The sequence below is a fragment of the Paenibacillus sp. FSL R5-0701 genome (assembly GCF_037973995.1).
In the GTDB taxonomy this organism is placed as follows: domain Bacteria; phylum Bacillota; class Bacilli; order Paenibacillales; family Paenibacillaceae; genus Paenibacillus.
Window position 1 is genome coordinate 4,034,780 of sequence record NZ_CP150230.1, and the last position, 115,343, is coordinate 4,150,122.

A 115,343-nucleotide genomic window follows, 5' to 3' on the forward strand; every position below is an offset into this window, starting at 1 on the left:
TCCTGTTGGGCCAACAACAGTAGGTGTAGATATATTCACTTCTGGAGGCGGACATTTTACTTGAACGAACTTTTTAACCACTTTTAATCGGCGTTCTTTTCTTTTAATTTTACACGGGTGTAATGTTGCCTTTTTTCTCCTCATACGTTTCTTCACTTCTGAATAACTCACCGTGTGGACACCTCCCTAAAGACATAGTTTAACGTACGTATGTAGATGAAAAGGTGCGTGGACGAACAACCATTTTAGTGAAAAACTCAGCTTATTCCCAGGAAAAACAATAAAATTGAATCACACCGTCCCTACGGTTGATCTAAATCGGTCATAACCATTAATTGAGTCGAGCTGGTTTACGTAACGGTATTTGTTCACAAAAAAACTCATGCCATTTGGGCATGAGTTGCTTGGTTTAATCACGCAGACGTTCCGAATAAAGCAGATTAGTTCGTTTAAAGCTAATATATCATACCCCTTGAAAGAGAGTCGTCTTACATCTGCATCGGGTGTACAACGATATAGGAGTTTTGAGAAAAAGGTAACCAGGACCTCCATAACATGTTGAGTTCACTTATACTGATTTTTCGATTGTAATATTCTTCATCACAATTAATCTTGTGGTCTAACGATTCTGCCAAGTAAAAATGTGTTTCATCATAACCAACGACGGGAACAAAATGCAAATAACGTTGCTTGGGATGTACTCTAATAAATAAAATAACAGGCACACCCTGGCTGATCTGTTTTTTCAACGTATTCGCATTTCCTCGTAAGTACATTGCCTGATATCCTAGCTTCCTGAAAAAAACAACGACCGCTTTGGGATATACCGTCCCATCCAGTAATTTGCGAGGATAGGTTTCATATAACTTTGTTCCGTTGGACTCCAAACCGAAATGTCTCAAGACAAACGCACTTGAAAATGCAGCGCATTCGTAGTTTTTCTGAATATCCAACCGATTTGAAGATTGAATGTAATATGTGCTTGGCACATTGACTGTGTACATGCGATCTTTCTTAGGGAAACTGAAATAAAGGGAGATCACCCAGAGAATAATCAACCAAAGTAATACATTGAGAAACAAAACGTGACCTCCTTCGTCTCATCAAGATGTCTTTTAGATGTTCATTCCTCGCACCAGTTCTTTAAAACCCAATCTTTAATTTGTTCAGCTACTCCCACTGCTGTAAGTTCTGTCGTATCAATTGTTTGCATTGGCGGGTCAAACGCAGTTTCCGAATTATGGAGTAACCAGTTGGCAAAGTTTTTATGATCTTCAATCAAGTTCACGTCCCACCCACGGGCTCTTAAACGCGTCTCGCGAGTAACATCGTCACAATGCAAGTTCATATATAGAATTCGATCAAATCGATCTATGTAATCGGACGATGCAATGTTTTCCGGAACCATCGTTCCACATAAAACAGTCCCTCGCCCACTTAGCGATATGTTATACGCAATCCTCAACCAATTCTCTTTGGCAATCTGCCAATCCACATTATCGATGATATCCATATCAAAAACGTCAAATTCGGGTAGCTGCTTCCGAACATGCGAAGAGATCGTTGTTTTTCCTGTTCCACTTGCGCCTGTCACTACAAAAAGGGGTAATCTTCTCATAACTCGCTCCTTTAGTTAAAATAAAATTTGATTTATTACGTTCTCCATTGATCTGCTTTCAAGCCATAAATAATAGCGATATATAGGTAGCAGTATCCATTTGATATTTAAACATAGCCCACTCTCCGATTCATTTCATTTAATCACCGTTTTCTTGCTTTAATCACAAAAGATACAGGTAACATCTTTGCTCTTTTAAGGAGACTATCGCTATTATTATGTAATTGCATGATGTCCTCATCGGATTCTTCTATCATTTGTTCAATGACAAATCCCGCTTTCGCTAACGCATTGACATAGGTTGATAGTTGACGATCAGCCAAGGTTAATTCACCCTGACAAAAATCAGGAGATATCGCATACCACGATTCATCAGAATATGGCTTATTGAAGACAAATCTATCATTTTCTTCAACGACACATCTATGAATTGGATGAGACCAACTGAAAATAAAAATACCATCTTTCTTTAAATAAGAAGCGATTCGGCTGAAAGTACCTTCAAGATCGGTTGTCCAACCTATGGCATAAATCGAATACACAGCGTCAAAATAATTAGTAGGAATACCGCATTCCTCTTCCATGGGTGAACATATCAATGTTGCAGGAATTCCGTATGTCCTCAAGTGTTGTTGTGTCTTTTCTATCTGTTTCTGGGATATATCCATACCCCACAGTTCACCTGCTTTGCGGTCTCCATGATACTGCAAGGATTGACCATTTCCACAGCCCACCTCTAACATCTTTAATCCTGAGACATCACCAAAAAGTTGGTGTTTTTCTTCTGAGATAAATGCTCCATAATGTGGAAGCACGATTGCACTCAAAAAGTCATTCCCTTTTGTATCCCAATAAAAGCTGTTTGTTTCATAAACACTGTACTTGTTCATCTGATAGCCTCCTTTATACACTACATTCAGAACATTACTTGTTACCTTCGTTGAAATATGTAATCTCATTGCCATTAAGTAAGCTTTTAAAGCCGTTCTTGTAATAAGGCATAAGCTCATCTGCCTGTGTTATATCCAACCATGCAATCTCAGAGATTTCGTCTGGTCTTGATATCTCTTCTCTCCCTCCGACGATTTACATCGGTTCATTGATTGAACTTCCTTTCTGGAAAATTTTAAATATTATTCTTATCACTGAACTCAATGCAAAAAGGTTGCATCTCAGGTTTTAAGCAATACTCTATTCTTTCTCTGAAGTTTTTCCATTCGACTTTTAAAATGGCTTCTTCGATCGGAAAGAAACCAGACTCTAAGCTCTCCGATGATGTGATTAATTCTCCTCCTATTGGTTTGGCTAGGAATAATGTGTTACATATTGAATTTTCAATATTTTGAAATATTCCACAGAATCTGATGATTTCAATGTCGATTCCGGACTCCTCTTTCGTTTCTCTGACCGCAGCTTGACTTAGGGATTCTCCTTCTTCTACTTGACCACCTGGCATTTCCCATCCTCTTCGTGGTCCTCTAATAAGTAATAATTCATTCTTGTCGTTTATCACGATAGCAGCGGCAGATAAGATATGTTTTGGAGGGCTCATTTATTCGACTCCTTCTAGAGAGATTGGATATGAATTGAAGTTCTTTATTCTAATACGGAGTCATTAATCCTTCTTTGACAAAGCGAGCGTATAGTTCTTGCCATCATAGTTATTCACATTTTCAATGTGTCCTTGTAAATGCCTATAATAACGTTCAGAATTTTCATTATTCCAATTCCAGAAATGCGCGCCATTACATATAATCAGTCTTTCAAACCATCTCTCAAAATTCATATTTACCTTAATTGCGCTATCAACGAACAACATTTCAGTCCAATACAAATAGCTAGAAAATCTATCAATGCATTCATTCGTATTTATAAAAAGCATATCTCCATTATCCGAACCTATTGGAATCCAACCCTGCGGTATCATGCTAACATAATCATAATCTATGTATACCTGTCGAATCATGTTTAAGCTATACAATTGGATCCCCCCTCCATAAAAGGGATGCACGAATATATCTGCTCCATTATGATTTAGTAAAAAAGCTTTATAGTCCCAAGGAATAACTAAATTTAACTCTTCAAATAAAGAATCGATCTCCTGATTTGATGAACCCGGATAAAACGTAAATCTTGCAGGCTCACTATAACCAGTTGAACCTTGTATTAATAATGAATTATTACTATCTAATCTTTTCTTCAAACCCTCTAGAGTTAACTCAACTATATTGAAGATTTCCGAAGATTCCATAAGATTTCATCCCTTTGCTTAAAGTTATCGTATGCCGGTCTTGAGTTCACGACTTCCTCCGAATTAAGCCCAATCGCTAGTTGCGATGCGGATAGTCCGTTCGGTTGTGTTCGTGTGAACTTACTTCTCTAATGCATTCAACAGATCAAGAGCCAAATGACTGAAACGGAACATTTTTAAATCTGAAAGAATATGATTTATAGCCAGACTAAAAGAAGTTATATATCCCGTCTTCAAAATAATTGTATTCTTCATCCGTTATTCTTAAATTTCCATACCCGTTATAAAATATTTCTCTATCTCTTTCATTATCAAACGCATTATGTTTCGGTCTAATGGCTAATGCTACATCATATCTTGGATCGCCATAAGCTGCTCCTGCCCAGTCAATAACTCCAACAATATTGCAATCATTAACTAGCACATTATCTATAGTAAAATCTCCATGAATGAAAGTGTTCTCTATTGGTTTTGGTTTTACTTCTTTTAACTGTTGAAGTAGTTCTTCTGATCCGTCTACAGCAAAGTGAGTTAGATTATATTCTGCTTTATTAAGCATTGTATCTAACCAAGGAATGTCATTGTTCAATAATTCAACAGGACAAGAGCATTCATGTATTTTCTTTAAACAAAGCCCAAAGTTAAAAATCGCTTTTTCTTTACTTTGGAGGTCAGGCATCTTAAAGAGAAATTCTCTTAAACTTATTCCATCAATATAATCCATCAGTAGCCATCTCGATGTGTCCTCAGTATGAAATGAATATACCTTTGGAACAGGGAGTCCGGTATGGTAAAGGTATTGAAGCACCTTATATTCATCGGATAACCATTCATTATAAAGATCGTTTTCTGTCTTCTTGATGATGTACTTTTGGTCGAACGTATCCAGAATAGCTACAGTAGAAGTATGACCTTGCTTAGGAAAAGTGATTTTCTGGATTTCCCCTATATGTTCTTTTATTTCAATTGGGAGATCTTGAATTTTCATGGTTTTATCCTTTCTACTATCTCATGCTCTTTCTGATCATGTTCTCGTCGATAATTAAGCTCTAAAAGTACAAATCCCATCCCATAATAAAAGCAGCAAATAGGAAAGCCGACATGCCAGAAATGATGTATACCGCCTTTTGCTTTTTACTATAGCTTCTTTTCAGCACTTTGTAGAACAACAAGACAAGATACACCACAGCTAGAATCACATAAACCAGGTTCAAGATGAGATGTATGCGCAATGAAGAATAGGGGGAGAAGCCTAAGGCGCGCATGAACAATAGGATCGTATTCAAAATTAATGCCAGACTGGCGATATTAATGACAATATGATATTTATCAAATCCTGTACCGGGTCTTTCCCAGTTTTTTAATTTGTATCTGGATAACCGAATAAAATAGCCAATTATCGCTCTCAAACTGAGCAGGATCGCTATTGCAAGAGCAATAAAAGATGCTTTGATCAAGTTTATCGTTAAGTTGGATACGGGCAAAAAGTCATTATAAGACATAGAGACCATCTCAACAGTGCCATGACGCTCAACAACATTTGCAAAGTTACTAAGGTCAAATGTTGTATAGTTCTGCAGACTTAACATCGAATATGCCTTCGTAAAACCGGAAACGACCCGTCGCGCAGGCTGATAATATCCTCCACTTTCAGATGTAACTGAATTCGTGCTGAAACTACTTCCAAACACCTTCTGGACAAGACCAACGTTATAAGCCATTTCATTTGACTGGTTTGTCATGACTACTAACCCAAAATTAGACTCCGGATCAAAAACAAATCTACTTGAAAATCCCGCCGTACTTCCAGCGTGTTCCAGTGCAGGCACCCAGTATTCCACTTCAAAGAAGCCATGTGCAATTCGTGGAGTTGAAGTCCCATCGTAATATAGACTTGTTGACAGCATCTCGTCTAAGGTGTCATTGTTCGCAAATAATAAATTACTACGATCCACCGGCATTAAGGCTGCAAGAAATCTAGCTGCATCCTCTGCTGTGCCAATGGCCCCCGCCGCAGGGTACAAGCTTATGTATGCTCTGTTCTTAGGAATTAGTTTCAGATTCGTAGTGTAACCCTGAATCTCATTTCTTCGTTTCAAGACGTTTAGATTATCATACTGTGACGGGTGAATCGAAGTGTCTTTCATATTCAGCGGTTTAAATATATGTTCGTTGACATATTTGTAAAAGGTTTGTCCGCTTTGTAATTCAACGATGTAAGCAGCCATAGCCGTACCATAGTTTGAATAAGCAACGACACTCCCAGGTTTATCGATCTGCCTCGGTTCAAATTTTTGTAAAGCTTCACCTAATTCCACAATATCACTCTCGGATGAATACCATAAGTCTATCAATCTATCTTCCCATCCTGCGTTATGATGCATAAGGTTCATTAGGGTAATGGGAGCATCGTATTCAAGATTCTTTAGAAATCCTTCCGGCAAATAGTCCTGAATATCGGTATCCAAATCAAGCTTTCCCTGTTCTACAAGCTGCATAACACTCGTCCAGACCAATAGTTTAGAAGTTGAACCCCATTCAAACACAGTAGAGGTGTCTGCTTTTCTCTGTTGCTCAAGATCTGCGTATCCATAGGCCTTATTCACAATAGTCTCACCGTTCTTGATAGCTACAACCGAAACGGCAGCGGTGTTCTTCTGATTAATAGCCACATATGAATCTATTGTTTCCTCTAGCGAAGACAACGCAATCCTGGAGGGTGTAGTATCCACATTCTCTACCTCAGCGTTTACAGGTACCGCACATGTCGTAATGATGAATGCAAGTATCAGAACACAAGCGATTACTTTATTAACATAGTAATATTTTCGATTAATCTTCATTAGCCACTCTCCTTATCGTTCTAATATAGTTTTCGTGCCTTTATCCACAAAGGTTACAGGGAGCATCTTTGCTTTATTAGCAAAATCATCATTTTACAGTTGCATCAATTATCAAAGTAACATTTTTTATAAACAAGTCTATCCTCTTCTGCAGCAACACATTTGTGGATGACAAAAGTTGTCCTTTGATATCCCAAAACAAGCCATTGGTTTAATGAATACTACGTTTATCCTTGTCACCTTCCTCCAAACTAAGAGTCAATAAACAATTCCACATTTTGAGTAATTTACCTTAATTATTTCTATAATAACCCATGCTGCAATATTTGCGAAGTGAATTTAAAAGCGCATACATTTCTCTCCAAATCAAAAAGAACCCTCCGGTAGGAGCGTTCTCTGTGAATGATTAGCCTAAGCGTACATCAAGTCCTTATACCCGCGAGTTACTTCCCCACCTTCGGCTGGTTCGGGCTGGTCTGCTTGTGCGTGTTCTGCCATGCAAGCCTTCACCGCTTCCTCTGTCGTACAACGATTCGCATCGTCACATGTGTAGCATAATTGAAGCATATATCTGGTTAATTCATCCGCCTGCGTGAATTGAGTTTGACCGTTGGTTCTCATCTTCATCACTCCTTCTCTTGTTGAGTTAAATATATCACCTTCTAGTGGATTTATTTGTGATTTATTTCACAAACTAAGAAAAAAAGAAAAGGAACCCTTCTGGCTCCTCTCCTTTCTCCTATCTATTCACATCGATAACATTCAACGTTTATAGTACTTTCCAATGTACACCGCCATCTACCGTTTGCAATAACAATGATCTTTTGGCATCTGTATTTTCAACCAATATCCAGCCAAGCTTGGGGGTAACCATCTGCATCTTCACAATCTCCGGATAGTCTTCGAGAATTTTCTCCAGTACACTGCTTGCAGGAAGAACGCTCCATGTTTTGCCCGCATCCTTGGTGTGGTAGGTTATGCCCTTTTGCATCGCCCAACCTTCCGATGCGTTCAGAAATACCGGTGAAAGGTTACGATTTGGACCCGTTTGTTTGTTTAAAGTGAAATTGGACAGCTTCCAGCTCTTTCCGCCATCGGTGGTAAAGAATCCATTGAATGTCGTGCTCTCCCCTTGAGAACAGGACATTGACATCCAGGCTGATTGCGCTTCACGTCCAAAAAATTGTGGTGAACTAACACTGAAATTACCACACCCGTTGAATTTGTTTCGATCAAAAAAGGATGGTCCAGTATTCCAGTTTTCTCCGCCGTCTGATGTTACATATAACTTCGGTGTGCCGAACTCCAGCGCTGTTAAGAAACCATGCTTTGGATCCGAGAAAGTCATCCCCATGGTGTATCCACGTTTGGAAATCTCTTCTGCTTCCTGTTTGCCCTCTTCATCACTGGAGGACATCCGATTCCAGGTAATTCCACCGTCCTCGGTGAAGTAAAGTTTCTTGTCCTGTTTACCAATAGCGGTATCGACCGTGGTGAGAATCCAGCCTTTCTCAGGAGATACAAATGAGATCGCAGTCACTTTATCCGTCTTGGACAGAGAAGACAGGCTCCAGGTTACGCCCCCATTGTTGGTGCGAAGCACCATGGTATCTGTTCCACCCATGCCTTCACGAACAATCCAACCATGTGCACGATCTACAAAATAAATGCTTTGTCCATATTTAGGGTTAGCCGGAAACTGTACATTTTCCGAAGGTGAAATATTGGTCCAGGTCTTTCCCTGATCCTGAGTGTAGTACAGGCGCAGCGCATTCCGCGTCACACCCCACGCCAATCCTCCGTTGTCATTGAGCAACTGAAAATCGGTCAAACGGGTCTGTATTTGGTACTTGGCCATATCTGCAGATTCTGTACTGTTCACAGGGGGAACGACAGTTAATGTCTGCCCTGTATTCCCGGCGTCCTCCTGCTGCTGCGGAGGTTCTGCTTCCGGAGGTTGATCTGAGTCGGTGCATGCAGCCAATACAGCTGCTATACCTATAGACAGCAATGCTGTCTGCGCAATTTTAATCCATTGCAAACGCAAGTGGGTTCCACCTCTCTCATCCAATATACAGGCGCGCATGCCTGTCCTATGGCGTTTTATTTACGATTCATCAGAATCCACTGCTCCTATTCTACCACAAACCTTATGTAAAAGGCTCATTGCCCACTCATGGTTGGCCCGCTCCCTTTTTCCAGCTCATACTCTTGGCTATAGGTCGCACATTTATTCCCATTAATTTCATCCTAAACTGTTTTTCGACGGAATAATTGGTAAAAAGACATGAAATGTGAACTATTTTATAGACAACACTCGCTTTATATTCTCTAATCCCTTAATATGGATGGGAGTATAACCCAAAAAGGAGATGATATGAACATGACAAATAGTGCAGCTCTGAAACCCAGTCGTGTCGTGATTGTAGGCATGGGTGCGGTGGGAACAACAACGGGATACACGCTAATGTTGAGACAGCGTTCGTCCGAGTTGGTATTTGTGGATGTGAATCATGATAAGGCAACCGGCGAAATGCTGGATATGAACCACGGTCTTCCATTTACGGGAGGCGTGAAAGTATGGGCTGGCGATTATTCCGACTGCAAAGATGCAGATATCATTATTATTACAGCCGGTGCTTCCCAGAAGCCGGGCGAAACCCGGATTGATCTGCTGAAGAAAAATGCAAGCATTTTCAAAGATATTATTGAGCGCATTACTGAAGTGAATTCTCATGGTATTTTACTGATTGCAACCAACCCTGTAGATATTTTGTCCTATACTTCATGGAAACAAAGCGGATGGCCTGCTTCCCGTGTCATCGGTTCAGGCACATTGCTCGATAGCGCACGTTTCCGTTACCTGATTGGTAAGAATAAAGGGATCGACCCGCGTAGTATTCACGCACACATTATTGGTGAGCATGGAGATTCCGAAGTACCGGTATGGAGCCTGGCTAACGTTGCAGGAACAGATCTGGAATTGGATGAAGAAACACAACAGGATATCTTCGACCGTACCAAAAATGCGGCGTATGAGATTATTAATGCCAAAGGAGCGACTTCCTATGCAATCGCCCTTGCTCTGGACCGCATTGTAGCTGCAATTCTCGGCAACGAAGGCTCCGTTCTGAACGTATCCACTTACCTTGAAGACTACAATGGTGTATCGGATGTTTATCTCGGAGTTCCATGTGTTGTCGATCGCAATGGTGTGCGCGAAATTCTGCCTCTTCCGCTGAATGAATCCGAGAAAGTGGCTTTCCAGGCTTCTGCTAACAAATTAAAAGAACAGATCGCTGGATTGGAATAATCTAGCCTCGCATTCATTCATATCGTGAACGATTTAGCATGTTAAACGTTGTGAATTAAGATATCTGTGCTGGCTAAAAGGACCATTTGTTTCTTCCAGAGAGAAGAAGCAAATGGTTTTTGTTTTGACTTCAATTTATATGACTATTTAGATATTATATATTAGTTTACATAATATTAATTATGTTTATTTATTCTTCATCCAAATCAATAACAAAAAAAGCCTGTCACTTGGACAGACTCCTTTTCGGAATAAATATCGGCTTTTTTCCTTCTAATATGACGGAAGTTTAACGTCCAGCAGAGCCATAGCCTCTTCTTTCTCCCTACTGGTGACGTGAGTGTACACCGTTGTTGTTTGAATCGAAGCGTGACCCAGTAGCTCCTGCACGGTACGCAGATCGGCTCCACGCCGTAACATCATGGTCGCGAAAGAGTGACGCAGCTTATGACTGGAGTAATTTTGACGTTGATTAGCTGGTGATTCCTGCTGGAAGCGTTCAAACGTTTCCGTAGATATGAGCTGGATGCTGCGAATCGACAGTCTTTTCCCTTTTTGCGAGACAAATAACGCTTCCTCTTTCGGTCGCCAAGGATCGAGACGCTCAGCCATCGCTTGAGATAATACTTTTGCCACAGTCTCCGGTACAGGGAGCGAGCGCCATTTACGACCTTTACCAAATACATCCAATGTACGCCGCTCCGCGTTATAGTCTTTGCAATCCAACGCATGCACTTCTCCAACCCGTAATCCCATATATCCCATTAGTAGAAAAACAGCCAGATTACGTGTGCGATACTTGCCTTCTACCGACTCCAAGAAACGTGTCAGCCCACTTTCATCAAGGAAAACGGGCGCACGGTTTTTCTCGGTTTTGGATTTTTTGATCCCAAACGCCGGATTATTGGTTAACAATTCGAGTTCAATGAGGGACTTGTAAAAACAGTTCACCGCGGCATGTTTGCGATTTCTCGTGGCATCACTAACCCCACGCTCCCGCGCACGGGACAGAAAAGACAACACATGCAGCTTTTTGACCTGCTCCAGTGACTTTCCTTGAATGGAGACCAGGAATTCCACTACGTCACCTGTGTATGATTTTACCGTATGGCCTGTATATCCGGCATCCTTCATCCATATGTGAAAAGCTTCTAGCTCGTCCGCATATTGCTCCTGAATCTCCTCGGTCATCATCTGTCTACGTCACCTCAATTCGGTTCTTTATAAATTGACTAAGATTATTTACACGGGCACTGCGATGACAGAACAACCTTCCAATCGCTGTTATCCCCAGATTTTTCTGATTCCCTTTTCTCAAGGGGAAAATCCGTGGATAAAGGCGAACGCTTCACTTTTTCAGGTTCTTTCTGTCCTCTCCGTTTTCGTGTAAATGATTAGTTCAATTTATATATTTATTATAAAGCAGTGCTCTACGCTTCATCCACAATGACAACGTCAATCAGCGGAATGATCGTTTCAGGTTTGCCTTGACTACGGGTAAGTACAAACGATGGCAATGGATTCTCGTGCAGACCATTCACGGATTCACAGATCTGAGTATACAAATTCATATGCAACGTCTCGCCTTCACCCGCCACATCAATGACAGGCCAATCGTTCTGAACGCAGGCAGGCCAGTAAGCCAGCTCATTCGCAGGTATGATACTTAATTGTTGAATGGACGGATCAATACGGTAGATCCCTTGCCGTTCAGGTTCATCACCCAGCTTGTCCACGGCAAGTATTCCAGCCGACTGCTCATCTGGTGCAGAATAGAGTGAATAACACCACGGAGTCACGCCCCAGGCAATCACCATCAGCCCCTCTTCCAGCAACGTATCTGACAGATTCCCTTCGGCAAATTGCTCGATCAGATTATGGTTACCTTGTCCTATCAGTTCCTCTACACGTTCAGCGAGTCGAGGCAGGTCAGCGAGAATGAACCCTCCTCTCCCGTAGGAGTCAAACACATGATGGTTTCTGCTCCACACAGCTTGAGTTGGTGAACTCAACGACGCTGCTTCTGCCGGGAAAAGCGATATATATACAGTGATAACTTGTGCATACTTAACCATTGCAAGCTGTTCAGGTTCAAGTGTACCTTCGGCAATACGAGGTGTTTTCATATGCAGGGAGATTCGCAGTTCGTATTCCCCCTCTGTAAATGCTGCCCAACCAAGATTAACAGACTGTTCAACGCCTTCAATAGATGTAATGGAGATTGAGCTATCCGGTTTCAGATTAACAGCATACTGCACGTATGCCAGCTCCTGACCATAGATGATATTGGCATCTTGACGATTGACGGGTGAATCCAACTGTTGTGCAATGACAGATACCTTACGTCCATCCTTCAGAAGACGCTGCGGATCAATATCCAACTGTAGGTCATCTGCACCTCCTGATTGTGAAACAACTAATTGTGCCTCTGCAAGTACGGATGAGTCAGCCAAGGCAAATCCAAAAGCTTCATTTTGATGATCTGAATTCGTATGTAATGGTGTGTTCATGATACATCCCCTCTCTTATGTCTGATGGCATGTCACATCCCCAAATATATTTCATATTTGGCTTAGCCGCAACCCCGCCCCCGTGATTAAGTTGGTTACTTCCCTAATTACTTACCCATATATGAAGAAAATTCCAACCTTCCCCTGCTGTTATCTTCCTTTAGCTTCTATATAAAAAAATCCAGGAAAAATGAATATGTGCTCGGTTAAAGATGTTTGCAACTAATCTAACACGTTATAGCGTTGCTTGGTTAAATTTATTTTTGGAGATCGCTTATTTTGTTGTTTTATCGCGAAAATGTTCATTATCTGTTGCACGTGGATGAATATGAAAATGGATTTAAAACAAAACTGCGTATAATTTATATTATGCGCAGTTTTTAAGAGCCTTATTTTTCGTGAAGAATACCTATAGACCCTTGTTATCTGAAGTTATAAGAATGAGAGCTCTTTTCGTCTTTTTCTGCTGTATCTTCCTCCCTTATCCTGTCTAATTCGACGATATGAAGACATGTAAAAGAGCCACATATCCATTATGCGGCCCTTTATTTCTTACTATAGATCGAGGTGTATATACAAATACGAACTGACTTCATTTCAGGTTTTTATGAAAAAGTAAATTATGAGAACGCAATTCTCTCTGCATCTGACATCCGGTATTGGGTTAACAAATACTCTTTGCTCTGCATCGCCGCATGACGAATCGCATCCAAATCAACATTCAACAGCTTACCCTCTCGCTTCACGAGTCTACCTGCCACAAAGACCGTATCCACATTGGATGGATTGGCAAATTGCACGACAGCGCCGATTGGATCATGGACGGGGAACATATTCAGATCGGTGGTACGAATCATGATCAGATCCGCTTCTTTTCCCGGGGTCAACGAGCCCACCTTCTGCTCCAATCCCAATGCTTGTGCACCAGCTGAAGTTGCAAATCTCAGCACTTGGCTGGACTGCAAGTTCAACTCACCAGGCATCTCACCCTGCTGCAAAAGTTGTTCATTGGCTCTGGATCGTTCAGCTTGAAGTGCAAACTTCATCTGCGAGAACATATCTCCGCCTGTCGACGTTACCACATCTACACCAAGTGTAGGGGTTCCCCCATGTTCAAGAAAATAGCCGGTGGCCGGATATCCATGACCCATCATCATTTCAACTTCAGGTGTGACCGACAAGGAAGCGCCGCTATCTGCCAGCATTTTGTATTCATCCATGCCCATAGTGTTACCATGAACGATATTCACCCGTGGACTTAACAGTCCCGCTTCGTACAAGTGACTAATCGAGCGATCCACAGATCCCCAACTGCCAAATCCGGCATGCATGGAACAGATCGCATCCAGTTCTTGTGCTAGTTCGATCTCTTTCACGGTTGTATCCCAATGACTGAACTCCGGACCACGAATGGCAAGCCCATAAGTAAGTAATTGATCCCGTGATGAAAAATAACGTTCTTTGACTCTTCTCACATCATTATTCGAATACGTAAGTCGACTATCCCGATTCCAGTAGTCCGTCTCACCAGGGACTCCGTGAGCAAATACCGCCCGAATGCCAGCATCCTGAAGTCCACGAATCAGTTCATCCGTGTGGTCAGGGGAATACGGCATGCTCCAATCCAACACCGTTGTCACTCCTGCATTAAGCGCTTCCAAGGAACCGAGCAAGTTGGCAATATAACTATCTTCTGGACGGAGCTTGCTTCCCATTGCACCATAATAGAGATTTTGCAAATAAACTGGTAACGACCAGTTGGTTCCCGCTGTTTTGACAAGTGATTCCCACATATGCCGATGCGTGTCCACCAGCCCAGGCATAATAATCATCGATGAAGCATCAATGATCTCCGCATCCGGAATATCCAGATCGGGTTGAACCGCCGTGATCAACGAATCTTGGATCAGAACGTCCGCCCTCTTATACTGTCCAACTCGAGCATCCATCGACAACACACAGCCATTTTTCAACAGATAACTTGTCCGCACAAGACACATCTCCCATCTGATTTGGTTTGAAAGACGATCATATCCTGCTTACGAATCCGTACTGCTTCTGACTATTTTTTCGCTAGTATATATACATTATATAGTTATTGTTAGTATTTATCAATTTTGGGATTTTCGTTTCGCCCGAAATCTTCTGACCTTCATCAGATTTCCACACATCTTATCATCACAGTACTTCTGTGTTCTGCTTCGGGTATCATCATAGAACATCCAGCGACAATCCGAATTATCACAGATCCGAATCCTATGCCCTTCTCCCTCCACCAAAGTCGTGGCAAAATCAGCAGCTACCTCAGCCATAACCTGATGCCAATGTGCTTCTACAGCTAACAGTTGGAGTTTCAGTTCCTGATCAATTGTAGTCAATGTTCTTCTCACATACCCTGCTTCCATAATGCCATTTAACCATTGTTTTTCTATATCCGTTAACGATGCTCCAGAAGACAAGCGGGCTCCAAGAGCCAACAATTCATTCCTGAAGTTTCTCATGGACAACTCATCTTCTAGAGATGCAGGGACAGAAGCGTTAAGTTGCCATCGAGCCAGAAAGTCTTGCTGCCAGCTCGCCTTCCCAAGCCTGTCCTCCGATCGATCTCCCCCACGCCAGTCGTGATAATCGCTGTTTACAAAATCGGTCCATAACCTGTCCATATATATACCTCCGTTTAGTGTAACCATCTAAGTCAATAAAGATGGTTATAATCCATCTTTGATGTGTTATATTAAGTGTAACCTCATTAATCAGTTTTAGCTAGTTACAACACATATCACAATTATACGCAAGGAGGAAAAGGTAATGACGAAAACAACAGCACTAGATGTGTTACGTATTCAGAAGGATGATACCTGGGATCAATGTAATTGGATTGTACCTTTGTCGAAATCCTTGGAGGGTCTTACAGCAGAACAAGCAGCCTGGATTCCACCCTCAGGGGGATTAAGCATCTGGCAGTTGGTTAACCATATGTATTATTACAACCATCGCTTATTATGTCGCATGCAAGGTAAGGAGCCTACCCTTCCTGCTGTAGACTCCAATGAATACACATTTGGGAATCCTGGAGATGCAACTGACACAGCCGGATGGAATACACTGCTACAGGGTACAACTCGATTAGCCCAACAGTTGCGAGATCAATTGGCTGCACTACAAGAGTCAGATCTTGAAGCCGCATATATGGACTCCGAAGAGAAATGGGCACACGAACTAGCTCGCTGGGTACTCCATGATGCGTATCACGCTGGTCAGATCGTACTCCTTCGCAGACAGCAAGGCAGCTGGAAAATCGTTTTCTAAAAAAAATGCTTGAACTGCTAGCGCTTACAGGAATAAGATGAACTTATTAATGTTACAGCTTGTTCAACACACTATATAATTGAATAGGATCTTCGGGGTAGGGTGCAATTCCCAACCGGCGGTGATGTTCTTCGGAACCAGCCCGCGACTCGCTATTTGTTCTTAACGAAGGACATTAGCGACTGACTTGGTGTGAATCCAAGGCCGACGGTACAGTCCGGATGAGAGAAGATCAACACATTGACATGCCGTTCACGGGAAGGCCTCTTTCCTGACGCATGTCCTTGGATGAGCCCCCGTTTATTTGGTATATACCAAAACGGGGGCTTTTGTCGATTTTGCCAACTGAAGATTCCGTGTTCTGACGAAGGAGTCCTGAATATGGAAAAGACATCAGCAGCATCACCTGTTTACCGCAAGGAACGAAGTAATACCGGATTCTGGCTTGTAGTTCTCGGCGCCGCCTTATGGGGTGTCGACCCACTCTTCCGCATTATTTTGCTAAACACGATGACATCCACGCAGATTGTACTGGTGGAACATATCATCGTCAGTCTTATTGCCATTCCCGTGCTGTGGAAATTCCGGTCTGACCTGAAAAACCTGCGTGCTCGCCACTGGATTGCCGTGATTTTTATCTCATGGGGAGGATCAGCACTCGCAACGGTATTGTTCACCATGGCACTAACACATAACGATCCAAATACGGTGCTTTTATTGCAAAAAATGCAACCACTCTTCGCTATCGTGCTGGCTAAACTGTTATTAAAAGAAACCTTGCCACGTCGCTTTGGTGGATTGTTCTTCATAGCATTAGCAGGAACGTACCTGCTTACATTTGGCTCCACATTGCCATTAGGTAACTGGGACAACTGGATTCATGCTGGAAGCTTGTTATCCCTTGGGGCTGCTGCCTTATGGGGAGGTTCAACCGTAATGGGCCGATTGATGCTGGGGCAGGCGCGTTATGAAACGGTCACCTCTCTTCGCTTTGTCGTTGCTCTCCCGCTCCTGATCTTTATGACGTGGAATGAAGGTGCGGCATGGACGTTTCCGTCCGGAACGGGTGAACAGACTGCTGTCATCCTCAACATTCTTGGTCAGGCATTGTTACCAGGTTTGCTCAGTCTTCTGTTGTATTACAAAGGTCTGTCGTCAACCAAAGCATCTGTTGCAACACTCGCAGAACTTAGCTTCCCGATGGCGGGTGTGTTGGTGAACTGGATTGCTTTCCGTACACTGATTACATGGGAGCAGCTGCTTGGTTTTATCCTGATCTGGGTGGCCCTCTTCGCCATTTCCAGACAGCAGGAAAGATCATCAACTGCGGCTGATGCTGCACCGAAGCTGCGTACAGAGTAAGTGGATATATCTGAGGTACACAGATAAACAAACAGTCAAATATAAAATAAAACCATTGCACATCAAATTAGATGAGCAGTGGTTTTTTTTATTGGTCATTACTCGATTATTACTCGATCATTTTCTCAATTAGCAATATGAGCTATTAACCCTGTGCTTTATTTCTATGTCGCAAATCCTCCCCTCTTCTCCCTCCAACCTCATAACGAATATGCATATCATCGCACTACGTCTCTTCTATGTTTTGTCTTTTGTCTAATCCGGTGGTACGATGACATATGGAATAAACAGATGAATTATATTCAGAGAGGAACGATCATTAATGTCTTCATTCTCATATACCTCCTACGACGCCGTAGGTTTGGCTGAACTGATCCGATCCCGGGAAGTATCCCCGGTTGAAATGCTGGAAGCGGCGTTTGCACGCCTTGAAGAAGTGAATCCGCAACTTAATGCGGTTATTCGTACATATGAATCTCGCGCACAAGAGGAAGCCGGTTTGGTTCGCCCTGGAGAACAACCTTTTGCCGGTGTGCCCCTGCTCCTGAAAGATATCTCGCAATCCTTGGAAGGTGAATTTCTGACTTCAGGCTCCCGTTTGTTCAGCGAGCATCGTGCATTACGCAATTCCAATTTTGTCACTCGACTCCGTGATGCAGGCTTTATCATTATAGGACATACCAATACACCTGAATTTGGTTTGAAAAATATTACCGAGCCCCGTCTTCATGGTCCAACTCGCAATCCATGGAATATTAATCACTCCCCAGGTGGTTCAAGTGGTGGTGCCGCTGCCGCTGTAGCTTCAGGTATTGTTCCTCTTGCCGGAGCCAGTGACGGAGGAGGTTCGATTCGTATCCCGGCTTCCTTTAGCGGATTGTTTGGATTAAAGCCAACCCGCGGGCGCACACCTGTAGGACCGGGAGTTGGTCGTCAATGGCAAGGCGCATCCATTGATTTTGCCCTCTCCCGCTCGGTACGGGACAGTGCTGCATTGCTTGATACGTTACAAGTTATTCAGCCCGAAGCTGCGTTCCATGCTCCACTCTTTCCAGGCAGTTACTTGGCAGATATGAGCTATCCACATCAACGCAAACTGAAAATTGCATACACAACGGATTCGCCCGTGGGAACACCTGTCAGCGCAGAAGCCAAAGAGTCTGTATACAAGCTCGTTCGCTGGTTGGAAGATCAAGGTCATCATGTTGAAGAAAAGCTGAGTCCAGTCAATGGAGTCAGGCTGATGGAGAACTATTACATGATGAACAGTGGTGAGATGGCCGCGATGATCTCTTCCATGGAACGATCCATGGGCCGGGCTCTGACCTCCGATGATATGGAGATTGAATCCTGGGTTCTGGCTGAAGCTGGCAAAAAGGTATCCGCTGCGGAATTTGTACATAGCTTAGCAGAATGGGATGTAGCTGCAGCTCAAATGTCTACCTTGTTTGAGCGTTATGACTTCTACGTCACACCTGTTAATGCTTTTCCTGCGCCTAAAATTGGGGAACTAACACCTCATGACGAACAGATTCGTAATCTGATGCGAATTAGTGAATTGGACAAGACCCAGCAGCAGCAACTCATCTATGAAATGTTTGAGCCAAGTCTTACGTATACTCCGTTCACCCAGCTTGCGAATTTAACAGGCCAGCCTGCGATAAGTGTGCCTTTGCATATGACACCAGAAGGTTTGCCAATGGGTGTTCAGGTGATGGCAACCAAGGGACGTGAAGATTGGTTATTACATCTGGCTGGACAGCTTGAAAAGTCAGAATTATGGATCGGGATGAATGGTAACCCACTTTTTCCAGTCTAAAAATACACGTTGCACTCCTACCAGCAGACCTGTTCTGCTGGTTTTTCCTTTTTGAATAACAAGATAAATTTGTTTAGATTCTCTTAGTTTACATAATAAATATGTTGTTAATTTAGATAACATCCTCGATTCCCCGTTCAGTGCATAATTTTATAGAATACAGGCGATCATAAGTTGGTGGTAAATTAACATACTGGAGGGAAATCAAATCATGGGTATTCTAAGTGGCAACCCCAAGAACGAGCCGATGCATTATGGTGAAATCTTTAGTGTATGGCAATGTTCCACAATAGCCAAAGGCGCTGTGTCTTGCTACCAAGCTTATATGAGTCATGCAGGAGATAAAGATTTGAAGAAAATCTTGGAAGACCTGCTGGACCAAGCCAAACTCGAAATTAAAGAATGTGATACACTATTGACTGAAAATGGTATTGCCCCTGCACCAACACTGCCGGAAAGACCACATGTTGAGTTTGAGGATATCCCGGCTGGCGCAAGATTCACAGATCCCGAGATTGCTGCAAAAGTAACAGCCGATACAGCCATGGGTCTGGTTGCTGCAAGCCAAACGATTGGGCAATCGATCAGAGAAGATATTGGCGCGTTATTTGCTAAATATCATGCAACCAAAACAGCTCTAGGCCTCCGAATTCTTCAAATGAACAAAGAAAAAGGCTGGCTCATCCCTCCACCGCTTCAAGTCAAAAGACCGGATTCAGAATAGAGTTTATTGGAAGACGTCTAACAAAATGTTGTAGTGAATTAAAAAGACAAAGCAGGAGAAGCCCCCATTCTCCTGCTTTGTCTTTTTTAATTTTACTGTTTAATTTCCAATAGACAGGTTAATAAAATTTTGAAATCATCAGAATTTTAAGACATCTTTATTGGAGGGATTCACATGTTTCGACATCAGAAAGAGTTGCAATTTGAAGTCAAAGTAGATCGTCCCGATCCCATGCTTGCACGTCAGGTTCAAGAAGTGTTGGGAGGGCAATTTGGTGAAATGACCGTCATGATGCAGTATCTTTTTCAGGGATTCAATTGTCGAGGTGAAGAGAAATATAAAGATATGCTAATGGATATTGGCACCGAAGAAATTGGACATGTCGAGATGCTCTGCTCATTGATCAGTCAGTTGCTGGATGGTGCTACTCCTGAGGAACAACAACAAGCCGCTAAGGATCCTGTGACAGCAGCAATTATGGGCGGTATCAACCCACAACATCTGCTCGTCAGCGGTCTTGGTGGTTTGCCAACCAACTCTAACGGTGTTCCGTGGAATGGTTCGTATATCGTGGCAAGCGGAAACTTGCTTGCAGACATGCGCTCCAATTTGCATGCCGAGAGTCAGGGTCGCCTTCAGGTGGCAAGACTGTACCATATGACAACTGATGAAGGTGTGCGGGCTACTTTCCGTAAAATGTTAGCACGTGATCGTTATCACCAGTATCAATGGATGGCCGCTATTCAGGAACTGGAAGAAAAGAATGGAGTCGTTGTTCCAGCCTCTTTCCCTCCTGAAGCCGAGCAAGAATCTCAGCCGCAGGCCTATGAATTCTGGAATCTCTCCGAGGGAACTGAATCCGCCGAAGGTTTATGGGCTACAGGAAGTGCACCTGATGGAACCGGAGACTATGTATATATCTCCAATCCTGTTCCAAAGGGACAGATACCTGAGCCCGTCATTCCTGCCACGGAACTTCACCATGACCTGGATATGAGATCAACAGATAAATAAAAAGTTAAATACTATTTTTCTCGAATTAATTATAATAAATCCTGTTTATATGCTTCGCAGCAGGTTATTAGCTATTATAAACAACTATTTTTTGGAGGTGCTTAATGATGGCAACTAAGGAACTTGCATTACATGAGAAACTCGAAGTACATGAACTGCTAACTCTCAAAACTTCGTGTGCCACCAAAGCCGTAACGATGCTGGAACTCGTAAAAGACGACACACTAAAATCCTTAATCGAAGATGATTTGGACAACTCTTCCAACGCTATTGAACAATTAAAATCTCTATTAAAATAAGGAGGGTTCTCTTATGACTACAACCAAAACGAAAGAAATGCTCGTTAAAGCCGTTGCTCCCATGGATGATATGGCCATTGCCACCGATATGCTTCTTTCTGCTAAGTCGGCGGTACGTACCTATGCGATAGCCCTTACCGAAACTGCAACCCCCCGAGTTCGGAAAGTCCTTAAAGCTCAATTGGATACGGCAATCGAAAGCCACCAAAAGATCGCAGACTATATGATCAAGAATGAGATGTATCATCCCTATAGTATAGAAGAGCAAGTTAAACACGATATGGAGAAATCAGACATGGCGTTGAAATTGTTGGATGACAATTAATGGTTAACGCCTAAAGCGACTCAGTTACGACTGGGTCGTTTTTTGATTCCAGAGTATATGAATTTCATATTTAAAGCTAGTTTTTTTCGCTTTTCTGCATCCCTTTCTTTCTCAGGAGAATGACGACCAATAGTAGTATGGGTAAAAAGATTTGAAATACAGGAGAACTATAATTCAAAGTGAATCCTCGCCCTATCTCAATATGTTCTGTGAATGTCGGTGATAAAAAAGACAACCCATATAGAACAAGCCCTACTGGAAACACCCATTTCCTATAGTTCGCTCCAGTTACTCTTTCGAGTCCAATTACGGCGCCATGGAAAAATGCAGCCATTTTAATACCCAATCCGAGGAAAAGGAGTAAAGTGAACAAGGCATCCATCCGTTCAAACACTTCAGTCAAATTGATTAATTGTACTGTCTCCAAAAGCGGGAGTGTACTATAGGCAGCAATCTGAGGACCCAAGACAAAAATGATAAGTTGATTGATAAATGTTAAAGCGAGAGCCGTTAGGATATAGGCGATGATCACCGCTCTGTTAAGATTCCTTCCTTTCCGAGCATAGGGATAAAAGACCAGGAATAAGACAACCTGCCCAAATGGAAAGGATACGATCTCCGGAAAAGCAGCTTGAAAAATCGGCTTCCACCCATTCTCCATAACAGGCAAGGCCAGATCCGAGTGAAAAAGACCTGTTGTTGGAATTAAGAAACTGATTAACGCATAGCCCAGCGCCATGAGCGGAAACAGAATCATACACATGAGAAACAGTACACGATATCCATATCGTACGGTGTTGGATACAACGATAATGATGATCATGCTGATGATCCACATCGACGTTCTGTTCAGTAAGGTCAATTCAGTGACTTCACTGATGTCACGTAAATTTCGTGAAGCCTCATAGGCGAAATAAGCTACAAATGAAAGGCTTACGATTGTCCCTAGTACTTTTCCCATATAACGGCGACACAGAAGAAACAAATCCAATTCAGGTTCCTGATGATGAATAGCCAGATGTAGGAGTAGTAACACCAAGCCACCAGCAGCCCCGGCGAGCATGGCTAACCATGCATCCTGTTTGGCATCTCCACCTATCAGAAACAAGGTTGTACTGCCAACTTCAAATAAGGAAAGACAAACAGCCAATTCGGATACGCGAAGCTCCCTAGACAATTTCATGATTGAACCTCTCCTTGGTGTTAGTCTTTCTGTTCGCCAAGCAACTTGCTGAAAGAATCTTGAAGCAAACCTACTCGTTCCAAAGTTACGTTTACGTTTATGTTAATATCCATCTGTGCCAATTCACTAGACCAGTTGTCTTTTAGAACTTTCCACTCTTTGGGATGTCTTTGATGTATTTTGTTCGCGATCCCCAACATATCGACATGAAGCCTCTGGTTCCCTCTCCATCCGTCCAATATCTGTGCTTGAATGACTTGTTCAGCCTGTCGCTGCAATTCATGAATAGTGTGTGTTCTAACTATATCCTCACCAGATGTGCTCTCATCCAGTTCAGCGTCGACCTTTGCATCTACCTGAACAGCATAATGAAGCCCCTTTTTCACAGGAACGACCTTAACTTTTGCTTTGCGCACAAGAAAAGAGTTCACCTCCCCCTTTGCACCTTTATAGGTCAAGTTGGTCCAGTTCACCCTGTCTGTTAGCCAGACGATACCCATACTTTCTTTTTGGTTCAGAACTCCGATCTTTTTGTCTTTGAGAAATACACTTAATCCTTGAATTCTTAAATTCCCGGGTATTGATGTTTCCTTAAAAATATCAATTGAACTCTGTTTGTTATCGCCCAGTGTATCTGTTGTAACACCAGGAATTCCGGCTGATCCACTGTCTGAAGTGATCTTCAGAGCAACCTCATGTATGTTCATCACGGGATAGTACGACCCTTTTTCATTATTCCGTTCCAAAATCTCGGATAAAGCACGGCCAGGCTGTTTCTCTGGAGGAATCAATTTTTCGAGATACTCCCTTGCTTGACCATCTGCAATAATAAGTTTGGCAGATTCCCGAGAACCAATATTTCGATAATAGTGATCCATGATCTCCGCAATCCCGTATCTTGCCGCTTCTTCACCAATCAGAACGACATTGGTATGTGCAAAATATAATCTTTTGGGATTCTCCACGCTGCTTTGGGCAACAGCTTCCCGAATCGTTTTGCCTTCTGATGAAAATGTGTTCACGGGGGCTTGAGATCCACCAGACGACGACCCAATTGAACTGCTCGCTGGTGGTACAATAATCTGATAGGTAATGATCCACTTTCCGTTTTTTCGATCAAATCCTGTTGCTGTTGCGATGCCCAGATCATTTAATTCTGTGCGATTTCCACAACCAGCAGTAATCAGTCCAACCATGAGTAAGATTAATATGGACTGCAAACGAATCATATAAATCGCTCCTTATTCGTTCTCAGCTTCATTAATACGGTCTATAATGTTATCCGATCCTGACGGGTATTGATGAGGGGCTTGTCTCGTCTTATTCGTATTGGACTTCTCATCAGGTCTAGTCTTCATAGCCCACCAGGGTACTCTCAACCACAGATCCTTCATATTTGACTTGAAAAACGGACTATACGGCATCAGATAGTCAACGCCAAATGACTTCAGAGATACCAGGTGTGCAAGTAATGGGATGGCTCCGGCCAATATGCCGTACAGCCCCAGCGTACCTGCCAGTACCATAAACGGAAAACGTAATAGCCTTACTGCTGTGGCCATACTGAAATAGGGTATAGCAAAATTCGCTATTGCTGTAAAAGAAACCACAATGACCATCGCGCCTGAGACCAATCCCGCCTCTACCGCAGCTTGTCCGATGACCAATGCACCAACAATGGAGATTGCAGGTCCAATGGCTCGCGGCATTCGCACTCCAGCTTCACGAATGACCTCGAACGTGATTTCCATAAGGAGAGCTTCAAGTAATGCCGGGAAAGGGACCCCTTCCCGTTGTGCAGCCAGGGTGACCAATAACGTTGTAGGTATCATCTCCTGCTGAAAGGTGGTTAGTGCGATGAAAGTCGAAGGCAGCAACAAAGATACGAGGAAACAGATTAACCGTATAATCCGCAGAAAGGTAGAGATATCATAACGCTGATAATAATCCTCGGGCGTTTGAAAAAAATTAAAAAAAGTCACAGGTGCAATCAAGGCAAATGGCGTACCATCTACCATAATGGCTACTTGACCATCCAATAGACTGCCGGCAACCGTATCTGGGCGCTCCGTATTGATCATGGTCGGAAAAGGAGTAAGCGGTGCATCCTCAATAAATTCTTCTATGTAACCACTCTCGAGTATACTATCTGTGTTGATGGCATTTAAACGCCTAGTAACCTCTTCAATGACTTGTGGCTTTGCAATACCCTGGATGTAAGCCAGTGCAACCACTGTCTGGGTGTACTTTCCAATGGTATGCATCTGGAATTTTAAATCAGGAGTTCGTATTTTTCGTCGAACAAGAGTAATGTTGGTCGTTAGTTCCTCTGTGAATCCTTCCTTTGGTCCTCTGACCACCGTTTGGGACGTGGGTTCCTCTACAGATCTTCTGGCTCCTCCGGCGATCGGCACTGCAAGAACATTCTTTACACCATCAATAAGAATAACGACGTGGCCTGTTAACAAAGTTTCATAGATAAGTTGCGGCGAATCAATATTTCGGATATTTCCGGCGGGTAAGATTTTTTTCACTAACACATCTTTAGGCTGATCTCCCGGTAGCGGATCTGTATTCATCCATTGAATGATATTGTCCATAAGTTCAACCAACAGCGTAGAATCTGTTAACCCTTCCATGTAACAAACAGCTAGAGCAGTACCCTCCTCCTCTAACATAGGGAACTCCCGAACTACAAAATCAGGACTATACTCAAATGCCTCGATAATACTGTTAAGTTTATCTTCTAGCGAAATATCCAGTCTTTGTGAATGTTGTGTTCGTTTATTGAATGTTTCTCCTTTCTTTTGTGATGTAAATACCTCCTTTATCCAACGTATAAGCATACAATCACCCCCACTATTTCCGAGTAATATGGATCAATCGTGCAAAAAGTATACATTGCCCTGAATAATCATGTCCTACAAAAGCATTTTGAAGAATATGCTGTTACAGTATGGGAAGGAGGACAATCTTATTTATATACTGTTAGGTTATGTGATCCTGGGGCTATCACTTTCAGCCCCTATTGGACCCATCAATGCTGCGCAATTGGACAAGGGTATTCGAGGTGGGTTCATGCCTGCCTGGTTTGTTGGACTAGGAGCCATCGCAGCTGATATCATCTACATGCTGCTGGTGTATTTCGGCATCGTACATCTGCTTGAACTTCCGTTTGTAAGGGTATTCCTCTGGATGTTTGGTTGTTTTGTATTGATCTATACGGGTGTGGAAAGTATTAAAAATGCAGGAACCCTTGCCCCTTCTCAAATGAGAGGAGATGATTCGGAGCTTGTCAAGTCATTTACTCAAGGATTCCTGATGTCTCTGTTTAACCCTCTTTCCATCATGTTCTGGCTAGGCATTTATGGCTCTGTTCTAGCCAAGGCTGTAAATGACTCCCCTATGGACCAATTGTTGATATATAGTGGAGCTATCATCTTTGGCGTACTTCTGTGGGATCTATTCATGGCGACTACCGTAAGTTTTTTTCGCAAATACCTCACTTCTACTGTGCTTAAAGGAATTGCTCTCATTTCCGGACTTTCTTTAGTCGGTTTTGGCTGTTACTTCGGATATAAAGCCATTCAATTTCTCTTCTTTATTTGAGTTTGTTTTTTTTGCGTAACCGAATACCCGTGATGTGATAACTGCTTATACCCGTAGAATGCTGCTCATTTTCTTCACTTTCGTCTTTCTCGGCGTTTGATGATGTTTGGGACGCAGGTTTCTTCTTGCGAATCCGTTGTACAATAACGTCACTAATGGCAATGAGAGAGACAAGCAATAAGCTAATATAGAAACCTGGTCTGCTGAGTGCATGAAAAAGCGTTCCTGTGACTGCAGTAGCGATTAACAATAAGCCGATCCATCGTTTGATCACATCAAACTTGCCTGATTTCAACAGTTTACCGGAGGATAACAAAATAAACGACCAGTTGTACAGAAGCATCAGTCCAGCTGCAGTCGTGATGTATTCATATACTTTGCCTGGGAGTAAAAGAGACATGATGATCGTACCAACTAACCCACAACCAATGAGGGACAAGGCAAATAACGGATACTTCGTTTTCCACTTTCGAGAAAATAACTGCGGGGCGTCTCCCTCCTGAGCGAGGGTAATAATCATAGACGTCACCGCATAGAGCGAAGCTGTCATCGTTGAAAATCCGGCTACAATGAGCACCCCGTTGAACAAATGTGGGACAAAAGCAAGGTGATCGCTACTGAGTGCCAGTACAAATGGACTCTCTTTGGGATTGAATGCATTTAAAGGAACCATAATTAACGCGAGTCCAATGGATACAACATATACGGTGGATAGCGCAATGAGCATGACTTTTCCTGCCTTTGGGGCATCCTCCGGTTTTTGAAGCCGATATGACATAATGCCAAGAACTTCAATACCTCCATAAGCATAGAACGCAAAAAGAAACGCAGACCACAATCCGATGCCACCCTTTGGAAAAATAGCTGCCATATCCAGCGGTACTTTGTGTTCATACTTGGTTCCCCCAATCCACCCTGCGAGAAGGGCGATGGCAAGCACCAAGAACATGATGATGGCTGCAATTTTAATGATAGCCAGTACATTTTCAACCCGGTCAAATCCCTTGTTACCGAAGAATACAATACAAAGACCTACAATTCCGAATCCTGCAGCAAAGATCCAGAGCGGAACAGACGGAAACCAGAACCTGGAGAAAATGGACAATGCGGTTAGCTGACTCCCCATAATGAGCAACTCCGAAAACCAATAGAACCATCCGCTAGCAAAGCCTGCCCAACTTCCAAAGGCTTTCTTGGCATATGAGCGAAAAGATCCTTGTTCCGGATGGTCCGCTGTCATTCTCGCGAGCGCATCAAAAACTACATATGTACCCAAGGCCGCCAAGATATAGGCCAGCAGCACAGCTGGACCACCAATCGAGATCGCAAGGCTGGAACCCAGAAAATACCCTGTACCAATTGTTCCTGCCACACCTAGCAGACTTAATTGCCACCATTTCAGTTTCTTTTCTTCTGTAGCGTTAGTCGATGCTTTACTCATGTTGTCATTCCTTTTCTGTATCATTTTAGGTCACTAAAGGTAGCCTTCCCAATCCACAGCGAATCATGTTCATAAATTAATCCTTATTTCAGACAAACTGGATATATTGAATAATTCTTGAGGCCTCATTAAATAATACACGAGTACATCAAAACACATAGGAGGTTTTACACATGAATCAGTTCTCTCAATCGCAGCAAATTACGCAGTTGGCTCAACAACTTACACAACAAACACAGCAGGCTTCGATGCAATATCAACAACTACTTAGACAAGAACAAAGCAACGCTCAACAACTTGAGCAATTGGCACAACGCGAGCAACAAGCTGCACATATGATCCAGACCGCACTGCAAGGACATCAAACCGCCATCCAGCAATTACAACAAATCTCCAATCTTGCACAACAACTTGCACACTCATCTTCACAGCACGTATCTTATCTTGAGCAGCCATACAACACTCCCAATATCTCAACTAATGGTCAATCCTTTGGTTCGTATTCGAATCAAAACCGCCCGCAATAACATTTTCATGTAACACATAAAGGAACCCAGCTTTGGGTTCCTTTTTTATTCGTTGCAAAAAAAGAGAGCACAAGTGTCTCTTTTTTCGTCATTACCTTGAGTTTCATACCCGTCCTATACTATAGAGTGCTTGTTCATACTTGATGTTCATTCTTTATGCATTGAGATCATGTATCCCTGGGCTATGCTCATTTGGAAGTTCAGGCATATAAGGAAGTGGATATCCTTGTGGGGGATCGATTACCTGCAGTTCCCCACCATTACGACTTGGCGTTTGACCACTGAAAATCTCAGCGATGCGTGTATTGTCTAAACGGAAATTAAACTGCGCATTGTGGAAGCCCATATCTACATATTTCCGGCATTCGGGATATTTATTAATGTCATAGTTGGGAATCGGGAATATTTTGCCCCAATTCACACCCAGGGTCTCCAGTGCTTTGGCAAATGCATTTTGATGCGCATTATCACGAACAATCAGGAAACCCAGCGTTTCACGGAATGCTTTGTTGGTACTCATTTCATATATTCTTGATTTTTGCAACACACCCGTAGACTCCAACACAATATTATCAAGTAAGTTGCTTACCAGATTCCCATGATCGTACACATAGTTTCCAAGCCATGGATTACCTGCAGCATCAACAGGCAATGAGCTCTGAGCCCCCATGATGTAATGATGCGGGTTGGCATGTTTAATCGCTTCATCCAATGGAGCACCGTCGACCCCTGCATCTCCCGCGCCCTCTGCACCGGCTCCCGTTAATAACTGATTAATGGTTTGTTGCACCAGTTCAATATGGCTTAATTCCTCAAGAAATACACCACGGATCAGATCTCTAAACTGCGTGGCGTTGCCCCGAAAATTACTGCTTTGAAAGAAAAATTGCATCATCGTCCGCATTTCACCGAATTGACCGCCAAGCGTCTCTTGCAATACTTTTGCTGCCGCGGGATCAGGCTTGTCTGGTACGATCATATTGATCAGGTCTTCACGATAAAAAAACATGGTTTTCCTCCATTCTGAATTAACTTACTATTCTAGTTTCTGTTCCCTTCCTAATTTTATGTAAACCAGCCGTTAACAATCTCTGGTATTGGCTCCAACCTCATAAAACAAATAGAAGTGCATGAACTAGAATAATGCATTCTGTTAATGAAAAGGGAAACAGAATATATTCTGTTTCCCTTTATCTATTTTGAATACATATTCTTATGGCATAAACGGTGGCATATCAGCTGAACTTCCTTTTCTTAGAACCTCAGGTGGGGTATCAAAAATATACGGCGGAGCTGGCGGAAGTTTAGGCGCAGGTGCCAAAGGCTGAGGATGCTGAACATATTGGAAAGTACCTTGCCCATCCATACTTGGACCGTGAGCCCACCGTCCGGTTGCGCTCTCATCACCACGAGAGAAGTTAAAGAGAACATACGCCACATCTCTCTTCTCAAGTTCTTTCGGGAACGTACTGGGCACAACAATTCCTTCTTTTTCTTCAAGTTCTCTTATCGCTGCAATCCACTGATTCTGATGCATGGTATCCCGAGCAAGCAACCACGATAACATGTCTTTCACACCGCGGTCATTGGTCATTTCATATAACCTGGCAACCTGAAGTCTGCCTTGAGATTCTGCTGCTAGATTATGTCTGAAATCAGCTAATAAATTACCACTTGCTATTGTGTACTTTGCATTCCAGGGATATCCATTACTATCGGTTGGGGCTGCTCCTAGTCCGCTTACAATCGCGTGTTGTGGATTGCTCCCACCGAGTATCGCATTAATAACTGGGTCTTTGGCGGCTTCTTCCAGTGTGGCTAATGGAGCATTGTCCAGCAAGCGAGCGATCATCGTAGCCAGCATCTCAACATGAGCGAGTTCTTCGGTTCCCGTATCCATAAGAAGGTCCTTATATTTCCCATCTCCACGGACATTCCAGCCTTGAAATAAATACTGCATGGCTACGGTAATTTCGCCAAATTGTCCTCCCAGTACTTCTTGTAGTTTTCTTGCAAATACGGGGTCGGGTCGATCCGGCTTGGCATGATACTGCAATTCCTTGATATTAAAAAACAACATATCACCTCATCCGTTTAAGATAAGTGATATGTATGTTTATTACATCGATCACTTGCATGTCTCCATAACAAAAATAAGTTGGACTGTCACCATTTTTCCCTTGGGTTATATCCTATAGGTAAAAGGAGGACTATTCATGTCGTTGTTGTTTTCATCTTCTGAGATTGAGAATGAGGAGATTCCTCTCGAAACCTGGAAAAGAGATGCTTACCGTTTATTCTCTTCGAAAATGAGTGACCGGGAGGTTCGATTTCCCTGTATTCCGGCTACACAGGCTTTTGCCCTGGGGCACCTCCGATACGGCTTTGTTTCTAATTTCGGAGACGAGTCTGCAGAACGTAATGTATCAGACATACTCAAGGAATATGGAGAATGCTCTCGTTCAATCGGAGAATATTCTTCATTGATTTTATTTTTTGATAAGGAAAAACAAGTCCGGGATGTATTGGCCTATGAAACAGCCTTCTGGGATTTATTAAGCCAGATTAGACACTTGGATAACAAACCTTGGCCAAAAGATATTCCAGAAGACCCAGAGCATCCCATGTGGGAGTTTTGTTACAATGACGAACGGTATTTTGTCTATTGCGGGACGCCAGCCCATGTATCACGACAAAGTCGCCACTTTCCTTATTTCATGTTAGCTCTAACACCGCGCTGGGTACTCGATATATGGAACGCACAACCTCAGAAAGCTGCAGCGATTGCTCCAAAAATCCGCGCACGCTTGGCTGCCTACGATACCATACCGGCTCATCCCGAATTAAAGCAATACGGATCACAAGGCAACCTGGAGTATAAACAATATTTTTTGCGAGATGACGATACCGCTCCTTCCAAATGCCCGTTTCTTCGATCCCTTCAGCAGGACAACGTAAAGGAATAGCTTAAATCGATTCTAAAAATACTCTCCTCCGAATAAACTCTATACCACCCATTTATAGGAGGAGAGCCCTGTGCTCCATACTCGCTACAACTACATAAGCAGCTGGACAAGCCCTATCGAAATAAGAATTCATTACAGACGGAAAGGAAATGACAATGGAAATCTATATTAAGTTCGTCCTGATTGGTCTCGCTATTGCCATGCCAGTGGGAGCAATTACTGTAGAGATGACCAAGCAGGGATTGAGAAATGGGTTTATCCATGGCTGGGCCGTCGGTCTTGGAGGCATGACAATTGATGCTGGTTTGATCCTGTCCATGTACTTCGGGTTTGCTTCCGTCTTATCTCTTCCTTATGTACAAATTCCACTATGGCTTGCGGGAGCGGGATTTCTTGCCTTTCTGGGATACGATTCGATCCGGAACTCCGATCTGGATATGGCAACATCAGATAATACAAAAGGAAAAATCAAAAAATCGTTTTGGAGGACATACCGCAATGGCTTATTGGTAGCGGTTTCCCCTGGTAATCTTATTTTTTGGATATCTGTTTTTGGTGTTGTATTGTCCGATTCATACCAATCTACCGGTAAGCTGAGTTTTATCATTGCAGGATTTGGCGTACTATGTGGAATTCTCATTCATGACCTGGGTCTGCTCTCCATTGTATCTGTGACACGAAAAGTAATGAGCAAAAAAATGATACAAGCAGTCTCTGCCATGGCTGGAGTGCTTTTGCTGGGTTTCTCGTTCTACTTTTTATATAAATTTATATTGGCTCTGTGGCTTCTATTTCAGTAGTTATTTCGAGAAATTAAGGTTGTTCCTTCTGAAAAAGGGGCAACCTTTTCTTTGGATTCCTTTTCCATACGCTGCTGCAGGTACTTTTCTGGAATATCTAATTTTTTAATCAGAAATCATTTGACTTTCACAGTGAAGGATGGCAGTTCATTTAGTCGTGGGGCGTGCTGAATCGTATCTAAAAGGTAGGTAGTAACAGCGGTGTGCGTTCTTTTCTATTGTGAATTTTTCATATGTTGAAATATTATATTAGTGGCGAATTAGCTTTTAGAGCCAACATAGTTATCGTTTATCGTTGTCTCAAAAATAAAGTAGTATGCTTAAGATGGTTTGGGACATTTTACGAAATAGTTAGATTATTTAGTTGTTGTGAATTTTTCATATGTTGAAAATATAAGGTTTATGACAAAAAGAAAGCTGCCTATAGGCAGCTTCGCAAAATTAAAATCCATTTGGCAAATGCAAAGAATCAGGTCCGGCCAGTCCATTCTGCTCCGGCGATTTCTTTCCATCGTGCTCTAATCTCATCATACAGTTCCTGCGGAAGTGGCCCTTTAGCCACAAGATCAGCATTTTGCTGCCAGCGATTTGGCTTGGCTGTTCCTACAATAGCTGTGTCTACACCTTCGGTACTTAGTGTAAAACGCAGTGCAGTTTCCACCGCAGCCTGGGCATCTTCACCCAGAAAACCATAGTTGAGTTCGCTTAAGCGCTTCCAGTATATAAAGGGATACGCCTCTTCCGAAAGTGTTTCATACGTCCAGGCTGCATTGGCAATAGGTCTTTTGGCGATTACACCCATGTTTCTTTTTCTAGCCTCAGGCAACGTAAGTTCAATCGCTTCCTGATCTGCGATATTTAATGAAGTCTCCAGACTGTCAAATACCCCCGTTTGAATCGCATATAGCGCATCTGTAGTATCCCCACTGTATCCGATAAATCTGGTTTTCCCTGCTTCCTTGGCACGTTGCAGTACTTCGATTACTGCTCCTTGTCGGAGTACTTCTTCAGAGCAGCTATGCAAATGGATAACATCCACATAGTCCGTTTTCAACCGTTTCAGGCTACGGTCAATCGTTTGCTCCAGTACTTTGGCATCCCAATCCGGACCTTCGATCCCGGCAGCATGTCCACATTTGGTGAACAAATAGTAGTCATCACGCCGATGTAACAGCACCTCACCGATTAATTCCTCGCTGTCCCCGTAACATTCAGCCGTGTCAATTACGTTTAATCCTGCATCGAGGGCACTATTCAGCAATGTCGCTACATCCGTTTTGGATACATCTTTGCCTATTTCCGCTCCGCCAAATCCAAGTGTACTTACGTTCATGCCAGTATTACCATACTTGCGCGTTTCCATGGTTATCTTCCTCCAAGTTCAGTGAATTGGGTACAGATAAATAGAAATGATTAACTATCCCTATGTTATTACCCATGAGTTGGTTATGCCACCCACTTTTCTAGGCTGCACCCCAACTTCATTTATTTAGAAGCCATAAATGGACATTCCACCATCAACCAATAACGTCTGACCCGTTATGTACCCTGCTGCATCTGATGCCAGGAATACAACTGGTCCTACCACTTCTTCCAGTTCTCCCACTCGCTGTAGCGGTGTGCGGCTTACAATTTCCTGCAAATACTGAGGATCATCCAGCAGCTTTTCAGTCAAAGGTGTTCGGAAATACCATGGCCCTACTGAATTGACACGGATTCCATACTTGCCCCATTCCAGTGCGAGCACTTTGGTCATATGGATTAACGCAGCTTTGGTCGCGCCATATACAACCCCTGTCCGTAAAGCCGTATGCCCACCTACCGAAGAGATGTTAATGATCTTCCCAGTCCCACGTTCTTTCATATGCTGACCAGCCAATTGCGAAGCGAAGAAAGCCGATTTTAAGTTTGTCTGCATGATGGTCTCCCACTGCTCGTCCGTTACTTCAAGTGCTGGCGTCCGTATGTTCATACCTGCGTTATTCACCAGAATATCTAGGCTGCCCATCTCCGAGATCGCCTCTTGAAACGTCTCTTCCATTTGTTCTCTTGATGTCACATCCGCAGACAGAGCGAGCGCTTTACGCCCTGTCTGTTCATAGATGTAGGCGGCTGTCTCCTCAATTTCTTTCATCGTTCGGGATACAAGTACAACGTCACTGCCTGATTGGGCAAGTCCAATCGCAATTGCTTTTCCGATCCCTCTCCCTGCACCTGTCACCAGTGCTGTCTGTCCATCAAGATGGAATGTGGGTACGTTCATGTTGCTCACTCCTTCATCAGATTTATAAGTTGAACTAAAGATTATTTACACTGACACTACGATGACAGAATAACCTTCCATCAATGCTTATATGTAATTGAAACCCTGACGCGAATCAGGTTACAAAATACTGGCTTGGATTGCCCAGCTCCGGATGGAACTTCTCCCGAAAGCGTCCTCCCGTATATTCCCCTATAATTTTTCGCCAGAACGCCTGGGCAATGACATTGTTCCGAACCTGGGTTACTTTCCATCTGCCAGGAAAACGTTTAAACAATTCATATGCTGCCCGAGTGCCCACTCCACTGCGCCGATATTTTTGCATCACAAAAAACTCAGTCAAATAGTAGTCATTATCCTTGCTTCCAGGCTCCAATTTCTCCACCAGAGCAAACCCTGCAGGTGCCCCATCACTTGTAATCAAAAAAGGAAACTTGCGGTCCTCCTCTGTCCAGAATGCCTCCAGACCGGGATACTCCGGAAAAATGCCGTTACTGTCTACGTCAATATTCAGATATTTGGTAAAATCATATAGATAAAATTGCATTAAATGCCGAATCACCTGACTGCGTTCCCGGGGAACCAGTTCTATTTTCATATTCATCCGGTTCACCTCCTCTGCTCTACCTATATTGATTACTTTAAAGGTTTACGTGCCGAAGGGCAAGGAAGCATACCCTACTTATTGCCTGCTTTGGTGAACAAGCTGTGAGCATGTAAATTATGGTACACTAGAACATAGAATACTATTAAATTGAATATTAATTTTATCATGTTTTTCACATGGAGGTGTCGAACTTGACCAACGTGCAAAAAGAGATTGATCGACGCAAGCTGGATGACAAACTACCTTCCATGCCTTGGTTCGTTCAGCAATTCATGGACTATAAACTGCCTGACCTGTCCCCCTCTACCCTGCTCGAATATCTGAGAGATTACGAAGCTTTCTTCGGATGGTTGCGAGCAGAAGGGCTCTCCGAGGCAAGCTCTAATAAAGAAGTTACGTTGACTGAACTGGAAGTACTTCGCATGGATTCGGTTACCGCCTATCGGTTATTTCTCACAACCAAACGGGAAGGAACCAATTCGAGAGTTACCGTCTCTCGCAAACTCTCTTCCCTTCGCTCCCTTTTTCATTATCTGAGCCAGATTGCGGAAGATGAAGACTTTTATCCGTTGCTGAAGCGGAACATTATGGCCAAAATCGAGATCAAACGTACCCATAAACCCAAGGACACCGCTGCCAAACTCAAAGGTAAAATCCTGGAGGAAGAGGAACTGCTGGAATTTATCGGTTATATCCTTGAAGGTTACGCTGTTGATATGGAGAAGAACAAGCAGGCAATCTATTCCCATGAGCTCAATAAAGAACGGGACGCTTGCATTGCCAGCCTGATTCTCAATTCAGGTTTACGGGTGTCGGAAGTTGTGAACCTGAACGTCGATGACCTCGATCTGAACAACAAACTCCTGTATGTTTATCGCAAAGGTAACAATGATGAGACGTACAAAACACCCGTTTATTTCAGGGAACAGGCCAAGGACGAACTCGCGACCTATATGAATCTGCGGCAATCACGTTACCGTACGCCCAAGCGGGAAAAAGGTCTGTTCATTGCCATGCGAAACGGAGATTCAGAAGGAAGTCGAATGACCAAAAGAGCGATCCAGGCCATGATTATGAAATACGCCAAGCGCTTTGGCAAACCATACCTGACTGTGCACAAATTACGCCATTCATTCGCAACGGACTATTATTTGCAAAATGATATTTACAAAACAAAAGAGCAGCTCGGCCACGCTTCTACGGAAACGACCGAGATCTATGCTCACCTTACCGACAAAACGATGTCCGAAGCCATCGAACGCCGTACTGACGACGGGATGTAACATCCCGAACAACATAAAAGCAGCAAGCCGTATCAAGGATTTCGATCCGAGAAAGGTCTGCTGCTTGTTTTGTTTTTTGCATCATTCAAAGAGAAGAGCATAAGCAGAAATGATTTTAGTTTACATAATAAAAATTACGTTTATTCAAAGACGATCAATCACGCTCACTGTACATTCAATCATGTATAGAGACCATTATGTCCCCGTGTCTTAACATTTCTACGATTTGACTTCACCATTCTGCCTATACTCGCTCTCAACCATCGCTAACAACGCTTTGGCTATATCCTCCGTTTCATGAACTGAGTACCACGTTATATCTCTGTTTACGGTGCTCCGCTCTATAAACAGCTCTGAAGGTAGCCATGAGATCATACCCACTACCCCTTCAAGCTGATCAACCAAGGTCAGATCTTTCTCTTCTCGAACCATCACGAATTTGGGATAAGAAGCATCCTTGAAACCTTCAACAACAATCCAATCATAATCGGACAGATGACTTAACATATCCTCCAGCTTGGTTGACTGTCGCTCCATAATCGCAGTACGTTTCTCTGACATAACAACCACCGCCGAGGCCCCAGCCTCTCCAAATCGATACGAATCCGTTCCTTCTTGATCCATCTCGAAATGGTCGTGTCCATCATGCTTAATCGCCGCTACCTTAAGTCCGAAGGAAGAAAAGTGCCCGATCAGCGCGGCTGTCAAGGTTGTCTTGCCCGTGTTTTTGTATCCAACAATCTGTATGATATGTGGTTTTGTATCACTCATTGTAGTCATCTACCACTACCTCACATGACCTGAGGGCAGTTTGAGAATGCGTACCTGCTCACCCGCAGGAATACCTTTTTTCTCAGGGGGAACAACAATCAAGCAATCACTGTCCTTAATGGTAATCATCACACTGGATTCATCTACACGGGCAGCAGCCGGTATCGCGTACACCATGCCGTTGCGAATCTCTGTGCGTCCTCGCACGAACCGTGTAAAATTATTAACTTTGGTGTATTCCTCTTTCAAGATTGCAGTCCATTCTTCCAAATAAGGATGAGCATCCGCTTGCATGGAACGAATGGTTGGACGAACAAACAGACCAAAACCTACAAAACAAGCCCCTGGGTTACCCGAAAGTGCAAAAAGCAATTTATCTTTATATACAGCAGCTGTGGTCACACTGCCTGGTCGCATCGTCACTTTGTTAAACAACATCTCCACATGTTCTTCCAGCACAAGTTCACCCATAATATCATAATCCCCGACAGACACTCCGCCTGTGGTCACCACGATATCATTATCTTGAATGGCTTCTTCCAGTTTGGCCCTTGCCGTATTCACATCGTCTGCAATAGAACCGTACATCACAGGCTCTCCACCTGCCTCAACAACCAGAGAGCGAAGCATGTAACTGTTGCTATTCCGAATCCGACCTGGTTGTAATGGTTCATCTACATCAAGCAATTCCGTGCCGGTTGCGAATATCGCCACCTTTGGACGTTGAAATACGGGAACTTCTGCTATGCCAAAAGTAGCTAACACGGACTGCTCCCCTGCCCCGATGATCGTTCCTGCTTCGAGCAGTTGCTGTCCCTCTTGGACTTCCAGTCCGATTGGGGTGATGTTAGCATCTGACAATATGTGCCGTTTCAATGCAATCCACTGTTCTCCGTCTTCTACCTTGCTCTCGGTCATCTCCATCATGACTACCGCATCCGCACCTTCCGGGACCTGTGCACCCGTCATGATGCGAGCAGTTGTACCTGAAACAATGGTGTGATCCGAGGTGTAGCCGCAAGGAATTTCATCAATTACACGAAACCAGATTTGTTGCTCACTTGATGCATCTGTAGTATCTGTACTTATAATGGCAAAGCCATCCATGCCCGATCTCCGGAAGAATGGATACGGATGAGGAGCCTGAATTGTCTCTGCAAGTGTGCGGCCATGAGCAGATTCAAGGTGGACTTTCTCAATGGAGCCTTCAGTAACTCTTGCAGCTATTTTGGCTTGGGCATCCGGTACCTGTACAGCTGTACGATTGAATTTGGCAGTTGTCATATCATGTGAATGTGAGTTCATTTTCAAAAGTATTCTTACCTCCTAGAGACATATCATCTTTTAGAAAGTGTAGCCCGAATGCTGTAAGATAACAAGTACATCACTTATTGAATCCTGTGACAAAATCTTATTTCTTACAGGTGTAACATCCTTGACCAATATTCAACATGAAAGGCATCTTGTCTGCTCATAATATAAGTGACAAAGGGAGGCGATAATCATGAGTAATCAATGTGAATTATGCGGAAGAGAACCTGTGAACACAACCGTTCATCATCTGACACCCAAAGAAATGGGCGGAACATTACTGCCAACAGCCAACCTGTGCATCCCCTGTCACAAACAGATTCATTCGCTATACACCAATCGCGACATTGTAACCCTTGGTCTCACGAACCTGCAATCCTTGAGACAGGATGAACGAATGATTCCATTTATCCGCTGGATTCGTAAACAGCCTGCTTCAACGATTCCCCGTGTACGCAAATCCAATCATGTTCGCCAATCGTAAACCAAAAAGAACAGCTCCAAGGTCATATGCCGGCGAGGTGATTCGCCTTCCCTTTTCACTGTTCTTAAATGAACTATGCGATTGGCAGCCATCCTTATGATTAGATGTTTATTATCTTCGCCTCTTAATTCGGCCGCCGCCCACTCTGGTTTTTGGTTTTTTGTAGGATTTCTTAGGTGAATCAAACAACCCACCACTGCTCTTGTTACGATCAATGGTCCCCTTGCTCTGATCCCTGTTGCGGTTGAATAATCCTCCGCCAGATCCCACGCTTGAATCTTTATCGCTTCCACGCCTTGTAATCGTACCTTTCCGATCAACAGTAATAGGTGGGGCAAGCTTCTTGTCATTACTTGTTGGTGCACGATAAGATCCTGCACTCGGTTTATACGTATCTTTATTGGTATATCCTCGATAGTTGCCATAACCTCGCCCGCCAAAAGAATCGAACAGATTACCGATTAACGTAGCGGTCAGATAACCTTGTAAAAAAGATGAATCGTAGTTCTGCCGAACATATTCCTTGGAGTCCACCTCAACCAAGGTATCCTCCGGCTTGTTCGGGTCTTGTTGCAGGTGATAATACTCGTCCTGATACACGAGGAACATACGCTCTGTGTTCTCTGCCGAGATCTGATCCGGTTGCCTTTGGTCAGACAATTCCTGGGCCACTTCCGGAACGGTACGGTCAGAAGCCCGGTACACATAGGACGTTGAGTTACCACTGCCGTTAACCGATTCAAGCGGGTATGTGTCCTGAACAGAAGGTGCTCCGCACGCGGACAACAGAGACATCACAAGGCTGAGGACCAGCATTAATTTTAATCCATGTGCCAAGCGTTTTTTCATTGGGAACCTCTCCTAGCTCGAACGAATCACTTTGATATCCGCAGGAAGAATGGACTCACCCTCATACAGTGTAAATCTTCTGTCTTGCCACTCCACCCGAAGAAGCATATTATCATCCGACTGATACTGCCATACCAATTGTTCTCCAGCCTGGCCATATGGAGTTCTACCTGCCGTTGATACCATGCCTCCATACTCTTCCTCCAGATGAAATGCGCGTCCATCCAGGTCCAGCAACGTGGGCACCTCATCAGGTGCATCAAGCCTGCCATCAATTGGTGTATATAGAGCGTAACGTGTGAGTTCCCGTTCTTCGATATGCAAATATCGAAATGCGGTACCATCCTGCAGCGTGAGCACAACTGCATTTCGAGCGCGATTTTGTACCCGACCAACGACTTCATAAGTGACCAGAGAAACCTCACAGATATCACCAGGTGCAAGCTGAAGCATCGTTTTCTCTGCCTGCGGTGGTTCAGGTTTTGTTAGTATTCCTTTAATTCGTTTCCATACACTCATGAGAATTACTCCTGTTCCTTATCTTATAAACAAGCTGCAATAATCAGTGCGCCCACGATATGTAAAGCGCCAGAGAACAACCCGTATCCTGTCTTCCCTTGCTGAATTCCCGTATCCAGATCCAGATTGGCCCATTTGCGAATCATAAAGTGTACAACGCTCTCCAGAATCAACAAAATGATAAAGGATACAACGGAGACCAGCAATGCCTCTCCAAGATGACCAGCTGTAGAAATGGACGTAGCGAGTACATACCCTTGTGCAAATAATTTCATCACCATACGTGTGGTTACTGCCATATTGCCAGCCTTAACTTCAGCAAAATCCTTATATTTCGTGAACAGTGAATCTACATACATCAAGACAAACAGCAAAACCGAACCAGATCCGGTCCAGACCAACATCGCCAAAATATTCAAATCCATTTACACAGCCCCCACATATCAACATGAACCGCATTTAAAAGCGAAGGAGAAATGCTCTTCTCCTCCGCTGGTTAACCCTGCTGACAACCAAGGTATTAGTTCTTATTATCGTACTGTTTCATCAATGCTGCGAGTTCGTCTTCAACAGCTTGATCTTTACCCAACTTCTCGAACTCTTCATCCAAAGACTTGCCTTTGGAAGACATTTCGTTACTTGCTTCTGCCTGTGCTTCCATCTGCATCATTTTCTCTTCCATACGCTTCATACCAGCACTTGCAGTATCAGAGCCAAACCCATTCAACGCTTTGTTGATTTCCGTTTGGGCTTTTGCTGCATTGTAGCGGGCTACCAGTGTTTCACGTTTGTTCTTCATTTGAGTCAGTTGCTTACGCATCTCGTCGAGCTTGCCACGCAGGTTATCTGCAGAAGCCTTGTTTTGGTCATAGCTGGTTTTATACTCAGCCATCTTCTCTTCAGCAGCCTTTTTCTCTTCCAGAGCACGTCGAGCCAAATCCAGATTCTGAGCACGTGCCGCCGTATGCGCCTGCTCTTCACGTTTCTTCACAAGAGCTTCCTGCTCTTCGAATAACTGCTTAAATTTCTTCTCAATGGCGATTTGTTGAGCTACTGCTTTCTCCGCATCTTCCAGATCCTCTTGCATGTCGCGGATATATTGGTCCGTCATCTTGATTGGATCTTCCGCCTTGTCAATAATGGCGTTGATGTTAGACATGGTTAGATCACGCAAACGTTTGAAAATGGACATTATGTTATTCCTCCTAGTCGATATTACATCGTATATAAACATACATACGTAACAATCTACAACTCGTTTCAATTTTAGCAAATAAAATCAAAACATTCGATGACTCTTACGTCAGGAAGATCGTTTATCTTTGATCAGATGATCTTCCATCAACCTCTCTGCAGTCTGCACGATTTCGTCGATCTGCATCCGCGTGATGGAATCAAAATGAATACCCATGATCACCGTAACGGTTACTTTCAGCTGCTGGGCAGCCTTCCGGGCAAGCCGCTCACACAGTTCTTGTTCCTTATGACCGGGAATATGTACCGTCGTCCCGCTTACGCGCTCATGATCTACATAGAATGTGGCTGCGGCGCCAATATGCGCCTTTCCTCCCGTAACGAGAAAAACCTTATCTTCTCCTGCTTCAATCACCTGTAAACGTATGGATTTCAAATCATATGTACTCATACCCATCCACCTATCCTTTTCTATATGTTATATATGGAGGAATTATGGCTTTCATGAGCTACATCGGCAATGAAAATTCTCACACTACGCATAACTTATGGATAGCCCGGGCATACCAAAGAGAACGTCATTTTGGAAAAGGAGGCCGTTATTATGCGCGTACGCCTCATTATGCTGATGGTTATCGTTATTTTTCTCGGAGGATATCATGCTCCAGTTTCATCGCGGGATGTTTCAAGCCCGCCAAGTGAATCCGTATCAGGTTCGGATTCTGCGGAAGAAGAACAACTGACATTGGGACAGTTACGTCAAAAATATGCCGATACGTTCAAAACCAATGGTCCTTCAACAAAGAAGGTTGCACTGACTTTTGATGATGTACCTGATCCACGATTTACTCCACAAGTGCTGGATGTATTGAAGAAATACAATGTCAGAGCTACATTCTTCATCGTGGGTAGTCGTGCAGAGAAACATCCGGATCTGGTGAAACGCATCATTAAGGAAGGGCATATGGTTGGTAATCACAGCTACAATCATCCTGAATTCAGTAAGCTGTCGATGAATGCCTTTCGCAAACAAATTTTACATACCGGGGATATTATTCGACGTTTGGCGGGATATACGCCGAAGATGATTCGGCCGCCTTATGGAGACATTAATGAAGAACAGCTGAGATGGGCTGCCAAACAACACTATAGCATTGTGAACTGGAACGTAGACTCTCTGGACTGGAAAGGCCTTTCAAAGGAACAGGTGAAAGATAACATCCTGTCTGCCGTAAAACCAGGCTCCATCGTTCTGCAACATGCTGGAGGCGGTGTAGGATCAAACCTGAACGGCACGATTGAGGCTTTGCCTGAAATCATTGAGGAATTGCAAAAGCGCGGATATGAACTTGTCACCTTGGACGAAATGCTGGGATTGTCAAAGGCCAAAGATTAAGATGACGATGAAGAAATAAATGAGAATATTAAAAGGGTGCTGTTCAATCGCAAGTTTGCGACTGGCAGACACCCTGTTTGAATTCGTTAGATGTAATTAATTTTCTACTTCAGAATGTACAGCTCGATATCCTGAAATCCAAATGTGCTTACGGACTGTTTGCTACCCGGGATAAAGATATCAATCCGGTGACCCTTGATTGCACCGCCTACATCACGCGCTGTGGCTACAAAAGCTTGTTTTGGCAATCCTGGATGGCTGTGACCCGTTACCAGTACTTTGGTTCCGAGTGGAATTACACTTGGATCAACTGCAATCGTACCCAGTTCAAGGTCATTTCCGAAATAATCGACTGCACCCCAGCCTCCATTTTCAGACGGATCTGCAGAGTATGCCGTTGCTTTCACGTTCACAGCTTTGCTGTAATCGAATGTTTTACCCCAGGCTTGAACCACTTTGTTATCTGCGTTAACGTCCAAACTTGCTGTAGTAACCGTTTTGGCTTGGGTCTTGCTCTCCGTCGCCGCGGCAGCTACATTGTTTGCCTTACCGGGAATCGTAATTTTCAAACCACCATAAATATTGTAAGGTGAAATGTCGTTGTTTGCTTTAACCAACGTGTTCATTGCTACTCCATATTGTTTTGATAAGGTGTAGAAGGTATCCCCTTCTTTGGCCACATGAACTGAATCGGCGTGAGCCGGAACGGCTTGAATGAGCATTGCTGTTGTCATTAATGCTACTGCTGTTTTGGCTATACGTTTCTTGTTAATCATGGTCTTCCTCCCTCATTGTGCCTGCGAAGTTAGTTGTCGGATTCGGATGAGGAGCCCACCCTATAGGTTCTTCATTACATTTGAAACGTTATGTACCCCTAATTCACCCCAAGCAGTGTGCTGTAGATCTTCCCCCTGCACAAATCTGCATCGTTACATCCCCCGCACTCCCTGTCCGGAAGTTTCGGCAGAGTTCAATATATCACAATTTTGTAACCTGAACTTGTAGTAATTCTTACCAAATGGTTTTTTAGCATGTAAGCATATGTAAGAGTACTGGATACTTTAGAAATATTGGACGACCCGATTCCTTTACATTTGGTAACAGAATAGTTACTTTTCCGAATCCATACGTGATTATTAACCATAAAAAAATAGCGTCACCGACTCGAAGTCAGTAACGCTAATGATCACTTTCATTTAGAGTACTTTGGCAAGAAAATCACGTGTACGTGAATTTTTCGGTGCTCCAAACACCTCATCAGGTGTTCCCTCTTCTACAATAACCCCGCCATCCATGAACAGGATCCGGTCTCCTACTTCACGTGCAAAACCCATCTCATGCGTTACAATGACCATAGTCATCCCACCTTCTGCAAGACGTTTCATGACATCCAACACTTCACCGACCATCTCGGGGTCCAGTGCCGAAGTAGGCTCGTCAAACAGCATGACATGCGGCTGCATAGCCAATGCTCTTGCAATAGCGATCCGCTGCTTCTGTCCACCGGACAGCTGATTCGGGAATGTATCTTTTTTATCGTACAAGCCCACAGTGTTAAGCAGATCAGCAGCAATTTTCTCCGCTTCCTGCGTGGATTGTTTCTTCACTTTAATCGGAGCAATCGTGATGTTTTGCTGTACCGTTTTGTGTGGGAACAGGTTGAAATGCTGGAACACCATGCCCATTTTTTCCCGAGTTGCATTAATGTTGTGCTTGGGGTCCGTAATTGAAACACCTTCAAAATCGATTTCACCTGATGTAGGTTGTTCCAAGAGGTTCAGACAACGCAAGAATGTACTTTTACCTGAACCGGAAGGACCGATAACCACGACAACCTCGCCTTTGCCAATCGTCACATTAATGCCCTTAAGCACATCGTTATTTCCATAAGATTTGTGTAATTGTCTAACGTCTATCACTTGCACTCAACTTCCTTTCCAGTCGTCCCAGCAGCTTGGACAAAATAAACGTCATTACAAAGTAGATGGCTGCTGCAATCAAAAATGGACTCAAGCCTTGGTACGTAATGTTCTTGACTACACTTGCCTGATACATAATGTCCACCATACCGATAACAGAGATAATGGAGGATTCCTTGATAATCGTTATGAATTCATTACCAATTGCCGGCAATACGGCCTTGAAAGCCTGTGGCAATATGATGTAACGCATGGCTGCACCTCTGCCCATTCCGAGGGAGCGAGCTGCTTCCAACTGGCCACGATCCACCCCTTGGATACCTGCACGGAAAATCTCCGCTAGATACGCACCACTATTAATGGAAAGCGTGATGATACCTGCCTGAAGGGCAGTGAAGTTAATGCCAAAGCTCAGGGAAAAACCATAGTAAATAATCATTAATTGTACCAGCATCGGTGTGCCACGGATCACTTCAACGTAAGCAGTACCGATCCAGCGCAAGATTGCAGCGTCATGCAAACGGAACAAACAGATGATCAATCCAATAATTACCCCGAAGATAACCCCAAGTGCAGACAACAGAAGTGTGTATCCTACACCTGTAGCATAGAAACTTTTGTACTCCCAGAATACTTGGAAAATATTTTGTGATTTGTTCGCTTTATCCGCCATCAAGAGGCTGGCGTCCGTCACCATCTGATTGATTTTATCTTCACTTTTCAGTCGCTCCAGTGTTCCATTTACTGCAGCTAGCAGCTCGGTATTACCTTTACGAATCCCGATTGCCGCTTCTGCTTGCTCTTCGTCCGGAACAGCAGCAGCAAGTCCAATGATATCGTCCAGATAACCTGCAGCAACGGTATCTTCAACGATTGCCGCGTCAATGCGTTTTGTTTGCAGTTGAAGCACGATATCGGAGATTTTATCCAGCGCAGTAAGCTTCGCTCCTGGAATACTCTGTCCGATCGTTTCCTGAATGGAGCCTTTCTGAACGCCAATCTTCGCATTTTCAAGTTCTGCCATGGTTGGATATTTGTCTTTATCCACATTGCGAACCATAATCACTTGTTTTGATTTATAATAGGTGTCGGAAAAATCGATACTTTTCTTCCGCTCATCCGTCGGCGTCATACCTGAAATCACCAGATCAACACGCCCGCTCTGCAATGAAGGCAGAAGACCGTCGAAGCCCATATCCTCAATCACAAGCTCAGCGCCAAGATCTTTGGCAATCTCTTTGGCGATCTCAATATCGAAGCCGACGATTTCATCTTTACCATTAATCACTTTATGGAATTCGTATGGTGCAAAATCGGCACTTGTACCGAGCACCAGCTTTTTACTGCCTGAATTATCTGTAGTTCCACTTGCAAGTGCCACAGGAACGGCAGTTGTCAGTAGAACAACAAAGGTCAACAGCATCATGGTGTAACGACTTATTAATTTCAACCTTGTTCTCTCCCCTTACAATACTTTGTATGCTTCTCATGTTGATGACTGAGTCATTATAAAGTACAATGCATGATTATGCAATGCATTTTGACAATACAAATCTTGACTTGTTTCTGAAAAAATAAAGCAAACATGATATAATCAATAAATTATTTTCATTTTGCATAAGGAGTTTACTAATGACATCTAACAAATCACAGATCCTGACGGTTATTGATCAATATGCTTCCCGTTTTAAAGCCATTTCATCATATATCGGTGCCAACCCCGAACTGGGGAATGAAGAGTATCTTGCTTCTGCTCGTCTAAAAGAAGAACTGGTCTTTCACGGGTTCACTGTAGAGGCTCCAATCCTTGGACTGGAGACAGCCTTTATCGGAACCTATTCAGCCGCCAAACCCGGCCCTACCATTGCATTATTGTGTGAATATGACGCCTTGCCGGAGATCGGTCATGCTTGTGGTCACCATCTGATCTGTATGATGAGTCTTGGGGCTGCTGTGGGGCTAAAATCCATTCTGGATGAAGTAGGCGGAACAATTAAAGTGTTTGGTACACCTGCTGAAGAGACACGTGGTGCCAAAGTTCCGATGGCGGAAGCAGGTCTGTTCGATGACTGTGATGTCGCTCTTATGGCGCATCCATATTATGCCTTCGAAAAGTCAGGCAGCTCGCTGGCTATTGATGCTGTGCAATTTGAATTCCATGGCCGATCTTCACATGCCGCTGCAAGTCCGCACGAAGGTATTAATGCACTTGATGCTGTCATTCAAACGTTCAACGGAATCAATGCATTCCGGCAACAAGTGAAAAGCACCGTGCGCATTCATGGTGTGATCAACAACGGAGGTCAGGCAGCAAATATCATTCCTGACTATGCTTCTGCGCAATTTTATGTACGGGCAGCAACTCGCAAAGAATTGAATATTCTCACAGAACGTGTGATTCAGATCGCTGAAGGTTCTGCTCTCCAGACAGGTTGTAAGCTCGTGACATCCAACTATGAAACGTCCTATGACGAGATGGTCACTAATGAAGCATTCTCAGCTGCGTTTAGTCAAAATCTGATGGAACTTGGTATCCCACAAGAAGAGATAGTGAGTGGTAACGATCATGGCTCCATGGACATCGGTAACGTTTCCCTGAAATGTCCTGCAATCCATCCTTACATTCGGGTTGTAGACGAGGTGCACACACTGCACTCCATAGCCTTCCGTGACCTTGCTCTTCAGGAGCGCGCGCTGGATGGCATGATTCTGGGAGCAAAGGCACTTGCTACAACAGCCTATGACGTACTGAGCCAGCCAGAACTGCTTCAAACCATCCACACGGAGTTTGAGCAAGCTATTCGCTAAAATTCACTTTCAACACGTTATATTGGGTGCCCTGAACAATCTTGAATCTCAACTTGTTCAGGGCACCCTTTTTCTAAATTATCTGTAAGTATATTCAGCCCGAAGCTGGAAATGCTGTGAAAGAAACCTTTGAAAACGATGAAAATAACACATTTTATTACAGTAAATGTGATTCATTTGCTGGCTAACTTGGTTAATTATAACTATAACTTATCCTATATTCAGGAGGTGCTGTCATGTTGCTCGAAGCCATGTATCATGTTCCTCGTGACAAGTGGGCTTATGCCTATAATTCGTCTACCATACATCTGCGCGTAAGAACCAAACGTAATGATGTGCAATACGTGACCGCACTGACCGGAGATAAGTACGATTGGAATGGAACTTACAAGGAGATTCAATTGGAGAAGGCTGCTTCTGATAATATGTTTGATTATTGGGAGGCTACCGTCAGGCCACAATTCAAACGTCTCACCTATATATTTCGGATAACTGCCGGTTCAGAAGATGTTTTTCTAGCGGATAATGGAATTCATTATGAGACCCCCTATCCAACTGGAGGATATTATGAGTTCTCGTATATACATGAAATTGATGTGTTTAAGGTGCCCGAGTGGGCCAAAGAAGCCGTCTTTTATCAGATCATGACTGAACGGTTTGCTAATGGAGATCCCAAGCTGAATCCAAAAGAAACCCATGACTGGGGTGGCAAACCTGAGTTGGACAATTATTTTGGTGGAGATCTGCAAGGTGTGCTGGATCATCTGTATGACTTAACTGAACTTGGCGTGAACGCCATTTACTTTACCCCGTTATTCCAGGCCAATTCCTACCACAAATACGACACGATTGATTATAAAAAAGTCGACCCCCATTTCGGTGATAATGCCCTGCTTAAACAATTGACAGAAGAATGTCATCGCCTGGGTATACGTGTCATGCTTGACGCGGTGTTTAACCATTGCAGCGAAGACTTCCCTCCTTTTCAAGACGTTCTCCAGAATGGAAAAAACTCTAAGTATGCCGACTGGTTCCACATCAATGAATATCCGGTTCAGATCAAGGATGGTATACCAACCTACGATACATTTGGGTTCTATGGCAACATGCCCAAGTTCAATACAGCCAACCCTGAGGTTAAGGCATATCTACTCGATGTAGCTGAGTACTGGATCAAAGAAATTAAGCTGGATGGGTGGCGTCTGGATGTAGCAAATGAGGTGGACAACCATTTCTGGCGTGATTTTCGCAAGGTTGTTAAGGCAGCGAATCCGGAAGCCTATATTGTTGGTGAAGTCTGGAGCGACTCCCTGACATGGCTCATGGGGGATCAATTCGATTCCGTCATGAATTATCCATTTGCCGACAAAGTGCTTCAGTTCTTCTGCGGTTCAATGGATGGGTATAACTTTGCCAACGAGATGGGTTCACTGATTATGCGCTATCCGCAACAAACCAACGAAGTGATCTTTAATATGTTGTGCAGCCACGATACCCCACGATTGCTTACAAGGTTAGGAGAAGACAAACGCCGTTTAAAATTGTCGGTTGTATTTCTTTTCACCTATATCGGCACACCTTGTATTTTCTACGGCGATGAGGTGGGAATTAGTGGTGATGCTGACCCGGATTGTCGAAAATGTATGGAATGGGACCCGGCCAAACAAGACAGAGAATTGTATGATTTCTATCGTCTGATGATCGATTTACGCAAAAGTAATGAAGCCCTGCGCAAAGGACGCTTCCGATTCCTCAAGGCTGATCACAATGATCCCTGTATCGTGTACGAGCGTGTGGATGATAACCTTCACTTTACCGTATGGATGAACAATACACCTCAAGATCGAACGCTTTCTCATCCTATGGAAACAAAAGACTGGAAAGATGCATTAACTGAAGAGCCTGTGTTTCCAGCCGATGGAATGATGAATATTAAGCTTGACCCCTATGGGTACCGCATTTTGTATAGACAGCTTGATCCGACAACCATCCAACACGGCTGAGGTTTAATTCTGAAGAATCATATAAAAGAAAAGAAAAGAAAAACACTTCCATCGTCTCAGATGATACTTCATTCTGAACTTTGGAAGTGTTTTGTTTATTGGATTGAAAAAAGCCACAGCATGATATGCTGCGACTTTTTCAGGATTGCATTAGTTTACAGGGTCAAGTGTGATCCGACGATAAATGTCCATATATTCTTCAGCAGAGACGTTCCAGCTGTATTCTCCACCCATTGCATTCTTCACGATTTTCTTCCAGTGTTCTGGCTGTTTGTAGATCTCCTCAGCACGCCGAATGGTATTCATCATGTCATGTGCATTAAAGCTTGTGAATGAGAAACCATTCCCTTCTCCAGTAAACTCGTTATATGCCTGAACAGTATCGTTCAGACCGCCTGTTTCCCTTACGAGAGGCACACTACCGTACCGCAGAGCCAGCAGCTGACTAATACCACACGGCTCGAATCTGGATGGCATCAGGAAGATATCACTGCCTGCATAGAACCGACGGGATAACCCGTCGTTGAACTTGATCTGTGCAGACATTTTAAGTGGATAACGATTCGCGGCTTCACGGAACCAGTGTTCATACGCCTGCTCTCCTGTTCCCAGTACCGCGAATTGAATGTCATCATAATATAACAATTCATCCAGGATACGACAGACCAGATCAAGTCCTTTGGAATCCACAAGCCTTGTGACCATGACCATAAGGGGTACATCAGGTCGAACAGGCAAGCCAAGTTCCTTTTGCAGCTCAATTTTGTTTTCCGTTTTTTTGGACAGACTTGTTCTGTATTTCACCGAGATTTTGGTGTCTGTAGCCGGGTTGTAACTCTTGGTATCAATGCCATTTACAATCCCGCTGAATCGATCTCCAAGTGAACTAAGCAGTCCGTCCAGACCGTATCCGTAATAAGATGTTTTCACTTCCTGTGCGTAAGTTGGACTAACGGTTGTTACATGGTCAGCGTAGACAATTCCAGCCTTCAGGAAGTTGACATTACCGTAATACTCGGCTCCATCCACGGTGAAATATCGATCGTCCAGCTCAAGAATATCACTGAATAACTGATGCGGGAATACCCCTTGATACAACAAGTTATGTATAGTGAATACCGTACGAATATCACTGTAAAATGGATCGTGTCTGTAGTGTGCTTCAAGCACCAAAGGAATCATTCCTGCATGCCAGTCATGACTGTGCAGCACGTCAGGCTTGAACTCAATCTGTGGCAACACTTCGAGAACTGCACGGTTGAAGAAGGCGAAACGCTCGCCATCATCCATATAACCGTACACTCCATCACGCCCAAAATAATATTCATTATCCACAAAATATACTGGAATCCCATCATGAACCAGCATTTCTATTCCACAATAAGGTCTCCGCCAGCCAAGAGGCACATCCGTTGTAATTACGGGCTGTAACGCGTCTTTATACTCATCGGGAATCCCCTTGTATTTAGGCATAATCACCCGCACATCTGCCCCGCTCTTCTTCAATGCCAACGGGAGAGCACCGATTACGTCAGCAAGGCCTCCTGTTTTGATAAATGGATGTACTTCAGCAGCAGCAAATAGAATATTCATGCCTTTGTCCTCCTCTTCGGTTTGAGCGTATTGCGTTCATGTTTATTCTTTGTTTTTGAACTGACGGAAGTTATACTCGCAGGTGATTCATCCGTTTTCCGACGCGTGTTCTTTTTTAGAATCACGATGCTAAGCGGAGGCAATACCAATTCGAGACTATGCGGATGCCCATGAAATGGAATCTTTTCGGTAGGCAGTTGCATATCATTAGTAATGCCTGAACCGCCGTAAACGGAATGGTCACTGTTCAGTACTTCGGTATACATACCGGGACGCATGACACCAATCCGGTAACGCTCCCGCTTGACCGGCTGAAAGTTAATGAGCACAAGGAGTGTATCCGCAGGTTTTTTTCCTTTGCGTACGTATGAAATGACACTCTGGTCCTGATCATCCGGAGTGATCCATTCATAACCGTCCAAGGAATGATCAAGCTCCCACAAAGCTTTTTCACTCAAGTACAGGTTAGACAGCTCACGCTCAAACTTATGCAAATTGCGGTGACTGTCATAATCCAGCAAGAACCAGTCCAGTTGATCTTCATCTTTCCATTCGATGAACTGGCCAAAGTCTCCACCCATAAACAACAGCTTTTTCCCTGGGAAAGTCATAAAATAGCCCAGAAAAGCACGCATGCCGGCAAATTTCTGCTCATAGGTTCCTGGCATCTTGTCGAGGAGCGACTTTTTGCCATGAACAACCTCGTCATGTGACAGAGGTAGCACATAATTTTCAGCAAAGGAGTATACGACCGGGAAAGTCAGCAAATGATGTTTGGAAGGACGCTCGTGAAAATCAGATTCAATGTAATCAAGCGTATCGTTCATCCAGCCCATGTTCCATTTGTAGTTGAAGCCCAGACCACCTTCATCTACAGGTAAAGTCACCATTGGCCATGCACTGGATTCTTCAGCCATCATCAATGCATAAGGGAAATACTTGAACACCGTCTCATTCAGCTGCTGCAAAAAAGCTACAGCTTCCTTGTTCTCAAGACCACCTTCATCATTGGTACGATATTGGCCTGGCTGCTTCTCAAAATCAAGCCGAAGCATACTCGTAACCGCATCAACACGGAGTCCGTCAAAATGATACATCTCCATCCAATATAATGCATTGGAGATCAGAAATGAACGAATCTCAGGTTTCGAGTAGTCAAAGCTAAGAGTACCCCAGCCTGGCTTCTCTGCTAACATCGGGTCTGCATACTCATACAAAGGCGTACCATCAAACATACGCAACCCATGAGCATCTTTGGCAAAATGCGCTGGTACCCAATCCAGCAGAACACCAATTCCAGCCTGATGTAGTGTATCCACCAGATACATCAGATCTTTGGGCTGTCCGTAACGGCTTGTTGGAGCGTAAAATCCAGTGTTTTGGTATCCCCACGAAAGATCATAAGGATGCTCACTAAGAGGCATCATCTCAACATGTGTATATTTCATTTCCAATAAGTAAGGAACAAGTAAATCAGCCATCTCTCGGTAACTATAGAGGTTTCCGTCTTCTTTGCGCTTCCAGGTTCCCATATGCATTTCATAAATATGTAGGGGTTTATTATACAGCCCGCGTTGTTTGCGTCTCCAGGCTCCATCATTCCATTTGTACCCTTCGATTGAACTGGTGACAGAGGCTGTCTGAGGTCGAACCTCCGCATGAAACGCATAAGGATCGGCTTTGAGCAATTCTGTTCCGTCTTCCGTTAATATACGGAACTTGTATAAAGTTCCTTCACTAATTTCCGGAAAAAAACGACTCCAAAATCCTGATTCGGGTATCTTATATAAAGGTTCCTTTTCACCTTTCCATCCATTACGGTCCAGAGCCAATCCTACTTCTGCGGCATTTGGTGCCCACACGGTAAAGCGATACCCCTGACGGCCATCGCAGATCTCAGGCTGTGCGCCCAAAATTCGATAACTGTGATGAAGGTTACCTTCATGAAATAAATAAATATGCTCCGGCAATATGTCCGGGTGTGCCAACGGTTGAATGGCCAAGAGATCACCTTCTTCTCAAGAAAATAGATATAACAGTAACCATTACCCCATTCTAGCCAAGTTGAAAAGAAAAATGCGGTGTCTTAGAAAATGTTGTCTTTTTTCTGAATTTTTACAGTAACAATCGTTTCATCTGCTCTACTTTGCGTTAATGATGTACTACAATGCACAATATTTTGGGAGGGAAACGATTATGTTTAATAAAGATTGCATCGCTATGCTGTTGGCGGGAGGAGAAGGGAAGCGATTAGCCCCTTTAACCTCAAGTATCGCAAAACCCGCTGTACCGTTTGGCGGGCACTACCGGATCATCGATTTTCCTCTCAGTAACTGCGTAAACTCAGGGATCGATACTGTAGGCGTATTAACGCAGTACCAAGCGGAATCTTTGCATGATCACATTGGTCAAGGCGAACCATGGGGACATGGTAACTCAAGTCAGGCAGGAATTTCCTTACTTCCATCTTATCATACAGGAAATGACGAATACTTGGGAACGGCGGATGCTATTTATAAAAATATTGACTATATTGATCAGCAAAACCCCGAAAATGTTCTAATTTTGTCGGGTGATCATATTTATCATATGAATTATCGCGAGATGTTGGAGGCTCATAAGGCTAATAATGCAGCAGCAACGATTTCAGTAATGGAAGTTCCATGGGATGAAGCACATCGCTTCGGTATTATGGCTGCTGATGAGAATTTACGTGTAACCGAGTTTGCCGAGAAACCGGCTGAACCAAAAAGTAATCTGGCTTCAATGGGCATTTACATGTTCAAATGGGATTATCTGAAACGCCATCTCTTGGAAGATGCTGCTAACCCTGAATCCAGCCATGACTTCGGTAAAGATGTTATTCCTCAAATGTTGAACGAAAATAATCCCCTCTTTGTCTATAACTTTAATGGTTATTGGAAAGACGTAGGTACGGTTAAGAGCCTTTGGGATGCACATATGGATCTGTTACACAACGACGAAGACTGGAGTCTGCAAAAAGAAAACTGGCCGATGTTTACTCGCGACTGGCGCTCCAAGCCAAGTGCTTACAAAGCAAGACATACAAAGATCGAACATGTTACTTCCATGATTCACGATTCTTGTGCAATCGAAGGTCGTTCGGAGCGTTCCGTTATCTTCTGCGGTGCAGAAGTGGGTAAAGGCTCTGAGGTTAAAGACAGTGTCGTTATGCCTAACGCACGCATAGGCCGTGGGGTTCACATCGAACGCGCCATCATCGGTGAAGGGGCAATAATCAAGGACGGTGCAATTGTTAAAGGTACGGCAGATGAAATTGTTGTCGTTGGACCTAATGAGATCGTCTCTGCCAAACCGGCTGTCCGCACGCAACCTGTTCGTTTGAAAGAAGTATATGAGAAAAGTGGGCGCCTGCGCACAGGTGAACTTTCTTCATAAGAATATGCAAAAAAGGTGAGCCTTGAATGGCTCACCTTTTTTGTGTTGATATGGATGTTATAAAGCTTAACATGCTCGAGGGTCAGGTAGAAAAATCTCTTATCTTTTAAAACCTTAAGACTTTTCTATATCCGATTTTGTATCGCTTGCTGTTATCTCATCTGTGACTTCAGCAACACCAGACGCGGTTATAGATTCTTCTGGACCCATCTCCTCAGACACAGCCGGTAACGTAACCGTAACGGTTGTACCAGATCCAAGTTCACTCTGCATCGTGATCGTTCCCTCGTGCAGTTCTACCAGTTCTTGTGTAATTGCAAGACCCAGTCCCGTTCCCCCATTTTGATGATTTACCTGGAAGAAGCGGTCCCGTACTTTGATTAGATGTTCTTCACTAATTCCGATACCGGTGTCCTGAACAGCTGCAATGATCTGACCATTTTCCTCTTTAACGGACAAGAAGATCCAGGAATTCTCATGTGAAAATTTGATCGCATTATCCACAATGTTTAAGAAGACTTGTTTCAGTCTGTTGCCGTCTCCATGGACATTATAAGCACGTGTCTCGTCCGTTTCCAACTTGAGATGGACCTGTTTTTGTTCCGCTTTGGCCCAGACATTCAACATCGTTTCCTGTACAATTTCACGAATGTTGACCGTTCCTTTAACCAGCTTCATCTGATTCTGCTGTAATTTGGAGAAATCCAGCATCTCTTCAACAAGTCCAATCAGTCGTTCGGTTTCCTTGGAAATGATGCCCATACCGATACGGGTCTCTTCCGGATCATAACCGCCTGAGTCCAGTGTCTCGCTCCAGCCCTTAATACTGGTCAGAGGTGTCCTTAATTCATGTGAGATCGAAGAGATAAAATCATCTTTGATCTGATTACTGCGCACAATCTCATGTGCCATGAAGTTAAGTGTTGATGCCAATTCGCCCAGTTCGTGCTTATAATTCCCTTTAACCCTGACATCCAGCCGTCCTCTGGCCATTTGGGCAGATACTGCGGTGATGTTGTTAATTGGACGTACAATGGAATTTGCCATACCAACGCTGATGATCAATACTATAGCAAGCACGCCAACACCGACCGCAGCGGCGAGTAGTCCCATATTCAACAGCTTTGAATTCACATCTTCGAGTGAAGTCAGATATCGAATAACATAAGTATTTTCGCCGCCCAGATCAAACTTGTGTGAAACGGCCATGACGGATTCTCCAGTACCTGGTTGTCTTCCAATCCAGCGTCCCATATCCCCATTCAGAGCCTGCATAATATCACTGGTTTGCAGCACAGCACGGTCAGATTCAAAAGCAGTCGAACTCGCCAATACGCGCCCGTTCAGATCCAAAATTTCCAATTCAGTATTGGACAATGCCAAGTTCACAAGGAGTCTAGATAGATTATTGCCATCCTCCGTAGTATTCTCACGAGCGATTGGCTCGAAAAAGTCCTTTGAATTAGAAATGTGGGTACTAATCGTATTGTAGATACTCTCATAATAATACCTTTGAACTGCCAACATAAATACGAATTCGACCAACAGCAGAGCGAGAAAAACTACAAAGAAATAATGTAGTACGATCTGCCGAGTAATGCCTTTTTTAATCATTGCTCCCGGCCCTTCCATTTGTACCCGTGACCCCATACTGTCTGCAGGTATTCGGGCTCGGAAGGATTGTTCTCAATTTTCTGACGCAGACGACGAATGTTGACATCCACAATTTTTGGATCACCCATGTACTCTTTTCCCCATACATGATCTAACAATACATCGCGGCTGAGCGGTGTATTTTCTTTTTCCAGGAAAAACTGAATCAAGGAAAACTCCGTTGGAGTCAACTCAATGGCTTCATTCTGTTTCTTGAATTGCTTCGAGATCAGATCCAGTGAAAATGGCCCAGACTGGAACGTAACCTTTGCCGCAGTTTCCCGATGCACGTTCACACGGCGTAATAATGACTGAATACGTGCAATCAACTCTGTTGGGCTGAAAGGCTTGCTGACATGATCATCTGCACCAACGGAGAGAGCATACACTTTATCCTGTTCCTGAACTTTCGCGGTCAAAAAGATGATGCCCAGACGTTCATTAGTTTCACGGATGCGTCGACAGACCTCAAATCCATCAATACCAGGTACCATGACATCCAGTAGAGCCAGATCAATATCCGGTACTGTCTGCAGTATGCGGAGCGCTTCATGGCCGTCACCCGCCTCAAGCACTTCGAATCCGTTTCTCTTTAAATTAATCACTATAAAACTGCGGATGGATTCTTCATCCTCAAGAATAAGTACTTTACTCATTAAGTTCTCCCTTTCTATTCAGCTGAGAAGTATTGCTTAGTGCATCTTTACCCGCCTCTGATTGTGCTACTCGTGAAGCAATAACCCGATCTTTGGTACGCGTAATTTCCTTCCAGCTTTTACCCTTCTCCTGCTCCCACTTGGAAAGGGTGAAATATTTGATCTCTGCCACGGTTTCGTCCGTATCAATCATTTTAAATCGAATATATTTTTCCTTCTCCGATTTGGTGTCAATAGTAATCTTACCGTACCATTCTGGTTTGAGATTTAGATGAAATAAATCAGCGTCATCCCGGAATTGGAACGAGACAAATTTCTTGCCTTCTTTACCATCCCATTGGTAATAGGTATAGAACCACAACCTGGAGTCAAAAACATAATGCTCCCAGCCTTTCGGAGTCTCTTTAAGTCCAAACTCAATAATACCATCATTATCGACATCACCGCTTAAAATTTTGTCATCTCTATACGTTTGATCCGGTGATTTAAAAGCATTGACTAACTTGTTATCCTTAACATACATAATTTGCGAGAAGGAACTCCGATCATCCAGCTCAGCATCCAGTACAATGCCCATCTGTCCTTCGGCGATCTCTCCGCCCAGCGCATTATAAACTTCTTTAACGGTATAATCGGTCTGCACCCGATCCACTTCCTTGAAGCTGCCATCTTCGTACTGGTATAACGCAATCGTTGCAAAACCGCTGTTGTTCAGCGAAATGATAACAAAATCACTCTTGCCATCCCCACTTAAATCCAGCGTGTTCCCCTGCGCATTATCAATAATATATTGATTATACGGAACTCCACCCAAGACCTGCTCCAGTGCCCCGCCCTTGTAGGAATATGCAGTCAGGGCCTTCTGCTCCTGCAGACTTACACCAAGAATAATATCCGGATTTCCGTCATTCGTAATATCCAATACTTTAAAGGATTGCAGCTCATTTCCCGGCACATCAAATGTAAGCTTTTTAACCCATGTGCCTCCCTGCTCTTCCAAAATCATGCCATGGATTCGCACATTCTCATTTGGTGTCTCATAAAAAACAATCGCTTCCCGAGTTCCATCCCCATTCAGGTCTTCTACTCGAATCATACTGGTGTTATTCATATCCTTGGGACGAATCAACGTGCTCTCTGGCGGCAGTTTAACCTGAACCACGTTGTACAGTTTCTCCTTATCAGTGGACATCATTGGTTTTCTCATCAAACCTTTGGGGTCACTTATGACTGTGCATCCGCTTAGAACAGAACCAAGCATGATCGCCATTGTTCCTGCTGCTACAAAGCGTCCCCACCGTGAATTAAACAATCTCATCACTCTTTTCAATAGTTTAAATCTGGTTTTTTTCTTGCTGTGTCAATCTCCGTCCACGAATATCAAAAGCAATCTTGCCGTCTGCCAATCCCCAGATTCGCGTGGCATGTTTCTCAGCAAGTTCAATAGGCAATACTGCAATGACTGTTGCACGTTCTTCTTCACATAATTTGCGCAGCGTTTCCAGCACCGAATCTGCTGTGTGCGGGTCAAGACCAATCACTGGTTCATCAGCCAAAACCACTTTGGCACCATGAGCAAGTGCTCTTGCAATGGCAACACGCTGCTTCTCGCCACCACTGAGCTTCTCTGCTATTTGATGTGCTTTATCAAGTAATCCCAATCCTTCGAGATAATCCATAGCACCCATATAATCATCTGAACGTACCATACCGGTTACCATTCTCCATACAGGAGTCTGACCCGATCGTCCGATTAATACATTTTTAAGAGCCGTACGTCTGGGAAATAGTTCTGGATTCTGTTCCAAGTATGCCCATTCCCGTTTGATTTTCCGTTTTCCGGACCAGCCTTCTTTCAAAATCTCGGCGCCATCCACCGTAAACCGGCCGGAATCCCATTTCTCCATCATAGCCAGACATTTGAGCAGCATGCTTTTACCGCTACCGCTTGAACCAACTACAGCTATCATCTCACCTTGTTGCATATCAAATCGAATATCCCGTAGAACGGGAACGCGGTCCACGCCAACGGATTTACTCAAGTTCTCTACTCTGATCATCGCGATGTCTCCTCTTGTCCATGTTTTTCCCTACCACTAGTGTACTCGGAAATGGACATCAATTTCCATGCGAACACCAGCTTCTATTTTAACACAGATTCGAACTCCGGTTTACGACGAAATAATATACCTGCCACGCCAAAAAGAAGATACATGATTCCGAGCAAGGTGAACATGCTTCCGGGTGAAATCCAGTTGATCATCTGACCACCCAGATTCGGTCCAATAATACTTCCAATCGTGAAATGAAAGGAAGCCACAACGTTGGCTGCAGGCAGCAACACTTTAGGCAAAATATCTGCGGCATAGGCCAGGCCCAGCGAAAAAAAGGAACCGACCAGGCCACCTGCGATTGTTAACAATACAAGCGTCCACCAGAAATGCGTACCTGCGACGGGAACCAGCATGAAGATGATCCCCCCACTGATTCCCGCAAACATCAATATCTTTTTACGCCCATACCGGTCACTCAGCATCCCCAGAGGCAATTGAAGGAACAAACCTCCAATCCCAATAAAGGGAAGCAACGACGAAATCTGATCGGTGTCGAACCCAATACGCAGGCCATACACGGGGAAGTTACTATTCATGCCGGCCTCCATATATCCGTATAGAAGAGCAGGTAACAGTGCGTACCAAGCCCATGCCAGACTACGACGGAAGCGCCGTTCAGGAAGCTGGCCATGCTCTGCTTTTTCCGGCTTTGTATTCGGAAGCTTCATTAATACCAGTATAAGTACTGCTGCCATACATACGAACAATACCCAGAAAGGGACAGCATCACCAAAGCCAAGCAGCTTAATTCCCAGCGGACCAATACTGAATCCCAGCCCGTAGGACATGCCATATAGCGATATGTAGCGCCCACGTTTCTCAGGTGCCGTAACAAGCAGTACCCAGAGCTGAGCCGCATAGTGAAGTGCGCTGTCTCCTATTCCAACGATCAGACGCAATATGAACCATATTTTAATATCTGGTAAATACGGAAATAGTATTAAAGGGACCATGACTAATATCAGGCCACCCACAATCAGCTTTTTGAACCCGAATGCACCTAGTAGTCGCTCCGCAACGAGAGTCATGGCAAAAGAGCCAACGTACAACGCGGCGGCGTTTAATCCGTTCAAACCTGGTGAAACCCCTTTTTGCTCCAAAAAAATCGAAAGCACAGGCAGCAAAAGCCCCTGACTAATTCCAGCTACCACAATAACCGTAATCAAAATCAGATAGTTGGCTGTCGAGTGTGATAGTTTGGGGCGAGTAATCGATGACACGAATTCATTCCTCCTGCGAGCACACAAAGAAAAATCGCCATCGCTGACGACTTTCGTATGGTATACATATGGTTTTGAACTGCTATTCATAGTCGGGGCTTTGCCCCGGACTTGAACATTATAGTGGACAACGCCCTGCAAAACAAGCCATAATGGTACTTAAGTCGCTGCGTACACTTAGATGTGACGGGAGGATTCTGCAACAATATGGCTTATCATGTGAAAATTGATGTTTCACCGATATATGAAATGCTCAACAGCTTTCTGGTTTATGTTACGAAAAAATGGATTCAGCATCTGGATATAGGTCCTGAATGGATTCTGGAAGTGGAAGGCAAACTAAGTTCCAATGTACGAGCTGCGCTCGCACCTGCTGCCACTTGGCCTTTTGATGATTTTGATGTCCTGTTTGCATGGGCTGCGTATCAAAATGATACGAAGGAGAATCAAGAGTTTCTGGACATGCTTGCCGGAATGACAGCGGATGACCTGTATGCACGTGTGTCTCCTCTTCTGCCCGCCCTTACCATAGAAGAATCTACGCGTATTCGGAACAGCTATGTCCCATTATTGCGACTATGGGATCAACACTACTGTCAGAATATAAGTGAAGATCAGCGTGTATGGCTCGAAGAAGATGCTGAAGAAAAACGCGTTTTGCTTGAAAAAATGGGATCTGAACTGCTCATTGAATATGCTACAGCTGGCGTTCTTGTTGAACCGATGCCTGGACTAAACGAAGTCATCCTGTTTCCAACGGTGCATAACCGCCCTATTAATATGTACTGCTTCTATGAGGGTATGATGATCATGCAGTATCCCGTAGATGCACCTGAAGAGAACGAAGACCAACCACCAACATGCCTTTTACGTTTCACCCATGCACTGGCTGATCCTGAAAGACTTCGCCTGCTTCGTTACGTATCGGATGAACCCAAATCCCTCGCTGAGATGTGTGAAGAATTGGGTAAAGATGAAGACACGGTCAAAGATCAGGTTATGGCGTTGCGCATCGCAGGTCTGCTTCGAACCCATCTGCTGGGAAGTAATCGTAAAGAGAAATACAGTATTCGTCCGGATGGCGTATCTGAATTGAATATGTTCCTGGAATCCTATATTCGCATATAATTTAGTTGAACCATTGTGGAGTTACTGGCAACAAGGAGTGAGTTAGATCATGAAAATAATGAAACAACATATTATGTTTGACCTTGATGATACACTCGTATATTGCAACAAATACTTCAACCTGGTTTTGGGAGAATTCTTTGAGAATATGCAAGAGTGGTTTGATGGACATTCTCTGACAACACAAGAGATTCGGGAAAAACAACTGGAGATTGATGTAACCGGAGTGAACAAGCTTGGCTTTGCGAGTCATCATTTCCCGCAATCCCTGATTGACACCTATCGTTATTTCTCCGGCAAGTTCGCCAGATTAACCTCTCCCAGAGAAGAGTCTTATCTGAGCAAGTTGGGTATGAGTGTGTACGATCAGGAGGTTGAACCCTACCCTCATATGGTTGAAACGCTTGAGAACCTTAAAGGTGCTGGACATTCCCTTTACTTATATACCGGCGGCGAAACCGTGATTCAGCAGCGCAAGATTGATCAGATGAAGCTCTCGGCTTATTTTGATGATCGGATCTATATCCGACAACACAAAAACGTCGAGGCACTGGAAGGCATTCTGTCTAATGGACCGTTTGATCGTCGTGCAACGTGGATGATCGGTAACTCACTGCGGACAGACATTATGCCCGCGGTAAAAGCCGGAATTCACAGCATTTATATCAAACAACCAAATGAATGGCAATACAACATCGTAGATCTTCAACCTAATCCGGAAACATCGATGTATACCATCACTGCACTGGAAGAGGTACCAAAAGTCATACACGAAAATATACAACAGCAGCAACAGAAAAGGACCCTTGGTTAAGGGTCCTTTTGCTGTATGTTAACTGTTAACTAAGATCAAGCATCCTGCTTCTCACCAGATAATTTGCCTGTTACTACGTCCTGTAAAATAATCCGTGCTTTCACCGTACTCCCGTCTTTTCGTTTGAACGACAGTACTTGTGTACTCCCCTTCTCAATCAGCGATTTTAACATCGTACTGGTGATTTTTTTACCCGCATACTCTTTCCAGACCACGAATGAACAGCCTTCCTTGAAACGTGAGCATCCATAACCCTTCTTGCCCTCTATAATCTGACCTGTACAGCCTGGAGAAGGACAAGGTGCCAGTAACTCTCTCACTCCGGTTGGGCTCGCTGTTGAAGATGATGCCTTGGTGGTCGTGCTTTTCCCACTGCCCGCTCTGGACGAAGATGCCGTAGTCTGACGGGACGTTTTTACAGCGGAACCACCACTAGCCGTCTTGGCAGATGTCCTTGTATTGCCGGCCTGGGTCCTCGCTCCTTTACCTTTCCCCCTGCCTGCCCGTGAATCTTCCCCAAAAGCATCTGCTGGGGCTGGGGCTTGTACACGCACTTTCTCAATGATGGACAAGGTGAATTTCTTGACGTTCTCCATGAACTTGTCCTGACCCGCCTCACCTTTGGAAATCTGATATAACCTTCTTTCCCATTGCCCGGTCATCTCAGGTGAAGTTAACAAGTCTACGCCTGCACGGCGAATCAACTCAATAGCTGTTCTGCCTTTGAGCGTTAACTGCATTTTCTTCCCTTGCAGCGTAATGTAACCTACGTTTTTGAGACGCTCAATTGTAGCCGCACGTGTAGCCGGAGTACCTAGACCACTATCTTTCATCGCGTCTCGCAGCTCTTCATTCTCGATCTGCTTGCCTGCACTTTCCATCGCTTTCAGCAATGTTCCCTCGGTATAACTTTTGGGAGGCTGGGTCGCTTTCTCCTTGAACTCACTCTTCGTACATTGAACAGGCAATTCAGGTTGTACAGCAAAAGCCTTGTCCGTCCACTCTTCGGCTTCTTCTTCCTCATTGCCGTTTTTCTTGCTCTTCTTCTTGCCTGCACCGCCCTGTTCCTGATCTCCAGAACCAAGAACCACTTTCCATCCGAGGGACAGCAGCTCTTTGACAGATGTCTTAAACTGATGTTTCTCCACTTCGGTGAGCACGGTATGTTGCTTATACTCCGCCGGAGGATAAAAGTGAGACAAGAAACGTCTTACAATCAAATCATAGATGTTCTGCTCATCCTTGGATAAGGTACCTGGTCGCTTCAAAGTAGGTAGGATCGCATGGTGATCCTCAACCCTGCTCGGATTACATACCCCTTTATTATTCTTATGAACAAGCTCTGGCTTGGCCCCTTGCGCAAGCTCACTATAGGTACCATTTTTAAGCAGGTTTAGTGTTTTGTGCATACCTTCAATATTCTGTTCTGTAACATAGTTGGAGTTTGTCCGCGGATACGAAATCACCTTGTGTTTTTCATACAAGGCCTGTGCGATATCCAGTGTTTTTTTGGCACCATATCCAAACTTGGCATTGGCTTCACGCTGTAAAAGGGTCAGGTCATACAAACGATACGGATACTCCTTCGTCTGCTTCGCTTCGTATTTGGTAATTTGCCCTGTCTTGCCCTTCACACTGGCTGCAATGGCCTCTGCTGCCTCCGCATCGGTCAACTTATCTCCCTGACGCAGTCCCCGGTACTCGACACCTTCCTGCCGAAACCAGGCGGCTACTTCATAAAAGGTCTGTGACTGGAATGCTTCAATCTCTATTTCCCGATCGTAGATTAGCGCGAGTACCGGCGTCTGAACACGGCCTACAGACAACAATGCATTATGGCGGGTTGTAAACGCCCGTGAGGCATTCATCCCGATCAGCCAATCGGCTTCACTTCTGGCGCGAGCAGCATGGGTCAGATTTTCAAATTCAGAGGCATCCTTCAGACCATCAAAACCACGTCTAATGCTCTCTGCCGTCAAATCCGATATCCATAAACGCTTTACAGGCTGGCGCAGCTTCAATTGCTGTTGTATGAGGGCGAAGATGTACTGACCTTCTCTCCCTGCATCGCAAGCATTAACGATCGCTGAAGCCCGTTTTGCCAGTTCTCCAATCATTTTAAGCTGATCTTTAGTCCTCGGATTGGGTACAATCTTGAACTGATCGGGTATAATCGGCAGATCCGCTATATTCCAGCGTTTGTACTTTGTATCATAGGCATCCGGTTCAGCCAGTCCAAGCAAATGCCCTATCGCCCAAGTGATGATGTAATGCTCACCCTCCAGATATGTGCGATTATTCTTGGCCTTTGGTTCTATGACGGCGGCAATGGTTCGACCCATGTCGGGTTTTTCCGCTATAACCAGTGTCTTCATCCGTCCATCTCTCCTCCTTCACCGTCCGCATGACGGCAAAAAGGGGCATTCCGCCGACGGAAGCCCCTTGCTTCTGAAACTCATTATATCAGATTTTGGATTCGGGAGCACCTTCCCGAAATGAATTATCCTGCTGCCTGTTCCTTTAATACATGTTTTTGTCTGCACTCTTTGCATACACCCTGGAAATCCAGACGATGATCCGTAACAGCAAAGCCATACTGACGCTCGATTTGTTGTTCCAAACGAAGCAGACCATCTTCCATAATCTCTTCCACTTTACCACATTCTGTACAGATCAAATGATGGTGGTGATGGGAACCGTCTGTACTTCGCAGATCAAAGCGCGCAGCGCCGTCACCAAAGTTAATCTTTTCAACGACCTGAAGGTCACTCAGCAGTTCGAGAGTGCGGTATACGGTAGCCAATCCAATCTCAGGGAACTGCTCCTTAACCAGCAGGAATACTTCCTCTGCGCTAAAATGATCCTTCTCATGTTCAAGCAATACACGTACAGTAACTTCTCGTTGTTGTGTTAACTTATATCCTTTTTCAACCAATTGATTTTTAATGTGAAAGATCTGTTCTGAAATGGACTTGTCCCGGTTACTTGCCATAGCAGGTCGCACCTCCGGTTTATATTCATTAAATTTTACTTTTAACGTACGAATTTCTTGGTTTCAGTGAATCCTTATTTATAATCATTATAATATAATAATAAATCTTTATCACTTAAAAAGCAATGCTATTGCTCACACTTACGTGAAATATGTAGTCTTTTCTATTCAATAGACAGCAAACAACCCCCGCTGATCGCGAAGGTTGTCATTGATATCTTGTTCTATACTTTTACACCAGAACCGAAGCACCCATCAAGTATTTGTCCACTTCACGAGCAGCCTCACGGCCTTCATTAATTGCCCATACAACCAAACTTTGACCACGACGCATGTCACCTGCTGCAAATACTTTATCCACATTGGTGTTGTATTTGCCGTAACGTGCCTTAACGTTTGTGCGACGATCTGTTGCAAGTCCCAGTTGCTCGACCAACGTTTGTTCCGGTCCGTCAAAACCAATGGCAATCATGGCCATCTGAGCCGGGAAGACACGCTCTGTACCTGGAATCGGCTGATAAATCTTGCGACCAGTCTCATCCACAATACGCTCGATCTGTACTGTATGCAATTCTTTGAGGTTCCCCTCATCGTCTCCGACAAATTTTGTTGTCATGATGGAGAACTCACGCGGATCTTGACCAAACAACGCTTTGGCTTCCTCTTGCGCATAATCAAGTGTGTATACGTTAGGGAATTGTGGCCAAGGATTATTAATGCGATCACGCTCCATAGGCGCTTGGGTATGCGTACCGAATTGAGTGATCGTACGACAACCATGGCGCAGCGATGTAGCCACACAGTCAGATCCTGTATCACCGCCACCAATGACGATAATATCTTTATCTTTAGCGGACAGATATTGACCATCTTCCAGATTGGAGTCCAGATAACTCTTAATACTGCCATTCAGGAAATCCATTGCGTAATGAACGCCTTTCAAGTCGCTGCCTTCAATATTGAATTCACGCGGCTTCGTTGCACCACCGCACAATACAACAGCGTCATATTCATCCACCAGTTGTTGTGCTGCAATATCTTTACCAATCTCGGTGTTCGTAATGAATTGAATGCCTTCTGCTTCGAGCAGATCAACACGACGTTGAACTACGTTTTTATCCAATTTCATGGTTGGGATACCGTACATCAGCAATCCGCCGACACGGTCCGAACGCTCATATACGGTTACCGAGTGTCCTGCTTTATTCAACTGAGCCGCAGTAGCTAATCCCGCTGGACCTGAGCCTACCACAGCTACACGTTTACCCGTACGTTTTTCAGGAGGTTGGGGAACCACCCATCCTTCTTCGAAACCTTTTTCAATAATTGCTTCTTCAATCGTTTTGATGGTTACAGGCTGACCAATTAAGCCAACTGTACATGATCCTTCGCAAGGAGCTGGACAGACGCGACCTGTAAACTCTGGGAAATTATTCGTTTTGTGAAGGCGCTCAAGTGCTTCTCTCCACAGTCCGCGATATACAAGATTATTCCATTCTGGAATCAGGTTATGCACGGGGCAACCTGACGTGCCACCAATCATATCTATACCTGTATGGCAATACGGGGTACCACAATCCATGCATCGTGCACCTTGTGTTCTGAGCTCTTCTTCAGCCATGTGTTTATGAAACTCTTCCCAATCCTTAATCCGCTCCGCTGGCTCACGATCTGCTGGCAGTTGACGTTTGTATTCCATAAATCCAGTAGGTGTAGACATCTTACGTTTTCCCCCATCCGTTCTTGTCTTAATCCCTTCATGTGCATGGTTCTATATGAAATGGATTACTCATTACTTGAGTTTTTGTCTATTGTATCACAAAATCTTCTCGAAGATATTTCAATTATAGTAGCATTTACTGTGCTGAATATTAAATGGATTATCCGCATAATTATTTGTATTTTATACATCATATCTTTCAAGTCTACCCATGGTCAATACCCTTATTTTGGTGTTTAATGTGGTTTTGAACTGCGAAATCTGTTGTGTGTTAAAGAAATAAACTGTCGAAACGTTAAGTAAATGTCAGATAATTTGTCATCAAATTCAACATATTTTGCTATAAATCGTTCTCAATTCCGAATATCAGACCTGTTTTAGGGCTTCACAACGTTAAAACCCCAAAAATTTTACACTTTTTTACTTTTTAATGCTTGAGCGTATGTATAATATACATAAATACCAATTAATCATGTTATATTAATGTTATATGTACTCCAATTTAAACAAGTGACTCATTTTTTTATAAAAGAAAAGACGCTGTTCACGAATATTTCGCAATCAGCGCCTCTCATCATAAAAATACGACCGAAGTCAGGAATTTCTTATGCCAAATTTACCGTTTACGTTCGTAGAATTCGAATGTATACGCATAAACATTTTTTTCATCCTGTTCGCCTTCAATCTGTTCAATTAGTTCCCATTCGGACCAATCCACTTCAGGGAAAAACGTATCTCCCTCAAAATTCTCATGAATCTTGGTCACCACAAGACGATCTGCAAGTGGCAGGAACTCACGATACACTTGGGAACCCCCAATTACGCACAGTTCCTCACCTTTGGTTACACTCAGCCCTTCTTCAATCGTATGTACGATTTCAGCTTGGTCCACCTTGTAGTTCAGATCTCTAGTCACTACGATATTACGGCGCTGAGGAAGCGGCTTACCACCAAAGGATTCCCACGTATTACGTCCCATGATAATTGTTTTGTTCAGCGTACGTTGTTTGAAAAAGGCCATATCCTTGGGTAAACGCCATGGAATCGAATTATTTAATCCGATCACACCGTTCTCCCCCATTGCCCATACCAGTTCAATACTCAAGGGTAATACACTCCTTCAATCCAAGTCTCTTATCGAGATTGAACACATAATTAGACTGCAATTGGAGCCTTAATGCCCGGATGATGCTGATAGTTCTCAAACTCGAAATCTTCAAACGTATAATCAAAAATAGAATCCGGCTTACGTTTGATTACCAGCTTAGGTAAAGCATAAGGTTCACGCTCCAGCTGAGTTTTAACCTGATCAACATGGTTAGAGTAGATGTGAACATCCCCTCCAGACCAGATGAAATCACCCACCTCAAGATCACATTGCTGGGCGATCATATGAGTCAAGAGCGCATAACTCGCGATGTTAAACGGCAACCCGAGGAACGTATCCACGGAACGCATCGTAAGCATACATGATAATTTACCCTCTGCAACGTAAAACTGAAACGCAAAATGACAAGGTGGAAGTTTCATATTGTTGATCTCAGCCACATTCCATGCACTGACAAGGTGACGACGCGAATCCGGATTATTTTTGATCGAATCAATCACTGCGGCGATCTGATCAATTTTTTCTCCGTTTGGCGCTTCCCATGTACGCCACTGCGAGCCGTATACCGGACCGAGATCCCCATTTTCGTCCGCCCAATCGTCCCAGATCTTCACACCGTTTTCTTTCAAATAAGATATATTGGTATCGCCACTCAAAAACCATAACAGTTCATGAATAACCGATTTGAGATGAATTCGTTTGGTTGTTACCAGCGGAAATCCTTCGGAGAGATCATAACGGAGTTGTCTGCCAAATACAGATTGTGTCCCCGTTCCTGTACGGTCTCCTTTATGCACGCCGTTGTTCAGAATATCCTGCAATAAATCAAGATAGTTTTTCATGTTGATATCCCCTCGCACTTTTATTTCGTACTAAACTAAAAAATATTTACACTTACCACTCCGATGACAGAACAACCTTCCGATCGCTGTTGTCCCCAGATTTTTTTGATTTCCTTTTCCAAAGGTAAAATCCGATGATAAAGGCGAGCACTCCGCTTCTTCAGGTTTTTTCTGTCCTCTACGTTCTCGTGTAAAAGGTTAGTTAACTAAATACATAGACCGTGATTGGCTTGGAGCCACATCATGACTGATCATTACTACAGTGTACCACAATTCAGAAGTTGGATAAAATCAATTCACTGAAACTTATGAGCGTGTAAATTTTCATCATATTACATACACAAGTATCTTAAATTTCTCGGCTCTTGCTCAGAAAAAAGAGACGAATAACGCGTTAACGTTATTCGTCTCTTCTGATATACGTATAATGCCGGACGGATCCGAAGCTTAGATGATCTTAACGGGAGATGATGTGGATCGGGTGACCCATAACCAATTCCGCAGCTTCCATCACGATTTCGCCCAAAGTTGGGTGAGCGTGAATTGTGAGAGCCAGATCTTCCAAAGTAGCGCCCATCTCAATTGCCAAACCAAGCTCAGCAATCAGATTGGAAGCTTCCAGACCAACGATTTGGCAACCCAATACAAGGCCGCTTTCTTCGTCAGCTACGATTTTCACGAAGCCTTCAGCGTGGTTCAAAGATACAGCACGGCCGTTACCCGCATAAGGGAACTTGCCAGCTTTTACTTTGTAACCTTTTTCTTTAGCTTCTTTTTCAGTGTAACCTACGCTGGAACACTCTGGATCTGTGAACACAACAGCTGGCATACATTTGTAGTCAACTACAGATGGTTGTCCTGCGATTGCTTCAGCAGCCACTTTACCTTCATAAGAAGCTTTGTGCGCCAGAGCCAAGCCAGATACGATATCACCGATTGCGAAGATGTGAGGAATGCTTGTGCGACCTTGGTGGTCAACTTTGACAAATCCACGCTCGTCAACGTCAACACCAATCATGTCGAGACCAAGTTCTCCATCCGTGTTTGGACGACGTCCAACAGTCACCAGCAAGTAATCTGCAGTAACTTCTTTGGATTCACCATTTACGGAATATTTAACAGTTACGTCTTTGTCCGTTTGCTCAGCACTTTCTGCTTTTGCACCCGTAACGATTTCGATACCTGTTTTCTTCATGTTTTTAGCCACAAGGCTAGTCATGTCTTTATCGAAACCTGGCAGTACTGTATCCAAACCTTCGATGATTGTTACTTTTGAACCGAATTTGGAGTACATTTGACCAAGCTCAGCACCGATATATCCGCCACCGATAACGATCATGCTTTTTGGTACTTCAGGCAAGTTCAGAGCTTCTGTCGAAGACAGAATGCGTCCGCCAAACGGGAAAGGTTTCAGTTCGATTGGACGGGAACCTGTTGCAATAATTGCATTTTTAAATTTGTAACGTGGAGACTCGTGGTCATTAAATACACGAGCTTCGTTTTCGTTAATGAACATGCACTCACCGTTGAAAACTTCAACTTTGTTGCCTTTGAGCAAACCAGCTACGCCGCCAGTCATTTTCTTAACAACGCCGTTTTTGAACTCTTGAGTTTTGCTGAAGTCCACTTTTACGTTCTCAGCAGAGATACCAAAAGCTTCACCGTGAAGTGCAGACTCATATTGGTGTGCAGCAGAGATCAGGGCTTTGGATGGAATACATCCACGGTTCAAACAAACACCGCCCAGTTCGGATTTGTCTACGATCAATACGCTTTGGCCCAGTTGAGCAGCGCGGATGGCAGCTACATAGCCGCCAGGACCCGCACCAATTACTAATGTGTCGATATTGAGAGAAGCGTCGCCTACTACCATATCTTACACCTCCATAACAAGCAGCTCAGGGTTAGCGAGCAGCTGTTTAATGTAATTCATAAAGTTTTGTGCTGTTGCGCCATCGATGATACGGTGGTCAAAGCTCAGGGAAAGAGCCATTACAGGTGCTGCAACTACTTCGCCGTTCTTGATCACTGCTTTTTCGCTGATGCGTCCTGTTCCGAGAATAGCAACTTCAGGGAAGTTGATGATTGGAGTGAAGAACATACCGCCAGCAGAACCGATGTTACTGATGGAGATTGTGCTTCCTCTCATTTCATTCGCACTCAATTTGCCCTCACGACCACGAGCAGCCAGATCACGGATAGAATCAGCAATCATCCAGATGGATTTACGATCAGCATCTTTGATAACAGGAACGATCAAACCGTTGTCTGTATCTGTAGCGATACCGATGTTGTAGTATTTTTTGTAAACAATTTCGTTAGCTTCTTCATCAATCATAGCGTTCAGAGCCGGGAATTGGCGGGAAGCCGCAACCAGTGCTTTAACGATGAATGGCAGATAAGTAACTTTTGTTCCTTTTTTCTCTGCAATTGGTTTCATGCGAGTACGGAAAGCAACCAATTCAGTTACGTCCACTTCGTCCATGATTGTAACGTGAGGTGCTGTGTAAGCCGATTTAACCATTGCATTAGAGATTGCTTTACGGATACCTTTGAATGGTACGCGCTCTTCTTCAAGGTATTGATCAGCTGCAGCCGCTGCTGGTGCTGCGGATTTTTTCTCTTCTTGAGCCGGAGCTTCGGAAGATGCCGCTGCGGAAGAACCGCCACCGTTTTTGAAGGATTCAACATCTTCTTTGGTTACTTTACCGTTGTTGCCAGTGCCGTTAACCTGAGCGATGTCTACACCTTGTTCGCGAGCAAATTTACGCACGCTTGGTGTTGCCAGAACGTCTTTGGCAGGTACTGCCGGAACGCTGTTGTTGCCGCCTTCTTTAGCTGCATCCGAGCTGGAAGCTGCTGCAGAAGAACCACTTGTATCAGCTCCGCCTTGAGCTGCATCTTTCTCTTGCTCGCCTTGATCGCCAGCAGGAGCGTCGTCTTGCTCAGGAAGTTCGCCTTCTGCATCGATGATCGCTACAACTTCACCAACGTGGCAGACTTGACCGTCTTTAGCGAATACTTCTGTAACTGTTCCGTTAACCGGACAAGGTACTTCTACAACCGCTTTGTCGTTCTGTACTTCCATGATGATGTCGTCGTCAGTTACTTTGTCACCGACTTTGATGTGCATCTTGATGATTTCGCCTTCGTGCAGGCCTTCGCCCAATTCAGGGAATTTATATTCAAATTTAGCCAACTGAAAAACCTCCTTGATTATGTGCTCAATCCTGAAAACAACCCTTAACTCCAAGAAACAACTGTTACTGCTAATGCAAATAACTGTTACTCAAGGGGCTAATGGCTGTTTACAGTGCAGCTTGCGCTGCGGTGTGAATCACCATACTGCGCCTTGCGGCATGTCAGATGATTAAATTAGAAATTTACGACTTTGTTAACCGCAGCAACGATACGTGCCGGGTTAGGCAGCCATGTATCTTCGATTTGTGCAAATGGATATACAGTGTCCGGACCAGCTACACGCAGAACCGGTGCTTCCAAGTGCAGGATTGCTTTTTCATTGATTTGGGCAATGACTTCAGCTGCAACACCTGCGCTCTTTTGAGCTTCCTGTACAACAATTGCACGGTTTGTTTTCTTAACGGAAGCAACGATAGTATCGATGTCGATCGGGCTAACCGTACGAAGGTCGATAACTTCAACTTTGATTCCTTGTTTTTCGAGTTCATCTGCTGCTTTCACAGAAGTGTGAACCATCATACCGTAAGTAATGATCGTTACATCAGAACCTTCACGAACAACGTTCGCTTTACCCAACTCAACAACGTAATCTTCTTCAGGCACTTCTGCACGGAAAGCATGGTACAAGTTCAAGTGCTCCATGAAGAATACAGGATCGTTATCGCGAATAGAAGCGATCATCAGTCCTTTTGCATCGTAAGGGTTGGAAGGAACAACGACTTTGATACCTGGCGTTTGCGTGAGCAGACCTTCCAGGGAATCTGTATGCAATTCTGCCGCTTTTACGCCGCCACCGAATGGTGTACGGAATACGATTGGAGAATTGTATTTTCCACCGGAGCGGAAACGCATACGAGCAGCTTGCACTACCATTTGGTCAAGGGCTTCGAAGATAAAACCAACGAATTGGATCTCAGCAACCGGACGGAAGCCTTGTACACCCAGACCTACAGCCAGACCACCAATAGCGGACTCAGCCAGTGGAGTATCAAATACACGCTCTTCGCCAAACTCTTTTTGCAGACCTTCCGTTACACGGAAAACGCCGCCTACATTACCTACGTCTTCACCGAAAAGCAGAACGTTAGGATCACGTTTCAACTCCACGCGAAGCGCATCACGGATTGCTTCTTTCATGTTCATTTGTGCCATTTGCTTCATTTCCTCCTTAAACATTGACAGTTCACATTTGAATTCGTACATGTATACCGGGACATTAAAGTCGCGGATGTTTATGCTTTATCGGAAAAAACTTATTGGAAATCAGCTTTTTGCTCTTCCAAGTGCTTAGGCGTTTGTTCGAACATGCTGTCGATCAAGCCTGAAATCGTCATTTTCTCGGTTTTTTCCGCTTTTTTGATCTCTTCATTTACTTTAGCTTTAGCTTCTTCTTTCACACGTGCTGTATCTTCTTCAGTCCAAAGACCTTTTTTCTCCAGATATTTAGCGAAACGTGCGATAGGATCTTTAGCAGACCATTCTGCCTCTTCTTCTTTTGTACGATACTTGGAAGCATCATCCGAAAGGGAGTGAGGACGGAAACGGTATGTTACTGCTTCGATCAATGTTGCGCCTTCTCCGTTACGTCCACGCTCAGCAGCTTCCTGAACAGCTTTGATAACAGCGAAGATGTCCATACCGTCAACTTTAACACCTTTGATACCTGCTGCTACCGCTTTGTGAGCGATGGACAGAGCTGCTGTTTGTTTAGCAAAAGGAGTTGTGATGGCATAACCATTGTTTTGTACAAAGAAGATAACAGGCAGTTTGTATACACCAGCGTAGTTCAGACCTTCATAGAAGTCACCTTCAGAAGAACCGCCATCACCTGTGTACGTGATAACAACTTGTTTTTGTTTCTTCAATTTGTAACCCATAGCGATACCCATTGCATGCAGAATTTGTGCACCAATGATGATTTGTGGCATCAATACATTAACGCCATCTGGAATTTGTCCACCATGTTGGTGTCCACGGGAGTACAAGAATGCTTGATAAAGAGGAAGTCCATGCCATACGAGTTGCGGAATGTCACGATAGCCAGGACATACAAAGTCTTCTTTTTCAATTGCAAATTCACTACCAACCATTGTAGCTTCTTGACCAGATACTGGAGCATAGAAACCAAGACGACCTTGACGGCCCAGGTTTACTGCACGGTCATCCCAAGTACGGGTAAATACCATGCGGTACATAATTTCTTTTAATTGATCATCGGAAAGTGTAGGCATCATGTCTTTGTTAACAATTTCGCCGTCAGGAGACAGCACGGACAGAGCTTCTACATCCTCTGTATACACTTCATAAGGAACCTTGCTCATTTTTTTCTTCACCTCAACAAAAAATTTGAATATCAAGTTCCGCTGTTATAATATTATTATACACCTGTTTCACTCCATACGTCAAAGAAATCCGTAATTTTTTTATGTTTCCTGCCGGATTGTATGTATAACAGGGGCTTAATATTGGTATAACAGCATAATACATGATTGCGTGTTTGACCTAACCCCGCACAAGGGTAATCTTACCGTATTGCGCGGTCGAATGCAAAAAATTAACCGAGAAAGGTGACGTTTTATGACGGATTCCCGCTATTTGAAACGCACGATTGTGAAGGAAGAGATTGAAAGTCGCTATCTCGGAGAGAAGCGAACGCTCCGTATTTACCTTCCCCCAGGCTATAACGAATTGCTTAGCTACCCTGTCGTTTATTGTCAGGATGGCGAAGAATTTTTTAATTTCGGACGAATTGCTACAACAGCTAACCAAATTATTCTGGACGAAGGAGCCGAACCTTTCATTATTGTAGGGGTTCAGGTCGATGTGTCTGTGAGAACGCAGGAATATGCTCCATTTGGAGATCGGTTCAAGGCATATACTGCTTGCTTCGCTGAAGAGATTATTCCCTATATAGAAGAGAAATATCCTGTACGCCGTTCTCCGCAGGAACGCATTCTTGCCGGAGATTCGCTCGGTGGCAGTGTTTCGCTTCATCTTGCTCTGTTATATCCGGATCTGTTCACACGTGTGATCAGCATGTCTGGCGCCTTCTACTCTGCTTCACAGGAAATCTATGCCGCAGCTGAAGATCTGTCCTGGCTCTCGATCTGGATGATCGTTGGTTTGCAGGAGACTGATTTTGAGGCAGACACGGGTACGTATAATTTTGTTCAATTAAACCGGGATACTCGAGAATTGCTGGAAAAACGTGGTGCCCTCGTCTCCTACCAGGAGAAAGACGGAAAACACCAATGGGGTTTTTGGCAGAAGGAATTGCCCGAAGCATTACTTTATTTTCTCCAGGAAAGATAAAAGGACCACTTTAACAGGCGGCTGAAATGCCGCTATTGTTTTTCATTTTAATGATACCGCTTACAATTGTAATCTGAAAAAGAAGCAGGATATCCTGCTTGCTTTAAGCGCTCTAATCCTGCTTCTTTGTCGAATTACAAATTGAGCATGAATTTCGTTTACTTTTTAGGCTAAGGAATGTTCCGCTTCAATCTTACTCAACAGAACATCGCAGCCTGCGTTAACCAGCTCGTACACCTCTTCAAAATTGCCTGTGTAATATGGGTCAGGTACTTCTCTGAGTTTTTCCTCGGGAAGCATGTCCATGAACTTGATGATGTCCGACTCAGCTCCACCTGGAACGTTGCGCACATTATCTGCATTCGAATTATCCATACATACAATGTAATCAAATTGAGTAAAATCTTCGCTGGCGAATTGTCTCGCTGCCATATTGGCATAGGAAATCTGGTACGAATCCAGCAAATTTCGAGTCCCTTCATGCGGAGGTTTACCAACATGCCAGTCCCCTGTACCCGCAGAGTCCACACGAATCTGGTGTTCAAGCCCCTTCTCCACGACTTTGTGACGCAGAACGGCTTCAGCCATTGGTGATCTACATATATTGCCCAGACATACAAACAAAACATTAATCATATTAATCCCCCTTGCTTAGCGTACCTTGAAGTACCGACGATGTTGGCTGTGTCACAATGCTCTCCGGCTGAGGACTGACGTTCCCGGTCTCAGACGGCACCAACGAACGACGTGGCAGTTTCCATTTATAATGTACAGAACACATCCGGAAAAACACAACGGCCGCGAAACAAAGCAACAATCCGGCATTTGTTGTTAACCAACCCATACCTATAACAAAACCGGCTGTCATTGCCCATACAGCATAGATTTCGTCACGCAATACAAGCGGTTTACGTCCTGCAAGCACATCACGAATCACGCCCCCACCAATACCGGTCATTACTGCTGCAACGATAACTGCGCTAATAGGATGTCCCATGTTCGCCGCGTAGAGAGCCCCTTGAATTGCAAATGCTGCGAGTCCGATTGCATCAAACAGCGCCTCTGTTCGCTTCCAGTGACTAATCCACTTGAGAGGTAATATAAACGCAATCGCTACTGATACTAGGGCTAACATAATAAGTGATCCCTGACTCCACAGTGTCGTTACAGGTATACCTATAAGTACATTCCGGATAATCCCGCCTCCGAATGCCGTGACAAGTCCAAGCACTAGTACACCCAGAATGTCATACTCCTCTTCCATAGCCACGAAGGCACCGGACATTGCAAATGCGATAGTGCCTATAATGCTGAATACTTCAAAAATGTGTAAGTCCAACCTGTTCAAACCTCACTTTTCAAGTCATCTCCATGTCGCTCTACCCATTGTATCCGCGAGCACTGAAATTGTGCAACCACATTTTGTGGATTATACTGGTTTGGTGAATATATTTGTACAGGTTCCAACATTATATTTGAACAATGACCTATTTTGCTCTGAATTAGGAAGGATGAAATAAAATGACGGTGAAACGAGTGGTTATTTTTACAGGCGGAAACTTATCTGTAGAATTACTTCAGGAAATACGAGAAGATGATATGATCATCGCGGCCGATCGTGGTGCATTATTTTTAATTGAACACGGCATTCAGCCTCACATTGCAGTAGGAGACTTCGACTCCATTACTGAAGAGGAATGTATCATTGTAAGCAATAATAGCATTCGGTTCATTACATGTGACCCTGTTCATAAGGATCTTACTGATACAGAAATGGCTTTTGAGACAGCGCTAGATTATGAACCTTCTCACATCTTAATGTTAGGTGCTACAGGTACACGTATGGATCACACACTCGCCAATGTACATATTATGGTTCGCGCGATGCAGCATCATATCTCCTGTGCCATTCAGGACAAGCACAATTACATGACACTGACCACATCCAAAGCTGTGGTTGAGCACCGTGACTATAAATATGTTTCTCTGCTCCCCTTGACTCATGAAGTTGCAGGAATAACTCTGGATGGTTTTATGTATCCGCTAGATCAAGCCACCATTCGCATGGGACAATCCTTGGGTGTAAGCAACAAGCTATTAGGCTCCTCCGGTACAGTCACTATTGATAGTGGCTTATTACTGATTATTCAGAGCAAAGATTGAATCTATTTGTATGCTTCATAATTATTTATTACGTTTTTGTAACCAGTGATTCAATGAAGAAAATAGGTTCACACATAACAAAGACCCTTGATATTCAATGGGTCTTTGTTGTTTCATCTTAATTCTTCATCCGTCAATGATTAATTTTTTGACATTTTTAATCATATTTTAATAAACATACCCAAACCATTGTGGCGCAAGGGATTACACTCCTCTATCCAATTTCTAGGCTGTTACAAAGCTGTTATACTCGCTCTAGCAACTTAACGAAAACGAATTTTGGAGGTACTAACTAACATGAAAACAAACATCTTTGTCCAAAAGGCCGTAACCGTCGGGTTGTGCGCTACACTAGGTTTTGGAGCTGTACTAATGACTAACGCACCTGTTGCACAGGCAGCAACTGCTTCTGTATCCAAAGGTCAACAAATTGTTAACTATGGCAAAAAATTCACTGGAACTCCATATAAATTTGGTGCTTCAACTTCAACAACCAAGGTTTTTGACTGTTCTTCTTTTATGAAATATATTTTCAAAAAGTATGGTGTAGATTTGCCGCGCACTTCCGTGAAACAATCCAAAGAAGGTAAAGCTGTGTCTAAAGCTAATCTGCGTGTCGGAGATCTGGTATTCTTCTCCAGTGGTAGCCGTTCTACCGGCTCCAATGTCACTCACGTAGGCGTTTATGCGGGAAATGGTAAGATTCTGCATACGTACGGATCTCCAGGCGTAACCCTTTCTGATCTGAACTCCGGTACTTGGAAGAGAACGTATGTTAAAGCTCGTCGTGTACTTTAGAATCACATTATAGCTAATCAGTAAGGACCGGAGGTTACTATCCGGTCTTTTATTTTTACCCTCTTTTTGCCACACTCTAAACTGGTGTTTCATGGAACTAACTTCGTAATCTAATTTTTATCATGCAGCATATAACCGATCCCACGCACAGTATGAATCAGTTTCACACTTCTTCCCTTATCTACCTTAACCCTCAAATGTTTGATATACACATCCACAACGTTGGTATCCATCGCATACTCATATCCCCATACTTCCCGCAAAATATCACTCCGGGTACATGCTTCATTCACATGCAGAGCCAAATATTCCAGCAATTCGTATTCTTTTGGCGTTAATGTCAGGTATTCACCCGCACGATTTACCCGTCTTGAACGCAAATTGACTTTAAGATCATGAACTACAATTACTTCCTCACCCTCTGGTGTTGCATTCGCAAAAACACGCAATAAATTTCGTATTCTGGCAAGCATCACGGTCAAGTGGATAGGTTCCTCCATCACGTCATTAGCTCCGTAATCCAGCCATTCCACGATGAACTGAGGAGATGCATTAGAAGTGATAACGAGTAGAGGTATAACATGACCTTTATCTATCCACTGTTTTAACTCTAATTTCTGATCCTGGCCACAATGTTCATTCCCCTCTTCCTCGTCTACCAGGATGATCAGGTTAATATGCAGCAACGAAGGCTCGACGGATTGGTTTAGTTCGGACCACTCCATTCGTTGCACCTCATACCCTTCGCTACATAAAACATCCTGAATAAGGCTGACCTGCTCTCCTGCTCCAATCAGCAAAATGGCTGTTTTCACTCTTTTTCACCCGGCCTGTCTCTATCCCCACTGCTCGCAGCAATGGTTGGTACAGATAGCATGCCGTAAAATGAAAAAGTCCATTCCCTTAAGGGAACAGACTTTGCTTCTTTCTTGCTTTAACCAAAGTAGCGATGGACGAGCGTACGCGCTTCAGCTGTGTCTTTTGTTCCGTGTACGAGGACACGTCCATCTTGGAAAATAACCATTCTATGGACTCCTGTTGTAAAAGAAACCAGAAACGGATTGGATTCCACTTTTCCTTCTTGAAGTCTATCCAGACGTTCCGCTGTATGTTGAAGATCCAGATTCATGCGCCTTGCAGGTCGGATCTGAACGGTATCCCTGCCACACAACACATCTGTTTTCTCCAGATTGGACGCAGAAAGATATGGATACGTTGCCGAAGTACCGCAGGAAGGACAGTCTTGCTTTTTCGCACCATCCACATTGATGGATATGTATTCGTTCCTCCACACGTCAAATGACAATAACTTACGTCTCAATGCATTTGCATTGCCACTAAGTAACTTCATCGCTTCTGCGGTCTGATTCGCCGTTACCATCTGTACGGCTTGAGGTATGATGCCAGACGTATCACAGGTATCTCCACCCAGAGGGACTTCACCCAGCAAACAATTTAAACATGGCGTATCTCCGGGCATAAACGTATAGGTAATACCATAACTACCTACGCATCCACCATAAATCCAGGGAATACCGTGCTTCTGTGCCATATCATTAATAAGTAGTCGGGTATCAAAGTTATCCGTTGCATCCATGATCAAGTCTGTATGCTGAACGAGTTCTTCCAACTCATCTACTCTGACGTCCAACACTTTCCCTTCCACATGAACCGTGGAATTAATGGCAGATAAACGTTTTTCCGCCGCCATTGCCTTCGGTATCCGCTCAAGCGCGTCCTGTTCTACATATAATTGCTGCCGCTGCAGGTTACTCCACTCCACATAATCACGATCCACAATCGTTAAGTGTCCGACTCCTGAACGAACTAACGTTTCTGCAATTCCTGTTCCAAGTGCGCCAGCGCCTACAATTAAAACTCTGCTGCCCTTTAATCTGGCCTGGCCTTCCTTACCAAGTGGCGCGTACCGTTCCTGTCTGGAATAACGATCGGCCTGCTCGAAAGATGTTACTTGATCTGTCATGTATGAACCATTCCTTCCACCGGACTACTGGCTGCTGCATAACGCTTTACGGGAATCATGCCTGCCTCATATGCCAATCTACCCGCTTCTACCCCCAATCGCATCGCTTTAGCCATGCTCACTGGATCCCCTGATCCGGATACGGCTGTATTTAACAATACGCCATCTGCACCAAGTTCCATCGCATAAGCAGCATCTTTTGGGGAGCGCAACCCTGCATCCACAATCACAGGTACAACGGCCTGCTCAATGATGATCTCAAGGTTATAGGGATTGATGATGCCTCTGCCAGCTCCGATGGGAGAAGCGCCAGGCATTACAGCATGTACGCCAAGCAATTGCAGCCTTTTGGCCAGAATGACATCATCCGAAATATAAGGCAATACCGTGAAGCCCTTTTCAAGCAAAATTTCGCAAGCATTGTACGTTTCAATCGGATCTGGGAGTAACGTCATTCCATCTCCTATGACTTCGACTTTTATCATATCACAAAGTCCTGAAGCCCGCGCAAGCTCGGCAATTCGCACCGCCTCTTCCGCAGTGGAAGCCCCAGCCGTATTCGGAAGAAGAGTGTATTTGTCCAGATCCAACGTATCCAGGAAATGCTTCTGGTTGCGTTCCTCCAGATTCAGACGACGAACAGCAAAGGTTAAAACTTCCGTTTCAGATGCTTCCACAGCCTGACTTTGCACTTCCAGATCCGAAAACTTGCCTGTTCCGAGCAACAATCTGGACTCAAACGTATATTTACCAATGTTCAACATCATCAACCGCCTCCTACAAAATGTACAATCTCAATTCGATCGCCTTCTCTTAATGTTGTTGACTCATGGTGTTCACGCGTTAAGATATGCCTGTTCAGCTCAACAACTACAGTCTTAACTTGCAGGTCAAAAGATTGGAGCAATTTATCCACACGATTCAATCTGTCTTCAATCTCCATCCGTTGACCATTAACGATGATATTCACTGCACCACTCCCTTTCTGTTCAATCGCTCAGGGCTCAGCGCCTCAATTCCGAGTTCTTCTGAGCTTTTGCCAGCGACCAACTCCGCGATAAGCCTGCCTGTTATCGCACTAAGCAAGATACCGTTGCGGTAATGCCCAAAGGCGGCGAACAGCCCGGGTATACTCTTGCAAGCACCTATATAAGGCAGCCCATCGGGTGTTGCCGGTCTTACGCCTGCCCACGCTCGTATAAATTGTGCTTCTTTCATCCCCGGCACCCAGTGGGTAGCCGCTGTTAGCAGCTTCTGAACACCCTGTACAGAAACGTTCAAATCCGCTCTTCCTGGCAGACTGGTTGCCCCGAGCCAAACTTCGCCATTGGCTTTGGGAACAATATAGATATCCTCTGCATACACCGTTCTGTCAGGTCTGTACCCTGCATGTTCTTCTGAGAACTGAACGGCGGCTATTTCACCTTTTACCGACCACACAGGCAAGCTCAGATTCACATGTCTCATCAACTCTTCACTCTGTAATCCAGCCGCTATAATGACATGTTTGCATCTCATCTCACCGATCGATGTGGTGATTCCCTGCACACCGTGTTCGTTTGCTTGCACACGTATATCCTGTATGTCCTCCATAACCCGTGCTCCCATTGCTTGAGCGGATTCGGCGTATGCCTTCGTTAGGTGGAGTGGGAGAATTTCACTCTCGTAAGGTCTGTAATAGGCTCCATACGTATCTCTGTTAAGCCATGATGCCTCCTGCTGCACAATGGAACGATCCCACCACACCTCATCAGCAGAAGTAGACAACGCAGACTTCCGATTGTCCTTATAACTACTTAATTCACTGTATGAACGAAAAGGAGTTAGGAATCCCTGGCGTTGCAGACCAGTCTCTACCTCACTGAGTGTAGCCATTAGCATCTGTTGCTCGGTAAGTAACTGTCTACTCTGCCTGGCAAGCTTAGCCATCAAAGGATGAGCAAAATCCTCACTGTCGGCCGCCAGCATTCCAGCCGCCGCGCAAGAAGTGCCTCCTGCAATCGCCGAACGCTCCAGCAACAGCACATCCTGTCCACGGGAAGCAAGTTCATATGCAATGGCACAACCAACAACCCCTCCGCCTACAATAATCGTTTCTGCATGAACCTTATCCGGTCTATCAGTAATGATCTTCTTCATCAGCTCATCTCCTTGATTAGCGGCTCAAACTTTCTGTACCAACGCCAACGATAGCCTGCCTTAACGATGCAGCCGCCTGATCCGGGGAATCGCTCGCCCAGACATTCGAGATCACAGCAACTCCCTGAGCGCCTGCAGAGCGAATAGCGTGAATGTTTCCCGGTTCGATGCCACCGATCGCCATGACAGGAATGGAGACACCGGAGCACACTTCAGCCAGAGCATATAATCCTCTTGGTTCAAGATCAGGCTTACTGTTGGTTGAGAAGACATGCCCGAAGAATAGGTAATCGGCTCCCCGTTCTTCAGCGATTTTTGCCTCATCGAGTGAATGAACAGATACACCCAGACGAAGTCGCTGCACATTGCTTATAACAGCAGGGTTGTAGTTACGTATCACATCTTGCCCCCAGTGTACACCGCCATAGATGTCATTCTGTGGTGGCAGTTCTGAGCCATTGATAACGATGCGACAAGATGGAACACCAACGTTACGCAGACTTTCAGCCCAACCGATCTTGTCTTGCCATGTGAGTTGTTTTTCTCGTATGTGAATATAGTCCACCAAAGGCCAAACGTCCTTTGCAGCTTTTACAAAAGATGCTTGATCCCCTGTACCCGTAGATACAACATGCAATTCAAATGATTCTTGAACATGTTCATGAGAAATTACCGTACTGTTCATCTCCTTCCAGACGTGAATGCTATGAAAACACAAAAAAGCCACTCCCGTAGGGGAGTGGCTGCGTATTAATTATAGAACCAGATGACTGACTGATACATACAGTTCATTTCGTGCAATAAAGCTATAGACCCTATAGCCATAACGTTATACACGCAACTGCATGTTTCAATTCGTTAAGCAGACGGTTGAAATCCTTTGAATTGCCGTTTGCTCACGTCATTCACTGAAACGCGCTCGCCACTTCCCTACGCTGGTATGATCCAGATCAGGTGCAAAGGGTCCGGAATCGCATTCTTCCATCTCAGCCGCATCGTGCGGCCCCCCTAGTGTTCATATGAAGTTGTAGCCTATGTTACCATAGACGGGTTTTTTTGTCACCGTCATTTCTGTTAAACATTGTCTTGAATCGCCCTAGTTTGTCTCAGACCATTCTTCTACATTCCATGTTTTGGTGACCCAACCCTCGTAGAAATCAGGTTCATGAGATACCAGTAACACCGTTCCCTTGAATTCTTGCAAAGCACGCTGCAACTCCGCTTTGGCTGTGACATCGAGATGGTTTGTCGGCTCATCGAATAAAATCCAGTTGCTTTCACGCATCAAGAGTTTGCATAAACGAACCTTGGCTTGCTCTCCACCACTCAGCATGTTAAGCGGACGGGTAATGTGCTCATTTTTCAACCCACAGCGTGCGAGATGACCCCGGACCTCATTCTGGGTCAAATGTGAAAACTCATTCCAAACATCCTCAATCGGCGTGATATTCCCAGCACGAACTTCCTGTTCAAAATAGGCCGTTTCGAGATAATCTCCCAAGAAGGTCTTTCCACTCAGTGGAGATATTTTGCCCAGAATAGTTTTCAGCAGTGTCGATTTACCCACACCATTACAACCTACGATGGCAATTTTTTCACCACGTTCAATTGTCATCGTCATTTTGGGCAGCAAAGGATACGTATATCCAATTTCAAAATCAATACCCTCAAAGACCGTTTTACTGCTCGCACGGGCATCCTTGAATTTGAACGTTGGTTTGGCCGCTTCATCTGGGCGATCAATACGTTCAATTCTGTCCAGCTGCTTCTCCCGGCTCTTCGCTCGACCTGAAGTTGAAGCACGTGCCTTGTTACGCTGAATGAAATCTTCCTGCTTCTTGATGTACTCTTGCTGCTTCTCGTATGCATCAATATGCTGGGCTTTATTCATATCAGCCATCTCAAGGAACTTGTTATAGTTCGCAGCATATCTCGTTAATTTGGCAAATTCCAAATGATAAATGACATTTACGACTTCATTCATGAATTCCGTGTCATGGGAGATTAAGAGAAACGCGTGCGGGTAGTCCTTCAGGTAACGTGACAGCCATTCAATATGCTCTACGTCCAGATAGTTAGTCGGCTCATCCAGCAAAAGAGCTGTAGGTTTCTCGAGCAGAAGCTTGGCAAGAAGCACCTTGGTACGTTGTCCACCACTTAGAGCTGCGACATCTCGATCAAGACCAATTGCGGACAAACCAAGACCATTGGCCATCTCTTCCACTTTTACGTCAATCAGATAAAAGTCGCCCTGTTCCAGTTGTTCCTGAATATCGCCCATCTCTTCCAGCAACTGCTCCAGCTTATCTGGATCTGCATCTGCCATCTGGTCCGTAATATTCATCATTTCTTTTTCCAATTCAAGCAACGGAAGGAATGCATCCTTAAGAACGTCACGAATGGTTTTGCCTGGCGTAAGCTTTGTATGCTGATCCAGATATCCATAACGGACCTTAGGTGTCCATTCCACTTTTCCACTATCTTTAAGCAATTTACCGGTAAGGATGTTCATTAATGTGGATTTACCCACACCATTGGCACCAACAAGTCCTACGCGCTCTCCGGCAAGTAAACGAAACGATACATTTTTAAATAACGTGCGATCTCCAAAATTGTGACTCACGTTCTCTACTGACAATAAACTCATAAGATGAGGTAGCTCCTATCTATTAGACATTACTTTTGTGATTGTTCCGAAACCCTATTCTAGCACAAGTCCCGTCTTTTCTGAAAGTAATGTAAACAGCTCAGGAACCTCTTCCATGATTTTGTCATACAGGCTCCCTACCGATTAGAGCATTTATATTCGAAATAGCCTTGTGCAGCTGCTTGTCTTGCGTCTGTGAATACCTCTTCAGCACGGTAACCATTACCACATGTGGAGGGATAGTAGTACTTGATACCCGTTAAAGGATCTACCCCACCTACGATGGCCGTTTTCTTCACAAGTCTGCCTCCACCAATTGCGTAATTGTTGATTTTCTGGTCACCCACACCTATACCTTGGATAAAGGCCATAATCCCTGTATCGTTAATGGAGTTGTACCAATCTTCCTGCGCAATCAGGGGCATCGTAAACGTATAGGAAATACCGTTCTTTCTGGCAAACTCATTATGGCGGTTAATCACATCAGCCAGATCATCCTGCACAGCAGTCACAATCTGGCTTTGTCTAACTTGCTCAAATACGCTGGTATTCTGAAGTAAAGGAATCTGTGTGGTTGAAGCCAGTTCTTTTTGAAATCCCTCAATCCATTTCCCTGCGTTTGCGTCATAGGCATATACGTAGTCGTCCAGTGTAAAGTTAATACTGTTACCATTAGAATCTGAATATGTATAAGGTTTCTTGGGGCTCCATACTTGCCTGAAAGAACCTTCAAGGTTACCCGTCATCTCTGTTTCTGTGGACAACATATAATAGCCATCATAATCCAGAATAACCACGGCAGGAATGTAATTAAACATGTTTCGAATAGCAACGGGATCATTCTGAATCCCCATATTCAAAGCCATCGTCTGCGTAAATGTCAACAAGGCGAGCTCCTTGTCCGCTTTAACAAACTTGGTTGAATCATAACCTGCTTCATCATTTTGTTTCTCATTCTGATGCATCACCGCACCTGCATCCATAACTGCGGTTTGAAGTGCAGATCTGTATCGTTGACCAAGATATTGAGCCTCTTCGGCATCTTGGGTATGGAGTGAGATGATCCAGAAGAGCGGGAAGAAGATCAGCACGAATACAATGGACAGCTCAGTAATCTTCATTGAGAACCATACCTCCGTATGTTACAAATACCGCTGAAGCCTGAGCCGTACCACTCAACCATTCACGAATGAGCATGGAAGGTGTACGATTTGTATTTTGGAGCGTCACGGTGAAAAAATCCCCTGTGGTCAACGTATATCTTCGGCCAGGATCATCAACCGGTATCACACCTGAGGATGGGAATAGTCGCTCTCGAATCTGAGCTGCATAATATCCATCCTGAACTACCTCGTAAGTTCCGGTAAAACTGTTACGGTCCATCGGGTCTGTATAGTGAGGTACATATTTCTTATGCAAATGTTCCATCGACACCTCATACAGATTGCCCGTCTGGGCCAGTTGCTCCTCAAACTCAGCCAACATTCGAGGTGAAATATACCCTTTCGTTCGGACAGCATCAACAAAACGTGTTACATTCTGAACAGCCGTCATACGTGCTATATCATCCTGCCGATCAGCTGTTTCAGCAGCTGGGTACACATAGAGCAAAAGGACTGCGAGCAATACGGCAAGCAGCTTGGATGCGGCATTAATCAATTCACACTGGCCTCCTTCCAAAAAACAATCTTGAGCAGTTCTCCAGTTTCATTTCGTATAAACTCCGGACTGTAGGTGGCATCGAGCTGGACAGGAATAGTCGCTGTTTTGCTGACAAGTGGATCGATCACATACGAAGTTCCATCTACCTCTACAGGAATGCCTGTGCCTGTCATCTGTCTTACGGTATGCAACACTTCCGCACCACTATACTGATACGGATTGGTGGTATGCAGTGTTGTTGTCAGCCGGCCTTCCATGCCTGCTTTTGTCTGAACTCTGTCGTTTAAGGCCGCTGATAAAATCTTAACATTATGTTGCCCGTACAGGCAGGCTGTCACAAACAGGACAACCGCCGTACAAAACAACATGAGATGCTGGGTATTCCGGGACATGTTAAACCAACTCCTGTCAGGATTGCTGGAAGATCAGCCCTCTTACCACGTTGGATCGGTCTTTTACGATAATGGCTTTGAATTTACCACTTGGATTGACATATTGATTGTCTTTTTCACTCATGGTCTGGTTAATAATCCCCACTTTATCGTCAGGCGCAATAACCGAGCCGTAGTCCGCATTATTGAGATCCTGTGAAATATTCAATTGATTACCGTACCATTGACCCGCTTTATTTTTACCTGTAATGACTTGAATACCGAACTGATCCTTGTCCGCATATTTACGCAGCGCATTGGTTACCTGTGATCCACTGATAGTTGTTCCGTCATATACTGTAAATGCAGCCTGGGACAACTCGGTTTGGATATCAGCAAAATTGTTCTGGGCCGTCTTGGTTGCCTCCTGAGCTGAAATAAACAACAGAACTACAATTGTGATCAAAGCGATAGTTAAAAATATCCCTGCTGCCACCTTTAAAGCGCTTGATGCATTGTTCATAATAAATCCTCCCAAGTTATAAGTTATTAAACTATTTCAGACTGTCACACAGATGAATTGTGCTACAGTTTCTGAATTTGCTCATAATAAATGCTCATCTGCAAGAAACTCATACCAACCAATGGAATAACCAGATACAAAAAGATAAGGGCGTACATAGGTGTAAATCCAATGGTTCTACCCCAAGATGCTTTGACATCTATCATTTTGCTGTACTCCTGCTTGCGTTGTTCAAAATAAAATGCCATCATGCTCTCGAGATCATCGAAGGCTTCACGTATTGAGATTTTGCCAAGGGCAAGCTGCAATTTATCAACCAGTCGCTGGAACTCGGGCAAGCCCGCCTCTTCCTTTAATTGTTCGAGTGCAAGCTCTGGTCCATGTTCAAAATGCAACAAACATTTTTGCAACGGGCGCTTGAAAATGACGGCAAATCGATTAAGCCATTCCAATATCTCCTCGACTGACATTCGGTCCATCTCACGCAAAATGGATATCACTGTCTGGAATTGATAGATTTCATGTCGCATATCCAACCTTCGCATTTTCCGCTGAAATATCATGAGCCATACGGGCATGTAGTACCCTGCTGCACCCATGAGAATGGCTATAATCATTTCCCACCAGCGTACATACTGCTTGTTATACACCTCAAATTTCTGCATAATGCGCGCGATCGTCTCAGCCTGAGTATCATGGTCCAACTGAACGGGAGATAACTGCTGTAACGCTTTGGAGACTTCTTCGTATGTAGCTCCTCGGTTCATTTCTACACTTTTCAGTACGGATTGATCTAATGCTGTTTTTTCCTCAGCTTTCCTGAGATCCGCTTCAGCCATTGCACCAAACATTCGATCATCCCGGATCGGATCATGCAAGATGTGGTTACGTTCAACCTGGTGCAACAACAAGATGCAACCCATTGTAAGGACCAAACAACCTGCGAATAACATCACTCGTCGAATGGCAAGCCATTCAAATTTCAACTCTGAGCTGCTCTCCCTCATGAGCCGTATCGTTTGACTGTACTGTGCACTGCCAGGTTTTGCTGCAAACAACATTGCCAATTTCCGTATGAAGGTTTGCCTGTACAGAAACTGATCCAACCATGAATGCTTATGCCCTGACCGGTAACGGGTCTCATCGTATTGCTGGAGCCTTTGCAAAAGCAAATAAGCAAGGATAATGATGACATAGATCGATATTTTGGTAACAAAACCGACTTTGCTGCGATAAAATTCATCCATCGTTGGGAAACTGACTCTGGCCCAGCGTTCGATCGGAGCGGTGAATAATATCGGAGCGAGCGCGATGATATTAAGTCCTTTGAGCAGGTAATCCAATTTATCACGCCGCAAAATCTCCAAATGAATCTCCTGAGTTAGGTTACCAAGTCCTTTGAGATAAATAGAGCCTTGTGCCCTGTCCTTATCCCCAAACTCCATGACCATATAGGAAACGCCAGCGAATCCTTTGAGAAAACGGTTGGGAGCCACTTCATAATAACGCTCAAGTGCTTCATTTGGATCTGGAGAAGTCAGAGCTTCGTAGATCAGTCTTACCTGTTCTGCCGCTTCTCCTGTACCTGCTTCAGCGGCTTCATAGAGCGCTTCCTCAACCATGCCATGCTGATGATACCGATGCCTTACATCTGCGAAGATATCCAACATCTGCACCAGCAACCTTTTCTCCATACGACTGAGGCACATATCTAATACCAGACTGTTTAGCACCACAGCACAGAGTACAGAAAGTATTACAAAAGCGATACCCGGCTGTAGTAAAAACAGAATGACACTTATGCCTCCATAACCTCCAAGAATAATCAGAACCACTGTCATCGTCAGCCTGCGAAGTGAAGGCTCATCCCCAACATGGCGGAATGAAATACGTTTCTGAACCTGTAGAATATAAGCTGATAGCAGTGGCACTTTCATTCCAAGACGATAGGACTGCAACAAGATTGATCCCAATCCCTTGAATCCCTTCCCGCTAGGAGCAAAAATCACGCCGGATTGAATTGCTGAACCACCTCCTCTGTGACGTAACATACTTAAAACCAGAAGTGTGATCAGCAAACCTCCTGCACAAATACTTAATACGAGGAGCAGAATCCATTTAATTGTCATACTGATCACCCCAGTGTTGCTTCATAAACTGTTCAAACTTCTCAGCATCCTGTAATGTCATCTGTTCTCGCATATCCATCATGCATCCAGAGGAGATTGGTGCTGTTGCAACATACGCTCCATCTCTGTACTCCACAACATTACGAAATGTAAAACCTGCCCTCTCTTCCACGCTGTCACCTTGATTCGCACGAGGAAGACATTCCGTAATCCGTTCGATATATCTTCGTCCCTCAGCATCTTTCTTCATATGAACATCGAAATTGATGACACTCACAACCTGCTCCTCAGCAATATGCTCATGCTGGAACATACCTGTCTTGAGCAAGGAATTACGGAGGGAGAAGACCAGATCACGAAACGTTTTGGCATGGTGGGTAAACAGGGTGAACAGACTGGCTACCTGAGACATTTGAATCATCCATGCGGCCACTTCATCACTCGCTACCTCACCAAGAATATTGACGGTACCATCCGTTTTTTTCTGCAAATCAAGCCCTTGTTGACCTGAGATGTGTTCAGTCTCTCGGAAACTCAAAATATTACGTCGGCTATAAATCCGTCTTAATTGAAGTTCAAACGCCATCTCCTGCACCCGAAGGGTGTACGATGCATAGATGTGTTTGACCATAGCCATAAGCAACGTTGTTTTACCAGAACCCTGTGCACCGGTTACAGCTGTAATCCGGCTTCCTTTCATCAGGTATTGAAGCAGGGTTATTGGCAGATCTGCGTTGTTACCCGTAATCAATTGTTCAAGTGAAGCATTCGGAATATCGAACTTCCGGACGAAGAATGCCCACGATTCTGCAAAAGGAGGACGAACAACAACGACACGGGAGCCGTCTTTCATCTCGTTCACCTTGTATCCACTTGCTTCCGACAGCTGTCCGGGATAATTGTATTTGTATATATTCTGGCATACCCTTTTCAGTTCACGGATGCTTCCGAACGACAGAAAGGATAGATGAATGGACTTACCTTTATAAAAAATCCAGACACTTTCCATGCCGCTAAGCGGTTCTTCATGTGCATCATCCTCCAGTCTTTGATCCAGCAAATCATTCCATGATGCCGGTTTTCGAAGTCCCATATTATGAACAGCATCAAGCATACCGCTGACACCACCACTAACGCCGTCAATCCGTTGGTCCCTTATCTCATCAACAACCGAGAACCCTTTATAATGTTGATAGATACGTTGCACGATAATATCCGTCTTTTCTCTGAATCCAAGCTCTCGATATTCGCACTCGAAAACATACTGAATATCCTCCTCAGAAATATAATAACTTCCTCCATCGTCCGTACCTTCCTCCATTCGCAGCCTTCCCAGATCGTAGGTATCAATCATGCGGGAGAGTGCATCCACACCGAATTGCTGTCGGTACAGATAAAACACAATTTCGAATCGGTCCTGGATCGTCAACAAATCTGGTTCTGCAAACAAAATAACTTCATCTACATTTGACTTGTTCAGCCCTATGCTTCGGGTCAGCAGATCCCCTATCAGATTTTTAACATACGTTTTGTCGCTGACACTGCCTGAGACACAGCCTTTCAGTGCTTTTCTCATCTCGGCACGTTGATTAATTCTTCGACGATATTCTTCTTCATGCAGACCCGCATCCGCGAGCTGACTATGACTAAGCTCATGAAGTGAGTTCTTCACCTTCTCAATCAACATGTCAATCGTGAATGATTCCTGTTCAGGAACACGAGCATTCTTTTCACGAAGAAACGTTTTATACTTGAACCAGATATAAGTCAGGCACAGAATCAAAATTAAACTTATCCATATGGTATTCCAGAGCATCGGAGGTTCAGGCTCCCCTTTCCAGCCTCTTCAGAACTGTGCGCATACCTGCACCGTCCATAATCAGGCGAGCGAGTTCGCTCATGCTTGCAGCAAAGCTCCCTTTACGAATATCCTTATCCTCAGTCAAACTTTCCAACTGCAAGTACCTGGCGACATCTCGCCGATTCATTGCATCCAGGTATCCGGTTGTGTACGGTATCGCAGATATCGTGCCTTTGTATCTGAACTGGCGCCGAATATTGGAAAGCGTTGCACGGGCATGCGAATCGTATTTGTTAATTACAACATGTATATTCATATTGTTCATTCGTTCTGGCAGGATCTCTTCAAAGAACAACTCCAGATTTCGCATATTTTGATCGAGATTAATTACAACATAGTCCGCCTGTTGCAGCTTGAGCTGTGAATCCACACCAGCATGATCCGCATCCAGAAGAACCAGATCATAATACTCGTTAGCTACATTCAGCAGCTTTTTCACAGTCTCACCATGTTCCTGCGGGGAACGTTCCATCTCATCCATTCTTCCGGTTAGGAAATCAAGTCTTTCTTTCAGAAGTGGCTTGGTATAATCCCTGAGATTGTGCTTATTCAGACTTCCGCTCGAATGCAGCCGTTCAATCGCATCCCAGCCACCCTCTTCGAAGGAGAACATTAAATCCGCTGAATCCGTATCTTTGGACGGTAGAGCAGCTTCTGTGCCAGTTCCTGCAACGCCTGCATTAACAAGTAACACTCTTGTCCTGTAGTGGAGTGCCATCGCATAAGCACTAATTAATGTGCTTGAAGTACAACCTGTTCCTGCAAAAGGGCTCCAAAAGGTAATGGTGCTCATGCTCTCATCCTCTCTGCTTCTTTCATCGCACGACGACTGCGAACACTTTCCCAACCTGTTAACTGCTCGACCACGCGACACAACGATTTTTTGTAATTTCGTGACAAAGGTCCAAGATGAACTCGGCGATGATGCTCATTCTCAAGCTTAACCGCCGCTGTTAACTCATCCCACGGAAGAACTAAAGATTCTCCTGTCCACACAAACGGACTGCCCTCCAGATACGCCCACAGATAACGAGCTTCAAGCTTGCAGTCAACCCCGTTAATTAAGAGCCGCTGAAATGGCAGCTCACCAGGTAATGACTGTTCTTCAAGCAACCGCTTCAACCAGCCCTTACCACGTTCCAGATTGTAACGCTCATAATCACTCACCCAGACTCTTACATCGGCATTCAGCCAGAGATTACGGGATGCAAAATGCGAGGTCTCCATGTCATATAACACATAGTCATAACTGTCCAATCGCTCTCCATTTACTTCAAGATGATTCTCTACAGCTGCTGAAGTGACAAAATGACAAGCGATATCAAATCCCTCAAATTCCGCAATTCGCAAAGACTGTTGACTGTCACCAACACCGTACCCATACTTCTGTTGTAGGGTTCCATCTACGAGTAAGACCTTGTTGCCTGTTGAAGCCAATATCTTGCAAAGATATAACATCAGATCATTCTTCTCACATAAACCCGCAAAGATCCATGTATGCATAGATGTTACAACTCCTTTCTTTTTCTTAAACCCCTTGTTATCTGAATTATCCTAAAGTAAACCTCGGATTTCGCTCTATTCTCCACCCGTTAACAAGCTCTGCTGTTCTGTTTGTAAAGCTTCAGCAGGATCATTTACACTTCCAGCATTAGCTCCTGCTCCGTTACCTGAACCATCATTCCACATCACTCCATCCGACGTTGCCGGATTATTTGATGATGGACGACTGTTATATGTAACTGAGGATTGTGCCACATCCTGTTCAACCCCTTTTGACGGTGCTGTCATGGAGGCGGCCAGTGAACTTTCAAGCGAACTTCGCACCTGTCTGGATAATTCCTGTTCGGCTCGTCGAACAATATTCGGATCACTCTCCAGCAGTTTTAACACTTCTGAATTGGCAGGATACGTCGCGATTGCAGGTGTCTGAAACTGTGGTTCTACATAGGTTAAGGCATAGATTGAAGCTTTATGTAAATAGGCATCTACAATTGCACTTGAGAGTGACAGAATCTCTTCCTCCGTCATCGTAATCCATAAGGTAGCTGCATTGAGTCGTTCCACTTTTTTCTTCGATAAGAGAACATAGTCCTGTCCGGTAGGGAATTGGATACGAACATCAATAATATCTCCCTTAACGAGTGAGGACGGCAGTAATACAACTTGCAGCTCTCGATTTCTTAAATCAGGCGGAGCCGGTACATCCTCATACACCATCTCGGTGGTAATGGCTGTTCCTTTTTTCAACTCTATTTTGGCCACTTGGCCTTCCATCTGCTTGGTACTGGACCAGAGGTTTCGCGGTGCTTGTGCATCCGGAACAGCAATGAGCTTCAGATCCTCCGGTAATATCGGTTCACCTGCTTCAATATCCCGAATCGTAACCCATCCTTGTGCTCCCGAATCCCATTGTTGCTTTAATTCAGCTTCCTTTTCCTCATATGCCGATAAATAACGGGCTTCTACAGCTGACCTGACATCCCCCATCGTTTTGACATTGTAAATAACATATCCTCCGAACACCAACCCTACGGCTCCTGCTCCGATAAGTCCGGCATAGATCAGTTGACGGCTTTGTTTTCTTAATTTAGACAAAAGAGGCTCTCCTTTCGTAATCTCTTCTAATCATGCACTTTCCTTCGTGAAAAGAACGAACGTTTCTTGGGGTGTTGTGCCATCATATGCATTAAAATATGTGAAAACACTCTATCCGTCTGTGCGTCCTTGTCAAAAGGGTCGATATGTAACGGCAGACTATATACACTCGATGTATCCAGAACTTTACGAATGCGCTGAACAGCTTCACTTGCTGCCAAGGGCAGACAATATATCCATTTCTCTCGTGGATACCGATGATGTGATCGAACAAAAGCGCCAATCTCCGCCTGTCTCCATTCGGCACCTGAGCCTATCACAATCGGCAGATCTGCACGCAGGAATTCTTCCAGCCGGTTCTGGTCCTGACCACTACCAAGATCCATCACGATGAATTGATAACTCCCCCCAAGCAAAGACAAAATATCCGCTCGCCCGGATTGTTTCCAATAATGCACACCATCCACTGCAAACTGTCTGCCTGCTGGCACCGGTTTACCCGCTTGAGCGATTTGTTGAATCCTTGCAAAGGATTGAGAGCGAGGTGACATTTCAATCACAGCTACTTTGAAGTTTTGCCTTTCGAGATAATGACTGATAGCTATAGCCGTGTGGGTAACCCCTACACCAGATGAAGCACCAGTCAGGGCAATAACTCTTGTTCCCCCATTCAAGGTCATCGTTGTATCTCCACCAGGCATTGTTCCGCCGGGTATTCGGAGCAGTTCCTTCCTTACCTCATCAGCAGATTGGAATCGCTCTTCGGCATTATACCTTAACAGTCTTCTCGCCACAGGGATGTATGTCCGCGGAACATCACTCCGGATAGAGCTTTCCACACCCTGAATCCATTCCGTATAGGCCCCACTTGTCATAAGATACAGCAGCAATGCTCCGAGTCCATATAGATCTGAACGGGCATCGGTCTGACCCGCGCCATACTGTTCTGGAGCGGCAAAACCAGCGGTTCCCAACTTAACGGTATCTTCAGCACTTTGCGGTTTGTAACTTCTGGCGATGCCAAAATCAATTAATCTTACTTCATGTTCCGGCGTGATCATGATGTTTGATGGTTTCAGATCCCTATAGATCACAGGTGGATTCAGATTATGCAAATAACTCAACACATCCAGCAATTGAAGTACAAGCTCCGTCAACTGCTCCATTGGGATCTTCCCACGACACTGCTTGAAATACTCACTGAGCGTTAACCCGTCGATGTATTCCATCACCAAGTATGTGTACCCGTCTTCATCCGGAACAAAAAAATCAACGATTTGCGGCAATCTTGGATGACGAAGAGATGTCAGAAGAGCGGCTTCCGTCTCCATACTGCCTTCATATGGCATAATCGTTACGCTTTCTTTAATTGCCCATAACTTGCCCGGCAACTTCAGATCCTCCGCCTCGTATACATGGCTCATTCCGCCTGTTCCCAGAATGGATACGATACGATATCTACCTCCCAGCAGGCTTCCGCGTTCCAGCCTGGCCGGATGTCTCATACCAATTCCTCCTTCAATACACAACAAAAAAGGGAAAGCTTCACCGAAGAAGAACAGACCGGATATCCGGTTTCGTTCACTTCGGGATGCTTTCCCTCAGGTTTGTTATGGTTAATATTGGTATCATTATAGTACAGACAGGAATAGTTTGTAAAGCACAAAATTTAATAAGCTTAATCGAATCAATTTCTTAATATTTGACCATATAAAGTGTAATCTCTTCGCGGTTATGGAATAACTGCTTGGAACGTTGAATCTGCATCCGTGAACGCTCAAACGTATCAATGACGTCTTTAATGAGCGCGAGCGGTTTTTTATGCAACAGTTTCACGGTAACAATTGCTGTCCCCCCGGGTTGCAGACTATATAGAAGGTCTGATACAAGTCGGCTCATCAGCTTCGGACTCCAACTCATATCACATACGAGCAGATCGAATTCTCCTTCGCGGAAACGAACATCCCCTGCATTCTTTTTCAAGAAAGTCAGTTTGGGTGATGCCAGCAGGGTTGCATCCATCTTCGCCGGATCTACCGCCGTTACTTCAAGCCCGCGCTCAAGCAGGAACGAGGTCCATCCACCTGGTGCAGCGCCGATATCAAGTGCCTTATGGAATGAAGTAAAGTCGATGCCAAACGTTTGCTCGGCTTCAAGCAATTTGAACTTTGCCCGCGAGATCTGTCCTTCTTCTTTTTGAAAACGTACGGCGCCCCCGCTCCAGTCTGACAGATTCTGTTCAGGTCTGGATATACCAGCATACAACATATCATTCGCAGCAAATACGGAAATGACATATTCAGCATCACGTACAACCCATTCACAACCTAGCTCATCCAGCTTTTCAGTCAGCAGTTGCTTCAATGAGGCTGCATTTTCTTGCCAAAACGCCCCTTCTGTCTTCCGTACCTGCAGCACGACAGAGGCACCAGTCAATTCCTTATGATTCAACACAAATGCAATCAATTTCTCAATAGACTGCTCCGAATCTTCTGTATTCTCCTGAAACTGAACAGGTTGAATATGACGTAAAAACGTTGGATACTCTGCCCACAGCTTATCTGCAACTTCTTCCTCCGCTACAGGCAGACCCGCAAGCAATATTTCTCCTGGTACGAGTACCGTGCTCTTCACCGCACCAAACGTACGGCGCAACTCTTCCTGAGCATAAGGGGCAAAGCCATGATTGGCTGTGCAGATAAAACGGGAGAAGTTGCCTTCTTCCCAAGACGATTGTGTACTCAAATTGTGTTACCCTCCAGAACGTACGCGTATCCACGGACGACCATTATCCCACTGGATATCGACCGGAACATCGTACGTATGCTTAATTGTATCTTGTGTCAAAACTTCATGTTTGGGGCCAGCTGCCGCAATACGTCCATCGCGGATCAAGGCCACATGCGTGAATAAAGGTACGATCTCTTCAACATGATGTGTTACATACACAACTGTAATGTTACGCTGGCGCAGACGATCAATCTCAGCCAGCATTTTCTCACGTTCATATAAATCCAGTCCGGCACAAGGCTCGTCCATAATCAGCAATTTTGGCTCAGCCATTAACGAACGAGCAAGCATGACTTTTTTACGCTCCCCTTGGGATAACGTTCCCAGCGCGTTGTTAGCCAGATTGGCAAAACCCATGTCACCTAACAAACTCATTGCCTTTGCTTTTACTTCATCAGGAATTGTCTGATAAAAACGCAAAAAAGCATAAGCTCCTGTAGCGACGACCTCCCATACCGGATCTCTGGGTGTGAGTTTCTCAATCAACGTTTGGCTGATATAACCGATTTCCTTACGTACTTCCCTGACGTCACATTGTCCATACAAATTACCGAGTACTTCAATACGTCCCTGGCTTGGAAACATATATCCGTTCATCATTTCGAGTAACGTTGTTTTTCCAGAACCATTCCGGCCCAGAATAACCCAATGTTCGCCTTGTTCGATACGCAAATGTACGTCATCCAAGATTTGATTCTCTTCTCGTCTAAGTGAGACATGTTCCATCGAGATTATACTCATTTCAGCACCGCCTTTCGGATCTCCGAGAGCAAATGCTCCACAGAGCTCATCCGATAAACCATTTTTGGAACATCTAACTGGCCGTCAAACAGCATCACTGCTGGTACGCTTGAAATTTGAAATTGTTGTACAAGTTCAGGAATGTCATGAATGTTCATTTCGGATAAAATACCTTCTGGCAGCATGTGCTCAACGACATCTAACATACGCCGTGCTGCCGCACATGTCCCACATAAAGGGGTATATATAAATACAGCCTGTGGCATGCCTTCCCATACACTGCGCATTAACATTTTGGATGTAATTGGCTTCATTAAATTTCTTCTCCCGCAGCAACACGCAGCATGACCTCACCCGTCATTGGCCCATTATGAATGGTTACCGAATCCGGTTTATTGCTATATAACATCTCGTACATCTGGCGTTTCCCAAACATACTGGACGTATGCAAATAGATCTCGCGCGGAAATAAACCTTCTCGTACAATGGATGCCGCGACCTCACCGCCGTTAGGCGAATCCGGACCAAGCTCATAATCCAGAGACAAAATGTCCACGTCACCTTCTCTTAGCAGCATCAGGCACTCTTCTGCATTTGTTGCCAGAACAAATCCTTTCGGACACGCCCGATAGTCATCCAGAAAAACATGCATACAATCGCTCCTCTCCCCATTATAGCCAGGAACGCATGAGCGCTATATCATCATGGTGCGTTCCATCTTCGCCCGTTTCTGTCTCTAGCACAACAACCGCATTTTGGAACTCAGGCGCATTTAACAATGCTTTCATCGATTCATTTCCGATATAACCCTGTCCGATTCTCGCATGTCTATCCTTACATGAACCAGACGCATATTTGGAATCATTGAAATGTACAGCAGCAACATTTTCCCAGTATCCGAGCATCCTGCCCTTATCGAGCATCACCGCTTCGTTGCCTGACGCCCACAAACCTGAAGCAAAAGCATGGCATGTGTCAAAACAAAAAGCAATATGCTCCGGATATCGGCTCAATTTGCGAATCTGTATCATTTCTTCCATTGTCGTGCCCATCGGGCCATGATCACCTGCCTGATTTTCAATCAGTACCTTTGAATGTCCATTCCAATTCTCCAAGGCGGTATCCAGACAATGAATGAGGTTCTGATAACCCTCCAGCGGATCGTTTGTTTTGATATGTCCAAAATGGACCACCGTCCCAACAGAACCGCAAGCATTCGAAATTTCAAGATCATTGCGAATAGAAGCTATTGTAGCATGAAACCCCGCCTCTCCACGGGTCATACCCAACGCCGGATTCGTGGGATAGGGTGAATGTGCAATCGAAGCAAGTCCCTGCTGTTCACACCAATCCCTGCACTGCTCAGCATCCTTGAGATCCAGACTTTTCAGACCAAGACTACGCGGGTTCTTCGGAAAATACTGAAATGCCGTTGCCCCCATTGCATGTGCTCTCTTGGCTGCCTGAAGAAATCCACCTCTCGTGCTGACATGTGCCCCGATTCCGCTGTTAGGCCTCATGCTGGCATTTCGGACAGAAGAATGCCTTCTTGCCCGTAATTTCCACTCGTTCAATCGTTCCCCCGCAGCGCGGACAAGTCTCGCCTTCCCGATCGTACACCCGACATTGCTCGTCAAAACTTCCTGTCTTCGTATCTCCTTGCATCAGTGGCATTTCCATATAACCACCCTCAGAAGCTGCTTCACGCAACACGGACTGCATCGAATGGAACAGGCGCTCCGTCAGCTCTGGTGAAGTCGCAATGTTCTGCGTTTTGGAGCTTGGTCTCAGACCGGCAGCAAAGGCAATCTCATCCGAATAACAGTTGCCAATCCCTGCAATGATATGCTGGTTTACCAACGTTGTCTTAAGTGTGCCCCGACGACCTTTCAACAGAGAAGCAAAGCGTTCCACATTCATCCGTCGATCCAAAGGTTCAGGTCCAAGATCAGACATCGCCTCTTCGGTTTCTTTCGAAGTAAGCAGATGTAAATAACCCAAGCGCAGTCCAATAAAGAATAAAATGTGATCGCCAAACTGGATTTCCACTTGTGTGGAACGATCAGGACGTTCTTCTTCAGTGCCCCAGAAAATCATACCGCCCAACATGAGGTGCAGCACCAGACGTTTACCATTAGCCAAGTGGAAAATCAGATGCTTCGCTCGGCGCTCAACAAATATGATGCGATTACCTGTAAGTTCATTGATGAACAGATCAGGCTCCGTATTTATCGTTTTATCGCGGTTAATTACAACACCTGTAATCAGTAGATCAAGTATGTTCTCGGACAGCAAGGTCCGGTAATTTTCCATTTCCGGTAGTTCCGGCATCGTACATTACCCCTTTTTGGAAGCTTGGTCTGCCTCTTGCGACAGCCACTCCATCAATTTATGCAAATCTTCAAACACATGATCAGGTCGAGCCTTCGCTGCTTGAATGTGTCCATCCATATTATCCCGTGTTGTCACACCGGTAAGTACCAACAGTGTCTCACACCCTGCTGCCACTCCAGCTGCAATATCGGTTCGCATATTATCTCCGATCACTGCCACTTCATGAGACGCCAGGTTTAGCCGGCGGCTAATGGCTGACTTCATTATAACACTCGATGGTTTGCCTATGACTGTAGGATGAACTCCAGTTGCGGCTTCAATTGCTGCTCCAAGAGTCCCCGCCCCAGGTGTCAGTCCATCATCGGAAGGAAGCTGCAGATCCGGGTTGGTCATGATGAATTTTGATCCCGCATTAATCCACCTTAGCGCCTTGGTCAGTTTATGATAGGAAAATTCACGATCAATCCCCTGTATCACGTATTCTGGTGCATCTTCCGTCAGCTGTAGTCCTGCTTCTTCTATGGCTTCCAGCAATCCTGCTTCTCCGATACATGCCACTGTTGCACCTGGGGACTCTTCAGCAACATATTCAGCAGCTGCCACTGCAGAAGTGCACACTTGAGACGCGTCGGCAGGTATGCCCATCCCGTTCAGATGATCTGCCACACCTTGTGGTGTACGGGAAGAATTATTTGTTACGAATAAATACGGCTTTCCTAGCTCTTGCAGTGTTCGAATAAGCTGATCGGCTCCTTCGATACGATGTCTGCCATGATAGAGCGTACCATCCAAGTCAATCAGATAGGCCTTAATCACACACAGCACTTCCTTTCTTTATTCCATTAACATTTCATGTCCTTAATCATTTACCTCGAACTTGACCGCGAACCTATGTATTCAGGCAAAAAATAATGGCTTGCTGACATATGCACGCAACAAGTCGAACCGGATCGAACACCGACGGTTTAACTCGCGCGTCTTCTGTACAAGCTTGTCATTTCCTGCGCTTTCCCGGAAAATAATTTGAATCATTTCCCTCTTCATATTGCCCATCCTACACGCTTTCTGACCAGATTGCAAAAGGGACCGCGGGAGTTCCTCTCCCTCAGTCCCGTGCAATTACCCGGATCTTTATATGACGTGTTTAACCGTGAACTGGTTCGCAATCAGGGTTAAGATTCTTGCTTGCGATGCACGACAGGAATAAGCTGGTGTTCGTTTGCAAGTCTGGTATTCGGGAATACGGACTGAGCCTCTTCCAAAAGTGGCTGAAGTTGATCCTCATCCTTATAGCGTGAACTGAAGTGAGTCATGATTAGTTGCCCTACATTGGCTGCTCTAGCCGCTTCTGCCGCTTGTTTAGAAGTACTATGATAGTACTCATGCGCTGTATCGGCCAGATCATGCATGAATGTAGCTTCATGCACAAGCACATCTGCATTGATGGAAAGAGGCTGTACATTGTCACATGGACGTGTATCACCCAATATGGTGATTACCATACCACGTTTTGGCGCTCCCAATACATCTTCTGGACGAAGCGAATCACCGTTATCCAGCGTAATGGTTTCTCCACGTTTGAGCCGGCCGAACAATGGGCCTGGTTTCAAACCGTATTCCGCCAGTTTGGCTGGGTCCAGGCTTCCTGGACGATCTTTTTCCGTAATCCGGTATCCATAGCTGTCAATCCGATGCTCAAGCAAAGCCGCTTCCACGATAAAACTGTCATCCTCGAACAGAACGCCGCCCGTATGTTCCACGATATTCAACTCATAGTTAACCCGGGATTGGCTAAGCTCCATTGTTGTACTGATCATTCGTTCCGTACCTGGCGGACCATATACGGTTAATGGTGTGGTGCCACCTTGATAGGCTCTGCTCGAAAGCAGTCCTGGAAGTCCAAATACATGATCACCATGCAGATGAGTAATGAATATTTTCTCCAATTTGCTCAGTTTAAGCGGAGAACTTAAAATCTGGTGTTGCGTTCCTTCCCCGCAGTCAAACAACCACAAAGCTCTGCGCTCATCCAACATGCGTAGCCCAATGGAAGTTACATTCCGTTGAAGCGTAGGTACACCAGCGTTAGTTCCCAGGAAATATAGTTCCATTCTGGATCGCACCTCTTTCTGTTGCCAGCAAAAAACCTCCGACAATGCGGAGGGCTTTGCCTGACACTCTACTGAATTTATGCCTTCTCTACATTAAAATACTTAGCTTGCGGATGGCTGAATACCATCGCTGATACGGAAGCTTCGGGTTCCATCATGAAACCTTCCGTCAATTCCACACCGATATCCTCAGGCTGCAGCAACTTGAACAGCGGCCCTTGGTCTTCCAGATCCGGACAAGCCGGATATCCAAAAGATACCCTGATCCCTTGATAGCGTGCACCATGACGTTGCTTCATGGTCATCTGGGCAGAATCCGGGAATCCCCATATATCTCTCATCATATGATGCACACGTTCAGCTAATCCCTCTGCTACTTCAAGCGCTACGGATTGCAGAGCATGCGAGCGGAGGTAATCCCCCTGATCTTTCCACGCAGTGGATAGTTCACGTACACCGTGTCCGGCCGTAACAACCATGAAACCAACGTAATCCATCTGACCGGATTCAACAGGCTTCAGGAAGTCGGACAGGCACAGGAACGGCTCGACTTTTTGACGTGGGAACGTAAAAGTATGCAAAATATTGCTGGTGTCCTTTGGATCATAGATAATGACGCTGTTACCACTGGACTGAGCCGGGAAGAAACGATACATGGCATGCGCCTGAATAATCCCGTCACGAACAGCCTCTTGCATGATATCATCCACGACTGCTTTCAGATCGGTAGCCTTCTTATCACCTGAAGCAAGCAGTTGTTCTACTGAACCGCGCAACCCCAGATGGTGTCCAAGCAACATCTGCATGTTCACATATGGCAAGATATGTGATAACGGATAGTTGCGCATCGTATGCCGCTCCAGATCAGGCGGTACAAGAACCGGATGATCTACAGCAATATCCGAACGCTCCACTCGCGTAAGCTCTGGAAGAGCCTGAACAGCTACAGCACTTGAAGCATCAGCTTCTTTTTCTGCTTCCATCTCCAGTTGCATCACTTCACGTGCAACGGGATTCATCAATTTATTCGCCAGATCCAGACCGTCCATCGCATCTTTTGCATATACAACCATTCCGTTATATTCAGGACGGATACGATTTTTGGTGAATTTACGTGTTAGCGCCGCTCCGCCAACCATAATAGGCACATCAATACCTGCTGTTCGCAAATCCTGAGCGGTAAGAATCATCTGTTGCGCTGATTTCACCAATAGACCCGAGAGACCGATCGCATCGACTTTTTCTTCTCGGTATGCCTCAATGATACGTTCTGGTGGTACTTTTATACCCAAATTAATGATCTGGTAACCGTTATTGGACAGGATGATCTCAACTAGGTTCTTCCCAATGTCATGCACATCGCCTTTAACAGTGGCCAGAATGATCTTGCCTTTAACCGAAGTCTCGTTCTTCTCCATAAATTGCTCCAGATATGCTACAGAAGCCTTCATAACCTCCGCACTCTGCAACACCTCAGCTACAATCAACTCATTGTTGTTAAAGAGACGACCTACTTCCTCCATCCCCCGCATCAGTGGACCGTTAATCACTTGAAGTGCTGTGTATTTGGCAAGTGCCTGTTCGAGATCTGGCAGCAATCCTTCTTTACTTCCTTCCACAACATATGAAGCGAGACGCTCTTCTAATGAAAGGTTCGAGATTTTTTCCTTCTTCTCAACCTTCTTGTTACGGAACGCCGCTACGAACGCCGCGAGTGTTTCATCATTTGTGTTGTATAAAAGCTCTTCCGAGAGTCTACGTTCTTCTTCCGAAATGGATGCATAACGCTCAAGTTTCTCAGTGTTCACGATCGCATAGTCGAGACCTGCTTTGGTACATTCATACAAAAATACGGAGTTCAGCACTTCACGACCTGCTTCAGGCAGCCCAAATGAAATGTTACTGATACCGAGGATCGTATGACATTCTGGCATCGCTTCCTTAATCACTCTTATACCTTCAATTGTTTCTTTGGCTGAACCGATGTACTGTTCATCCCCCGTACCTACCGGGAACACCAACGTATCAAAAATCAGGTCTTCTGGTTTGAGACCATATTTGTTCACCAGCAAATCGTAAGAGCGCTTGGCTACGTCAAGCTTGTCTTCCCGACTAATCGCCTGACCCCGTTCGTCAATCGTTCCGACAACTACCGCACCACCATATTTATGAAGCAACGGCGTAATCAGCTCAAATTTCTCTTCGCCATCCTCAAGGTTAATGGAGTTAATTATCGCCTTACCTTGTGAGTACTGGAGGGCCAGATCAATTACTGAAGCATCTGTCGTATCGATCATGAGAGGAACCTTAACTTTTTTCACAACCAGTTCAAGGAACTTCACCATGTCTTCAGACTCTTCACGGTCCGGATCTTGTACACACACGTCAACAATGTGCGCTCCATTTTTCACTTGAGCACGAGCAATTTCCGAAGCTTCTTCATACTTGCCTTCTACAATGAGTCGTTTGAACTTACGTGATCCCAGCACGTTCGTACGCTCACCAACCATGTATGGACGATTGTCCTGTTCAATGTAGATTGGTTCTATACCAGACAATGCTGGTGGATGTGTTCCGTTCATTTCTCTTGGGGGGTACTGGGCAAGTTTGTCGCGCATCGCCCGAATATGTGCAGGGGTTGTCCCGCAACATCCACCAGCAATATTCAACCAGCCCTGTTCGGCAAAAGCACCAATCTTCTGAGCAAGCGAGTCCGGTGACTCATGGTAATTACCATTCTCATCCGGAAGACCCGCGTTCGGATAACAACTAACGGCAACCGATGCCATTCCGGAAAGCGAGCGAATGTGATCACGCATGAACTCTGGACCCGTAGCACAGTTTAGTCCTACCGAAATTGGGTTAAGGTGTTCTAAGGATATATAAAAGGATTCGATGTTCTGACCCGCAAGGGTCGTTCCCATCGGTTCGATCGTTCCTGATATCATCAGGGGCAGTGTAACACCACTCTGTTCGAAGGCCTGCTGAATTCCAATGCTGCCTGCTTTTACATTGAGGGTATCCTGTGAGGTTTCGAGTAGTAGCGCATCAACGCCTCCCTCTATTAAAGCAAGCGCTTGCTCCAAATAACTGTCGATAAGTTCCTGGAACGTTACGCCCCCAGTTACAGACAGTGTTTTGGTTGTTGGTCCCATCGCTCCTACCACATAACGTGGAGATTCCGGTGTAGAGAAACGATCAACCGCAGCTTTCGCAATTCTGGCTGCTTCCAGGTTGATCTCACGTGCCCGATCCTGAATATCGTACTCAGCAAGCACAACGGATGTAGCACCAAATGTATTGGTTTCAATTAAATCGGCTCCGGCCTCCAGATATTCTTCATGAATGCGCTGGATCAGCTCTGGACGAGTAAGCACTAACATTTCATTACATCCATCCAAATCTTCGCCGCCAAAATCTTCGCCAGTCAAATCAACTTGTTGAATCATGGTCCCCATTGCACCGTCGAGGATTAATATTCGTTGTTTTAATGCATCGTGTAGACTAATCTTATCCAATATCTTCACCCCCGCAAAACGTTAAATCTTAGTTTAACAGAAACTAACTTAATGTGAAAGATCGGGTTTGGTCCCGAAAGATGGCGGGTTTGCACGAATATGAACGGAATTTGAGAATCGACAAAAACAAAGCAATCCGATATAATTCAATTAAACCAAGTGGAAAAGAGGGAAAGAACATGGCTGAAATTGTTATCCGAAATACGAACGAACGCATCACTGGTGACGAAAATGTTCGAAATTTCTTGAACAAATACGAAGTATTATATGAGAAGTGGGACGCATCCAAACTGAACACTGATCTGCAAAATAACTTTGGATTAACTGATGAACAGAAAACCGAGGTTTTGGAAACTTACGATTATGAAATCAGAGATTTGGCTGCACGTCGCGGATACCAGATCTGGGATGTCATCACGCTGTCCGAACAAACACCAGATATCGAAGAAAAGCTGGCCAAGTTCGAAGAGATCCACACCCACGCTGAAGATGAGATTCGTGCGATTGTCGCTGGTAAAGGAATCTTTGTTATCAAAGCTACAGATGATGTCGGCTACTTTAATGTAGAACTGTCTCCTGGAGACGTTATCTCGGTACCTGAGAATACACCGCACTTCTTCACTTTAATGGAGAACAAACAAATTATTGCTGTACGTCTGTTCATCGAAAAAGATGGCTGGATTGCAGATCCATACCCTGATCCTACTTTTATCAAACAAGCCTAACAATCTCGTGTTACAACTTGCTTAACCAAAACCCCTGTTCAATTGAACAGGGGTTTTCGCATATGCATATGGAGAGTAGTATGCAACATCGGTGCATTATATAAAATAATGCGGGTATTTCGCTTTTATCGATTCCTGTTCAATAACAACTAGTCTAAGATGAGCTTCCATCACCTGAACAGCTTGCTCGGTCTGACGCTCTGTGATAAGACGATAAATCTCTTTGTGCTGGGAGATAATGACCTCCAGGTTGGAGTCCTCCGCTAGACGTAATAAACGCAACCGATTAAACGGAATATTCAGCTGTTGCAACATTTTCCATGTTCTCAGCTTACCCGTGCCCTGGAACAAAATCTGATGAAACTCTTCATCCAGTTCAAAAAGTCGATAGAAATTGTTTTTCCCTATACAGACTTCCTGCATTGCAATGTTGGTTTCAAGTCGAAATCTGAACTCTTCAGGAAAAGAAACACAAGCCAAAGTCACGATTTCCTTCTCCATCTTCTCCCGCATAAACCTGCCTTCTTCCACATGCTCCAGATTAATATGAGAGACAATTGTTCCACTCTGGGGAATAATGTCCAGCAGTTCTTCTTCAGCAAGCTTCATGAATGCTTCTCTAACGGGTGTTCTGCTCACCTGCAGTTCATCTGCAATCTCTTTCTCTGAAATCTTGGTACCTGGCTTAAGTTCCAGATGAAGAATTCGTTCTTTTAACAGGTTATATGAATATGCCCGGGTCGAGCCTCTAATTTTTTGATTAAGTGACATGCCTAGACCTCTTTCTATCAGCCGTATTCATTCATTTTAGCACAAATTACCGTTCCACTTATATATCGGTGTGAAACGGTAATCTGGCCAACATCAACTATATTATTGCTTGTTTTCTTTGTAGGCTTTGTACGTATCATTTGCCAGCTTCAGATAATTAGATAACCCTTGACTCTCAAGCTCTTTGGCAAATGTGTCGAATTCAGACAAGTCCCGCTCACCCAAGATAAATTTAAGTGTATTCTGATCAGAGTAGTCTTTCAGTGGTGTACTCAGAAGTGTCACCCGTTCACGGTCCTCTGAAGAGTAAGGAATCGGTGGTTCTGCCGGAATCACTTCCTTGGTATCCTTCATGTCTTGCTGGAATTTCAACTCTTCTTCACTAAACATGGATTGCAACAAATCTGTGGTACCCCCGTAGGCAAATACACCACCAGAGAAGCCATAGTCAATACGCAAGTCTTTCGTGCCTTTTGGATTCAAACCATTGTAGTTCACATCTTCTACCAATTTGCGTTTTCCGCCCTCTTTGGTGAATGTTTCACCTTCAACGCCCCATTTGGCAAACTCTTGACCCTCGTCACTGTAGTATAACCAATCCACAAATTGCATAATGGCTTTGAAGTTTTCGCTTTTTTGAATTTTCCCGGAGATCATGACACCATTTTCAAGTCTGGAGCCGGACATTAATTGCCCTTTTGGCCCACCAGGTACTGTAATCTTTGCAACTGAGTATTTACCTTCTCCCAGCGTTTTGTTCATATCATTTCGGTGCAGCACCACCGTTTGGGAATTACCATTAATCATGAATGATTTGCCGGATACAAATTTCTGTACAGCCTGATCATCATCCTGTGTAAAACTCTCCTTATCGAGTAATCCTTCGGATACCAACTTGTTAAAGTACGTTAGCATCTCTTTGTATTCTGGTGTTGTAGCCGTGTACACAAATTCATCCTGATCTTCCTTATACGTCAATCCGTTACCAAAACCCCATCCAGCCTTGGTACCAAAGCCAGTAGCAGCGATGTTCAACGTACTATTGAATTGGAATCGGTCCGAAAACGGAATAGAATCCGGGTAGATCTCTTTCAGCTTTTTGGCTGCATCATACAATTCGTCCCAAGTGGTTGGGATGGCGATGTTATTTTCTTCAAAGACATCCGTTCTTACGAGTAATGTGTAATCTGGCCATACTTCTTCATGCAGACCCGGGAGTACATAGTACTTTCCATCTTCCTGTCGCAGCCCTTCAAGTTCATCTTCTAGACCCCATTTTTCCACTTTGTCCTTGAAGTTTGGCATCAAATCAATATAATCGCTAATCGGCAAAATCGCACCGGAGGACACAAATGCAGACTCTTCACCAGGGTATGTTTTCGGAATAACCAGTGGTGCATCACCGGAGCTAATCAACAGAGATCTCTTCTGAGAGTAATCACTCATCGGTACAATCGTTGGCTCAAGCGTAACACCCGTCAGTTCGGTAATTTTATTAAAAAGTAACCAGTCTTTTTTATATGGATAACTAGGTTGATCACTATAGAGTATGGAGAGATTAAATGGCTCGGTCGCCTTGAATGTATCCCCTACATTGTACGTCTCCATCGCTGCCTTGGTTTGAACTTCTGTGACTTCACCTCCAGCTCCGGTACCGCTGCTACATGCTGCCAGAACGACGGTCATCATTGTTGCCAACACCATTTTACCGACAAACTTACGTGGCTTTTGATTCATTTAGGTTATCCCCCTGAATTTGGTTTAGGTATTCTAGCTTCTACGTATTACTGTTTAACAGACCCTAACATGATACCGGTTACAAAGTATCTTTGGACAAATGGATAGATGGTGAGTATCGGCAAGATGGTTAATACCATCGTTACAGACTTAATATTGGCAGCAATCTGTGTCAGGTTATCAGCTGAGGTTGCACCGGCAGACGCCCCGCTAGTCGCTCCTGCAATCATATTGCGCAAATAAATGGTGACCGGGAACAATTCTTTTTTGTCCAAATACAGAAAGGCTGGGAACCAGGAATTCCAATGACCTACTGCGTAGAACAGCACCATGGTTGCCATAACTGCTTTACTAAGCGGCAATATAATACGTAACAAGATCCCGTAGGTGTTCAAACCGTCAATGGAGGCAGCTTCCTCCAGTTCTTCAGGCATATTTTCAAAAAATGACTTCATGATCAGCATGTTGTATATGCTAATTGCGCCAGGAACAACAAGTGCCCACATGGTGTTGTTGAACCCAAGGGAATTAATCAACACATAGTTTGGAATCAATCCACCACTAAAGAACATCGTGAATACGGCGAACATCGTCAGAAACTTGCGACCCATCAACCTCTTTTTGGACAGGGCATATGCGAAAATAGTCGTCATAAACATGGAGATTAACGTACCTACTACGGTGTAGATAATCGTGTTTTTATAATTCGTCCAGAACATGCTGTCACGTGAGATGGTCTTGTATGTCTCCACATTGAATCCTCTTGGGAACAAACTAACCTTACCGGAATTAATATAGGACTCACTACTGAAGGATTGTGCCACGACATTTAAGAATGGATAGAGTGTTATAAATACCACGAACAGCAGAAAGATGACATTGAATACTTTAAATACCTTGTAAGATCTGGATTCCTGCATGATGCTCCTCCTTTACCATAAGCTTCTTTGAGTCAGTCTGCGTGAGATGGCATTTACGGAGAACACCAGAATCAGACCGATCAGCGATTCGAACAAGCCAATTGCGGTAGCATAACTGAAGTTACTGGATTCCAGTCCAACCCGATACAGGTAAGTGGAGATCACATCAGATGTCTCGTAGATCAGCGGATTGTACAAGAGTAAGATTTTTTCAAATCCAACAGCCAGGAAATTACCCATGTTCAAAATCAATAAAGTCACAATCGTTGGCAAGATCCCTGGTAACGTTACATGAATCGTTTGCTTCCACCGATTGGCACCATCGATACGCGCAGCTTCATACAAAGAATCATCAATGGTTGTTAGGGCAGCCAGATAAAGAATTGCTCCCCAACCCATACCCTGCCATACCTCAGAAGTGATATAGATTGTTCTGAACCACTCAGCCCGCTGCATAAAAGGAATATTGTCTCCGGTGAAGAAAGCCACCAGTCCATTAATGGAACCATTCACTGCTGTCAGCTGCAGGATCATACCCGCAACGATAACGATCGACAGAAAATGAGGCAGATAAGACGCGGTCTGTACAAATTTTTTGAATCGTTTACTCTTCACTTCGTTAAGCATCAAGGCAAAAATGATTGGAACCGGGAATGTAAAGAGTAACGCAAGTCCGCCCAACATCAGCGTATTACCAAATACTCTCCAGAAGGTAGGGTCCTCAATGAACATTTTGAAGTACCTTAATCCAACCCACGTTTCTCCAAATATACTTCCCCCAGGAACAAAACGTCTGAACGCAATCACATTACCAATCATCGGCCCATATTTGAAAATAAGGAGATAAATGATGGGAAGGATTAACAGTGAATACAACTGCCAGTCTTTGCGGAACAAAGTTGCTGCCGTTCGTAATCTGCTCTCTTTACGTAAAGATGTCATGGTTAACGTTGTTTTAGCGGTTTCCGACTCCATTTGTTTTCACTCCGATCCAGGACTTGATAAGTAAGAGTAATTCATGTACAACTCCCATCGTTTCTCCTCTTGTAGAAGACAACAACTCCTTCAAATTCACCCCCACTACGAAATAGATAATTTCTAAATGTAAGCGATATCAATTTAATGTATTATGTAGAATCACACAATCCAAGGTGCTTCACATCATTAATTAGCACTTACTAAGTGGTGTGATCTCCAAATCCAAAGAAGCTTTCTCAAAATATTAAGCGCTTACAATCAATCGAAAATAATAAGCAATAACTCCCTGCTTCCATTTAATGAAGTAAGTCAAAAAGAAATTGCTTTAGGACAATCTAAATACTAGTCATACTAGTATGTTAGTTATATTCTAATCCAGCTTCCCCCTAATTTCAATAACTTTTAGTAAAAAAAATAGAGATCTCATTTAACAAGGTAATTTAGTCAACATGTTCAAATAAAAAAACATTGGTAACTTCAAGAACGACATCATCGTTCATTGAAGTTACCAATGTTTCAGGGTGCTGAGGAAAGATGTTATAGCTGATCTGCTTAGAAATTAGCAATAAGCTGATTTAATTCCGATAAATGCGTTATTTCATGGTCTGGCGCATACGTTTCATTGTTGGTCTTATGCTCACGGTTAATCCATACGGATTGGATGCCAGATGATAAAGCACCACGAATATCAGTCGTTAACTTATCCCCAACCATCATGCTCTCTTCGGGTTTAACACCCAGTTTACTCAAAGCATGTTCAAATATTGATGGATCCGGTTTTCCTTTTCCGAAGTTACCCGAGATAATAATCTCATCAAAGAAAGGAGTCAATTCAGGTACACCATCCAACTTCTCTTGTTGCAAAGCAGGACAACCGTTCGTTAACAACAACAGTTTGTACTTTCCTTGTAATTGACGCAAGGTATCCATCGTTTCTTCGTATACATGTGGTCTGGATCTCCGTTCTACTCCAAACTGTGCGGCCAGTTGTTCAGCAAGATCTTCCCGATCTATACCCAATTTCAACAAGCCACGACGCCAGGATTCTTTACGGTAAACTGGAGCAAGCTGTTCCAACTGACGGAACTCAGGCTGATCCCCACCAGTAAAGTTAGCCCATAGGCCTTCAAACGGATTGATTCCAATCATTTTAGTAAAAGAAAAGGTTTCATATGATTCATACAGTCCACGTGCCTCATTACGAACAGCTTCTTCAAGTTCTTCTGGTTTAACCCCAGTCTCTTTCGCTGCGATTAGACAAGTCTCATGAAAAGCTTCTCGAACACTACGCTCATCCCATAATAAAGTATCATCTAGGTCGAACAAAATCGCTTTTAACGCCATTCCGATCATCTACCCCTTTATGCAATAATTACTTATCGACGGTTTCCACGGTGATCTGGTGTGCTTTTGCAAACTTCAGCAAACGTTCTGCAATCGCATCTGTATCGTAACGGTTCAATAACTTGGTAAACACCCATCTTTTCCCGCGACTGTTATGTTCGATAACAACTGTACCTGGTTCGATTCTGAATTTGACGATATCGTCAACCCCAATTGAACGTTCACGATTACCCTTCGTCGTTATAATCCGATTACTGCTAATCTTGATGTATGGACGACGAAGCATGAAGATGACTGCCAAAAATACGTAAAGCAGCATCGTCACCCAGTCCCAGGTTGTCATCGGAGCTTGCACAAGGAACGTGCTCATAAACAGATACAAAAAGGCGAGACCAATCAAAAATATAGGGAACAAAAGGCTGCGTCCCTTAAAGACTTCTTCGCCTGGTGTACCTGTGATTGGTTGACCACTTTTTTTGCGTTGCTGATTTAACTGCTTGGAATTTTTCTTAACCGTTCTCTCGAACGAACGCGACATGAGAATCCCCCTTATGTGTCTTTGTATCGGCTTACATAATTGCAAACCGACATTTCCCCCTATAAATTGCACACTCAAAATAACAGGAAGAAACCTAAATATCATAATGATATCATTAGGTTTCGTTAGTGTTTGAGTTTGCCTTGGTGGCCTTTGTCATTCTCATCATCAACAATCTCAATGGTATCCAGTTGTTGTCTGAAATTACTGCGAATATTACTCAAATAAATCTCTCTTAGCTCGGCACGTTCGGCACGTTCTTCCTCCGACAATCCAGTGGACTTTTGCTTACGAGCCAATTCGTTAATGCGTGCTACCAGACTATCTATATCCAAGCTTGTCCCCTCCAAAAATACAAAGTCATATTAACTTTGCCATTATAAAGGCTGCTTGTCAAGTTGACACGCGTTAACACACATTGATGTGCATTTTATTCTGCAAATTGTGGTAGAGCTAGAACTTGTCCCACTTGGATGGAAGTCGTATGAAGTTGATTCACTTTCTTAATTGCTTCTATATAAATACGTGTATCCATATTCGTCGGTTTATGTTCTAAAGAAATACTCCATAATGTTTCCCCTTGTGAAACAGCTATCTTTCCTCCAGGCAGAACATCATTCTCATTGCCGGCAAATACAGTTAAAACAGTGCTGCATCCAATAAATATAATCATAGAGGTAATGGCTACCTTTAACATCCATGAAGAAATCTTGAAACGCGCTAAAACCTTCTTGTAGTTCCCTATGTTAGACTTCACCAGTTCCGAATTCATTGGTTCATAAATGCTTTGATAAGTAGAATATCTCATTAAATACCCGCCTCCAAACGTTTGTTCCTATATGTTGAAATCAATATAACACGAACACTTGTTTTGTTCAATAGATTTTTAGAACAATTGTTCGCTTCTTTTTTAGAAGGAGCAATATCTTATTTCAAGTACTTTTGCAAAACATTTGCAGTATTATGCTCTGACTTTTGGACAATTTCTGTTCTATAAGTTAAAAAACACTGATTTAATGCTATTTTATTTAGAACTTATGTTTGTACGAACGGAGGTTCTATGTTATAATTTTCCCAAACGTTACTAAAATGGGGTTGATACGGTATGTCGAAGATATCCAGCAGGCAGCAGGCTATTCTGGAGTTTATACGAAATGAAGTCCGGTTGAAGGGGTATCCTCCTTCCGTACGGGAAATTGGTGAAGCGGTTGGACTTGCTTCCAGCTCAACAGTACATGGACATTTGGATCGTTTGGAGAAAAAAGGTTTGATCCGACGCGACCCTACCAAGCCAAGAGCCATTGAGCTTTTGAGCCAGGAAGAGTCTGAGCATTCTCATCAATTTGCTCATAGCGTTGCACGTATTCCTGTCGTTGGTAAGGTTACAGCTGGGGTTCCAATCACTGCAACCGAGAACATTGAAGACTACTTCCCTCTTCCTACACATTATGTAGGCGAACAGAAAGTGTTTATGCTTTCAGTAGTGGGAGATAGTATGGTGGAAGCTGGAATCGTTAATGGAGATTACGTTATTGTCCGTCAACAGCAAACTGCTGATAACGGTGATATCGTCGTTGCAATGACTGAAGACGATGAAGCTACAGTGAAAACGTTCTATAAAGAGAAAGATCATATTCGCCTTCAACCGGAGAATGCGACCTTTGAACCTTTACGTTTGAAACACGTTAGTATTCTGGGTAAAGTCATTGGCCTTTTCCGAGATATTCATTAATATTTAACTTGAGTAACAAAACTAGATGTAAGGAAATATGAAAGAGGTTGCCCTGATGAACAGGACAACCTCTTTTTTTCATGTTTATGTTATTTTAGCGGTTAATTATTCACTGCGTTTCAGAACACTCTTGTGATGCGAGAACACATCAAAGCTCTGTTGTCCGTGATATGAGCCCATACCGCTCTCTCCTACACCACCAAACGGGAGGTAGTGTGAAGTCATATGAGAAAGTGTATCATTAATACATCCCCCACCGAAGGATACTTGATTCAGAACCTGATCCTGCAGCTGCTCATCCTGTGTGAAGAGATATAGTGCCAATGGTTTTGGCCGACGAACAATCTCATCCAGCATAGGATTCAGGTCACTGTACGTAAATACAGGAAGAATCGGACCGAAGATCTCTTCTTGCATGACAGCTGATTCCCAGTTCACATCTCCAATTACCGTTGGCTCAATAAGCAACTGCTCACGTACAGAACGCCCACCAATCAGAGTTTTGCCAGCTGTGAGGAAACCCGACAACCGATCAAAGTTACGCGCATTGACAATGTGCGGAAAATCAGCGTTCTGTAATACTTCATCCCCAAATTTATCTTTAATCTCTGCGCCAATCAGATCAATCAATTCATCACGAACTTGTTCATGTACAAGCAAATAATCCGGAGCAACGCAAGTTTGGCCTGCATTCAGGAACTTACCACGAACAATCCGCTGGGCCACCAGCTTCAGATCTGCATCGTTATGGACAATAGCAGGACTCTTACCACCCAACTCAAGAGTTACAGGAGTCAAGTGCTCCGCAGCTGCCTTCATAACAATGCGACCAACACCTGTGCTACCTGTGAAGAAAATATAATCAAATTTCTCTTTCAACAATGCTGTGCTTTCCTCAACTTCACCTTCCATAACGGCAATATACTCCTCAGGGAAGATCTCCTTAATCAGATCATACGTCAGACGAGATACGGCTGGTGTTAATTCAGAAGGTTTGATAACTGCACAGTTACCGGCTGCAATTGCTCCAATCAGTGGACCAAAGGCCAGTTGGAAAGGATAGTTCCAAGGTGCAATTATAAGAGCCACCCCGTATGGTTCAAGGTAAATGGTGCTCACCCCATCCGGCATAGCCG

111 protein-coding genes and 3 riboswitches (2 of these 114 running past the window's edge) are annotated in these 115,343 nt (G+C 44.2%); of the genes, 25 read left to right on the forward strand and 86 right to left on the reverse strand.

Going from position 1 to position 115,343, the window contains the following annotated elements:
- From MKZ13_RS17705 to MKZ13_RS17750, 10 genes are all read right to left on the reverse strand, one after another.
- On the reverse strand, nucleotides 1-171 hold the beginning of the coding sequence (locus MKZ13_RS17705; protein ID WP_339177037.1) for a collagen-like protein. 960 nt of this gene lie to the left of the window's left edge; only the first 171 of its 1,131 coding nucleotides appear in the window; the start codon lies at nucleotides 169-171; the stop codon falls past the left edge of the window.
- A 317-nt stretch (nucleotides 172-488) separates the two neighbouring features.
- Nucleotides 489-1,082, reverse strand: coding sequence for a C39 family peptidase (locus MKZ13_RS17710; protein ID WP_221821578.1), 594 nt, complete (start codon nucleotides 1,080-1,082; stop codon nucleotides 489-491).
- A gap of 41 nt (nucleotides 1,083-1,123) precedes the next feature.
- Nucleotides 1,124-1,618, reverse strand: coding sequence for an AAA family ATPase (locus MKZ13_RS17715; RefSeq protein WP_221821580.1), 495 nt, complete (start codon nucleotides 1,616-1,618; stop codon nucleotides 1,124-1,126).
- A 143-nt stretch (nucleotides 1,619-1,761) separates the two neighbouring features.
- Nucleotides 1,762-2,508: a class I SAM-dependent methyltransferase gene (locus MKZ13_RS17720; RefSeq protein ID WP_339177039.1), complete on the reverse strand. Its 747-nt coding sequence runs from the start codon at nucleotides 2,506-2,508 to the stop codon at nucleotides 1,762-1,764.
- Nucleotides 2,509-2,744: 236 nt separating this feature from the next.
- Entirely contained in the window at nucleotides 2,745-3,170 is a 426-nt protein-coding gene (locus tag MKZ13_RS17725) for an NUDIX domain-containing protein (RefSeq protein WP_221821582.1), read from the reverse strand.
- Between the two features lie 63 nt (nucleotides 3,171-3,233).
- Nucleotides 3,234-3,869 carry an SMI1/KNR4 family protein gene (locus tag MKZ13_RS17730; RefSeq protein WP_339177041.1) on the reverse strand — a complete coding sequence of 212 codons (636 nt, stop codon included), beginning with the start codon at nucleotides 3,867-3,869 and terminating at the stop codon, nucleotides 3,234-3,236.
- Nucleotides 3,870-4,077: 208 nt separating this feature from the next.
- Nucleotides 4,078-4,857: a phosphotransferase gene (locus MKZ13_RS17735; protein WP_339177042.1), complete on the reverse strand. Its 780-nt coding sequence runs from the start codon at nucleotides 4,855-4,857 to the stop codon at nucleotides 4,078-4,080.
- Nucleotides 4,858-4,918: 61 nt separating this feature from the next.
- On the reverse strand, nucleotides 4,919-6,712 hold the full coding sequence (locus MKZ13_RS17740) for a serine hydrolase domain-containing protein (RefSeq protein ID WP_339177044.1): 1,794 nt from the start codon (nucleotides 6,710-6,712) through the stop codon (nucleotides 4,919-4,921).
- A gap of 411 nt (nucleotides 6,713-7,123) precedes the next feature.
- Nucleotides 7,124-7,333: a hypothetical protein gene (locus MKZ13_RS17745; RefSeq protein WP_339177045.1), complete on the reverse strand. Its 210-nt coding sequence runs from the start codon at nucleotides 7,331-7,333 to the stop codon at nucleotides 7,124-7,126.
- Between the two features lie 148 nt (nucleotides 7,334-7,481).
- On the reverse strand, nucleotides 7,482-8,759 hold the full coding sequence (locus MKZ13_RS17750; RefSeq protein ID WP_339177046.1) for a YCF48-related protein: 1,278 nt from the start codon (nucleotides 8,757-8,759) through the stop codon (nucleotides 7,482-7,484).
- 336 nt (nucleotides 8,760-9,095) lie between these two features.
- On the opposite strand from MKZ13_RS17750, the gene MKZ13_RS17755 reads away from it, so the two are divergent.
- Nucleotides 9,096-10,025 carry an L-lactate dehydrogenase gene (locus MKZ13_RS17755; RefSeq protein WP_076217081.1) on the forward strand — a complete coding sequence of 310 codons (930 nt, stop codon included), beginning with the start codon at nucleotides 9,096-9,098 and terminating at the stop codon, nucleotides 10,023-10,025.
- A 273-nt stretch (nucleotides 10,026-10,298) separates the two neighbouring features.
- Here the strand turns inward: MKZ13_RS17755 and MKZ13_RS17760 are convergent, their stop codons facing one another.
- The 4 genes from MKZ13_RS17760 to MKZ13_RS17775 form a co-directional block, all read right to left on the reverse strand.
- Nucleotides 10,299-11,219, reverse strand: coding sequence for a tyrosine-type recombinase/integrase (locus MKZ13_RS17760; RefSeq protein ID WP_091029457.1), 921 nt, complete (start codon nucleotides 11,217-11,219; stop codon nucleotides 10,299-10,301).
- 236 nt (nucleotides 11,220-11,455) lie between these two features.
- Entirely contained in the window at nucleotides 11,456-12,535 is a 1,080-nt protein-coding gene (locus MKZ13_RS17765; protein ID WP_339177050.1) for a hypothetical protein, read from the reverse strand.
- 620 nt (nucleotides 12,536-13,155) lie between these two features.
- Nucleotides 13,156-14,535, reverse strand: a complete 1,380-nt coding sequence (locus MKZ13_RS17770) for an amidohydrolase family protein (protein ID WP_339177052.1) — start codon at nucleotides 14,533-14,535, stop codon at nucleotides 13,156-13,158.
- Between the two features lie 111 nt (nucleotides 14,536-14,646).
- Nucleotides 14,647-15,198, reverse strand: a complete 552-nt coding sequence (locus MKZ13_RS17775; RefSeq protein WP_339177054.1) for a CGNR zinc finger domain-containing protein — start codon at nucleotides 15,196-15,198, stop codon at nucleotides 14,647-14,649.
- A gap of 145 nt (nucleotides 15,199-15,343) precedes the next feature.
- Here MKZ13_RS17775 and MKZ13_RS17780 point away from each other — a divergent pair, with 145 nt between their 5' ends.
- The 7 genes from MKZ13_RS17780 to MKZ13_RS17810 all read left to right on the forward strand — a co-directional run bounded on the left by MKZ13_RS17780 (nucleotide 15,344) and on the right by MKZ13_RS17810 (nucleotide 21,387).
- Nucleotides 15,344-15,844 carry a DinB family protein gene (locus MKZ13_RS17780; protein ID WP_339177056.1) on the forward strand — a complete coding sequence of 167 codons (501 nt, stop codon included), beginning with the start codon at nucleotides 15,344-15,346 and terminating at the stop codon, nucleotides 15,842-15,844.
- An 84-nt stretch (nucleotides 15,845-15,928) separates the two neighbouring features.
- Nucleotides 15,929-16,081, forward strand: a riboswitch (FMN riboswitch).
- 144 nt (nucleotides 16,082-16,225) lie between these two features.
- Entirely contained in the window at nucleotides 16,226-17,206 is a 981-nt protein-coding gene (locus tag MKZ13_RS17785; protein ID WP_339177057.1) for a DMT family transporter, read from the forward strand.
- Nucleotides 17,207-17,528: 322 nt separating this feature from the next.
- A complete protein-coding gene (locus MKZ13_RS17790; protein WP_339177059.1) occupies nucleotides 17,529-19,025 on the forward strand; it encodes an amidase in 1,497 nt (498 codons plus the stop codon).
- Nucleotides 19,026-19,236: 211 nt separating this feature from the next.
- Complete coding sequence (locus MKZ13_RS17795) at nucleotides 19,237-19,749, forward strand: DUF3231 family protein (RefSeq protein WP_237174895.1); 513 nt, start codon at nucleotides 19,237-19,239, stop codon at nucleotides 19,747-19,749.
- A 174-nt stretch (nucleotides 19,750-19,923) separates the two neighbouring features.
- Nucleotides 19,924-20,763: a manganese catalase family protein gene (locus MKZ13_RS17800; protein WP_339177060.1), complete on the forward strand. Its 840-nt coding sequence runs from the start codon at nucleotides 19,924-19,926 to the stop codon at nucleotides 20,761-20,763.
- A 107-nt stretch (nucleotides 20,764-20,870) separates the two neighbouring features.
- Entirely contained in the window at nucleotides 20,871-21,062 is a 192-nt protein-coding gene (locus MKZ13_RS17805; protein ID WP_339185410.1) for a spore coat protein, read from the forward strand.
- 13 nt (nucleotides 21,063-21,075) lie between these two features.
- Nucleotides 21,076-21,387: a spore coat protein gene (locus MKZ13_RS17810; protein WP_339177062.1), complete on the forward strand. Its 312-nt coding sequence runs from the start codon at nucleotides 21,076-21,078 to the stop codon at nucleotides 21,385-21,387.
- 76 nt (nucleotides 21,388-21,463) lie between these two features.
- Here the strand turns inward: MKZ13_RS17810 and MKZ13_RS17815 are convergent, their stop codons facing one another.
- The 3 genes from MKZ13_RS17815 to MKZ13_RS17825 are packed head-to-tail and all read right to left on the reverse strand — an operon-like array spanning nucleotide 21,464 to nucleotide 25,416.
- The gene (locus tag MKZ13_RS17815; RefSeq protein WP_339177064.1) at nucleotides 21,464-22,570 is read right to left on the reverse strand and encodes an endospore germination permease; all 1,107 of its coding nucleotides are present in this window, start codon (nucleotides 22,568-22,570) and stop codon (nucleotides 21,464-21,466) included.
- Nucleotides 22,571-22,590: 20 nt separating this feature from the next.
- Nucleotides 22,591-23,799 (reverse strand): Ger(x)C family spore germination protein, encoded by a 1,209-nt coding sequence (locus tag MKZ13_RS17820; protein ID WP_307411499.1) that lies wholly within the window; start codon nucleotides 23,797-23,799, stop codon nucleotides 22,591-22,593.
- 12 nt (nucleotides 23,800-23,811) lie between these two features.
- Nucleotides 23,812-25,416 carry a spore germination protein gene (locus MKZ13_RS17825; RefSeq protein ID WP_339177067.1) on the reverse strand — a complete coding sequence of 535 codons (1,605 nt, stop codon included), beginning with the start codon at nucleotides 25,414-25,416 and terminating at the stop codon, nucleotides 23,812-23,814.
- A 130-nt stretch (nucleotides 25,417-25,546) separates the two neighbouring features.
- Between MKZ13_RS17825 and MKZ13_RS17830 the strand changes: the two genes are divergently transcribed.
- The gene (locus MKZ13_RS17830; protein ID WP_237175742.1) at nucleotides 25,547-26,179 is read left to right on the forward strand and encodes a LysE family transporter; all 633 of its coding nucleotides are present in this window, start codon (nucleotides 25,547-25,549) and stop codon (nucleotides 26,177-26,179) included.
- Here MKZ13_RS17830 and MKZ13_RS17835 read toward each other — a convergent pair.
- Nucleotides 26,172-27,620, reverse strand: coding sequence for an amino acid permease (locus MKZ13_RS17835; protein ID WP_339177069.1), 1,449 nt, complete (start codon nucleotides 27,618-27,620; stop codon nucleotides 26,172-26,174). The two genes, MKZ13_RS17830 and MKZ13_RS17835, sit on opposite strands and share 8 nt — an antisense overlap.
- Before the next feature lie 173 nt (nucleotides 27,621-27,793).
- On the opposite strand from MKZ13_RS17835, the gene MKZ13_RS17840 reads away from it, so the two are divergent.
- Entirely contained in the window at nucleotides 27,794-28,147 is a 354-nt protein-coding gene (locus MKZ13_RS17840) for an AMP-dependent synthetase and ligase (RefSeq protein WP_145321997.1), read from the forward strand.
- 154 nt (nucleotides 28,148-28,301) lie between these two features.
- Here the strand turns inward: MKZ13_RS17840 and MKZ13_RS17845 are convergent, their stop codons facing one another.
- Nucleotides 28,302-29,156 carry a manganese catalase family protein gene (locus MKZ13_RS17845; protein ID WP_336758586.1) on the reverse strand — a complete coding sequence of 285 codons (855 nt, stop codon included), beginning with the start codon at nucleotides 29,154-29,156 and terminating at the stop codon, nucleotides 28,302-28,304.
- A gap of 204 nt (nucleotides 29,157-29,360) precedes the next feature.
- Nucleotides 29,361-30,224: a manganese catalase family protein gene (locus MKZ13_RS17850; protein WP_339185411.1), complete on the reverse strand. Its 864-nt coding sequence runs from the start codon at nucleotides 30,222-30,224 to the stop codon at nucleotides 29,361-29,363.
- Nucleotides 30,225-30,363: 139 nt separating this feature from the next.
- Here MKZ13_RS17850 and MKZ13_RS17855 point away from each other — a divergent pair, with 139 nt between their 5' ends.
- On the forward strand, nucleotides 30,364-31,113 hold the full coding sequence (locus tag MKZ13_RS17855) for a YqcI/YcgG family protein (protein ID WP_339177071.1): 750 nt from the start codon (nucleotides 30,364-30,366) through the stop codon (nucleotides 31,111-31,113).
- A gap of 155 nt (nucleotides 31,114-31,268) precedes the next feature.
- A complete protein-coding gene (locus MKZ13_RS17860) occupies nucleotides 31,269-31,913 on the forward strand; it encodes a LysE family transporter (protein WP_339177072.1) in 645 nt (214 codons plus the stop codon).
- Nucleotides 31,914-32,382: 469 nt separating this feature from the next.
- On the opposite strand, the gene MKZ13_RS17865 is transcribed toward MKZ13_RS17860, so the two are convergent.
- The 3 genes from MKZ13_RS17865 to MKZ13_RS17875 form a co-directional block, all read right to left on the reverse strand.
- Nucleotides 32,383-33,276 carry an aldo/keto reductase gene (locus MKZ13_RS17865; RefSeq protein WP_339177074.1) on the reverse strand — a complete coding sequence of 298 codons (894 nt, stop codon included), beginning with the start codon at nucleotides 33,274-33,276 and terminating at the stop codon, nucleotides 32,383-32,385.
- Nucleotides 33,277-33,402: 126 nt separating this feature from the next.
- Entirely contained in the window at nucleotides 33,403-34,176 is a 774-nt protein-coding gene (locus MKZ13_RS17870) for a glucose 1-dehydrogenase (RefSeq protein WP_339177076.1), read from the reverse strand.
- A gap of 115 nt (nucleotides 34,177-34,291) precedes the next feature.
- Nucleotides 34,292-34,780: a GNAT family N-acetyltransferase gene (locus MKZ13_RS17875; protein WP_076210139.1), complete on the reverse strand. Its 489-nt coding sequence runs from the start codon at nucleotides 34,778-34,780 to the stop codon at nucleotides 34,292-34,294.
- Nucleotides 34,781-34,959: 179 nt separating this feature from the next.
- Between MKZ13_RS17875 and xerS the strand changes: the two genes are divergently transcribed.
- Nucleotides 34,960-36,066: a tyrosine recombinase XerS gene (gene xerS / locus MKZ13_RS17880; protein WP_339177077.1), complete on the forward strand. Its 1,107-nt coding sequence runs from the start codon at nucleotides 34,960-34,962 to the stop codon at nucleotides 36,064-36,066.
- A 219-nt stretch (nucleotides 36,067-36,285) separates the two neighbouring features.
- On the opposite strand, the gene mobB is transcribed toward xerS, so the two are convergent.
- Nucleotides 36,286-36,837, reverse strand: coding sequence for a molybdopterin-guanine dinucleotide biosynthesis protein B (gene mobB, locus MKZ13_RS17885; protein WP_339177078.1), 552 nt, complete (start codon nucleotides 36,835-36,837; stop codon nucleotides 36,286-36,288).
- Between the two features lie 15 nt (nucleotides 36,838-36,852).
- Nucleotides 36,853-38,142, reverse strand: a complete 1,290-nt coding sequence (gene glp, locus MKZ13_RS17890; RefSeq protein ID WP_339185412.1) for a gephyrin-like molybdotransferase Glp — start codon at nucleotides 38,140-38,142, stop codon at nucleotides 36,853-36,855.
- Between the two features lie 199 nt (nucleotides 38,143-38,341).
- Between glp and MKZ13_RS17895 the strand changes: the two genes are divergently transcribed.
- Nucleotides 38,342-38,632, forward strand: coding sequence for an HNH endonuclease (locus tag MKZ13_RS17895; RefSeq protein WP_339177079.1), 291 nt, complete (start codon nucleotides 38,342-38,344; stop codon nucleotides 38,630-38,632).
- A 111-nt stretch (nucleotides 38,633-38,743) separates the two neighbouring features.
- On the opposite strand, the gene MKZ13_RS17900 is transcribed toward MKZ13_RS17895, so the two are convergent.
- From MKZ13_RS17900 to MKZ13_RS17920, 5 genes are all read right to left on the reverse strand, one after another.
- Nucleotides 38,744-39,481 (reverse strand): DUF4247 domain-containing protein, encoded by a 738-nt coding sequence (locus tag MKZ13_RS17900; RefSeq protein ID WP_221821608.1) that lies wholly within the window; start codon nucleotides 39,479-39,481, stop codon nucleotides 38,744-38,746.
- A 12-nt stretch (nucleotides 39,482-39,493) separates the two neighbouring features.
- Nucleotides 39,494-40,000: a DUF4178 domain-containing protein gene (locus tag MKZ13_RS17905; protein ID WP_076210134.1), complete on the reverse strand. Its 507-nt coding sequence runs from the start codon at nucleotides 39,998-40,000 to the stop codon at nucleotides 39,494-39,496.
- Nucleotides 40,001-40,023: 23 nt separating this feature from the next.
- Nucleotides 40,024-40,425 (reverse strand): DUF350 domain-containing protein, encoded by a 402-nt coding sequence (locus MKZ13_RS17910; protein ID WP_036613690.1) that lies wholly within the window; start codon nucleotides 40,423-40,425, stop codon nucleotides 40,024-40,026.
- A gap of 95 nt (nucleotides 40,426-40,520) precedes the next feature.
- Nucleotides 40,521-41,192, reverse strand: a complete 672-nt coding sequence (locus MKZ13_RS17915; RefSeq protein ID WP_076210133.1) for a PspA/IM30 family protein — start codon at nucleotides 41,190-41,192, stop codon at nucleotides 40,521-40,523.
- A gap of 111 nt (nucleotides 41,193-41,303) precedes the next feature.
- Nucleotides 41,304-41,645, reverse strand: coding sequence for a hypothetical protein (locus MKZ13_RS17920; RefSeq protein ID WP_221821609.1), 342 nt, complete (start codon nucleotides 41,643-41,645; stop codon nucleotides 41,304-41,306).
- A 153-nt stretch (nucleotides 41,646-41,798) separates the two neighbouring features.
- Between MKZ13_RS17920 and MKZ13_RS17925 the strand changes: the two genes are divergently transcribed.
- Nucleotides 41,799-42,590: a polysaccharide deacetylase family protein gene (locus MKZ13_RS17925; RefSeq protein WP_339177081.1), complete on the forward strand. Its 792-nt coding sequence runs from the start codon at nucleotides 41,799-41,801 to the stop codon at nucleotides 42,588-42,590.
- A gap of 104 nt (nucleotides 42,591-42,694) precedes the next feature.
- Here MKZ13_RS17925 and MKZ13_RS17930 read toward each other — a convergent pair whose 3' ends face one another.
- The 3 genes from MKZ13_RS17930 to MKZ13_RS17940 form a co-directional block, all read right to left on the reverse strand.
- Entirely contained in the window at nucleotides 42,695-43,366 is a 672-nt protein-coding gene (locus MKZ13_RS17930) for a 3D domain-containing protein (RefSeq protein ID WP_307411469.1), read from the reverse strand.
- Between the two features lie 2 nt (nucleotides 43,367-43,368).
- Nucleotides 43,369-43,566: riboswitch (cyclic di-AMP (ydaO/yuaA leader) on the reverse strand.
- Between the two features lie 220 nt (nucleotides 43,567-43,786).
- Nucleotides 43,787-44,509: an amino acid ABC transporter ATP-binding protein gene (locus MKZ13_RS17935; protein WP_017688094.1), complete on the reverse strand. Its 723-nt coding sequence runs from the start codon at nucleotides 44,507-44,509 to the stop codon at nucleotides 43,787-43,789.
- A complete protein-coding gene (locus MKZ13_RS17940; protein WP_237174881.1) occupies nucleotides 44,496-45,959 on the reverse strand; it encodes an ABC transporter substrate-binding protein/permease in 1,464 nt (487 codons plus the stop codon). Before MKZ13_RS17940 ends, MKZ13_RS17935 begins: the two co-directional genes overlap by 14 nt.
- A 182-nt stretch (nucleotides 45,960-46,141) precedes the next feature.
- Here MKZ13_RS17940 and MKZ13_RS17945 point away from each other — a divergent pair, with 182 nt between their 5' ends.
- Together MKZ13_RS17945 and MKZ13_RS17950 are read left to right on the forward strand one after the other, a co-directional pair.
- Complete coding sequence (locus MKZ13_RS17945; protein ID WP_339177085.1) at nucleotides 46,142-47,317, forward strand: M20 family metallopeptidase; 1,176 nt, start codon at nucleotides 46,142-46,144, stop codon at nucleotides 47,315-47,317.
- 236 nt (nucleotides 47,318-47,553) lie between these two features.
- The gene (locus tag MKZ13_RS17950; protein ID WP_339177088.1) at nucleotides 47,554-49,320 is read left to right on the forward strand and encodes an alpha-glycosidase; all 1,767 of its coding nucleotides are present in this window, start codon (nucleotides 47,554-47,556) and stop codon (nucleotides 49,318-49,320) included.
- 150 nt (nucleotides 49,321-49,470) lie between these two features.
- Here MKZ13_RS17950 and glgA read toward each other — a convergent pair whose 3' ends face one another.
- Both glgA and glgB read right to left on the reverse strand, forming a co-directional pair.
- Nucleotides 49,471-50,913: a glycogen synthase GlgA gene (gene glgA / locus MKZ13_RS17955; protein ID WP_339177090.1), complete on the reverse strand. Its 1,443-nt coding sequence runs from the start codon at nucleotides 50,911-50,913 to the stop codon at nucleotides 49,471-49,473.
- Entirely contained in the window at nucleotides 50,910-52,916 is a 2,007-nt protein-coding gene (glgB, locus tag MKZ13_RS17960) for a 1,4-alpha-glucan branching protein GlgB (RefSeq protein ID WP_339177092.1), read from the reverse strand. Before glgB ends, glgA begins: the two co-directional genes overlap by 4 nt.
- 193 nt (nucleotides 52,917-53,109) lie before the next feature.
- Here glgB and MKZ13_RS17965 point away from each other — a divergent pair, with 193 nt between their 5' ends.
- Nucleotides 53,110-54,333: a glucose-1-phosphate adenylyltransferase gene (locus tag MKZ13_RS17965; RefSeq protein ID WP_339177094.1), complete on the forward strand. Its 1,224-nt coding sequence runs from the start codon at nucleotides 53,110-53,112 to the stop codon at nucleotides 54,331-54,333.
- A gap of 114 nt (nucleotides 54,334-54,447) precedes the next feature.
- Here MKZ13_RS17965 and MKZ13_RS17970 read toward each other — a convergent pair whose 3' ends face one another.
- The 5 genes from MKZ13_RS17970 to MKZ13_RS17990 form a co-directional block, all read right to left on the reverse strand.
- Nucleotides 54,448-55,947: a HAMP domain-containing sensor histidine kinase gene (locus MKZ13_RS17970; RefSeq protein WP_339177097.1), complete on the reverse strand. Its 1,500-nt coding sequence runs from the start codon at nucleotides 55,945-55,947 to the stop codon at nucleotides 54,448-54,450.
- Complete coding sequence (locus tag MKZ13_RS17975; protein WP_017688086.1) at nucleotides 55,944-56,642, reverse strand: response regulator transcription factor; 699 nt, start codon at nucleotides 56,640-56,642, stop codon at nucleotides 55,944-55,946. Before MKZ13_RS17975 ends, MKZ13_RS17970 begins: the two co-directional genes overlap by 4 nt.
- Nucleotides 56,635-57,960 carry a hypothetical protein gene (locus tag MKZ13_RS17980; protein WP_339177099.1) on the reverse strand — a complete coding sequence of 442 codons (1,326 nt, stop codon included), beginning with the start codon at nucleotides 57,958-57,960 and terminating at the stop codon, nucleotides 56,635-56,637. The genes MKZ13_RS17975 and MKZ13_RS17980 overlap by 8 nt, the downstream gene beginning before the upstream one ends.
- 16 nt (nucleotides 57,961-57,976) lie before the next feature.
- Nucleotides 57,977-58,702, reverse strand: a complete 726-nt coding sequence (locus tag MKZ13_RS17985) for an ATP-binding cassette domain-containing protein (protein WP_091020744.1) — start codon at nucleotides 58,700-58,702, stop codon at nucleotides 57,977-57,979.
- Nucleotides 58,703-58,785: 83 nt separating this feature from the next.
- A complete protein-coding gene (locus MKZ13_RS17990; protein WP_339177102.1) occupies nucleotides 58,786-59,976 on the reverse strand; it encodes an MFS transporter in 1,191 nt (396 codons plus the stop codon).
- Nucleotides 59,977-60,183: 207 nt separating this feature from the next.
- Here MKZ13_RS17990 and MKZ13_RS17995 point away from each other — a divergent pair, with 207 nt between their 5' ends.
- Nucleotides 60,184-61,104, forward strand: a complete 921-nt coding sequence (locus MKZ13_RS17995; protein ID WP_221821625.1) for a helix-turn-helix domain-containing protein — start codon at nucleotides 60,184-60,186, stop codon at nucleotides 61,102-61,104.
- A 49-nt stretch (nucleotides 61,105-61,153) separates the two neighbouring features.
- Nucleotides 61,154-61,918: an HAD family hydrolase gene (locus MKZ13_RS18000; RefSeq protein ID WP_339177107.1), complete on the forward strand. Its 765-nt coding sequence runs from the start codon at nucleotides 61,154-61,156 to the stop codon at nucleotides 61,916-61,918.
- Nucleotides 61,919-61,953: 35 nt separating this feature from the next.
- Here MKZ13_RS18000 and MKZ13_RS18005 read toward each other — a convergent pair whose 3' ends face one another.
- The 9 genes from MKZ13_RS18005 to pdhA form a co-directional block, all read right to left on the reverse strand.
- Complete coding sequence (locus MKZ13_RS18005; protein WP_339177109.1) at nucleotides 61,954-64,293, reverse strand: DNA topoisomerase 3; 2,340 nt, start codon at nucleotides 64,291-64,293, stop codon at nucleotides 61,954-61,956.
- A 125-nt stretch (nucleotides 64,294-64,418) separates the two neighbouring features.
- On the reverse strand, nucleotides 64,419-64,910 hold the full coding sequence (locus MKZ13_RS18010) for a Fur family transcriptional regulator (RefSeq protein WP_036613667.1): 492 nt from the start codon (nucleotides 64,908-64,910) through the stop codon (nucleotides 64,419-64,421).
- A gap of 232 nt (nucleotides 64,911-65,142) precedes the next feature.
- Nucleotides 65,143-66,630 carry a glutamate synthase subunit beta gene (locus MKZ13_RS18015; protein ID WP_221821631.1) on the reverse strand — a complete coding sequence of 496 codons (1,488 nt, stop codon included), beginning with the start codon at nucleotides 66,628-66,630 and terminating at the stop codon, nucleotides 65,143-65,145.
- Between the two features lie 616 nt (nucleotides 66,631-67,246).
- The gene (locus MKZ13_RS18020; RefSeq protein ID WP_221821633.1) at nucleotides 67,247-67,735 is read right to left on the reverse strand and encodes a dihydrofolate reductase; all 489 of its coding nucleotides are present in this window, start codon (nucleotides 67,733-67,735) and stop codon (nucleotides 67,247-67,249) included.
- A 50-nt stretch (nucleotides 67,736-67,785) separates the two neighbouring features.
- Complete coding sequence (thyA, locus tag MKZ13_RS18025; protein ID WP_339177114.1) at nucleotides 67,786-68,580, reverse strand: thymidylate synthase; 795 nt, start codon at nucleotides 68,578-68,580, stop codon at nucleotides 67,786-67,788.
- A gap of 457 nt (nucleotides 68,581-69,037) precedes the next feature.
- Nucleotides 69,038-70,453: a dihydrolipoyl dehydrogenase gene (gene lpdA / locus MKZ13_RS18030; RefSeq protein ID WP_221821637.1), complete on the reverse strand. Its 1,416-nt coding sequence runs from the start codon at nucleotides 70,451-70,453 to the stop codon at nucleotides 69,038-69,040.
- 3 nt (nucleotides 70,454-70,456) lie between these two features.
- Nucleotides 70,457-71,779 carry a dihydrolipoamide acetyltransferase family protein gene (locus MKZ13_RS18035; RefSeq protein ID WP_091029377.1) on the reverse strand — a complete coding sequence of 441 codons (1,323 nt, stop codon included), beginning with the start codon at nucleotides 71,777-71,779 and terminating at the stop codon, nucleotides 70,457-70,459.
- Between the two features lie 176 nt (nucleotides 71,780-71,955).
- On the reverse strand, nucleotides 71,956-72,933 hold the full coding sequence (locus MKZ13_RS18040) for an alpha-ketoacid dehydrogenase subunit beta (RefSeq protein WP_076210115.1): 978 nt from the start codon (nucleotides 72,931-72,933) through the stop codon (nucleotides 71,956-71,958).
- Nucleotides 72,934-73,034: 101 nt separating this feature from the next.
- Nucleotides 73,035-74,102, reverse strand: a complete 1,068-nt coding sequence (pdhA, locus tag MKZ13_RS18045) for a pyruvate dehydrogenase (acetyl-transferring) E1 component subunit alpha (RefSeq protein ID WP_017688072.1) — start codon at nucleotides 74,100-74,102, stop codon at nucleotides 73,035-73,037.
- Nucleotides 74,103-74,358: 256 nt separating this feature from the next.
- Here pdhA and MKZ13_RS18050 point away from each other — a divergent pair, with 256 nt between their 5' ends.
- Nucleotides 74,359-75,093: an alpha/beta hydrolase-fold protein gene (locus tag MKZ13_RS18050; RefSeq protein WP_017688071.1), complete on the forward strand. Its 735-nt coding sequence runs from the start codon at nucleotides 74,359-74,361 to the stop codon at nucleotides 75,091-75,093.
- A 165-nt stretch (nucleotides 75,094-75,258) separates the two neighbouring features.
- Here the strand turns inward: MKZ13_RS18050 and MKZ13_RS18055 are convergent, their stop codons facing one another.
- Nucleotides 75,259-75,729 carry a low molecular weight protein-tyrosine-phosphatase gene (locus MKZ13_RS18055; RefSeq protein WP_221821639.1) on the reverse strand — a complete coding sequence of 157 codons (471 nt, stop codon included), beginning with the start codon at nucleotides 75,727-75,729 and terminating at the stop codon, nucleotides 75,259-75,261.
- Nucleotide 75,730: 1 nt separating this feature from the next.
- On the reverse strand, nucleotides 75,731-76,432 hold the full coding sequence (locus MKZ13_RS18060; protein ID WP_076210112.1) for a trimeric intracellular cation channel family protein: 702 nt from the start codon (nucleotides 76,430-76,432) through the stop codon (nucleotides 75,731-75,733).
- A 182-nt stretch (nucleotides 76,433-76,614) separates the two neighbouring features.
- Between MKZ13_RS18060 and MKZ13_RS18065 the strand changes: the two genes are divergently transcribed.
- Both MKZ13_RS18065 and MKZ13_RS18070 read left to right on the forward strand, forming a co-directional pair.
- On the forward strand, nucleotides 76,615-77,256 hold the full coding sequence (locus MKZ13_RS18065; protein ID WP_221821641.1) for a thiamine diphosphokinase: 642 nt from the start codon (nucleotides 76,615-76,617) through the stop codon (nucleotides 77,254-77,256).
- 297 nt (nucleotides 77,257-77,553) lie between these two features.
- A complete protein-coding gene (locus MKZ13_RS18070) occupies nucleotides 77,554-78,054 on the forward strand; it encodes a C40 family peptidase (RefSeq protein WP_221821642.1) in 501 nt (166 codons plus the stop codon).
- Between the two features lie 110 nt (nucleotides 78,055-78,164).
- Here MKZ13_RS18070 and MKZ13_RS18075 read toward each other — a convergent pair whose 3' ends face one another.
- The 26 genes from MKZ13_RS18075 to metH form a co-directional block, all read right to left on the reverse strand.
- Nucleotides 78,165-78,869 (reverse strand): response regulator transcription factor, encoded by a 705-nt coding sequence (locus tag MKZ13_RS18075; protein ID WP_221821643.1) that lies wholly within the window; start codon nucleotides 78,867-78,869, stop codon nucleotides 78,165-78,167.
- Nucleotides 78,870-78,988: 119 nt separating this feature from the next.
- Nucleotides 78,989-80,038, reverse strand: coding sequence for a ThiF family adenylyltransferase (locus tag MKZ13_RS18080; RefSeq protein WP_339177123.1), 1,050 nt, complete (start codon nucleotides 80,036-80,038; stop codon nucleotides 78,989-78,991).
- Nucleotides 80,035-80,802 carry a thiazole synthase gene (locus tag MKZ13_RS18085; protein ID WP_339185413.1) on the reverse strand — a complete coding sequence of 256 codons (768 nt, stop codon included), beginning with the start codon at nucleotides 80,800-80,802 and terminating at the stop codon, nucleotides 80,035-80,037. The genes MKZ13_RS18080 and MKZ13_RS18085 overlap by 4 nt, the downstream gene beginning before the upstream one ends.
- Nucleotides 80,803-80,804: 2 nt before the next feature.
- Nucleotides 80,805-81,008 (reverse strand): sulfur carrier protein ThiS, encoded by a 204-nt coding sequence (gene thiS / locus MKZ13_RS18090; protein WP_221821645.1) that lies wholly within the window; start codon nucleotides 81,006-81,008, stop codon nucleotides 80,805-80,807.
- Nucleotides 81,005-82,177: a glycine oxidase ThiO gene (gene thiO, locus MKZ13_RS18095; protein ID WP_221821646.1), complete on the reverse strand. Its 1,173-nt coding sequence runs from the start codon at nucleotides 82,175-82,177 to the stop codon at nucleotides 81,005-81,007. Before thiO ends, thiS begins: the two co-directional genes overlap by 4 nt.
- 16 nt (nucleotides 82,178-82,193) lie before the next feature.
- The gene (locus tag MKZ13_RS18100) at nucleotides 82,194-82,862 is read right to left on the reverse strand and encodes a thiamine phosphate synthase (RefSeq protein ID WP_339177128.1); all 669 of its coding nucleotides are present in this window, start codon (nucleotides 82,860-82,862) and stop codon (nucleotides 82,194-82,196) included.
- A gap of 225 nt (nucleotides 82,863-83,087) precedes the next feature.
- A riboswitch (TPP riboswitch) is annotated at nucleotides 83,088-83,197 on the reverse strand.
- A 76-nt stretch (nucleotides 83,198-83,273) separates the two neighbouring features.
- Nucleotides 83,274-84,824: an ABC-F family ATP-binding cassette domain-containing protein gene (locus MKZ13_RS18105; protein WP_221821648.1), complete on the reverse strand. Its 1,551-nt coding sequence runs from the start codon at nucleotides 84,822-84,824 to the stop codon at nucleotides 83,274-83,276.
- Nucleotides 84,825-84,961: 137 nt separating this feature from the next.
- Nucleotides 84,962-85,945: a hypothetical protein gene (locus MKZ13_RS18110; RefSeq protein ID WP_339177131.1), complete on the reverse strand. Its 984-nt coding sequence runs from the start codon at nucleotides 85,943-85,945 to the stop codon at nucleotides 84,962-84,964.
- A complete protein-coding gene (locus MKZ13_RS18115) occupies nucleotides 85,932-86,483 on the reverse strand; it encodes a hypothetical protein (protein ID WP_237174865.1) in 552 nt (183 codons plus the stop codon). The genes MKZ13_RS18110 and MKZ13_RS18115 overlap by 14 nt, the downstream gene beginning before the upstream one ends.
- A complete protein-coding gene (locus MKZ13_RS18120; RefSeq protein WP_221821654.1) occupies nucleotides 86,480-86,878 on the reverse strand; it encodes a hypothetical protein in 399 nt (132 codons plus the stop codon). Before MKZ13_RS18120 ends, MKZ13_RS18115 begins: the two co-directional genes overlap by 4 nt.
- A 16-nt stretch (nucleotides 86,879-86,894) precedes the next feature.
- Nucleotides 86,895-87,380: a hypothetical protein gene (locus MKZ13_RS18125; RefSeq protein ID WP_062834890.1), complete on the reverse strand. Its 486-nt coding sequence runs from the start codon at nucleotides 87,378-87,380 to the stop codon at nucleotides 86,895-86,897.
- Between the two features lie 62 nt (nucleotides 87,381-87,442).
- Nucleotides 87,443-89,509, reverse strand: coding sequence for a hypothetical protein (locus MKZ13_RS18130; protein WP_339177134.1), 2,067 nt, complete (start codon nucleotides 89,507-89,509; stop codon nucleotides 87,443-87,445).
- Nucleotides 89,499-91,325 carry an ATPase, T2SS/T4P/T4SS family gene (locus MKZ13_RS18135; RefSeq protein ID WP_339177137.1) on the reverse strand — a complete coding sequence of 609 codons (1,827 nt, stop codon included), beginning with the start codon at nucleotides 91,323-91,325 and terminating at the stop codon, nucleotides 89,499-89,501. Before MKZ13_RS18135 ends, MKZ13_RS18130 begins: the two co-directional genes overlap by 11 nt.
- A 7-nt stretch (nucleotides 91,326-91,332) precedes the next feature.
- Nucleotides 91,333-92,163: a hypothetical protein gene (locus tag MKZ13_RS18140; RefSeq protein WP_339177140.1), complete on the reverse strand. Its 831-nt coding sequence runs from the start codon at nucleotides 92,161-92,163 to the stop codon at nucleotides 91,333-91,335.
- Nucleotides 92,160-92,873 (reverse strand): hypothetical protein, encoded by a 714-nt coding sequence (locus MKZ13_RS18145; protein WP_221821662.1) that lies wholly within the window; start codon nucleotides 92,871-92,873, stop codon nucleotides 92,160-92,162. Before MKZ13_RS18145 ends, MKZ13_RS18140 begins: the two co-directional genes overlap by 4 nt.
- Nucleotides 92,874-92,948: 75 nt before the next feature.
- Nucleotides 92,949-93,968, reverse strand: coding sequence for an SAF domain-containing protein (locus MKZ13_RS18150; RefSeq protein WP_221821664.1), 1,020 nt, complete (start codon nucleotides 93,966-93,968; stop codon nucleotides 92,949-92,951).
- A 26-nt stretch (nucleotides 93,969-93,994) separates the two neighbouring features.
- Nucleotides 93,995-95,473 carry a serine/threonine protein kinase gene (locus MKZ13_RS18155; RefSeq protein ID WP_339177144.1) on the reverse strand — a complete coding sequence of 493 codons (1,479 nt, stop codon included), beginning with the start codon at nucleotides 95,471-95,473 and terminating at the stop codon, nucleotides 93,995-93,997.
- 190 nt (nucleotides 95,474-95,663) lie between these two features.
- The gene (locus MKZ13_RS18160) at nucleotides 95,664-96,713 is read right to left on the reverse strand and encodes an SAM-dependent methyltransferase (protein ID WP_237174857.1); all 1,050 of its coding nucleotides are present in this window, start codon (nucleotides 96,711-96,713) and stop codon (nucleotides 95,664-95,666) included.
- A gap of 6 nt (nucleotides 96,714-96,719) precedes the next feature.
- On the reverse strand, nucleotides 96,720-97,493 hold the full coding sequence (locus MKZ13_RS18165) for an ATP-binding cassette domain-containing protein (RefSeq protein ID WP_221821791.1): 774 nt from the start codon (nucleotides 97,491-97,493) through the stop codon (nucleotides 96,720-96,722).
- Nucleotides 97,494-97,495: 2 nt separating this feature from the next.
- Nucleotides 97,496-97,813 carry a thioredoxin family protein gene (locus MKZ13_RS18170; RefSeq protein WP_221821669.1) on the reverse strand — a complete coding sequence of 106 codons (318 nt, stop codon included), beginning with the start codon at nucleotides 97,811-97,813 and terminating at the stop codon, nucleotides 97,496-97,498.
- Nucleotides 97,813-98,151 (reverse strand): cyclic-phosphate processing receiver domain-containing protein, encoded by a 339-nt coding sequence (locus tag MKZ13_RS18175; protein WP_237174855.1) that lies wholly within the window; start codon nucleotides 98,149-98,151, stop codon nucleotides 97,813-97,815. Before MKZ13_RS18175 ends, MKZ13_RS18170 begins: the two co-directional genes overlap by 1 nt.
- A 19-nt stretch (nucleotides 98,152-98,170) precedes the next feature.
- Nucleotides 98,171-99,019 carry a deoxyribonuclease IV gene (locus MKZ13_RS18180; RefSeq protein WP_221821674.1) on the reverse strand — a complete coding sequence of 283 codons (849 nt, stop codon included), beginning with the start codon at nucleotides 99,017-99,019 and terminating at the stop codon, nucleotides 98,171-98,173.
- Nucleotides 99,009-99,830, reverse strand: a complete 822-nt coding sequence (locus tag MKZ13_RS18185) for a DNA-formamidopyrimidine glycosylase family protein (protein ID WP_221821675.1) — start codon at nucleotides 99,828-99,830, stop codon at nucleotides 99,009-99,011. Before MKZ13_RS18185 ends, MKZ13_RS18180 begins: the two co-directional genes overlap by 11 nt.
- A 6-nt stretch (nucleotides 99,831-99,836) precedes the next feature.
- A complete protein-coding gene (locus tag MKZ13_RS18190) occupies nucleotides 99,837-100,649 on the reverse strand; it encodes a TIGR01457 family HAD-type hydrolase (RefSeq protein WP_339177151.1) in 813 nt (270 codons plus the stop codon).
- A gap of 356 nt (nucleotides 100,650-101,005) precedes the next feature.
- Nucleotides 101,006-101,944 (reverse strand): ribonuclease Z, encoded by a 939-nt coding sequence (gene rnz, locus MKZ13_RS18195; RefSeq protein WP_221821679.1) that lies wholly within the window; start codon nucleotides 101,942-101,944, stop codon nucleotides 101,006-101,008.
- A gap of 77 nt (nucleotides 101,945-102,021) precedes the next feature.
- Nucleotides 102,022-105,462: a methionine synthase gene (gene metH, locus MKZ13_RS18200; protein ID WP_339177154.1), complete on the reverse strand. Its 3,441-nt coding sequence runs from the start codon at nucleotides 105,460-105,462 to the stop codon at nucleotides 102,022-102,024.
- Nucleotides 105,463-105,641: 179 nt separating this feature from the next.
- Here metH and MKZ13_RS18205 point away from each other — a divergent pair, with 179 nt between their 5' ends.
- Nucleotides 105,642-106,187, forward strand: a complete 546-nt coding sequence (locus tag MKZ13_RS18205) for a cupin domain-containing protein (RefSeq protein WP_047843398.1) — start codon at nucleotides 105,642-105,644, stop codon at nucleotides 106,185-106,187.
- A gap of 96 nt (nucleotides 106,188-106,283) precedes the next feature.
- Here the strand turns inward: MKZ13_RS18205 and MKZ13_RS18210 are convergent, their stop codons facing one another.
- The 8 genes from MKZ13_RS18210 to MKZ13_RS18245 form a co-directional block, all read right to left on the reverse strand.
- Entirely contained in the window at nucleotides 106,284-106,958 is a 675-nt protein-coding gene (locus MKZ13_RS18210; RefSeq protein WP_091020712.1) for a GntR family transcriptional regulator, read from the reverse strand.
- 102 nt (nucleotides 106,959-107,060) lie between these two features.
- Nucleotides 107,061-108,695, reverse strand: a complete 1,635-nt coding sequence (locus MKZ13_RS18215; protein ID WP_339177157.1) for an extracellular solute-binding protein — start codon at nucleotides 108,693-108,695, stop codon at nucleotides 107,061-107,063.
- Between the two features lie 47 nt (nucleotides 108,696-108,742).
- Nucleotides 108,743-109,615 (reverse strand): carbohydrate ABC transporter permease, encoded by an 873-nt coding sequence (locus MKZ13_RS18220; protein WP_036613592.1) that lies wholly within the window; start codon nucleotides 109,613-109,615, stop codon nucleotides 108,743-108,745.
- A 12-nt stretch (nucleotides 109,616-109,627) separates the two neighbouring features.
- Nucleotides 109,628-110,557: an ABC transporter permease subunit gene (locus MKZ13_RS18225; protein WP_339177159.1), complete on the reverse strand. Its 930-nt coding sequence runs from the start codon at nucleotides 110,555-110,557 to the stop codon at nucleotides 109,628-109,630.
- 588 nt (nucleotides 110,558-111,145) lie between these two features.
- The gene (locus tag MKZ13_RS18230) at nucleotides 111,146-111,937 is read right to left on the reverse strand and encodes an HAD family hydrolase (RefSeq protein WP_221821684.1); all 792 of its coding nucleotides are present in this window, start codon (nucleotides 111,935-111,937) and stop codon (nucleotides 111,146-111,148) included.
- A 28-nt stretch (nucleotides 111,938-111,965) separates the two neighbouring features.
- Nucleotides 111,966-112,475, reverse strand: coding sequence for a hypothetical protein (locus MKZ13_RS18235; RefSeq protein WP_339177161.1), 510 nt, complete (start codon nucleotides 112,473-112,475; stop codon nucleotides 111,966-111,968).
- 125 nt (nucleotides 112,476-112,600) lie between these two features.
- Nucleotides 112,601-112,810: a DUF896 domain-containing protein gene (locus tag MKZ13_RS18240; protein WP_339177163.1), complete on the reverse strand. Its 210-nt coding sequence runs from the start codon at nucleotides 112,808-112,810 to the stop codon at nucleotides 112,601-112,603.
- Nucleotides 112,811-112,905: 95 nt separating this feature from the next.
- Nucleotides 112,906-113,283, reverse strand: coding sequence for a LysM peptidoglycan-binding domain-containing protein (locus MKZ13_RS18245; RefSeq protein ID WP_076210088.1), 378 nt, complete (start codon nucleotides 113,281-113,283; stop codon nucleotides 112,906-112,908).
- 297 nt (nucleotides 113,284-113,580) lie between these two features.
- On the opposite strand from MKZ13_RS18245, the gene lexA reads away from it, so the two are divergent.
- The gene (gene lexA, locus MKZ13_RS18250; protein ID WP_017688034.1) at nucleotides 113,581-114,207 is read left to right on the forward strand and encodes a transcriptional repressor LexA; all 627 of its coding nucleotides are present in this window, start codon (nucleotides 113,581-113,583) and stop codon (nucleotides 114,205-114,207) included.
- A gap of 105 nt (nucleotides 114,208-114,312) precedes the next feature.
- On the opposite strand, the gene MKZ13_RS18255 is transcribed toward lexA, so the two are convergent.
- Nucleotides 114,313-115,343 carry the 3' portion of an aldehyde dehydrogenase gene (locus MKZ13_RS18255; protein WP_339177167.1) on the reverse strand. 271 nt of this gene lie beyond the right edge of the window, so the window shows 1,031 of its 1,302 coding nt (coding positions 272-1,302); its start codon lies beyond the right edge, outside the window — the gene reads right to left on this strand; its stop codon occupies nucleotides 114,313-114,315.

Bases quoted from the DNA above. Each gene is read 5' to 3' on its own strand.
- MKZ13_RS17715 (WP_221821580.1), bottom strand. From the start codon at position 1,618: ATGAGAAGATTACCCCTTTTTGTAGTGACAGGCGCAAGTGGAACAGGA.
- MKZ13_RS17720 (WP_339177039.1), bottom strand. From the start codon at position 2,508: ATGAACAAGTACAGTGTTTATGAAACAAACAGCTTTTATTGGGATACA.
- MKZ13_RS17725 (WP_221821582.1), bottom strand. From the start codon at position 3,170: ATGAGCCCTCCAAAACATATCTTATCTGCCGCTGCTATCGTGATAAAC.
- MKZ13_RS17730 (WP_339177041.1), bottom strand. From the start codon at position 3,869: ATGGAATCTTCGGAAATCTTCAATATAGTTGAGTTAACTCTAGAGGGT.
- MKZ13_RS17735 (WP_339177042.1), bottom strand. From the start codon at position 4,857: ATGAAAATTCAAGATCTCCCAATTGAAATAAAAGAACATATAGGGGAA.
- MKZ13_RS17740 (WP_339177044.1), bottom strand. From the start codon at position 6,712: ATGAAGATTAATCGAAAATATTACTATGTTAATAAAGTAATCGCTTGT.
- MKZ13_RS17745 (WP_339177045.1), bottom strand. From the start codon at position 7,333: ATGAGAACCAACGGTCAAACTCAATTCACGCAGGCGGATGAATTAACC.
- MKZ13_RS17755 (WP_076217081.1), top strand. From the start codon at position 9,096: ATGACAAATAGTGCAGCTCTGAAACCCAGTCGTGTCGTGATTGTAGGC.
- MKZ13_RS17760 (WP_091029457.1), bottom strand. From the start codon at position 11,219: ATGATGACCGAGGAGATTCAGGAGCAATATGCGGACGAGCTAGAAGCT.
- MKZ13_RS17765 (WP_339177050.1), bottom strand. From the start codon at position 12,535: ATGAACACACCATTACATACGAATTCAGATCATCAAAATGAAGCTTTT.
- MKZ13_RS17770 (WP_339177052.1), bottom strand. From the start codon at position 14,535: ATGTGTCTTGTGCGGACAAGTTATCTGTTGAAAAATGGCTGTGTGTTG.
- MKZ13_RS17775 (WP_339177054.1), bottom strand. From the start codon at position 15,198: ATGGACAGGTTATGGACCGATTTTGTAAACAGCGATTATCACGACTGG.
- MKZ13_RS17780 (WP_339177056.1), top strand. From the start codon at position 15,344: ATGACGAAAACAACAGCACTAGATGTGTTACGTATTCAGAAGGATGAT.
- MKZ13_RS17785 (WP_339177057.1), top strand. From the start codon at position 16,226: ATGGAAAAGACATCAGCAGCATCACCTGTTTACCGCAAGGAACGAAGT.
- MKZ13_RS17790 (WP_339177059.1), top strand. From the start codon at position 17,529: ATGTCTTCATTCTCATATACCTCCTACGACGCCGTAGGTTTGGCTGAA.
- MKZ13_RS17795 (WP_237174895.1), top strand. From the start codon at position 19,237: ATGGGTATTCTAAGTGGCAACCCCAAGAACGAGCCGATGCATTATGGT.
- MKZ13_RS17800 (WP_339177060.1), top strand. From the start codon at position 19,924: ATGTTTCGACATCAGAAAGAGTTGCAATTTGAAGTCAAAGTAGATCGT.
- MKZ13_RS17805 (WP_339185410.1), top strand. From the start codon at position 20,871: ATGGCAACTAAGGAACTTGCATTACATGAGAAACTCGAAGTACATGAA.
- MKZ13_RS17810 (WP_339177062.1), top strand. From the start codon at position 21,076: ATGACTACAACCAAAACGAAAGAAATGCTCGTTAAAGCCGTTGCTCCC.
- MKZ13_RS17815 (WP_339177064.1), bottom strand. From the start codon at position 22,570: ATGAAATTGTCTAGGGAGCTTCGCGTATCCGAATTGGCTGTTTGTCTT.
- MKZ13_RS17820 (WP_307411499.1), bottom strand. From the start codon at position 23,799: ATGATTCGTTTGCAGTCCATATTAATCTTACTCATGGTTGGACTGATT.
- MKZ13_RS17825 (WP_339177067.1), bottom strand. From the start codon at position 25,416: ATGCTTATACGTTGGATAAAGGAGGTATTTACATCACAAAAGAAAGGA.
- MKZ13_RS17835 (WP_339177069.1), bottom strand. From the start codon at position 27,620: ATGAGTAAAGCATCGACTAACGCTACAGAAGAAAAGAAACTGAAATGG.
- MKZ13_RS17840 (WP_145321997.1), top strand. From the start codon at position 27,794: ATGAATCAGTTCTCTCAATCGCAGCAAATTACGCAGTTGGCTCAACAA.
- MKZ13_RS17845 (WP_336758586.1), bottom strand. From the start codon at position 29,156: ATGTTTTTTTATCGTGAAGACCTGATCAATATGATCGTACCAGACAAG.
- MKZ13_RS17855 (WP_339177071.1), top strand. From the start codon at position 30,364: ATGTCGTTGTTGTTTTCATCTTCTGAGATTGAGAATGAGGAGATTCCT.
- MKZ13_RS17860 (WP_339177072.1), top strand. From the start codon at position 31,269: ATGGAAATCTATATTAAGTTCGTCCTGATTGGTCTCGCTATTGCCATG.
- MKZ13_RS17865 (WP_339177074.1), bottom strand. From the start codon at position 33,276: ATGGAAACGCGCAAGTATGGTAATACTGGCATGAACGTAAGTACACTT.
- MKZ13_RS17870 (WP_339177076.1), bottom strand. From the start codon at position 34,176: ATGAACGTACCCACATTCCATCTTGATGGACAGACAGCACTGGTGACA.
- MKZ13_RS17875 (WP_076210139.1), bottom strand. From the start codon at position 34,780: ATGAATATGAAAATAGAACTGGTTCCCCGGGAACGCAGTCAGGTGATT.
- xerS (WP_339177077.1), top strand. From the start codon at position 34,960: ATGGAGGTGTCGAACTTGACCAACGTGCAAAAAGAGATTGATCGACGC.
- mobB (WP_339177078.1), bottom strand. From the start codon at position 36,837: ATGAGTGATACAAAACCACATATCATACAGATTGTTGGATACAAAAAC.
- glp (WP_339185412.1), bottom strand. From the start codon at position 38,142: ATGAACTCACATTCACATGATATGACAACTGCCAAATTCAATCGTACA.
- MKZ13_RS17895 (WP_339177079.1), top strand. From the start codon at position 38,342: ATGAGTAATCAATGTGAATTATGCGGAAGAGAACCTGTGAACACAACC.
- MKZ13_RS17900 (WP_221821608.1), bottom strand. From the start codon at position 39,481: ATGAAAAAACGCTTGGCACATGGATTAAAATTAATGCTGGTCCTCAGC.
- MKZ13_RS17905 (WP_076210134.1), bottom strand. From the start codon at position 40,000: ATGAGTGTATGGAAACGAATTAAAGGAATACTAACAAAACCTGAACCA.
- MKZ13_RS17910 (WP_036613690.1), bottom strand. From the start codon at position 40,425: ATGGATTTGAATATTTTGGCGATGTTGGTCTGGACCGGATCTGGTTCG.
- MKZ13_RS17915 (WP_076210133.1), bottom strand. From the start codon at position 41,192: ATGTCCATTTTCAAACGTTTGCGTGATCTAACCATGTCTAACATCAAC.
- MKZ13_RS17920 (WP_221821609.1), bottom strand. From the start codon at position 41,645: ATGAGTACATATGATTTGAAATCCATACGTTTACAGGTGATTGAAGCA.
- MKZ13_RS17925 (WP_339177081.1), top strand. From the start codon at position 41,799: ATGCGCGTACGCCTCATTATGCTGATGGTTATCGTTATTTTTCTCGGA.
- MKZ13_RS17930 (WP_307411469.1), bottom strand. From the start codon at position 43,366: ATGATTAACAAGAAACGTATAGCCAAAACAGCAGTAGCATTAATGACA.
- MKZ13_RS17945 (WP_339177085.1), top strand. From the start codon at position 46,142: ATGACATCTAACAAATCACAGATCCTGACGGTTATTGATCAATATGCT.
- MKZ13_RS17950 (WP_339177088.1), top strand. From the start codon at position 47,554: ATGTTGCTCGAAGCCATGTATCATGTTCCTCGTGACAAGTGGGCTTAT.
- glgA (WP_339177090.1), bottom strand. From the start codon at position 50,913: ATGAATATTCTATTTGCTGCTGCTGAAGTACATCCATTTATCAAAACA.
- MKZ13_RS17965 (WP_339177094.1), top strand. From the start codon at position 53,110: ATGTTTAATAAAGATTGCATCGCTATGCTGTTGGCGGGAGGAGAAGGG.
- MKZ13_RS17970 (WP_339177097.1), bottom strand. From the start codon at position 55,947: ATGATTAAAAAAGGCATTACTCGGCAGATCGTACTACATTATTTCTTT.
- MKZ13_RS17975 (WP_017688086.1), bottom strand. From the start codon at position 56,642: ATGAGTAAAGTACTTATTCTTGAGGATGAAGAATCCATCCGCAGTTTT.
- MKZ13_RS17980 (WP_339177099.1), bottom strand. From the start codon at position 57,960: ATGAGATTGTTTAATTCACGGTGGGGACGCTTTGTAGCAGCAGGAACA.
- MKZ13_RS17985 (WP_091020744.1), bottom strand. From the start codon at position 58,702: ATGATCAGAGTAGAGAACTTGAGTAAATCCGTTGGCGTGGACCGCGTT.
- MKZ13_RS17995 (WP_221821625.1), top strand. From the start codon at position 60,184: ATGGCTTATCATGTGAAAATTGATGTTTCACCGATATATGAAATGCTC.
- MKZ13_RS18000 (WP_339177107.1), top strand. From the start codon at position 61,154: ATGAAAATAATGAAACAACATATTATGTTTGACCTTGATGATACACTC.
- MKZ13_RS18005 (WP_339177109.1), bottom strand. From the start codon at position 64,293: ATGAAGACACTGGTTATAGCGGAAAAACCCGACATGGGTCGAACCATT.
- MKZ13_RS18010 (WP_036613667.1), bottom strand. From the start codon at position 64,910: ATGGCAAGTAACCGGGACAAGTCCATTTCAGAACAGATCTTTCACATT.
- MKZ13_RS18015 (WP_221821631.1), bottom strand. From the start codon at position 66,630: ATGTCTACACCTACTGGATTTATGGAATACAAACGTCAACTGCCAGCA.
- thyA (WP_339177114.1), bottom strand. From the start codon at position 68,580: ATGAAAAACTATCTTGATTTATTGCAGGATATTCTGAACAACGGCGTG.
- lpdA (WP_221821637.1), bottom strand. From the start codon at position 70,453: ATGGTAGTAGGCGACGCTTCTCTCAATATCGACACATTAGTAATTGGT.
- MKZ13_RS18040 (WP_076210115.1), bottom strand. From the start codon at position 72,933: ATGGCACAAATGAACATGAAAGAAGCAATCCGTGATGCGCTTCGCGTG.
- pdhA (WP_017688072.1), bottom strand. From the start codon at position 74,102: ATGAGCAAGGTTCCTTATGAAGTGTATACAGAGGATGTAGAAGCTCTG.
- MKZ13_RS18050 (WP_017688071.1), top strand. From the start codon at position 74,359: ATGACGGATTCCCGCTATTTGAAACGCACGATTGTGAAGGAAGAGATT.
- MKZ13_RS18055 (WP_221821639.1), bottom strand. From the start codon at position 75,729: ATGATTAATGTTTTGTTTGTATGTCTGGGCAATATATGTAGATCACCA.
- MKZ13_RS18065 (WP_221821641.1), top strand. From the start codon at position 76,615: ATGACGGTGAAACGAGTGGTTATTTTTACAGGCGGAAACTTATCTGTA.
- MKZ13_RS18070 (WP_221821642.1), top strand. From the start codon at position 77,554: ATGAAAACAAACATCTTTGTCCAAAAGGCCGTAACCGTCGGGTTGTGC.
- MKZ13_RS18080 (WP_339177123.1), bottom strand. From the start codon at position 80,038: ATGACAGATCAAGTAACATCTTTCGAGCAGGCCGATCGTTATTCCAGA.
- MKZ13_RS18085 (WP_339185413.1), bottom strand. From the start codon at position 80,802: ATGTTGAACATTGGTAAATATACGTTTGAGTCCAGATTGTTGCTCGGA.
- thiO (WP_221821646.1), bottom strand. From the start codon at position 82,177: ATGAAGAAGATCATTACTGATAGACCGGATAAGGTTCATGCAGAAACG.
- MKZ13_RS18100 (WP_339177128.1), bottom strand. From the start codon at position 82,862: ATGAACAGTACGGTAATTTCTCATGAACATGTTCAAGAATCATTTGAA.
- MKZ13_RS18105 (WP_221821648.1), bottom strand. From the start codon at position 84,824: ATGAGTTTATTGTCAGTAGAGAACGTGAGTCACAATTTTGGAGATCGC.
- MKZ13_RS18110 (WP_339177131.1), bottom strand. From the start codon at position 85,945: ATGAAGATTACTGAGCTGTCCATTGTATTCGTGCTGATCTTCTTCCCG.
- MKZ13_RS18120 (WP_221821654.1), bottom strand. From the start codon at position 86,878: ATGTCCCGGAATACCCAGCATCTCATGTTGTTTTGTACGGCGGTTGTC.
- MKZ13_RS18125 (WP_062834890.1), bottom strand. From the start codon at position 87,380: ATGAACAATGCATCAAGCGCTTTAAAGGTGGCAGCAGGGATATTTTTA.
- MKZ13_RS18130 (WP_339177134.1), bottom strand. From the start codon at position 89,509: ATGACAATTAAATGGATTCTGCTCCTCGTATTAAGTATTTGTGCAGGA.
- MKZ13_RS18135 (WP_339177137.1), bottom strand. From the start codon at position 91,325: ATGCTCTGGAATACCATATGGATAAGTTTAATTTTGATTCTGTGCCTG.
- MKZ13_RS18140 (WP_339177140.1), bottom strand. From the start codon at position 92,163: ATGAGCACCATTACCTTTTGGAGCCCTTTTGCAGGAACAGGTTGTACT.
- MKZ13_RS18145 (WP_221821662.1), bottom strand. From the start codon at position 92,873: ATGCATACATGGATCTTTGCGGGTTTATGTGAGAAGAATGATCTGATG.
- MKZ13_RS18155 (WP_339177144.1), bottom strand. From the start codon at position 95,473: ATGAGACATCCGGCCAGGCTGGAACGCGGAAGCCTGCTGGGAGGTAGA.
- MKZ13_RS18170 (WP_221821669.1), bottom strand. From the start codon at position 97,813: ATGAAGCCAATTACATCCAAAATGTTAATGCGCAGTGTATGGGAAGGC.
- MKZ13_RS18175 (WP_237174855.1), bottom strand. From the start codon at position 98,151: ATGCATGTTTTTCTGGATGACTATCGGGCGTGTCCGAAAGGATTTGTT.
- MKZ13_RS18180 (WP_221821674.1), bottom strand. From the start codon at position 99,019: ATGAGGCCTAACAGCGGAATCGGGGCACATGTCAGCACGAGAGGTGGA.
- MKZ13_RS18185 (WP_221821675.1), bottom strand. From the start codon at position 99,830: ATGCCGGAACTACCGGAAATGGAAAATTACCGGACCTTGCTGTCCGAG.
- rnz (WP_221821679.1), bottom strand. From the start codon at position 101,944: ATGGAACTATATTTCCTGGGAACTAACGCTGGTGTACCTACGCTTCAA.
- MKZ13_RS18205 (WP_047843398.1), top strand. From the start codon at position 105,642: ATGGCTGAAATTGTTATCCGAAATACGAACGAACGCATCACTGGTGAC.
- MKZ13_RS18210 (WP_091020712.1), bottom strand. From the start codon at position 106,958: ATGTCACTTAATCAAAAAATTAGAGGCTCGACCCGGGCATATTCATAT.
- MKZ13_RS18215 (WP_339177157.1), bottom strand. From the start codon at position 108,695: ATGAATCAAAAGCCACGTAAGTTTGTCGGTAAAATGGTGTTGGCAACA.
- MKZ13_RS18220 (WP_036613592.1), bottom strand. From the start codon at position 109,615: ATGCAGGAATCCAGATCTTACAAGGTATTTAAAGTATTCAATGTCATC.
- MKZ13_RS18225 (WP_339177159.1), bottom strand. From the start codon at position 110,557: ATGACATCTTTACGTAAAGAGAGCAGATTACGAACGGCAGCAACTTTG.
- MKZ13_RS18230 (WP_221821684.1), bottom strand. From the start codon at position 111,937: ATGGCGTTAAAAGCGATTTTGTTCGACCTAGATGATACTTTATTATGG.
- MKZ13_RS18235 (WP_339177161.1), bottom strand. From the start codon at position 112,475: ATGTCGCGTTCGTTCGAGAGAACGGTTAAGAAAAATTCCAAGCAGTTA.
- MKZ13_RS18245 (WP_076210088.1), bottom strand. From the start codon at position 113,283: ATGAGATATTCTACTTATCAAAGCATTTATGAACCAATGAATTCGGAA.
- lexA (WP_017688034.1), top strand. From the start codon at position 113,581: ATGTCGAAGATATCCAGCAGGCAGCAGGCTATTCTGGAGTTTATACGA.